Source organism: Streptomyces sp. NPDC046712, from assembly GCF_040645695.1.
Taxonomy (GTDB): Bacteria; Actinomycetota; Actinomycetes; order Streptomycetales; family Streptomycetaceae; genus Streptomyces.
The window spans coordinates 1-111436 of the sequence record NZ_JBEYYW010000025.1 but is presented as its reverse complement, the minus strand read 5'-3'; the positions used below and the strand labels follow the sequence as shown (position 1 = coordinate 111436).

The 111436-nt window shown below is 71.0% G+C and carries 111 protein-coding genes and 4 tRNA genes; 43 read left to right on the top strand and 72 right to left on the bottom strand.

Annotated features, from left to right (window positions below; translation table 11 throughout):
• Window positions 1-73: 73 nt before the first annotated feature.
• From ABZ939_RS28250 to ABZ939_RS28225, 6 genes are all read right to left on the bottom strand, one after another.
• On the bottom strand, window positions 74-994 hold the full coding sequence (locus ABZ939_RS28250) for a hypothetical protein (RefSeq protein ID WP_361860969.1): 921 nt from the start codon (window positions 992-994) through the stop codon (window positions 74-76).
• 145 nt (window positions 995-1139) lie between these two features.
• A complete protein-coding gene (gene rplA / locus ABZ939_RS28245; RefSeq protein ID WP_361860966.1) occupies window positions 1140-1868 on the bottom strand; it encodes a 50S ribosomal protein L1 in 729 nt (242 codons plus the stop codon).
• A 78-nt stretch (window positions 1869-1946) separates the two neighbouring features.
• Complete coding sequence (gene rplK / locus ABZ939_RS28240) at window positions 1947-2381, bottom strand: 50S ribosomal protein L11 (RefSeq protein WP_030318720.1); 435 nt, start codon at window positions 2379-2381, stop codon at window positions 1947-1949.
• 158 nt (window positions 2382-2539) lie between these two features.
• On the bottom strand, window positions 2540-3427 hold the full coding sequence (gene nusG / locus ABZ939_RS28235; protein ID WP_361860963.1) for a transcription termination/antitermination protein NusG: 888 nt from the start codon (window positions 3425-3427) through the stop codon (window positions 2540-2542).
• 43 nt (window positions 3428-3470) lie between these two features.
• Window positions 3471-3758 carry a preprotein translocase subunit SecE gene (gene secE, locus ABZ939_RS28230; RefSeq protein WP_361860960.1) on the bottom strand — a complete coding sequence of 96 codons (288 nt, stop codon included), beginning with the start codon at window positions 3756-3758 and terminating at the stop codon, window positions 3471-3473.
• A gap of 103 nt (window positions 3759-3861) precedes the next feature.
• Window positions 3862-3934: transfer RNA gene (locus tag ABZ939_RS28225), tRNA-Trp, on the bottom strand.
• A 203-nt stretch (window positions 3935-4137) separates the two neighbouring features.
• Between ABZ939_RS28225 and ABZ939_RS28220 the strand changes: the two genes are divergently transcribed.
• Window positions 4138-5364 carry a pyridoxal phosphate-dependent aminotransferase gene (locus tag ABZ939_RS28220; RefSeq protein WP_361860957.1) on the top strand — a complete coding sequence of 409 codons (1227 nt, stop codon included), beginning with the start codon at window positions 4138-4140 and terminating at the stop codon, window positions 5362-5364.
• A 127-nt stretch (window positions 5365-5491) separates the two neighbouring features.
• Entirely contained in the window at window positions 5492-6535 is a 1044-nt protein-coding gene (locus ABZ939_RS28215) for an adenosine deaminase (protein WP_361860954.1), read from the top strand.
• A 37-nt stretch (window positions 6536-6572) separates the two neighbouring features.
• Here the strand turns inward: ABZ939_RS28215 and ABZ939_RS28210 are convergent, their stop codons facing one another.
• Entirely contained in the window at window positions 6573-7178 is a 606-nt protein-coding gene (locus ABZ939_RS28210) for a helix-turn-helix domain-containing protein (protein WP_361860951.1), read from the bottom strand.
• 87 nt (window positions 7179-7265) lie between these two features.
• Here ABZ939_RS28210 and ABZ939_RS28205 point away from each other — a divergent pair, with 87 nt between their 5' ends.
• Window positions 7266-7898: an NAD(P)H-binding protein gene (locus tag ABZ939_RS28205; RefSeq protein ID WP_361860948.1), complete on the top strand. Its 633-nt coding sequence runs from the start codon at window positions 7266-7268 to the stop codon at window positions 7896-7898.
• Window positions 7899-7908: 10 nt separating this feature from the next.
• Here the strand turns inward: ABZ939_RS28205 and ABZ939_RS28200 are convergent, their stop codons facing one another.
• The 10 genes from ABZ939_RS28200 to ABZ939_RS28155 all read right to left on the bottom strand — a co-directional run bounded on the left by ABZ939_RS28200 (window position 7909) and on the right by ABZ939_RS28155 (window position 14390).
• Window positions 7909-8817, bottom strand: a complete 909-nt coding sequence (locus ABZ939_RS28200; RefSeq protein WP_361860945.1) for a hypothetical protein — start codon at window positions 8815-8817, stop codon at window positions 7909-7911.
• Window positions 8817-9329 carry a SigE family RNA polymerase sigma factor gene (locus tag ABZ939_RS28195; protein WP_361860943.1) on the bottom strand — a complete coding sequence of 171 codons (513 nt, stop codon included), beginning with the start codon at window positions 9327-9329 and terminating at the stop codon, window positions 8817-8819. The genes ABZ939_RS28200 and ABZ939_RS28195 overlap by 1 nt, the downstream gene beginning before the upstream one ends.
• Window positions 9330-9434: 105 nt before the next feature.
• Entirely contained in the window at window positions 9435-10520 is a 1086-nt protein-coding gene (locus tag ABZ939_RS28190) for a UDP-N-acetylmuramate dehydrogenase (protein WP_361861041.1), read from the bottom strand.
• Window positions 10521-10807: 287 nt separating this feature from the next.
• A complete protein-coding gene (locus tag ABZ939_RS28185) occupies window positions 10808-12238 on the bottom strand; it encodes an MFS transporter (RefSeq protein ID WP_361860940.1) in 1431 nt (476 codons plus the stop codon).
• An 83-nt stretch (window positions 12239-12321) separates the two neighbouring features.
• Window positions 12322-12891: a TetR/AcrR family transcriptional regulator gene (locus ABZ939_RS28180; protein WP_361860938.1), complete on the bottom strand. Its 570-nt coding sequence runs from the start codon at window positions 12889-12891 to the stop codon at window positions 12322-12324.
• Between the two features lie 89 nt (window positions 12892-12980).
• Window positions 12981-13409: a MaoC family dehydratase gene (locus ABZ939_RS28175; protein WP_361860935.1), complete on the bottom strand. Its 429-nt coding sequence runs from the start codon at window positions 13407-13409 to the stop codon at window positions 12981-12983.
• A 2-nt stretch (window positions 13410-13411) separates the two neighbouring features.
• Window positions 13412-13864, bottom strand: a complete 453-nt coding sequence (locus ABZ939_RS28170; RefSeq protein ID WP_361860932.1) for a MaoC family dehydratase N-terminal domain-containing protein — start codon at window positions 13862-13864, stop codon at window positions 13412-13414.
• Window positions 13865-13946: 82 nt separating this feature from the next.
• The gene (rpmG, locus tag ABZ939_RS28165) at window positions 13947-14111 is read right to left on the bottom strand and encodes a 50S ribosomal protein L33 (protein ID WP_003956487.1); all 165 of its coding nucleotides are present in this window, start codon (window positions 14109-14111) and stop codon (window positions 13947-13949) included.
• An 89-nt stretch (window positions 14112-14200) separates the two neighbouring features.
• Window positions 14201-14273, bottom strand: a tRNA-Met gene (locus ABZ939_RS28160).
• Window positions 14274-14317: 44 nt separating this feature from the next.
• Window positions 14318-14390: transfer RNA gene (locus ABZ939_RS28155), tRNA-Thr, on the bottom strand.
• A 241-nt stretch (window positions 14391-14631) separates the two neighbouring features.
• Here ABZ939_RS28155 and ABZ939_RS28150 point away from each other — a divergent pair.
• Together ABZ939_RS28150 and ABZ939_RS28145 are read left to right on the top strand one after the other, a co-directional pair.
• A complete protein-coding gene (locus ABZ939_RS28150; protein ID WP_361860929.1) occupies window positions 14632-15900 on the top strand; it encodes an amidohydrolase family protein in 1269 nt (422 codons plus the stop codon).
• A gap of 2 nt (window positions 15901-15902) precedes the next feature.
• Window positions 15903-16559 (top strand): SDR family oxidoreductase, encoded by a 657-nt coding sequence (locus tag ABZ939_RS28145; protein WP_361860926.1) that lies wholly within the window; start codon window positions 15903-15905, stop codon window positions 16557-16559.
• 99 nt (window positions 16560-16658) lie between these two features.
• Here ABZ939_RS28145 and ABZ939_RS28140 read toward each other — a convergent pair.
• Window positions 16659-16740: transfer RNA gene (locus tag ABZ939_RS28140), tRNA-Tyr, on the bottom strand.
• 183 nt (window positions 16741-16923) lie between these two features.
• Between ABZ939_RS28140 and ABZ939_RS28135 the strand changes: the two genes are divergently transcribed.
• From ABZ939_RS28135 to ABZ939_RS28125, 3 genes are all read left to right on the top strand, one after another.
• The gene (locus ABZ939_RS28135) at window positions 16924-17412 is read left to right on the top strand and encodes a YajQ family cyclic di-GMP-binding protein (protein WP_147980723.1); all 489 of its coding nucleotides are present in this window, start codon (window positions 16924-16926) and stop codon (window positions 17410-17412) included.
• Window positions 17413-17501: 89 nt separating this feature from the next.
• Entirely contained in the window at window positions 17502-18002 is a 501-nt protein-coding gene (locus ABZ939_RS28130) for a methylated-DNA--[protein]-cysteine S-methyltransferase (protein WP_361860923.1), read from the top strand.
• Entirely contained in the window at window positions 18002-18643 is a 642-nt protein-coding gene (locus tag ABZ939_RS28125; protein WP_361860920.1) for an alpha-ketoglutarate-dependent dioxygenase AlkB, read from the top strand. The genes ABZ939_RS28130 and ABZ939_RS28125 overlap by 1 nt, the downstream gene beginning before the upstream one ends.
• Here the strand turns inward: ABZ939_RS28125 and ABZ939_RS28120 are convergent.
• Window positions 18640-18909, bottom strand: a complete 270-nt coding sequence (locus ABZ939_RS28120; RefSeq protein WP_361861038.1) for a GlsB/YeaQ/YmgE family stress response membrane protein — start codon at window positions 18907-18909, stop codon at window positions 18640-18642. The genes ABZ939_RS28125 and ABZ939_RS28120 overlap by 4 nt on opposite strands.
• A 57-nt stretch (window positions 18910-18966) precedes the next feature.
• Here ABZ939_RS28120 and ABZ939_RS28115 point away from each other — a divergent pair, with 57 nt between their 5' ends.
• Window positions 18967-20205: an APC family permease gene (locus ABZ939_RS28115; protein ID WP_361860917.1), complete on the top strand. Its 1239-nt coding sequence runs from the start codon at window positions 18967-18969 to the stop codon at window positions 20203-20205.
• 16 nt (window positions 20206-20221) lie between these two features.
• On the opposite strand, the gene ABZ939_RS28110 is transcribed toward ABZ939_RS28115, so the two are convergent.
• The 13 genes from ABZ939_RS28110 to ABZ939_RS28050 form a co-directional block, all read right to left on the bottom strand.
• Complete coding sequence (locus ABZ939_RS28110; protein ID WP_361860915.1) at window positions 20222-20632, bottom strand: YccF domain-containing protein; 411 nt, start codon at window positions 20630-20632, stop codon at window positions 20222-20224.
• The gene (gene htpX / locus ABZ939_RS28105; RefSeq protein WP_361860912.1) at window positions 20629-21492 is read right to left on the bottom strand and encodes a zinc metalloprotease HtpX; all 864 of its coding nucleotides are present in this window, start codon (window positions 21490-21492) and stop codon (window positions 20629-20631) included. Before htpX ends, ABZ939_RS28110 begins: the two co-directional genes overlap by 4 nt.
• 173 nt (window positions 21493-21665) lie before the next feature.
• Window positions 21666-22118 carry a large conductance mechanosensitive channel protein MscL gene (gene mscL, locus ABZ939_RS28100; protein WP_361860909.1) on the bottom strand — a complete coding sequence of 151 codons (453 nt, stop codon included), beginning with the start codon at window positions 22116-22118 and terminating at the stop codon, window positions 21666-21668.
• 73 nt (window positions 22119-22191) lie between these two features.
• Complete coding sequence (locus tag ABZ939_RS28095; protein ID WP_361860907.1) at window positions 22192-23691, bottom strand: NADH-quinone oxidoreductase subunit N; 1500 nt, start codon at window positions 23689-23691, stop codon at window positions 22192-22194.
• Window positions 23688-25241 (bottom strand): NADH-quinone oxidoreductase subunit M, encoded by a 1554-nt coding sequence (locus ABZ939_RS28090; protein WP_361861035.1) that lies wholly within the window; start codon window positions 25239-25241, stop codon window positions 23688-23690. Before ABZ939_RS28090 ends, ABZ939_RS28095 begins: the two co-directional genes overlap by 4 nt.
• A gap of 27 nt (window positions 25242-25268) precedes the next feature.
• Entirely contained in the window at window positions 25269-27251 is a 1983-nt protein-coding gene (locus tag ABZ939_RS28085; RefSeq protein WP_361860904.1) for an NADH-quinone oxidoreductase subunit L, read from the bottom strand.
• The gene (gene nuoK / locus ABZ939_RS28080) at window positions 27248-27613 is read right to left on the bottom strand and encodes an NADH-quinone oxidoreductase subunit NuoK (RefSeq protein WP_361860901.1); all 366 of its coding nucleotides are present in this window, start codon (window positions 27611-27613) and stop codon (window positions 27248-27250) included. Before nuoK (ABZ939_RS28080) ends, ABZ939_RS28085 begins: the two co-directional genes overlap by 4 nt.
• A complete protein-coding gene (locus ABZ939_RS28075; RefSeq protein ID WP_361860898.1) occupies window positions 27613-28164 on the bottom strand; it encodes an NADH-quinone oxidoreductase subunit J in 552 nt (183 codons plus the stop codon). The genes nuoK (ABZ939_RS28080) and ABZ939_RS28075 overlap by 1 nt, the downstream gene beginning before the upstream one ends.
• Window positions 28161-28736, bottom strand: coding sequence for an NADH-quinone oxidoreductase subunit I (locus ABZ939_RS28070; RefSeq protein ID WP_361860895.1), 576 nt, complete (start codon window positions 28734-28736; stop codon window positions 28161-28163). Before ABZ939_RS28070 ends, ABZ939_RS28075 begins: the two co-directional genes overlap by 4 nt.
• A complete protein-coding gene (locus ABZ939_RS28065; protein WP_361860892.1) occupies window positions 28736-29704 on the bottom strand; it encodes a complex I subunit 1 family protein in 969 nt (322 codons plus the stop codon). Before ABZ939_RS28065 ends, ABZ939_RS28070 begins: the two co-directional genes overlap by 1 nt.
• Complete coding sequence (locus ABZ939_RS28060) at window positions 29701-31233, bottom strand: NADH-quinone oxidoreductase subunit C (protein ID WP_361860889.1); 1533 nt, start codon at window positions 31231-31233, stop codon at window positions 29701-29703. Before ABZ939_RS28060 ends, ABZ939_RS28065 begins: the two co-directional genes overlap by 4 nt.
• Entirely contained in the window at window positions 31230-31802 is a 573-nt protein-coding gene (locus tag ABZ939_RS28055; RefSeq protein WP_361860886.1) for an NADH-quinone oxidoreductase subunit B family protein, read from the bottom strand. Before ABZ939_RS28055 ends, ABZ939_RS28060 begins: the two co-directional genes overlap by 4 nt.
• On the bottom strand, window positions 31793-32200 hold the full coding sequence (locus ABZ939_RS28050; protein ID WP_361860883.1) for an NADH-quinone oxidoreductase subunit A: 408 nt from the start codon (window positions 32198-32200) through the stop codon (window positions 31793-31795). Before ABZ939_RS28050 ends, ABZ939_RS28055 begins: the two co-directional genes overlap by 10 nt.
• Before the next feature lie 181 nt (window positions 32201-32381).
• Between ABZ939_RS28050 and ABZ939_RS28045 the strand changes: the two genes are divergently transcribed.
• The 5 genes from ABZ939_RS28045 to ABZ939_RS28025 all read left to right on the top strand — a co-directional run bounded on the left by ABZ939_RS28045 (window position 32382) and on the right by ABZ939_RS28025 (window position 39366).
• Window positions 32382-33548, top strand: coding sequence for a sensor domain-containing protein (locus ABZ939_RS28045; RefSeq protein WP_361860880.1), 1167 nt, complete (start codon window positions 32382-32384; stop codon window positions 33546-33548).
• Between the two features lie 186 nt (window positions 33549-33734).
• Window positions 33735-35024, top strand: a complete 1290-nt coding sequence (locus ABZ939_RS28040; RefSeq protein WP_361860877.1) for a sensor domain-containing protein — start codon at window positions 33735-33737, stop codon at window positions 35022-35024.
• Window positions 35025-35414: 390 nt separating this feature from the next.
• Window positions 35415-36074 carry a response regulator transcription factor gene (locus tag ABZ939_RS28035; RefSeq protein ID WP_361861032.1) on the top strand — a complete coding sequence of 220 codons (660 nt, stop codon included), beginning with the start codon at window positions 35415-35417 and terminating at the stop codon, window positions 36072-36074.
• Window positions 36075-36383: 309 nt separating this feature from the next.
• Entirely contained in the window at window positions 36384-38321 is a 1938-nt protein-coding gene (locus tag ABZ939_RS28030; RefSeq protein WP_361860874.1) for a 2-oxoacid:acceptor oxidoreductase subunit alpha, read from the top strand.
• Window positions 38314-39366 (top strand): 2-oxoacid:ferredoxin oxidoreductase subunit beta, encoded by a 1053-nt coding sequence (locus ABZ939_RS28025; RefSeq protein ID WP_361860871.1) that lies wholly within the window; start codon window positions 38314-38316, stop codon window positions 39364-39366. Before ABZ939_RS28030 ends, ABZ939_RS28025 begins: the two co-directional genes overlap by 8 nt.
• 45 nt (window positions 39367-39411) lie before the next feature.
• On the opposite strand, the gene ABZ939_RS28020 is transcribed toward ABZ939_RS28025, so the two are convergent.
• The 4 genes from ABZ939_RS28020 to ABZ939_RS28005 form a co-directional block, all read right to left on the bottom strand.
• Window positions 39412-41613: a bifunctional serine/threonine-protein kinase/ABC transporter substrate-binding protein gene (locus ABZ939_RS28020; RefSeq protein ID WP_361860868.1), complete on the bottom strand. Its 2202-nt coding sequence runs from the start codon at window positions 41611-41613 to the stop codon at window positions 39412-39414.
• A gap of 3 nt (window positions 41614-41616) precedes the next feature.
• On the bottom strand, window positions 41617-43863 hold the full coding sequence (locus ABZ939_RS28015) for a bifunctional serine/threonine-protein kinase/ABC transporter substrate-binding protein (RefSeq protein ID WP_361860865.1): 2247 nt from the start codon (window positions 43861-43863) through the stop codon (window positions 41617-41619).
• Entirely contained in the window at window positions 43860-44687 is an 828-nt protein-coding gene (locus ABZ939_RS28010) for a hypothetical protein (RefSeq protein WP_361860862.1), read from the bottom strand. Before ABZ939_RS28010 ends, ABZ939_RS28015 begins: the two co-directional genes overlap by 4 nt.
• 84 nt (window positions 44688-44771) lie before the next feature.
• The gene (locus tag ABZ939_RS28005; RefSeq protein WP_361860859.1) at window positions 44772-45212 is read right to left on the bottom strand and encodes a helix-turn-helix domain-containing protein; all 441 of its coding nucleotides are present in this window, start codon (window positions 45210-45212) and stop codon (window positions 44772-44774) included.
• Between the two features lie 100 nt (window positions 45213-45312).
• On the opposite strand from ABZ939_RS28005, the gene ABZ939_RS28000 reads away from it, so the two are divergent.
• Both ABZ939_RS28000 and rarD read left to right on the top strand, forming a co-directional pair.
• Window positions 45313-46182 (top strand): NAD(P)H-binding protein, encoded by an 870-nt coding sequence (locus ABZ939_RS28000; protein WP_361860856.1) that lies wholly within the window; start codon window positions 45313-45315, stop codon window positions 46180-46182.
• Between the two features lie 82 nt (window positions 46183-46264).
• Window positions 46265-47323 (top strand): EamA family transporter RarD, encoded by a 1059-nt coding sequence (rarD, locus tag ABZ939_RS27995; RefSeq protein ID WP_361860853.1) that lies wholly within the window; start codon window positions 46265-46267, stop codon window positions 47321-47323.
• A 90-nt stretch (window positions 47324-47413) separates the two neighbouring features.
• Here rarD and ABZ939_RS27990 read toward each other — a convergent pair whose 3' ends face one another.
• Window positions 47414-48844, bottom strand: a complete 1431-nt coding sequence (locus ABZ939_RS27990; protein ID WP_361860850.1) for an MFS transporter — start codon at window positions 48842-48844, stop codon at window positions 47414-47416.
• Window positions 48845-48940: 96 nt separating this feature from the next.
• Here ABZ939_RS27990 and ABZ939_RS27985 point away from each other — a divergent pair, with 96 nt between their 5' ends.
• Complete coding sequence (locus tag ABZ939_RS27985; protein WP_361860847.1) at window positions 48941-49399, top strand: helix-turn-helix domain-containing protein; 459 nt, start codon at window positions 48941-48943, stop codon at window positions 49397-49399.
• Window positions 49400-49489: 90 nt separating this feature from the next.
• Here ABZ939_RS27985 and ABZ939_RS27980 read toward each other — a convergent pair whose 3' ends face one another.
• Entirely contained in the window at window positions 49490-50080 is a 591-nt protein-coding gene (locus ABZ939_RS27980; RefSeq protein WP_361860844.1) for an ABATE domain-containing protein, read from the bottom strand.
• 42 nt (window positions 50081-50122) lie between these two features.
• On the opposite strand from ABZ939_RS27980, the gene ABZ939_RS27975 reads away from it, so the two are divergent.
• Window positions 50123-50575, top strand: coding sequence for a VOC family protein (locus ABZ939_RS27975; RefSeq protein WP_361860841.1), 453 nt, complete (start codon window positions 50123-50125; stop codon window positions 50573-50575).
• Between the two features lie 13 nt (window positions 50576-50588).
• On the opposite strand, the gene ABZ939_RS27970 is transcribed toward ABZ939_RS27975, so the two are convergent.
• A complete protein-coding gene (locus tag ABZ939_RS27970; protein ID WP_361860838.1) occupies window positions 50589-51089 on the bottom strand; it encodes a DUF1203 domain-containing protein in 501 nt (166 codons plus the stop codon).
• 115 nt (window positions 51090-51204) lie between these two features.
• Between ABZ939_RS27970 and ABZ939_RS27965 the strand changes: the two genes are divergently transcribed.
• Window positions 51205-51903: a VOC family protein gene (locus ABZ939_RS27965; protein WP_361860835.1), complete on the top strand. Its 699-nt coding sequence runs from the start codon at window positions 51205-51207 to the stop codon at window positions 51901-51903.
• Window positions 51904-52089: 186 nt separating this feature from the next.
• Here ABZ939_RS27965 and ABZ939_RS27960 read toward each other — a convergent pair whose 3' ends face one another.
• Window positions 52090-52440, bottom strand: coding sequence for a helix-turn-helix domain-containing protein (locus ABZ939_RS27960; RefSeq protein ID WP_361860832.1), 351 nt, complete (start codon window positions 52438-52440; stop codon window positions 52090-52092).
• Window positions 52441-52476: 36 nt separating this feature from the next.
• On the bottom strand, window positions 52477-52857 hold the full coding sequence (locus tag ABZ939_RS27955; protein ID WP_361860829.1) for a DoxX family protein: 381 nt from the start codon (window positions 52855-52857) through the stop codon (window positions 52477-52479).
• Window positions 52858-53101: 244 nt separating this feature from the next.
• On the opposite strand from ABZ939_RS27955, the gene sigJ reads away from it, so the two are divergent.
• Window positions 53102-54013, top strand: a complete 912-nt coding sequence (gene sigJ / locus ABZ939_RS27950; protein ID WP_361861029.1) for an RNA polymerase sigma factor SigJ — start codon at window positions 53102-53104, stop codon at window positions 54011-54013.
• A gap of 111 nt (window positions 54014-54124) precedes the next feature.
• Here the strand turns inward: sigJ and ABZ939_RS27945 are convergent, their stop codons facing one another.
• Together ABZ939_RS27945 and ABZ939_RS27940 are read right to left on the bottom strand one after the other, a co-directional pair.
• Window positions 54125-54658, bottom strand: a complete 534-nt coding sequence (locus ABZ939_RS27945) for a hypothetical protein (protein WP_361860826.1) — start codon at window positions 54656-54658, stop codon at window positions 54125-54127.
• Window positions 54659-54775: 117 nt separating this feature from the next.
• Entirely contained in the window at window positions 54776-55417 is a 642-nt protein-coding gene (locus ABZ939_RS27940) for a MauE/DoxX family redox-associated membrane protein (RefSeq protein WP_361860823.1), read from the bottom strand.
• A gap of 222 nt (window positions 55418-55639) precedes the next feature.
• On the opposite strand from ABZ939_RS27940, the gene ABZ939_RS27935 reads away from it, so the two are divergent.
• From ABZ939_RS27935 to ABZ939_RS27915, 5 genes are all read left to right on the top strand, one after another.
• The gene (locus ABZ939_RS27935) at window positions 55640-55813 is read left to right on the top strand and encodes a hypothetical protein (protein ID WP_361860820.1); all 174 of its coding nucleotides are present in this window, start codon (window positions 55640-55642) and stop codon (window positions 55811-55813) included.
• Complete coding sequence (locus ABZ939_RS27930) at window positions 55807-57678, top strand: ABC transporter ATP-binding protein (RefSeq protein ID WP_361860817.1); 1872 nt, start codon at window positions 55807-55809, stop codon at window positions 57676-57678. Before ABZ939_RS27935 ends, ABZ939_RS27930 begins: the two co-directional genes overlap by 7 nt.
• Entirely contained in the window at window positions 57675-58121 is a 447-nt protein-coding gene (locus ABZ939_RS27925) for a S26 family signal peptidase (protein WP_361860814.1), read from the top strand. Before ABZ939_RS27930 ends, ABZ939_RS27925 begins: the two co-directional genes overlap by 4 nt.
• A gap of 11 nt (window positions 58122-58132) precedes the next feature.
• Window positions 58133-58948 (top strand): HEAT repeat domain-containing protein, encoded by an 816-nt coding sequence (locus tag ABZ939_RS27920; protein ID WP_361860810.1) that lies wholly within the window; start codon window positions 58133-58135, stop codon window positions 58946-58948.
• A gap of 186 nt (window positions 58949-59134) precedes the next feature.
• Entirely contained in the window at window positions 59135-60433 is a 1299-nt protein-coding gene (locus ABZ939_RS27915) for a M28 family metallopeptidase (protein WP_361860808.1), read from the top strand.
• Between the two features lie 70 nt (window positions 60434-60503).
• Here the strand turns inward: ABZ939_RS27915 and ABZ939_RS27910 are convergent, their stop codons facing one another.
• The 3 genes from ABZ939_RS27910 to ABZ939_RS27900 form a co-directional block, all read right to left on the bottom strand.
• On the bottom strand, window positions 60504-61649 hold the full coding sequence (locus ABZ939_RS27910; RefSeq protein WP_361860805.1) for a DUF2092 domain-containing protein: 1146 nt from the start codon (window positions 61647-61649) through the stop codon (window positions 60504-60506).
• Window positions 61650-61826: 177 nt separating this feature from the next.
• A complete protein-coding gene (locus ABZ939_RS27905; RefSeq protein ID WP_361860802.1) occupies window positions 61827-62837 on the bottom strand; it encodes a polyprenyl synthetase family protein in 1011 nt (336 codons plus the stop codon).
• A gap of 97 nt (window positions 62838-62934) precedes the next feature.
• The gene (locus ABZ939_RS27900) at window positions 62935-63132 is read right to left on the bottom strand and encodes a hypothetical protein (protein WP_361860799.1); all 198 of its coding nucleotides are present in this window, start codon (window positions 63130-63132) and stop codon (window positions 62935-62937) included.
• A 52-nt stretch (window positions 63133-63184) separates the two neighbouring features.
• On the opposite strand from ABZ939_RS27900, the gene ABZ939_RS27895 reads away from it, so the two are divergent.
• Entirely contained in the window at window positions 63185-65182 is a 1998-nt protein-coding gene (locus tag ABZ939_RS27895; protein ID WP_361860796.1) for a CocE/NonD family hydrolase, read from the top strand.
• 61 nt (window positions 65183-65243) lie between these two features.
• On the opposite strand, the gene ABZ939_RS27890 is transcribed toward ABZ939_RS27895, so the two are convergent.
• Window positions 65244-66536, bottom strand: coding sequence for an LPXTG cell wall anchor domain-containing protein (locus ABZ939_RS27890; protein WP_361860793.1), 1293 nt, complete (start codon window positions 66534-66536; stop codon window positions 65244-65246).
• Window positions 66537-66819: 283 nt separating this feature from the next.
• Here ABZ939_RS27890 and fahA point away from each other — a divergent pair, with 283 nt between their 5' ends.
• A complete protein-coding gene (gene fahA, locus ABZ939_RS27885; protein WP_361860790.1) occupies window positions 66820-68046 on the top strand; it encodes a fumarylacetoacetase in 1227 nt (408 codons plus the stop codon).
• 64 nt (window positions 68047-68110) lie between these two features.
• Here fahA and nuoN read toward each other — a convergent pair whose 3' ends face one another.
• From nuoN to ABZ939_RS27815, 14 genes are all read right to left on the bottom strand, one after another.
• Window positions 68111-69772: an NADH-quinone oxidoreductase subunit NuoN gene (gene nuoN / locus ABZ939_RS27880; RefSeq protein ID WP_361860787.1), complete on the bottom strand. Its 1662-nt coding sequence runs from the start codon at window positions 69770-69772 to the stop codon at window positions 68111-68113.
• Entirely contained in the window at window positions 69769-71343 is a 1575-nt protein-coding gene (locus ABZ939_RS27875) for an NADH-quinone oxidoreductase subunit M (protein ID WP_361860785.1), read from the bottom strand. The genes nuoN and ABZ939_RS27875 overlap by 4 nt, the downstream gene beginning before the upstream one ends.
• A 5-nt stretch (window positions 71344-71348) precedes the next feature.
• Window positions 71349-73244, bottom strand: a complete 1896-nt coding sequence (gene nuoL, locus ABZ939_RS27870; RefSeq protein WP_361860782.1) for an NADH-quinone oxidoreductase subunit L — start codon at window positions 73242-73244, stop codon at window positions 71349-71351.
• 11 nt (window positions 73245-73255) lie between these two features.
• Window positions 73256-73555: an NADH-quinone oxidoreductase subunit NuoK gene (gene nuoK / locus ABZ939_RS27865; RefSeq protein WP_069927518.1), complete on the bottom strand. Its 300-nt coding sequence runs from the start codon at window positions 73553-73555 to the stop codon at window positions 73256-73258.
• A complete protein-coding gene (locus ABZ939_RS27860; RefSeq protein WP_361860778.1) occupies window positions 73552-74379 on the bottom strand; it encodes an NADH-quinone oxidoreductase subunit J in 828 nt (275 codons plus the stop codon). The genes nuoK (ABZ939_RS27865) and ABZ939_RS27860 overlap by 4 nt, the downstream gene beginning before the upstream one ends.
• Window positions 74376-74972, bottom strand: coding sequence for an NADH-quinone oxidoreductase subunit NuoI (gene nuoI, locus ABZ939_RS27855; RefSeq protein ID WP_361860775.1), 597 nt, complete (start codon window positions 74970-74972; stop codon window positions 74376-74378). Before nuoI ends, ABZ939_RS27860 begins: the two co-directional genes overlap by 4 nt.
• Window positions 74947-76332 (bottom strand): NADH-quinone oxidoreductase subunit NuoH, encoded by a 1386-nt coding sequence (nuoH, locus tag ABZ939_RS27850; RefSeq protein ID WP_361860772.1) that lies wholly within the window; start codon window positions 76330-76332, stop codon window positions 74947-74949. The genes nuoI and nuoH overlap by 26 nt, the downstream gene beginning before the upstream one ends.
• 76 nt (window positions 76333-76408) lie before the next feature.
• Window positions 76409-78898, bottom strand: coding sequence for an NADH-quinone oxidoreductase subunit G (locus ABZ939_RS27845; RefSeq protein ID WP_361860769.1), 2490 nt, complete (start codon window positions 78896-78898; stop codon window positions 76409-76411).
• Window positions 78895-80244 carry an NADH-quinone oxidoreductase subunit NuoF gene (gene nuoF / locus ABZ939_RS27840; protein WP_361860766.1) on the bottom strand — a complete coding sequence of 450 codons (1350 nt, stop codon included), beginning with the start codon at window positions 80242-80244 and terminating at the stop codon, window positions 78895-78897. The genes ABZ939_RS27845 and nuoF overlap by 4 nt, the downstream gene beginning before the upstream one ends.
• Entirely contained in the window at window positions 80244-80987 is a 744-nt protein-coding gene (gene nuoE, locus ABZ939_RS27835) for an NADH-quinone oxidoreductase subunit NuoE (protein WP_361860764.1), read from the bottom strand. Before nuoE ends, nuoF begins: the two co-directional genes overlap by 1 nt.
• Window positions 80984-82315 carry an NADH-quinone oxidoreductase subunit D gene (locus tag ABZ939_RS27830; RefSeq protein WP_361860761.1) on the bottom strand — a complete coding sequence of 444 codons (1332 nt, stop codon included), beginning with the start codon at window positions 82313-82315 and terminating at the stop codon, window positions 80984-80986. The genes nuoE and ABZ939_RS27830 overlap by 4 nt, the downstream gene beginning before the upstream one ends.
• Complete coding sequence (locus ABZ939_RS27825; RefSeq protein WP_361860758.1) at window positions 82315-83046, bottom strand: NADH-quinone oxidoreductase subunit C; 732 nt, start codon at window positions 83044-83046, stop codon at window positions 82315-82317. The genes ABZ939_RS27830 and ABZ939_RS27825 overlap by 1 nt, the downstream gene beginning before the upstream one ends.
• A gap of 88 nt (window positions 83047-83134) precedes the next feature.
• Window positions 83135-83689, bottom strand: coding sequence for an NADH-quinone oxidoreductase subunit B (locus ABZ939_RS27820; protein ID WP_137994037.1), 555 nt, complete (start codon window positions 83687-83689; stop codon window positions 83135-83137).
• A gap of 17 nt (window positions 83690-83706) precedes the next feature.
• Window positions 83707-84066, bottom strand: a complete 360-nt coding sequence (locus ABZ939_RS27815; RefSeq protein ID WP_030494815.1) for an NADH-quinone oxidoreductase subunit A — start codon at window positions 84064-84066, stop codon at window positions 83707-83709.
• 661 nt (window positions 84067-84727) lie between these two features.
• On the opposite strand from ABZ939_RS27815, the gene ABZ939_RS27810 reads away from it, so the two are divergent.
• Window positions 84728-85552, top strand: a complete 825-nt coding sequence (locus ABZ939_RS27810) for a C40 family peptidase (protein WP_361860755.1) — start codon at window positions 84728-84730, stop codon at window positions 85550-85552.
• A 76-nt stretch (window positions 85553-85628) separates the two neighbouring features.
• Here ABZ939_RS27810 and ABZ939_RS27805 read toward each other — a convergent pair whose 3' ends face one another.
• Window positions 85629-86501, bottom strand: coding sequence for an NAD(P)-binding domain-containing protein (locus ABZ939_RS27805; protein WP_361860752.1), 873 nt, complete (start codon window positions 86499-86501; stop codon window positions 85629-85631).
• Between the two features lie 76 nt (window positions 86502-86577).
• Between ABZ939_RS27805 and ABZ939_RS27800 the strand changes: the two genes are divergently transcribed.
• Window positions 86578-87573, top strand: a complete 996-nt coding sequence (locus ABZ939_RS27800; RefSeq protein ID WP_361860749.1) for a helix-turn-helix domain-containing protein — start codon at window positions 86578-86580, stop codon at window positions 87571-87573.
• Here ABZ939_RS27800 and ABZ939_RS27795 read toward each other — a convergent pair.
• Window positions 87539-88822 carry a geranylgeranyl reductase family protein gene (locus tag ABZ939_RS27795; protein ID WP_361860746.1) on the bottom strand — a complete coding sequence of 428 codons (1284 nt, stop codon included), beginning with the start codon at window positions 88820-88822 and terminating at the stop codon, window positions 87539-87541. The two genes, ABZ939_RS27800 and ABZ939_RS27795, sit on opposite strands and share 35 nt — an antisense overlap.
• A 121-nt stretch (window positions 88823-88943) precedes the next feature.
• Window positions 88944-89636: a demethylmenaquinone methyltransferase gene (locus ABZ939_RS27790; protein WP_361860744.1), complete on the bottom strand. Its 693-nt coding sequence runs from the start codon at window positions 89634-89636 to the stop codon at window positions 88944-88946.
• Between the two features lie 160 nt (window positions 89637-89796).
• Here ABZ939_RS27790 and ABZ939_RS27785 point away from each other — a divergent pair, with 160 nt between their 5' ends.
• Both ABZ939_RS27785 and ABZ939_RS27780 read left to right on the top strand, forming a co-directional pair.
• Window positions 89797-90327 carry a SigE family RNA polymerase sigma factor gene (locus tag ABZ939_RS27785; RefSeq protein WP_361860741.1) on the top strand — a complete coding sequence of 177 codons (531 nt, stop codon included), beginning with the start codon at window positions 89797-89799 and terminating at the stop codon, window positions 90325-90327.
• An 8-nt stretch (window positions 90328-90335) separates the two neighbouring features.
• Window positions 90336-91142, top strand: a complete 807-nt coding sequence (locus ABZ939_RS27780) for a hypothetical protein (RefSeq protein WP_361860738.1) — start codon at window positions 90336-90338, stop codon at window positions 91140-91142.
• Window positions 91143-91187: 45 nt separating this feature from the next.
• Here the strand turns inward: ABZ939_RS27780 and ABZ939_RS27775 are convergent, their stop codons facing one another.
• The 3 genes from ABZ939_RS27775 to ABZ939_RS27765 are packed head-to-tail and all read right to left on the bottom strand — an operon-like array spanning window position 91188 to window position 94892.
• A complete protein-coding gene (locus tag ABZ939_RS27775) occupies window positions 91188-91838 on the bottom strand; it encodes a hypothetical protein (RefSeq protein ID WP_361860735.1) in 651 nt (216 codons plus the stop codon).
• Window positions 91839-91845: 7 nt separating this feature from the next.
• Window positions 91846-93045, bottom strand: coding sequence for a cyclic dehypoxanthinyl futalosine synthase (gene mqnC / locus ABZ939_RS27770; protein ID WP_361860732.1), 1200 nt, complete (start codon window positions 93043-93045; stop codon window positions 91846-91848).
• A gap of 59 nt (window positions 93046-93104) precedes the next feature.
• Window positions 93105-94892, bottom strand: a complete 1788-nt coding sequence (locus ABZ939_RS27765) for a serine/threonine-protein kinase (protein ID WP_361860729.1) — start codon at window positions 94890-94892, stop codon at window positions 93105-93107.
• Window positions 94893-95033: 141 nt separating this feature from the next.
• On the opposite strand from ABZ939_RS27765, the gene ABZ939_RS27760 reads away from it, so the two are divergent.
• Window positions 95034-96071, top strand: a complete 1038-nt coding sequence (locus tag ABZ939_RS27760; protein WP_361860726.1) for an alpha/beta hydrolase-fold protein — start codon at window positions 95034-95036, stop codon at window positions 96069-96071.
• A gap of 2 nt (window positions 96072-96073) precedes the next feature.
• Here the strand turns inward: ABZ939_RS27760 and ABZ939_RS27755 are convergent, their stop codons facing one another.
• Window positions 96074-96934, bottom strand: coding sequence for a menaquinone biosynthesis protein (locus tag ABZ939_RS27755; RefSeq protein WP_361860724.1), 861 nt, complete (start codon window positions 96932-96934; stop codon window positions 96074-96076).
• Between the two features lie 270 nt (window positions 96935-97204).
• Between ABZ939_RS27755 and ABZ939_RS27750 the strand changes: the two genes are divergently transcribed.
• Window positions 97205-97408, top strand: a complete 204-nt coding sequence (locus ABZ939_RS27750) for a cold-shock protein (RefSeq protein WP_003967102.1) — start codon at window positions 97205-97207, stop codon at window positions 97406-97408.
• A 101-nt stretch (window positions 97409-97509) separates the two neighbouring features.
• Complete coding sequence (locus tag ABZ939_RS27745) at window positions 97510-97914, top strand: DUF1992 domain-containing protein (protein WP_361860721.1); 405 nt, start codon at window positions 97510-97512, stop codon at window positions 97912-97914.
• Here ABZ939_RS27745 and ABZ939_RS27740 read toward each other — a convergent pair.
• On the bottom strand, window positions 97911-98537 hold the full coding sequence (locus ABZ939_RS27740) for a TIGR03086 family metal-binding protein (RefSeq protein ID WP_361860718.1): 627 nt from the start codon (window positions 98535-98537) through the stop codon (window positions 97911-97913). The genes ABZ939_RS27745 and ABZ939_RS27740 overlap by 4 nt on opposite strands.
• A 52-nt stretch (window positions 98538-98589) precedes the next feature.
• On the opposite strand from ABZ939_RS27740, the gene ABZ939_RS27735 reads away from it, so the two are divergent.
• The 4 genes from ABZ939_RS27735 to ABZ939_RS27720 all read left to right on the top strand — a co-directional run bounded on the left by ABZ939_RS27735 (window position 98590) and on the right by ABZ939_RS27720 (window position 104387).
• Window positions 98590-99015, top strand: a complete 426-nt coding sequence (locus ABZ939_RS27735; RefSeq protein WP_361860715.1) for a MarR family winged helix-turn-helix transcriptional regulator — start codon at window positions 98590-98592, stop codon at window positions 99013-99015.
• A gap of 112 nt (window positions 99016-99127) precedes the next feature.
• Window positions 99128-99634, top strand: coding sequence for a DinB family protein (locus ABZ939_RS27730; protein ID WP_361860712.1), 507 nt, complete (start codon window positions 99128-99130; stop codon window positions 99632-99634).
• Window positions 99635-99793: 159 nt separating this feature from the next.
• Window positions 99794-102052: a VCBS repeat-containing protein gene (locus tag ABZ939_RS27725; RefSeq protein WP_361860709.1), complete on the top strand. Its 2259-nt coding sequence runs from the start codon at window positions 99794-99796 to the stop codon at window positions 102050-102052.
• A gap of 106 nt (window positions 102053-102158) precedes the next feature.
• Window positions 102159-104387: a VCBS repeat-containing protein gene (locus tag ABZ939_RS27720; protein WP_361860706.1), complete on the top strand. Its 2229-nt coding sequence runs from the start codon at window positions 102159-102161 to the stop codon at window positions 104385-104387.
• Between the two features lie 73 nt (window positions 104388-104460).
• Here the strand turns inward: ABZ939_RS27720 and ABZ939_RS27715 are convergent, their stop codons facing one another.
• The gene (locus ABZ939_RS27715) at window positions 104461-104841 is read right to left on the bottom strand and encodes a VOC family protein (RefSeq protein ID WP_361860703.1); all 381 of its coding nucleotides are present in this window, start codon (window positions 104839-104841) and stop codon (window positions 104461-104463) included.
• Window positions 104842-105223: 382 nt separating this feature from the next.
• Between ABZ939_RS27715 and ABZ939_RS27710 the strand changes: the two genes are divergently transcribed.
• Window positions 105224-107410, top strand: coding sequence for a VCBS repeat-containing protein (locus ABZ939_RS27710; protein ID WP_361860700.1), 2187 nt, complete (start codon window positions 105224-105226; stop codon window positions 107408-107410).
• On the opposite strand, the gene ABZ939_RS27705 is transcribed toward ABZ939_RS27710, so the two are convergent.
• A complete protein-coding gene (locus tag ABZ939_RS27705; RefSeq protein ID WP_361860697.1) occupies window positions 107364-107801 on the bottom strand; it encodes an ATP-binding protein in 438 nt (145 codons plus the stop codon). The genes ABZ939_RS27710 and ABZ939_RS27705 overlap by 47 nt on opposite strands.
• Before the next feature lie 91 nt (window positions 107802-107892).
• On the opposite strand from ABZ939_RS27705, the gene ABZ939_RS27700 reads away from it, so the two are divergent.
• Together ABZ939_RS27700 and ABZ939_RS27695 are read left to right on the top strand one after the other, a co-directional pair.
• Window positions 107893-108756, top strand: a complete 864-nt coding sequence (locus tag ABZ939_RS27700; protein WP_361860694.1) for a helix-turn-helix transcriptional regulator — start codon at window positions 107893-107895, stop codon at window positions 108754-108756.
• A complete protein-coding gene (locus tag ABZ939_RS27695; protein ID WP_361860691.1) occupies window positions 108753-108995 on the top strand; it encodes a DUF397 domain-containing protein in 243 nt (80 codons plus the stop codon). The genes ABZ939_RS27700 and ABZ939_RS27695 overlap by 4 nt, the downstream gene beginning before the upstream one ends.
• Window positions 108996-109010: 15 nt before the next feature.
• Here the strand turns inward: ABZ939_RS27695 and ABZ939_RS27690 are convergent, their stop codons facing one another.
• A complete protein-coding gene (locus tag ABZ939_RS27690) occupies window positions 109011-109400 on the bottom strand; it encodes an SSI family serine proteinase inhibitor (protein WP_361860689.1) in 390 nt (129 codons plus the stop codon).
• Window positions 109401-109448: 48 nt separating this feature from the next.
• Between ABZ939_RS27690 and ABZ939_RS27685 the strand changes: the two genes are divergently transcribed.
• Window positions 109449-110081, top strand: a complete 633-nt coding sequence (locus ABZ939_RS27685) for an HAD-IA family hydrolase (protein ID WP_361860686.1) — start codon at window positions 109449-109451, stop codon at window positions 110079-110081.
• A 131-nt stretch (window positions 110082-110212) separates the two neighbouring features.
• Window positions 110213-111436: serine/threonine-protein kinase (locus tag ABZ939_RS27680; protein ID WP_361860683.1), on the top strand; the 1224-nt coding region annotated here is incomplete at its 3' end.

Here is a 111436-nt window from a genome sequence, read left to right as displayed (position 1 = left end):
GGTCTTTGGCTTCTGTGGAAGAGTACGCGACGTCGGCGGCGGGGAGCAAATCCGCCCGTACGGCTCAGTCGGCTCAGCTCGCGCCCATGCCCTTCAGCATCTCCGCGAGGTCGTAGGTGTCCTTGGCCGGCGGGGCCTTGACGGCGGCCTTCGGGCCGTAGTCGGTGTAGTCGCCCTTCATGTTCACCGTCCCCATCGCCGTCGTCATGGCGACGACCATGCGGACCGGGTAGCCGGCCTCGTCGACCCAGACGTCGGTGTCGTAGCCCTTCATGCCGATCTTCTCGACGTTGGCGACGAGCTTCTCGCGCTCCTGCTTCGAGAGCATCGCGGACTTCGCCTTGTTGGCGTCCAGCATCTGCTCGAAGGTGAGCGTGCCCTTGTAGTGCTGGGCCTGGACCCCGTTGATCTTCTCGGGGCCCACGTGCTTGAGGTTCGGGGACTCGAGCAGCAGGGCGAGCTGCTGGGCCGGGTCCTGGTTCATGCTCTCCAGGCCGCCGGTCATCTCCTGCTGGGCGCCCTGGCCCTTGAGATCCACCTTCATCCAGCGCTTGCCGTCGAGCTCGGCGGCCTTCTCGGCGCCCATGTCCATGTACATGACGTCGCCAAGAACGATCATGCGCATCTGCTCGGGGGCGTCCGGGTCACCGGCCGCCAGCATGGAGCCCTTCATGGTGATGTCCATGGCGCCGGGGTCCCAGCCCTGGACGCCGGTCATCTCCATGGTGCCGCCGCCCTCCATGGCGGCCGGCATCGAGATGGTCATCCGGATCTTCGCGGACTTGGCGTCCGAGGTCTTCCGGTAGGCGGCCTGGATGACCTTCGTGACGGCCTCGTGGCTCTGGAGCTGCGGCGTCACGGGCGCCTCCGCGGCCTTCCCGGGGCCCTCAGCGGCCTTCTTGGCCCCGTCGCCGTCCTGACAGCCCGCGACACCGGCCACGACGGTCACGGCCGTCAGCGAGACGGCCGCACGCTTCCACGCGGACATGCCCATGAGTCCCCACCCCTTGATCTTCAGTTCGTCGGTCGACTGAACGGTAACTCAGAGGGCCGACAGGCCCGAACGAATAAGAAACCGGCCCCCCGCACCTCCGAAGAAGGTGCGAGGGGCCGGTGACCACTCAGTGAGCCGGATGGGCTCAGACCGCGGCCGGGTCCTCCTCGACGAGGAGGTTGCGGGTGCGGTTGGAGTCCAGCGGGATGCCGGGGCCCATCGTCGTCGTCAGGGTCGCCTTCTTGATGTAGCGGCCCTTGGCGGCGGACGGCTTCAGACGGAGGATCTCCTCCAGAGCCGCGGCGTAGTTCTCGACCAGCTTCGTCTCGTCGAAGGAGACCTTGCCGATGATGAAGTGCAGGTTCGAGTGCTTGTCGACGCGGAACTCGATCTTGCCGCCCTTGATGTCGTTGACAGCCTTCGCGACATCGGGGGTGACGGTGCCGGTCTTCGGGTTCGGCATGAGACCACGCGGGCCGAGGACGCGGCCGAGGCGGCCGACCTTGCCCATGAGGTCCGGGGTGGCGACGACGGCGTCGAACTCGTTCAGGCGGTTGCCCTTGGAGATCTCGTCGATGAGCTCGTCGGAGCCGACGATGTCGGCGCCCGCGGCGATCGCGGCCTCGGCACGGTCACCGGTCGCGAAGACCAGGACCCGGGCGGTCTTACCGGTGCCGTGCGGGAGGTTCACGGTGCCACGGACCATCTGGTCGGCCTTGCGCGGGTCGACGCCCAGGCGGAAGGCGACCTCGACGGTGCCGTCGAACTTGGTGGTGGCGGTGTCCTTGGCGAGACGGACGGCCTCGAGGGGGGCGTAGTTCCGCTCCCGGTCGATCTTGGCGTCCGCGCCGCGGAGAGCCTTGCTGCGCTTCACTTCTGCTCCTGTTGGTTCAGGTATGGAGTCGTGGTGCGGGCCGCGCCGGCCCTACCACTGAGGTCACGAGGGGGCTGATCAGCCCTCGACCGTGATGCCCATGGAACGGGCGGTGCCGGCGATGATCTTCGACGCGGCGTCAAGGTCGTTGGCGTTCAGGTCGGGGAGCTTGACCGTGGCGATCTCGCGGACCTGGGCGGCCGTCAGCTTGGCAACCTTGGTCTTGTGCGGCTCGCCGGAGCCCTTGTCCACACCCGCGGCCTTGAGGATCAGCTTGGCGGCCGGCGGAGTCTTGGTGATGAAGGTGAAGGAACGGTCCTCGTAGACCGTGATCTCCACCGGCACGACCATGCCACGCTGCGACTCGGTCGCGGCGTTGTAGGCCTTGCAGAACTCCATGATGTTGACGCCGTGCTGGCCCAGCGCGGGACCGACCGGCGGGGCCGGGTTGGCCGCACCAGCGTTGATCTGGAGCTTGATAAGCCCCGTGACCTTCTTCTTCTTGGGAGGCATTGCTCTCTCCGGGTCCTAGTGAGAGTGTTCAGCCCGCCATCCGGTCATCCGGATGGAGGCATACCGCACAACGATAACGGGTATACACGCGCGGCCAAAAACCGAGCAGGTCAGAGCGGCTGCGGGAGCCACTCTGACCTGGTCGGAAACCTATGGGGTTAGTTCTTCTGGATCTGGTCGAAGCTGAGCTCGACCGGGGTCTCGCGACCGAAGATCTCGACGAGGCCCTTGACCTTCTTCGAGTCGGCGTTGATCTCGTTGATCGTGGCCTGGAGGGTCGCGAAGGGTCCGTCGGTGACGGTGACCGAGTCGCCGACCTCGAAGTCGAGCACCTGGACCTCGACCTTGCGGGCCGGAGCCGGCTTGCCCTCGGCCTCGGCGGCCTCGCGGGCGGCCTTCTCCTCGGCCTCGGGGGCGAGCATCTTGACGATCTCGTCCAGGGTCAGCGGGTACGGGTCGTAGGCGTTGCCCACGAAGCCGGTGACGCCGGGGGTGTTGCGGACGACGCCCCAGGACTCGTTCGTCAGATCCATGCGGACGAGAACGTAACCGGGCAGCTTGTTCTGCCGGACGTTCTTGCGCTCGCCGTTCTTGATCTGGACGATCTCTTCCTCGGGCACCTCGGCCTGGTAGATGAACTCCTCGACGTTCAGCGAGACGGCACGCTGCTCGAGGTTGGCCTTCACGCGCTTCTCGTAGCCCGCGTAGGTGTGGATCACGTACCACTCGCCGGGCAGGCCGCGGAGCTCGTCACGGAGGGCCTGGATCGGGTCGACCGGAGCGGCGGGCTCCTCGTCGGCCTCCTCGGCCTCGTCCTCGACGCCGGCCTCGACCTCGGTGTCCTCGTCGGACTCGTCCTCGACGTCGGAGTCTTCCTCGGACTCGTCCTCGTCGGACTCCTCGGAGTCGTCCTCGATGTGCAGGGCGGCCTCTTCGGCCGCCTCGCCCGCAGCGGCGTCAGCAGCCTCAGCCTGGTCCTCGTCGGCCGCCTCGAGGATGTCGAGCTCGTCCTCGGAAACGGACTCGTTCAGGTTCGGGTCAGACACGGTGGCTGCTTCTTCCTGGATACAGATGGGGTGGAACAAGAAATCAGCCGAAGACGTACTTGACTGCTTCCTGGAAGCCATAGTCAATCACGGTGACAAGGCCGATCATGATGACAACGAAGACAATCACTACCGTGGTGTACGTCGTCAGCTGGCTACGAGTGGGCCAGACGACCTTGCGAAGCTCCGCGATGATCTGGCGGTAGAAGAGCGCGAGGCGGCCCAGGGGGCCCTTCTTGCCGCGCTTGCCGCCCTTGCGGGCCTTCTTCTTCGAGTCCGGAGCCTCGTCCTCGGCATCAGGCATGTCGATGGAGCCCACGGCGTCCGTCACGCTTCTCACCTGATCCCGGGTCATGGCAGTGCCGTGCCGGGTGGATCCGCACGGCGGTGCATAGAAGTACGTACATGCGCACACATCCTGGCGGTGTGTGTAGCAGGGCCGGAGGGACTTGAACCCCCAACCGCCGGTTTTGGAGACCGGTGCTCTACCAATTGAGCTACGACCCTTTGTGGCTTCCCCAACCTACCGCATCGTGAGATGTGGTCGGTGAGGGCCAACGAGCAGTGAGTGTACGTGTTCATGAGCCCGACGTCGAACAGAAAGCACGTGGGAGCCCCCGCGGACCCTCGTACGACCAGGAATGACCGTTCCTGTCCGCTCCCTGAAACCTGTGTGCCGGGCGGGAAGCGGGTCTGGGACCATGGGCCGCATGAGCGCTGCTACCCCTCCGACCGAGCGCCGGGTCTCCGCCCGCATCGGTGCGATCTCCGAGTCCGCGACCCTCGCCGTCGACGCCAAGGCCAAGGCCCTCAAGGCCGCCGGGCGCCCGGTGATCGGTTTCGGCGCGGGTGAGCCCGACTTCCCGACCCCGGACTACATCGTCGACGCCGCCGTCGAGGCGTGCAAGAACCCGAAGTACCACCGCTACACCCCGGCCGGCGGTCTGCCCGAGCTGAAGGCCGCGATCGCCGCCAAGACGCTCCGCGACTCCGGTTACGAGGTCGACGCCTCCCAGGTCCTGGTGACCAACGGCGGCAAGCAGGCGATCTACGAGGCGTTCGCCGCGATCCTCGACCCGGGCGACGAGGTCATCGTCCCGGCCCCGTACTGGACGACGTACCCCGAGTCGATCCGGCTCGCGGGCGGTGTCCCGGTCGAGGTCGTCGCCGACGAGACCACCGGCTACCGCGTCTCGGTGGAGCAGCTGGAGGCGGCGCGCACGGAGAAGACCAAGGTCGTCCTCTTCGTCTCCCCGTCGAACCCGACCGGCGCCGTCTACAGCGAGGCCGAGACCGAGGCGATCGGCCGCTGGGCCGTCGAGCACGGTCTGTGGGTGCTGACGGACGAGATCTACGAGCACCTCGTCTACGGCGACGCGTCCGCGGTCTCCCTGCCGTCGATCATGCCGGAGCTGCGCGACAAGTGCATCGTCGTCAACGGTGTCGCCAAGACGTACGCGATGACCGGCTGGCGCGTGGGCTGGATCATCGGCCCGAAGGACGTGGTGAAGGCCGCGACGAACCTGCAGTCGCACGCCACGTCGAACGTGAGCAACGTGGCGCAGGTGGCCGCGCTGGCCGCCGTGTCGGGCAACCTCGACGCGGTCGCGGAGATGGGGCGCGCCTTCGACCGCCGCCGCCAGACGATCGTGCGGATGCTCAACGAGATCGAGGGTGTCGTCTGCCCGACCCCTGAGGGCGCGTTCTACGTGTACCCGTCGGTGAAGGGGCTGCTCGGCAAGGAGATCCGCGGCAAGCGCCCGCAGAACTCGGTCGAGCTGGCCGCGCTGATCCTGGACGAGGCCGAGGTCGCGGTCGTTCCGGGCGAGGCGTTCGGCACGCCGGGCTACCTGCGGCTCTCGTACGCACTGGGCGACGAGGACCTGGTGGAGGGCGTGTCCCGGATCCAGAAGCTGCTCGCGGAGGCCCGCGCCTAGGCAGTCGCCGGATTCATCGACCGGGCCCCTGGTTCTCCGGAACCAGGGGCCCGTTTTTACGTTCTAGCAAGGTCCCGATCGGGGAAAGGGGCTGTATTCGTCCATTCGGGTGCGGCAAGATCCTTCAATGGAGCACGTTTCCGAGCACGCCGTCCGTGACATCAGCCTGCTGCCCAAGGCGCATCTGCACCTGCACTTCACCGGTTCGATGCGGCCCACGACCCTCCTCGAACTGGCCGACAAGTACGGCGTCCACCTCCCGGAGGCGCTGAGCAGCGGCACCCCGCCGAAGCTGCGGGCGACCGATGAGCGCGGCTGGTTCCGGTTCCAGCGTCTGTACGACATCGCCCGGTCCTGCCTGCGGGAGCCGGAGGACATCCGGCGTCTGGTCCGCGAGGCGGCGCAGGAGGACGTACGGGACGGCTCGGGGTGGCTGGAGATCCAGGTCGACCCGACCTCGTACGCTCCGCTCCTCGGCGGTCTGATCCCGGCCATGGAGATCATCCTGGACGCGGTCGACACGGCCGCGCGCGAGACCGGGCTCGGGATGCGGGTCCTGGTGGCCGCGAACCGGATGAAGCATCCGCTGGAGGCCCGCACCCTGGCGCGGCTCGCGGTGCGGTACGCCGAGCGGGGCGTGGTCGGTTTCGGGCTCTCCAACGACGAGCGCCGGGGCATGGCCCGTGACTTCGACCGCGCCTTCGCGATCGCGCGTGAGGGCGGTCTGCTGGCGGCCCCGCACGGCGGGGAGCTGACGGGGCCGTCGTCCGTACGGGACTGCCTGGACGACCTCCGGGCGGCGCGCGTGGGTCACGGGGTGCGGGCGGCGGAGGACCCGCGGGTGCTGCGCAAGCTCGCCGAGAAGGGTGTGACCTGCGAGGTCTGCCCGGCGTCCAACGTGGCCCTCGGGGTCTACGAGAAGCACGAGGACGTGCCGCTCCGCGCGCTCTTCGAGGCGGGCGTCCCGATGGCCCTGGGCGCGGACGACCCCCTGCTCTTCGGCTCGCGCCTCGCGGCCCAGTACGAGATCGCCCGCCGCCACCACGCCTTCACGGACGCGGAACTGGCGGAACTGGCGCGCCAGTCGGTACGGGGTTCGGCGGCCCCGGAGGACGTCAGGCAGAAGCTCCTCTCCGGCATCGACGACTGGCTGACGACCCCGCCCGCCTGAAGCGTGCGCGTGCACGCCGTGGGGTGAACGCGCGCCGTCACGTCCGTGGGGCGATGCCCGTCAGCAAGGTTCGGGCGATCGACGTCGCGAAGGTGTCGAGGTCCTGCGGCGGCTCCTTGCCGACCTTCGCGTCGTAGGCGAAGGCCCGCTGAGAGCACGCACCGAGCAGCAGTGACGCCGCCGCGAAGGTGTCCGCGCCGGCGTCGACACGCCCCGCCGCCTGCTCGGCACGCAGATAGGCGTCGAGGCTCTCCAGCGGGCGGTGCGGACCGGCGTCGAGCCGCCGCATCGACGCGTCGTGGCGGGCCTTGAGCCGGGTCTCGGCATAGAGCGAGGCGGCGATCGGGAAGCTCTCGGCATAGAAGAGGGCGGCCTGGCGGGCGATCTCGGTGAGGTTCTCCTCCACCGTGCGCCTCCCCGGTTCGGCGGCCAGTGACGCGAGCAGCGGTGCCAGCTTGGGGAGGCGTTCGGTCAGGACGGCGACGAAGAGCTCCTCCTTGCCCGCGAAGTACTTGTAGAGCGCCGCCTCCGAGCAGCCGGCGCCCCGCGCGATCTCCTTGGTGGTCGTACGGGCGAGGCCCACGGTGGTCCACAGCTCGTGTGCCGCGTCGAGGATGCGTTCCCGCGTGGGTTTCTTCTCCATGGTTTCTCCAACCGCGCTTGACGAGTGGGTGAGTACACACTCACTCTAGGGGTGAGTGAACACTCACCCACCCCAGGAGGGTTCGACATGAAGCTCACAGTCTTCGGTGCGACCGGTGGCATCGGCCAGGAGATCGTCCGTCAGGCACTGGCCTCGGGCCATGAGGTCACGGCGGTGGTGCGGGACCCGGCGCGGTTCGCGGTCACCGGCGAGCGGCTGGAGGTCCACCGGGCGGACCTCACGGACCCCGACACCCTGCGCGGGGCCGTCGCGGGCAAGGACGCGGTGCTCTCCGGGCTCGGCGCCCGCGGCCGCTCGGACGCCGGCGTCGCCACGAAGCTCACCCGCTCCGTCCTCGCCGCCATGGACGCGGAGGGCGTCCGCCGCCTGCTGGTGGTCAGCGCCGCCCCCCTCGGCCCCACCCCGGACGGGCAGACCGTCCTCGACAAGGCGGTGCTCGCGATCATCAACTCCGTCCTGAAGGACATCTACGACGACCTGCGCGTCATGGAGCACGACCTGGCGGCCAGCGCCACCGACTGGACGTCCGTCCGCCCGCCCAAGCTGACGAACAAGCCGCTGACGGGCCGCTACCGCTCGGTCGTCGGCGGCAACCCGCCCCGCGGCCGCTCCCTCGCCCGCGCCGATGTCGCCCACGCCATGCTGGCGATGATCGACGACCCGGCGACGGTCAAGCAGGGCGTCGGCGTGGCGTACTGAGGCGGGTGGGCTACCCGCAGTCGTCGCCCCGCGCCTCCACCGGGCGGTACGTCGTCGTCCGCGGGCTCTCGCCGGGCGGGCCCGGCCACTCCAGGACCGCGGTCCGCTCGGAGGTCAGGGTCATGAAGGCCGCCAGCGGAAGGTCGTTCACCCAGTCGACGATCGTCTCCGTCCCCTCCTCGCGCTCGGCCCGCCACAGCCGCCCGGCGAAGACCGCGTAGCGCGTACCGCACTCCTTGGTCATGTCGTACGGGTACCGGACGCCGAGCCCAGGCCGGTCCGGGCCGAGCGTGGCCGCCGGCGCGTCCCCGTACCGCCGCTCGGGCTCCTGGCCGAGGCACTCCGGCGCCGGCCCGGCCAGCAGGCGGAAGCCGATCGCCGGCAGGGAGGGCGTGTCCGTCTCGAAGACGGCCGTGTCCGGCTCGGAGCGGGAACGCCGGCCGTCCGTCCAGCTCATGTACCCCCGCATACGGTCCCCCGCCCACCTCACCGTGGCCGAGGATCCGCCGTCGGCCCGCTCCCAGACCCGCCCGCCGAAGACCGCGTACCGCAGATCGCAGACGGCGGACAGGTCGTAGCGGTAGCGCACGTTCTCCACCGGCGCGCGGGGCCCGGTGTCCAGCGGGTCGCCCGGCCCGGAAGGAGGCTGTGGGCGGTACTTCCCCTCGTACGGATACGCGGGTGCGGAGGGCCCGTCGGTCGGGCCCGAAGGGAGGGCCGGCGGGGACGGCTCCGACCAGCGGACGCCCAGCACCGAGCCTCCCGCGACCACGAGCGTCGCCGCTCCCGCCGCGAGCGAGCGCCGTACCTGCCGGATCCGCCGCCCGCGCCCCACGATCGCGCCGAGGGGTGCCGGTCCGGCGTTCCCCTCGGCCAGCTCGCGCAGCCCGCGCCTCAGGGAGCCCTCGGAGTCGTCCATCACGCGCCCCTTCCCGCGTATCCGGCGAGCGCGCCCCCGGCACGCAGCCGTTCCAAGGCCCTGTTGGTGCGGCTCTTGACCGTCCCGGGCGAGCAGCCGAGCAGCTCGGCCGTCTGTTCCACGGACAGGTCCTCGTAGAAGCGGAGCACCACCACCGCGCGCTGTGCGCGCGGCAGGGTCGCGAGCGCACGGGCCAGTTCGAGGCGCGCGTCGGCGCCGCCGGCCATGTCGTGGGTGTCGGGTGCGCTGTCGCTGCCGGGGCGCACGACCTCGGTGTGCCAGCGGCGACGGCGCCAGGTCGCGTAGAGATTGACGACGACCTTGCGGGCGTACGCCTGGGGCGAGTCCCAGCGGGCCGAGCCGCCCCAGCGCAGATAGACCTTGACCAGCGCCGCCTGGACGAGGTCCTCGGCGGCGTGCGGATCACCGGTCAGGAGCCGGGCGGTGCGCAGCAGCGAGGCGTACGCCGACTCCGCGAACGCGGCGAAATCCGGTGGGCCCGTCCCCTCCACCGTTCCCCCTCGACGAGCGTGCGGCCCCCGCTCTCCGGGAGCCTGTCACTCACTCGACAACCTGGGGAGCCCGGAGGGTTCCACGGAATGCCCGGATCGGAACGCTCAGATGCTGACGCCGACCGTCACCGGCTCGTTGACGAGCGTGATCCCGAAGGCGTCGCGCACCCCAGCGACGACCTCGCGGGCGAGCGCGAGGAGGTCCTCAGTGGTGGCCTCGCCCCGGTTGGTGAGGGCGAGGGTGTGCTTGGTGGAGATACGGGCGGGGCCGGAGCCGTACCCCTTGGTGAAGCCGGCCTTGTCGATCAGCCAGGCGGCCGAGGTCTTGACCTGCCCGTCCTCGCCCGCGGGGAAGGCCGGCGGGGTCACGTCCGGGCCGAGCCGCTCGGTCGCCCGCGCGAGGAAGGTCTCGTACTCCCCCGGCGTCAGGATCGGGTTGGTGAAGAAGGAGCCGGCGGACCAGGTGTCGTGGTCCTCGGGGTCCAGGACCATGCCCTTCCCGGCCCGCAGCTTCAGGACGGTCTCGCGGGCCTGGGCGAGCGGGACGCGGTCGCCGGCCTCGACGCCGAGGGCTCGGGCGGTCTCGGCGTACTTGATCGGCGCGGAGAGACCGGCCGCGTCCTCCAGCTCGAAGCGGACGCGCAGCACGACGTAGCGGTCCGGAACGGCCTTGAAGCGGCTGTGGCGGTACGAGAAGGAGCACTCGGCGTTGGTGAGGGTGACCGTCTCGTCGGCCCGGCGGTCGTAGGCGACGACCTCGGTGATGGTGGCGGACACCTCCTGGCCGTACGCGCCGACGTTCTGGATCGGGGTCGCGCCCGCGGATCCGGGGATCCCGGCCAGGCACTCGATCCCGGCGAGCCCGGCCTCGACCGTGCGCGCCACGGCGTCCGTCCAGACCTCGCCGGCGGCCAGCTCCAGCTTCGTGCCGTCCAGCGCGAAGCCGGTGGTGGCGATGCGCAGGGCGGTCCCGTCGAAGCCCTTGTCGCCGATGACCAGGTTGGATCCGCCACCGATGACGAGCAGCGGGGTACCCGTGGCGTCCGCCTCGCGGACCGTGGCGATCACCTCGTCGTCGGTGGTGGCCGTGACGAGCCGGGTCGCGGGGCCGCCGAGCCGGAAGGTGGTCAGGGGGGCGAGGGGGGCGTCGTGGAGAAGCTGCACGGGCTCAAGAGTACGGGCCGACCGCAGATCCCCTTGCGCGCGCGATGGGATCTGGGCCGCGCCCCGGAGCCTGCGGGAGGCTCCGTCGGCCGCGCCCCGGGGCCCGGGGGAAGGCCCCGCCGGCCGCGCCCCGGGACCTGCGGAAGGCCCCGCCGGCCACACATTGGGGCCCGCGGGAGGCTCCGCCGGCCGCACCCGGGGCCCGGGGGAGGGTCCACCCGCCGCGCCCCGGAGCCTGCGGGAGGCTCCGCGTGCTGCGGGCCCCGGACGGAGCGGGCCCTTCCGGCTCGGCCGGAAGGGCGACCAGCTCACCGTCACGCGGCGATCAGCTCAGGCTTCTCGGCCTCGGCCTCGGCCGCCGCCGCGGCCCGGCGCCGCGACGGTACGAACAGCGCCGCCACCGCACCCAGGGCCACCATCCCCGCCCCGACCCACAGCGCGGGCTCCAGGCCGTCCACGAACCGCTGCGCCGACTCGTACCCGCCCTGGGCGGCGAAGATCGAGGCCATCACCGCGACACCGAGGGCGCCGCCGACCTCTCGCAGGGCGTTGTTGGCGCCGGACGCGATGCCCTGCTCGGACGGGCGGACGCTGGACATCACGAGGTTGGCCGCCGGCGCGAAGTACAGCGCCATTCCGACGCCGCTCACGATCAGGGCGGGGAGCTGGGCGGCGTACGAGACGTCGGGGGTGACGACGAGCGCGAACCAGGCGAGGCCGAGAGCCTGGAGGGCGAGCCCCGCGGCGACGACCGGGCGGCCGCCGATCCGGTCGGAGAGGGCGCCCGCGAGCGGCGCGACGATCATCGGCATACCGGTCCAGGGCAGCATCCGCAGGCCGGCCTCGGTCGGCGAGTAGCCGAGCACGCCCTGCATGTACTGGCTGAGCAGGAAGATCGAGCCGAACATGCCGAGGAACATCAGCAGGCTGGCCGCGTTGATCCCGGAGAAGGCACGGTCGCGGAAGAGCCGCATGGGCAGCATCGGCGCCTTGCCGTGGATGCCGTGGTGGATGAATCCGCCGATGAGCGCGGAGCCGGCGATCAGTCCGGTGAGAACGGTGGCGGAGGTCCAGCCGTCGATCGGGCCGCGGATCAGTCCGTACACGATGCCGAACAGGCCGCCGCTGGCGAGGAGCGTGCCGACGAGGTCGAGGCGGGCGCCGGTGCCGTGCGACTCGGCGAGGCGCAGCCGGGCGAGCGGCAGGAGGGCGAGGCCGAGCGGGACGTTCAGCCAGAAGATCCACTGCCAGGAGATGTGCTCGGTGAGTGTGCCGCCGATGAGGGGTCCGGAGGCGACGGCGAGTCCGTTGACGGCGCCCCATATGCCGAACGCCATCCCACGCTTGGCGGCCGGGACGGCCGCGGTGAGCAGGGTGAGGGTGAGCGGCATCATGATCGCGGCGCCCACGCCCTGGACGGCGCGTGCGGCGATCAGCGCGTCGATGCCGGGCGCGAGCGCGGCCGCGGCGGAGGCGCCGGTGAAGACGGCGAGTCCGACGACGAAGAGCCGGCGGCGGCCGAAGCGGTCGCCGAGGGCGGCGCCGAACATCAGCAGCACGGCGAAGGTGAGGGTGTACGCGCTCACCGTCCATTCGAGGTCGTGCAGCGCTCCCCCGAGGTCCTCGCGGATCGAGGGCAGGGCGGTGGTGACGACGAGGTTGTCGAGGGCCGCCATGAAGCCGGCGACGCTGGTGATGACGAGGGCCCAGGCGGCGGAACCGCGGCGGGCTGCTGGCTGGTTCATTGCGTGCCTCTCAGGTCTCAGGTTAGTTATTGATGACTAACTTTCGCGATCATGAAAAACCGGTACGCATCACGCGGAAGGCGTTACTTCTCCAGACGACCGAGGCGACGGGCGGAGGGGTAGAACCCCTCCCAGACCCGGTGCTCGGGCGGAAATCCCATGGCGACGAGGGTGTTGACGAGCATGCCGTACGCCAGGAAGGTCGTGGTCTCGTTGACGTCCGCGCCGAGCGGCAGGTGGACGGTCTCCCAGAGCTCCATCCAGCCGGCCCGGACGGCCTCGCCGAACTCGTGGTCACCGGCCTCCTCCGCGGCGGCCACCGCGACGTAGACCTGCATCTGCATCAGGAGCCGGTCCGGCTGCTCGGCGATGAGCCGGGTGTAGGCGTTGGCCATGGCATGCAGGGCCTCCTCCCCCGTCAGCCCCTCGGCGGCCTCCTGGAAGACCCGTCGGGTGTCCGCCAGGCAGCGCTCGGACGCCGCCAGGAAGATCGCCTTCTTACCGGGGAAGAGACGGAAGAGGTACGGCTGCGAGACACCGACGCGCTTGGCGATCGCGTCGGTGGACGTGCCGTAGTACCCGCCGCGGCTGAACTCGCTCATCGCCGCGCGGATGACGCTCTCGCGCCGCTCCTCCGCACTCATCCTGACCATGCGAATAAGTTAGTACTCAATCACTAACTTGGTCAAGGGGGAGCCGAGGGCGACCGCATCCCGCGGCCACCCCCGGTCTCTGCCGGTCTCTACGCGAGCCTGACCACGGCCCGGGACATGCCCAGAACCTTCTGGCCCGCCGACATCGCGGTCAGATCCACCCGGACCTGGTTGTCGTCCAGCTTGGCCGCGACCTTGGCGCTGACCTCGATCAGGGCGCCCTTGTCGTCGTTCGGCACGACCACCGGCTTGGTGAAGCGCACGCCGTACTCGACGACGGCCGCCGGGTCGCCGGCCCAGTCGGTCACGACGCGGATCGCCGCGGCCATGGTGAACATGCCGTGCGCGATGACGTCCGGCAGGCCGACCCCGACCGCGAACTTCTCGTTCCAGTGGATCGGGTTGAAGTCCCCGGAGGCGCCGGCGTACTGCACCAGCGTGGCGCGCGTCACGGGGAAGGACTGCGCCGGCAGCTCCGTGCCGACCTCGACCTCGTCGTAAGTGATCTTCGCGGTCATCCTCAGACCTCCTCGGGGGCGCGGGACACGAGCTTGGTCCACGCGGTCACGACGTGCTCGCCGGTCTCGTCGTGGACCTCGCCGCGGATGTCCAGGATGTCGTTGCCCGCCATCGACTTGATCGCCTCGATGGTGGAGGTGACCGACAGCCGGTCCCCCGCCCGCACCGGCCGGGTGTACGCGAACTTCTGGTCGCCGTGCACGACTCGGCTGTAGTCCAGGCCCAGCTGCGGGTCCTCGACGACCTGCCCCGCGGCCTTGAACGTGATCGCAAACACAAAAGTCGGCGGGGCGATCACATCGGGGTGACCGAGCGTCTTCGCCGCTTCCTGATCGACGTAGGCGGGATTCGCGTCGCCGATCGCCTCGGCGAACTCGCGGATCTTCTCGCGGCCGACCTCGTAGGGCGCGGTGGGCGGATAGGTCCGGCCCACGAAGGACTGGTCGAGCGCCATGGACTCGATACCTCCTGGATTTGTTGCCGACAAACGACACGAGGCCGCCCCCTGGTGGGGACGGCCTCGTGTACGAGCCTGATTAGCGCGTCTCGCGGTGCGCAGTGTGCGAGTTGCAGCGAGGGCAGTGCTTCTTCATCTCAAGACGGTCCGGGTTGTTACGCCGGTTCTTCTTGGTGATGTAGTTCCGCTCCTTGCACTCCACGCAGGCCAGCGTGATCTTCGGGCGGACGTCGGTGGCAGCCACGTGAGTGCTCCTTGGACGGACGGATGGACGGATGAACGCATAGAAGAGTAGCCGATCGAAGGACCGACCCCACAATCGGCTACTGTGTGTAGCGGTGACCGGACTTGAACCGGTGACACAGCGATTATGAGCCGCTTGCTCTACCGACTGAGCTACACCGCTTTGATGATCTGGATCCCGCCCGAAGGCGGGCTCCTTCTCACCAGAGCCCCAATACGGAATCGAACCGTAGACCTTCTCCTTACCATGGAGACGCTCTACCGACTGAGCTATTGGGGCGAGCGATGAAGACATTACACGGTCCTCCGCCGATCGCCCAAATCCGTTTCCCGGCCCTCCCCCGAGGCTCCCCGAGCGCTCCTGCTCACACGTCCCGTACGCCACACGTGGCCTCATCAGTACGACTATTGCGCTCCTCCTCGAAGGGCGGCCCGACCGCCCCTAGGCTCGGCCCCACGCTGCGTGATCTTGATCTTGAGCTGGAACGTGAGCTGGAACTTGAGGAGCCGTGAGGAGCCCGATGTCAGCCGACAGCAAGCAGCCCCAGCCGCCCGACGACTGGGCCGCCGCCACCGCCGACTCCACCTCGCTCCTGCTCTCCAACGCCCGGCTCACCGACGGACGGACGGTCGACGTCCGGCTCGGCGGCGGCCGGATCGAGGCCGTGGGCACGGCCGGCAGCCTCACCGCCGTCGGCGCCCGCGTGGACCTCGCCGGCTATCTGCTGCTCCCCGCCCCCGCGGAGCCGCACGCGCACGCCGACACCGCCCTCAGCGCCGACTCCCCGGGCCCCGTCTCGTACGCCCCCGAGGAGGTGCAGCGACGGGCCACCGAGGCCGCGCTGCTGCAGCTCGGCCACGGCGCGACCGCGCTGCGCGCGCACGTCCGGATCGGCGACGTACAGGGCCTGGGGCCCCTCGAAGCCGTCCTCCAGGCCCGGCGCTCGCTGCGCGGCCTGGCGGACCTGACGACGGTCGCGGTGCCCCGGGTGCTCACCGGCGTGGCGGGCGCGGACGGCCTCGCGATGCTGCGGGACGCCCTGAAGATGGGCGCGGGCGTGGTGGGCGGCTGCCCGGACCTCGACCCCGACCCGGCCGGGTACGTGGAGGCGGTCCTGGAGGTGGCGGCGGAGCACGGCTGCCCGGTCGATCTGCACACCGACGGCGACGACCCGGCGCGGCTCGCCCGGCTGGCGGCGATGGCGGGCGGGCTGCGGCCCGGGGTGACGATCGGGCCGTGCGCGGGCCTGGCCCGGCTGCCCGCGGAGGCGGCGCGACGGGCCGCCGACCAACTGGCGGCGGCCGGTGTGACGGTGGTCTGCCTCCCGCAGGGCGGCTGCGGGGCGACCGAGCTGCGCGGCGCCCCACCGGTCCGGCTGCTGCGGGCCGCGGGGGTGCGGCTCGCGGCGGGCGGCGGGGCGCTGCGGGACGTCTCCAACCCGGTGGGGCGCGGGGACCCGCTGGAGGCCGCGTATCTGCTGGCCTCGCTGGGCGGACTGCCGGCCGTGGACGCGTACGGGGCGGTGAGCGCGGCGGCCCGTACGGCGATGGGGCTGGCGGAGGTACGGGTGGAGGCCGGGTTCCCGGCCGAGCTGCTCGCGGTGCGCGGGGAGCGCCTCTCGGGCGTGCTGTCCCTCGCGTACAGCCGGATCGTGGTCCACCGGGGCCGCGTGGTGGCGCGGACGAGCGCGGTGCGGGAGTACTGCGACTCGGCGGCGGCGCTCGACCTGCCGCGCCAGGCCCGTCCGGAGCCGGGAAGCCCTCCGGCCGGTCCCGTCGTACGGTCGTGAGTATGCGCATTGTCATCGCTGGAGGACACGGTCAGATCGCCCTGCGTCTGGAGCGGCTGCTCTCGGCTGCGGGGCACGAGCCGGCGGGGCTCATCCGCAATCCGGAGCAGGCGAACGACCTGCGTGCGGCGGGCGCCGAACCCGTCGTGCTGGACCTGGAGTCGGCGTCGGTGGAGATGGTCGCGGCGGTCCTGCAGGGCGCGGACGCGGCGGTCTTCGCGGCGGGCGCGGGCCCGGGCAGCGGCACCGCCCGCAAGGACACGGTGGACCGCGCGGCGGCGGTCCTCTTCGCCGACGCGGCGGAACGGGCGGGCGTACGCCGCTACCTGGTGGTCTCGTCCATGGGCGCCGACGCCACGCACAAGGGCGACGAGGTCTTCGACGCCTACCTGCGCGCCAAGGGCGCGGCGGACGACTCCGTGCGCGCCCGCGAGGGCCTGGACTGGACGATCCTGCGCCCCGGCATGCTGACGAACGACGCCGGCACGGGCCTGGTCCGTCTGGGGGCCTCGACGGGCCGCGGGCCGATCCCCCGCGACGACGTGGCGGCGGTCCTGGCGGAACTCCTGGAGACACCGGCGACGGCCGGCCTGACCCTGGAAGTGATCAGCGGCTCGATCCCGGTGTCGGTGGCGGTGAAGGACATGGCGGGCAACTGACCCACCGCGCGAAAGGCCGCCCGCCCGAGGCCGCCGGACAGCGCCGTCGCACAAAGAAGAAGGTCCCCGGTGCAAGCACCGGGGACCTTCTCTATCGCGTGGCGGCGCCAGGATTCGAACCTGGGTAGGCTAAGCCGACGGATTTACAGTCCGCTCCCATTGGCCACTCGGGCACACCGCCATGGGATGTCGCTGCTCGGAGCCGCTTTTCGGCGGTGCTCCGTGGCAACGACGTAAACGATACCTGATCCTCAGGGGTGCTTCGCCACCGGATTGATCAGCGGTTCGGGCGTGATCGGATGACTAGGCTTGCCTTCGTACGCCAACGCAACCGCAACGCATTCGACGCAAGGAGCCACACGTCATGGCCGACTCCAGTTTCGACATCGTCTCCAAGGTCGAGCGGCAGGAGGTCGACAACGCCCTCAACCAGGCCGCGAAGGAGATCTCGCAGCGCTACGACTTCAAGGGCACCGACGCCTCGATCTCCTGGTCGGGCGAGAAGATCCTGATGCAGGCGAACGGCGAGGAGCGCGTGAAGGCGATCCTCGACATCTTCGAGACCAAGCTGATCAAGCGCGGGATCTCGCTGAAGTCGCTGGACGCCGGTGAGCCGCAGCTGTCCGGCAAGGAGTACAAGATCTTCGCCACGATCGAGGAGGGCATCTCCCAGGAGAACGCCAAGAAGGTCGCGAAGGCCATCCGCGACGAGGGCCCCAAGGGCGTCAAGGCGCAGGTCCAGGGTGACGAGCTGCGGGTCAGCTCGAAGAGCCGGGACGACCTGCAGGCCGTGCAGGCGCTGCTCAAGGGCAAGGACTTCGACTTCGCGATCCAGTTCGTGAACTACCGCTAGTCACGAGCTGCGTGTCCGAAATCCGCCAGCCCCAGGGGCGGCGGGCCTCGCACACTGGACGCGGAGTGAGCGCGAGGAGAGGAACTGCCATGACGGTGTACGCGTACGTCGAGGGGCCACTGGGCGAGATGCTGCTCGTCGGGCGGGGCACCGGCGAGGAAGGGCGCACCGCGCTGGTCTCGCTGTCGCTGCCCGGGCAGAAGGGTGCCGCCGCCGTCGAGGACGGCTGGCGGCACGCGCCCGAGGCCTTCGAGGAGATCGCCGGGCAGCTGGCCGAGTACTTCGCGGGGCGACGCGAGCGGTTCGACATCGCGTACGCGGACGGGGGGACGGAGTTCCAGCGGCGCGTGTGGCGGGCCCTGGAGGAGATCCCGTACGGCGCCACCGTCTCGTACGGGGACATCGCCCGGCAGGTGGGTTCCTCCGGGGCCGGGGTGCGGGCCGTCGGCACCGCGATCGGGCGCAACCCGCTGCTGGTGGTGCGGCCCTGCCACCGGGTGATCGGCGCGGACGGGAGTCTGCGCGGGTACGCGGCGGGCCTGGAGCGCAAGGAGCGGCTGCTCGGGCTCGAAGGCGCCCTGGTGGCGTGATGGACGGGCTGTTCGCCCGTGAGCGGGCGGAGGTCGCTCCGGGCGCGGTGCACGTGCCCGGGTGGCTGTCCCTGGACCGGCAGCGGGAGTTGGTGGCCGCCTGCCGGGAGTGGGGGCGTGGGCCCGTGCCGTACCGGCACACCGTGCTGCCGGGCGGCGGGGTGATGTCCGTGCAGTCGCTCTGCCTTGGGCGGCGCTGGGTGCCGTACCGCTATCTCGACACGGTGGGCGTCGAACTGCCCGACTGGTTGAGTGCGTTGGGGCGTGCGGCCGTGAGCGAGGCTTACGGGGAAGACGGCGGTTTTGCGCCCGACACCGCGCTGGTGAACTTCTACGACGCGGGCGCCGGCGCGAAGATGGGGCTGCACCAGGACAAGGAGGAGCGGTCCGGTGCGCCGGTGGTGTCGCTGAGCCTCGGCGACCGTTGCGTGTTCCGGTTCGGGAACACCGAGACCCGCGGGAAGCCGTACACCGACGTCGAGTTGGCGTCCGGGGATCTGTTCGTCTTCGGCGGGCCGTCGCGCTTCGCGTACCACGGGGTGTCCAAAGTCCTTCCCGGCACGGCCGATCCGGCGCTGGGACTGACCGGGCGGCTCAACATCACCCTGCGGGAGACCGGTCTCCGGGAGACCAGGCCTTAGCGCGAGCGTGAGTGGCCGAAGAGGATCCGGTACGCGATCAGCAGCACCAGCGAGCCGCCGATGGCCGAGAGCCAGGTGGCCGTGTCGTAGAAGCCGGTGGCGATCGGGCGGTCCAGGAAGGTCGACGAGATCCAGCCGCCGATGAAGGCGCCGGCTATGCCGATGAGGGTCGTGCCGATGAGCCCGCCCGGGTCGCGGCCGGGGAGCAGGACCTTGGCGACGACACCCGCGAGCAGGCCCAGGACGATCCAGCTGATGACGTTCATGCCGGGGAAGACGCGGGTGCGTCGGGCGCGGTTGCGGCGCACCGTAGTGTGCGGTGCATGACACAGGAACTGCGCCGCTCGCTCGGGGTCTTCGACGCCGTGGTCATCGGGCTCGGCTCGATGGTGGGCGCCGGCATCTTCGTCGCGCTCGGTCCTGCGGCCGGCGCGGCCGGTTCGGGGCTGCTGCCGGCGCTCGGGCTCGCCGCGCTCGTCGCGTACTGCAACGCGATGTCCTCGGCCCGGCTCGCCGCCGTGTACCCGGCGTCGGGGGGCACCTATGTGTACGGTCGCGAACGTCTCGGGCCGTTCTTCGGCCATCTGGCCGGCTGGGCGTTCATCGTCGGCAAGACGGCCTCGTGCGCGGCGATGGCGCTGACCGTCGGGGCCTACGTCTGGCCGGAGCAGGCGCATGCGGTGGCCGTCGCGGCCGTGGTGGCGCTGACGGCCGTGAACTACCGCGGTGTACAGAAGTCCGCCCTGCTCACGAGAGTGATCGTGGCGCTGGTCCTCGCGGTCCTGGCGGCCCTGATCGTCACTCTGGTGAGCACGGGTGAGGGTGACTTCGGGCGGCTCGCCCCGGGCGAGGACGTGACGGCCGGTGGGGTGCTCCAGGCGGCGGGGCTGCTGTTCTTCGCGTTCGCGGGGTACGCGCGGATCGCCACGCTCGGCGAGGAGGTGCGCGATCCGGCCCGGACGATCCCCCGGGCCGTCCCCGTGGCCCTCGGCATCGCGCTCGCCGTGTACGCGGCGGTCGCGGTGTGTGTCCTGGCCGTCCTCGGGCCACAGGCCCTGGCGGCCTCCGCCGCCCCGCTCGTGGACGCGGCCCGGGCGGCCGACGCCGGCTGGCTCGTCCCCGTCGTCACGGTCGGCGCGGCCGTCGCCGCGCTGGGCTCGCTGCTCTCACTGATCCTCGGGGTGTCCCGTACGACCCTGGCGATGGCCCGGGACGGTCGCCTTCCGGCCGGACTCGCCGCCGTCCACCCCCGCTTCCAGGTGCCGCACCGGGCGGAGCTCGCGGTCGGCGCGGTGGTGGCCGTGGTGGCGGCCACGGCGGACGTACGGGGCGCGATCGGCTTCTCGTCCTTCGGCGTGCTCGTCTACTACGGGATCGCCAACGCCTCCGCGTGGACGCTGGGCCGCTCGCACCGCCCGCTCGCCGCACTGGGCCTGGCCGGGTGCGGGGCGCTGGCGTTCGCGCTGCCGCCGGCCTCCGTCCTGGCCGGGGTCGGGGTCCTCGCGGTGGGGACGGTCGCGTACGCGGTCAGTCGAGGACGGCGCGAACACCCGCGTTCCTGAGGCATCGGGTTCTGCGTCAGCGGCCCGCGCCCGCGAATCCGTACGGGTACGCCTGGTCCGTGGGGACGATCTCCTTGCCCAGCGGCAGCAGCGAGACAGGGATCAGCTTGAAGTTCGCGATGCCGAGCGGGATGCCGATGATCGTGATGCAGAGCACGATGCCGGTGGTGATGTGGCCGAGCGCCAGCCACCAGCCCGCGAGGATCAGCCACAGCACGTTGCCCACGCAGGAGGCCGCGCCCGCGTCGCTGCGGTCCACGACCGTGTAGCCGAAGGGCCAGAGGGCGTAGACGCCGATACGGAAGGCGGCGAGACCGAAGGGGATGCCGATGATCGTGATGCACAGCAGGACGCCGGCCAGCATGTAGCCGAGGAACATCCAGAGGCCGCACAGGATCAGCCAGATGATGTTGAGGATTGTCTTCACGGGCGACGACCTGCCATCTGTTCGAGTCGGGCGATGCGCTCCGCCATCGGCGGGTGCGTCGAGAACATTTTCGAAACCCCTCTGCCCGCTCCGAAGGGGTTGGCAATCATCATGTGGCTTGCGGTCTCGATCCGGGGCTCGGGCGGCAGCGGCAGCTGCTTCGTGCCCGTCTCGAGCTTGCGCAGGGCGTTGGCGAGGGCGAGCGGGTCGCCGGTGAGCTGGGCGCCGGAGGCGTCCGCCTCGTACTCCCGCGAGCGGGAGATGGCGAGTTGGATGACCGAGGCGGCGACGGGGCCGAGGATCATGATCAGCAGCATGCCGAGCAGGCCTGGGCCGTCGTCGTCGCTGGAGCGGCCGATCGGGATCAGCCAGGCGAAGTTGACCAGGAACATGATCACGGAGGCGAGAGCTCCCGCGACCGAGGAGATCAGGATGTCCCGGTTGTAGACGTGGCTCAACTCGTGGCCGATGACGCCGCGCAGCTCGCGCTCGTCGAGGATCTGCAGGATGCCCTCGGTGCAGCACACGGCGGCGTTGCGCGGGTTGCGGCCGGTGGCGAAGGCGTTCGGGGCCTGGGTCGGCGAGATGTACAGCCGGGGCATCGGCTGGCGGGCCTGGGTGGAGAGCTCCCGCACCATCCTGTAGAGCTCGGGCGCCTCGAACTCGCTGACCGGCCGGGCCCGCATGGCCCGCAGGGCCAGCTTGTCGCTGTTCCAGTAGGCGTACGCGTTGGTGCCGAGCGCCACCACGAGCGCGACGATCAGCCCCGTACGCCCGAAGAAGCTGCCGATGAGAATGATGAGGGCCGAGAGCCCTCCGAGGAGTACGGCGGTCCTCAGCCCGTTGTGCCGGCGGTGCACGGTACGCCCTCCAAGTGGTGCGGCAGGGGAACCCTTTGCTCTGTGGTGGTCCTCCCCCAGACTTCGTCCGGGGGGACCTCCAGGTCCAGTGGACCCTCCCGTACAGGTCAACGCCAGGCGGGAGGCACGGGTTCCCCTGCCCTCGCAGGGGGCGCTGTGGGCCGTACGGGTGATCAGCGCGCGGCCGGGAGGCCCATCTTCTCCAGCGTGGTGGCGACGGGCTCGACCTCACTGGTGCAGTGGGCACAACGGGTGGCGATGGCCGGGATCTCGGAGAAGCAGTGGGGGCAGTCGCGCTTCTCGGACCTGGCGTCGGCCTCTTCCTTGGCGAACCTCTCCTGGACCTTCGCCATGGGGGCGACGATGAGGAAGTAGAGCACCCCGGCGGTGATCACGAACGCTATGGCGGCGGAGATCGCCAGACCGTACGGGAAGATCGTCTTGCCGACCGAGAACTTGGCCTCGCTGAAGTCGCCGACCGAGCCCGTGGCGAGGCCGATGAGCGGGGTGATGAACGCCTTGCTGAAGCCGGTCACGACCGCGGTGAAGGCCGATCCGACGGCCAGACCGATGGCCATCGAGACGACGTTGCCGCGGAGTATGAAGTCCTTGAAACCGTTCAGCACGGGTGAAGCTCCTTGATGCGTTTCTCTGTGGGGGGAGGTGGGGGCGGGGCTGGGGGCTGCGGGGCTGCGGGGCTCAGAAGAGCGTGGTCGCCGCGAAGCGCAGCGCGAACTGCGGGTAGCCCGACAGCACGACGCCGACGACAGCGGCCACCGCGATCGCCAGGGTGACCGGAGCGGGCACGCGCGCGTGGGCCTTCTCCACCGTGGGCGCGCGGAACAGCAGCGCCGTCCACCGCAGGTAGTAGTAGAGGCCGATCACCACGTTGACGCCCATGATCACGGCCAGCCAGCCGAGACCCGCGTCGACCGCCGCCGAGAAGACGGTGACCTTGGCGAAGAGGCCGATGATACCGGGCGGCAGACCGGCCAGATTGAGCAGGAAGAAGCCCATGGTGAGGGCGAGGAGCGGGTGGGTGGCGTACAGGCCGCGGTAGTCGGCGATCCGGTTCTCGGGGTGCGTACGCGAGACCAGCACGACCACCGCGAAGGCGCCGAGGTTCACGACGGCGTACATCAGGGCGTACGCGACAGTGGCACCGACCTGGTCGTCGCTGGAGTACGCGGCGGCGGCGATCGGCACCAGGAGGAAGCCGGCCTGGGCGACCGAGGACCAGGCGAGCAGCCGGACCGCGCTCCACGCGCGCGTGGAGACCTGCCGCAGGGCGGCCACGTTGCCCACGGTCATGGTGAGCGCGGCGATGACGGCGAGCGCCGGGCCCCAGACGTCCGCGTACGAGGGGAACGCGACGACCGTGACCAGGATGAGGCCGGTGAAGCCGACGGCCTTGCCGACCACGGAGAGGTAGCCGGCGACGGGCAGCGGGGCGCCGACGTAGGTGTCGGGGACCCAGAAGTGGAAGGGGACGGCGGCCGTCTTGAAGGCGAAGCCGACCAGGGTGAGGGCCACGCCGGCCTGGGCGAGGGTCTCCAGCTGCCCGGGGACGTCGTCGAGGCGCTGGGCGAGCTCGGTGAGGTGGAGCGTGCCGGTCGCGCCGTACACGAAGCTGACGCCGAGCAGGGTCACGGCGGTGGCGGTGACGGAGGAGAGGAAGAACTTCAGCGCCGCCTCGCTGGACTGCCGGTCGCCCCGGCGCAGGCCGACGAGCGCGAAGGCGGGCAGCGAGGCCACTTCGAGGGCGACGACGAGGGTCGCGAGGTCGCGGGAGGCGGGCAGCAGCGCCGCGCCGGCGGCCGAGGAGAGCAGCAGGAACCAGTACTCCCCCGCGGGGAGCTTGTCGCGCGTGTCGGCGAGCGACAGGAGGGCGGTGAGCAGCGCCCCGCCGAGCACCAGGAACTGGATGACGAGGGTGAAGCGGTCGGCGGTGTAGCTGCACGCGGCGGTCGCGGCCGGTTCGGTGGTGAGGCAGAAGGTCGAGCGGTCGCCGGCGCGCAGCGGGATCAGCAGGGCGATCGAGGCGACGAGCCCGGCGATCGCGGTCCAGCCGAGGAGCTGCTTGTGCCGTTCCGGGACGAAGAGGTCGGCGACGAGCACGGCCAGCGCGACCACGGCGGTGAGGGTGGGGGGTGCGATCGCGAGCCAGTCGACGGACTGGACGAGGTTCGTGGTCGTCACGAGTTTCCTCCCGCGAGGAGCTTCTGGACGGCCGGATCGGTGAGGCCGAGGAGGACCGCGGGCCACAGGCCGGCGAGGACGGTGAGGGCGACGAGCGGGGTCCAGGCGGCGAACTCGTAGCCCTGGACGTCGGTGATCACCGTCTCCCCGCTCGGGCGGGGGCCGCCCATGCAGACCCGTCGGACGACGACGAGCAGGTACGCGGCGGTGAGCAGGGTGCCGAAGGCGCCGATCGCCATGAAGGTGAGGAAGGCGGGGCGGCTGAGGCCCGCGGCCGGTTCGAAGGCGCCGAACAGGGCCAGCATCTCGCCCCAGAAGCCGGCGAGGCCGGGCAGTCCGAGGGAGGCGACGGCGGAGAAGGCGAGCAGTCCGCCCAGGCGCGGGGCGCGGCCGTAGAGCGCTGCGCCGGTGGCGCCGGCGAGGGTGTCGAGGTCGGCGGTGCCGTACCGGTCCTTGAGCGCGCCGACCAGGAAGAAGAGCAGGCCGGTGATGAGGCCGTGGGCGATGTTGGCGAAGAGGGCGCCGTTGACCCCGGTGGGGGTCATGGTCGCGATGCCGAGGAGCACGAAGCCCATGTGGCCGACGGAGGAGTACGCGATCAGGCGCTTGAGGTCGCCCTTGTTGCCGGGCTTCGCGAGGGCGAGGCAGGCGAGCGATCCGTAGATGATGCCGGCGACGGCGAAGGCGGCGAGGTAGGGGGCGAAGACCCGCATGCCGTCCGGGGCGATGGGGAGGATGATCCGGACGAATCCGTACGTGCCCATCTTCAGCAGGACGCCGGCGAGGAGGACCGAGCCGACCGTCGGGGCGGCGGTGTGGGCGTCCGGGAGCCAGCTGTGCAGCGGCCACATCGGGGTCTTCACGGCGAGCCCGATCCCGATCGCGAGAACGGCGATGACCTGCACGGATGTGGTCAGTCCGCGGCCGTTGTCAGTGGCCAGTGCCACCATGTCGAACGTGCCCGCCTTCACGCCGATGAGGAGCAGGCCGAGCAGCATGACGACCGAACCGAGCAGCGTGAAGAGGATGAACTTCCAGGCGGCGGCCTGCTTGCCCTCGCCGCCCCAGCGGGCGATGAGGAAGTACATCGGGATGAGGACCATCTCGAAGGCCAGGAAGAACAGGATCAGGTCGAGGACGGCGAAGGTCGCGAGCGTGCCGGACTCGAGGACGAGCAGCAGGGCGACGAAGGCCTTGGGGGAAGGCCCGCTCGGCATCTTGAAGTAGCTGTAGAGCGCGCAGAGGAAGGTCAGCAGCGCGGTCATGACCAGGAGGGGGAGGGAAATGCCGTCGACACCGAGGTGGAGGCGCACGTCGAGTGCGGGGATCCACGTGATGTCCGTGCTCGCCTGGATCCTCGACGGCTGGTCATGGTCGAAGCCCAGCGTGAGGACGATCGCGGCGGCCAGGATCACGCCGGTCACGATCACACCGTGGCGGAGCACGGCCTGGTCGGGGGATTTCCCCTTCAGCCCGGGCGGGGCCGGGAGAAGAGCGGCGGCGGCGCCGACGAGCGGGCCGGCGACGATCAACGCGAGAAGGAACTGCATCACGGATTCGCTGATATCGATCACGTCTCACGCTCCGGCGGCGACGAGTACGGCGGCGAGCGCCAGGACGACGGAGCCGGCGAGCAGGGCGCTGAGGTAGGTCTGCACGTTGCCGGTCTGGGCACGGCGGACGAGCCATCCGAGCCATTGGGTGCCGGTGCCCGCGCCGCTCACGTACGTGTCGACGACCTCGCGGTCCAGGAAGCGGACCAGAGAGGCCGCGGCCAGGACGGGGCGGACGAACACGGCGGCGTAGAGGGCGTCCAGGTGGAAGCCGGTTGCCGCGTGGCGGTGCAGCGGGCCGAGCAGGACGCGTCCCGGGTCGGTCGGGTCCTTCGCGGGGTGCGGCAGGTGCAGGGCCTCGGCCTCGACCTGGCCCGCCTCGGCGTCGGGGTGGGCGACGTGCGCGGCGACCGGCTCGCGGGCGGGGGCCTGCGCGGCCTTCGCGGTGAGGGTGCGCCAGACCGCGTAGGTGACGACGGCGCCGACGAGGGCGAGGCCCGTGCCGAGGACCGCGGTGGTGGCGGTCGGGGTGAGGGCGTCGCTGTCGAACCAGTCGTCGAGGTACGTGACGCTCAGACCGAAGCCGAGGGAGGGAATCGCGAGGACCCACAGGACGGTGGTCATGGCGAGCGGCTGGCTGCCGTGGTCGGGGGCCTCGGCGCCCCGGCCCCGGAAGGCGAGCAGCCACAGCCGGGCCGCGTAGGCGGCGGTGAGGAGAGCGGTGAGCAGACCGGCGACGAGGACGGTCCAGCCGGCTCCGGCGGGTGCGACGGTGCGGTCCCCGAGGGCGGTGTGCTCGGCGGCGACGAGGACGGCTTCCTTGGAGAAGAAGCCGGCGAACGGCGGCAGGGCGGCGAGCGCCAGGAGGGCGACGGTCATCGTCCAGTACGCGTCGGGGATCCGCCTGGTCAGGCCGCTCATCCGGGACATGGCCGAGAGGGAGTTCGTACCGGCGGCGTGGATGATCGCGCCGGCGGCGAGGAAGAGGAGCGCCTTGAACGCTCCGTGGGAGAGGAGGTGGAAGACGGCGGCCCCGCGGTCGCCGACGGCCAGGGCACCCGCCATGTAGCCGAGCTGGCCGATGGTCGAGTAGGCGAGGACGCGCTTGATGTCGTCCTGCGCGAGCGCGGCGAGCGCCGAGCCGACCATGGTCACCGCGGCCATCACGGCGAGCACGGTCAGCGCGGCCGCGGACGAGGCGAAGACGGGCAGCAGACGGGCCACGAAGTAGATACCGGCGGCGACCATCGTCGCCGCGTGGATGAGCGCGGAGACGGGGGTGGGGCCGGCCATGGCGTCGGGGAGCCAGGTGTGCAGCGGGAACTGCGCCGACTTGCCCGCCACACCGGCGAGCAGAAGCAGCGCGATGAGGGTGGGGTGGTCGAGCCCGCCGGCCGCGACGGCGCCGAGGATCCCGTCGATCCGGAACGTGCCCGCGTCCGTGGCGAGCGCGAAGAGGCCGATCAGGAAGGGGACGTCGCCGAGCTTGGTGACCAGGAAGGCCTTGAGGGAGGCCGCCCGCGCCTCGGGGGTCTCCCAGTAGTGGCCGACGAGGAAGTACGAGCAGATGCCCATGATCTCCCAGCCGACCAGGAGCACCATCAGGTCGCCGGAGTAGACGACGAGCAGCATCGCGGCGGTGAAGAGGGAGACGAGCGCGGCGTACGAGGGGTAGCGCGGGTCGTCCCGGAGATACCCGGTCGAGTAGATCTGTACGCAGGTGGCGACGACGCCCACCAGCACGGCGGCGAGGGCGGCGAAGCCGTCGATGTACAGGGCGAGGTCGATCGGGACCGAGCCGGTCGGGGTGAGCTGGGTGGCGGCCTCGATGGTCTTCCCGCCGCCCTGGCGGACGGCGACGATCACGGCGAGGACGGCCGCGGCGAGCGTCGGAAGCACGGCGAGGGGCCGGACGAAGCCGGGCGCGGTGCGGCCGAGGAGCAGGCCGGCGACGGAGCCGAGGAAGGGAAGGAGGGGGACGAGCCAGGCGAGGGTCGTGGTGGTCACGCGGTGGCCTCGGCCTTCTCGTCGGCGTCGGAGGAGGGGGTCGGCTCGTCGGAGGTGGCCTCCACCGTGTCGCGCAGCCGGTCGACGTCCGAGGTGCCGCGGTTGCGGTAGACCATCAGGACGATCGCGAGCCCGATGCCGATCTCGGCGGCGGCGATGGCGATGGTGAAGAGGGTGAGCGCCTGGCCGGCGTGGAGGGCGTCGCGGAGCCAGACGTCGAAGGCGACCAGGTTGAGGTTGACGGCGTTGAGCATCAGCTCGACGGACATCAGGACCAGGATCGCGTTGCGGCGGGCGAGGACGCCGTAGAGGCCGACGCAGAAGAGCAGGGCGGCGAGGACGGCGGGGTAGGCGAGATGCATCAGTCCCGGGCCTCCTTGGCGTTCTTGCGGGACAGGACGATCGCGCCGACCAGCGCGGCGAGGAGGAGGACGGAGAGCGCCTCGAAGGGCAGCACCCAGTGCCGGAAGAGGATCTCGCCGGACACCTGGGTGGAGCCCTGGGCCGGTCCGTCCAGGTCGATCCAGGTCGTACGGAACGCGTCGACGACCACCCAGACGAGCGCGGCGGCCGCGGCGAGCGCGACCGCGAGGGCGACGGGCCGGTTACCCGAGTCGGCGTCCGGGGAGCGGCCGATGGGGGCCTTGGTGAGCATGAGGCCGAAGAGGAGGAGGACGACGACGGAGCCGACGTAGATCAGGACCTGGACCCAGGCGATGAACTCGGCGGTGAGGAGGAGGTACTCGACGGCGAGGCCGCCGAGCGTCACGACCAGCCAGAGCGCGGCGTGGACGAGCTGGCGGGTGGTGACGGTGACGACGGCCGCGCCGAGGGTGACGAGGCCGACGAGGAGGAAGGCGATCTCTACGCCGGACGGGGAGAGGAAGGCGGGGGCGGTGGCGGCGAGGGTCACTGCTGGTCCCCTTCCTGCGCCTGGGCGGCGGCTGCTGCGGCGGCGGCGGCTGTGGCGGCGGCCTTCTCCACCGCCTTGCGGGCCGCGGCGATCTCCTTGGGCTCCTCGGCGCGCGGGTCGAGCGCGGGCGGTTCCGGGACCGTCCACATCCACTCGCGGAGCTTGTCGCGCTCGTGGGTGAGTTCGTGGATGTCCGTCTCCGCGTACTCGAACTCGGGCGACCAGAACAGCGCGTCGAAGGGGCAGACCTCGATGCAGATACCGCAGTACATGCAGAGGGCGAAGTCGATGGCGAAGCGGTCGAGGACGTTGCGGCTGCGCTCGCGGCCGCCGGGGGTGGCGGCGGGCACCGTCTCCTTGTGGGAGTCGATGTAGATGCACCAGTCGGGGCATTCACGGGCGCAGAGCATGCAGACGGTGCAGTTCTCCTCGAAGAGCCCGATGACGCCGCGGGTGCGGGGCGGGAGTTCGGGCTGCTTGTCGGGGTACTGCGCGGTGACGCTCTTCTTCGTCATCGTGCGAAGCGTGACGGCGAGGCCCTTGGCGAGGCCGGAACCGGGGATCGGGGACATCAGTTGATCGCCACCTTCACGATGCCGGTGAGCGCGATCTGCGCGAGGGCGAGCGGGACGAGGGTCGTCCAGGCGAGCTTCTGGAGCTGGTCCTCGCGGAGCCGGGGGTAGCTCACGCGGAGCCAGATGACGACGAAGGCGAGGATCGCGGTCTTGAGGAGGGTCCAGACCCAGCCGAGTCCGTCGGCTCCGAACGGGCCGTGCCAGCCGCCGAGGAAGAGGACGGTGGTGAGGCCGCAGAGGACGACGATGCCGGCGTACTCGGCGAGGAGGAACAGCGCGAAGCGGAGGCCGGTGTACTCCGTGTACGCGCCGAAGATGATCTCGGAGTCGGCGACGGGCATGTCGAACGGCGGGCGCTGGAGCTCGGCGAGGCCGGCGACGAAGAAGACGAGCGCGCCGACGATCTGCCAGGGCAGCCACCACCACTCGAAGGCGTTGAGGATGCCGGGGAGGGAGACGGTGCCGGCGGCCATCGCGACGGAGGCGGCGGTGAGCAGCATCGGGAGCTCGTAGGCGAGCAGCTGGGCGGCGGTGCGGAGGCCGCCGAGCAGGGAGAACTTGTTGGCGGAGGCCCAGCCGGCCATGAGGCTGCCGAGGACGCCGACGCCCATGACGGCGAGCACGAAGAAGATGCCGGCGTCGACCAGCTGGCCGACGGCTCCTTCGCTGGGGCCGATGGGGATGGCGACGAGGACGAGGAGATACGGGAGGAGGGCGACGGCGGGCGCGAGCTGGAAGATCCGGCGGTCGGCGTTGGCCGGGACCACGTCCTCCTTCTGCGCGAACTTGACCCCGTCGGCGACGAGCTGGGCCCACCCGTGGAATCCACCGGCGTACATGGGCCCGAGGCGGCCCTGCATGTGGGCCATGACTTTGTGCTCGGTCTGCCCGATGACGAGGGGCAGCACGAGAAACACGGCGAAGACGACGAGCAGCCGGAGGGCGACGTCGAGTGCGTCGTTCACGCGGTTTCGCCTCCGGTGGTGTCGGTGGTGTCGGGGTGATGGTCGGTCTGGGGTGCGTCGTGGGGGGCCGGTGCCGCGTCGGGGGCGGTCGCCGCGTCGGGGGCGGTCGCCGCGTCGGGGGCGGGCGCCGCGTCGGGGGCGGGCGCCGCGTCGGGGGCGGGCTCGGCCTCGGGGGCGGGCTTTGCCCCGGGGGCCGGTGCCGCCTCGGAAGCGGGCTGGGCCTCGGGGGCGGGCTTTGCTCCGGGGGCCGGTGCCGCCTCGGGAGCCGGTGCCGCCTCGGGAGCGGGCTTGGCCCCGGGGGCCGGTGCCCCCTCCGTGGCGGACTCCGCCTCCGGGCTGGCTGCCGCCTTCGGGGCGGGCTCGGCCTTGGGGGCCGGCGCCGCCTTCGGGGCGGACTCGGCCTCCGGGCTGGGTGCCTTCTGCGGGGCGGGCTCGGCCTCGGGGGTCGGTGCCGCCTCGGGGGTCGACGGAGGCTGGGGCGCCTCGGCGTCGAACGCCGGGCGGGCGTGGTGCCAGGGGGCGTCCGCGCTGCGGGTCCGCGGCGGCGGGGCGGACGCACCCTCCTGGCCGATGGAACCCTCCTCGGGCGAGCCCGCAGGCGTCGCCGGTGGCGGCGTCTGGCTGGCGGAGCCGTCCGCCGTGGTGCGGCTGCGGCGGGGCGGGCGCGTGGACGGGGTGGCGGGCTCTGTCGGGCCCGTTGCCTCCGGCGCGACCGAGCCTTCCGTCGCCGGCGTGCCCGTCTGGCTGGCGGAGCCGTCCGCCGTGGTGCGGGCGCGGCGCGGGGTGGCGGCGGGCGCGGGCGCGCCCGGCTCGGTGCCGGGGGCGGGGGCCTGGCTTGCGGAGCCTTCCGTTGTGGTGCGGGTGCGGCGGACCGGGCGGTCGCCCGGTGGGGTCGCCGCGCGGGCCGTGCGGGCCGGGCGGGCGGGGGCCGGGGGGAGTTGGCCCTTGAGGGGGCCCCAGTCGTTGGGGTCCGGGACGCCCGGGGGAAGCATCTGCCGGCGCTTCGGGCCGCCGTGCTCCGACTCGCCCGGCTCCTTCGCGCCCGGCCACGCCTTCACGACGCGCGCGGCCAGCACGAAGTCCTTGCGCAGCGGGTGGCCCTCGAAGTTCTCGGGGAGGAGCAGCGGGACGAGGTTCGGGTGGCCCGTGAACTCGACGCCGAACATCTCGTGCGTCTCGCGCTCGTGCCACGCCGCGCCCGCGTAGACGTCCACGGCCGTGGGCAGCGTCGCGGCCGCGTGCGGGACCGTCGTGCGGACCAGCAGGCGGCGCACCACGCGCCCCTCCAGCGCCACCACGTGCGCGCAGACCCGGAAGCCCACGCCCGGTTCGTCGACCGCGCTCAGCCAGTCGAAGTACGTGCAGCCCAGCTTGTCGCGCGCGATCTCGAGCGACGCGATCCACGAGCCCACCGGCACGTCGACCGTCAGCAGCTCGTACGCCCGCTCCGCCGTCGCCTCCTCACCGAAGACCTCGGTGACGGACTCGGGAAGGCTGTCGTACGCATTCGCGTTCACGTTCGCGTTCACGCCGTGCCTCCCGGCGGAGGCACCAGACCGCTGGTCAGCTGGCCGACCGACGGGGACGAGTAGCGCGAGGCCAGGGACTCCCGGGCGATCTTCTCCTGGAGCTTCAGGATCCCCTGGAGCAGCGCCTCCGGGCGCGGCGGGCAGCCCGGCACGTACACGTCCACCGGGATGATCTGGTCGACGCCCTTCGTCACGGAGTACGAGTCCCAGTACGGCCCGCCGCAGTTCGAGCAGGCGCCGAACGAGATGACGTACTTGGGCTCGGGCATCTGCTCGTACAGCCGCTTCACCGCCGGCGCCATCTTGTCCGTCACCGTGCCGGAGACGATCATGAGGTCGGCCTGGCGCGGCCCCGGCGCGAAGGGGATCACGCCGAGACGGATGAAGTCGTGCCGGGCCATCGACGCGGCGATGAACTCGATCGCGCAGCAGGCGAGGCCGAAGTTGAAGACCCACAGGCTGTAGCGGCGGCCCCAGTTCAGGACCACCTTCATCGGCTCGGGGGCCAGGCGGGCGAGCGGGCCCAGCTTCGGAGCCGGAAGCGGAATCGGAGTCGGGGTCACGTCCATGTCAGGACGCCCTTCTTGTACGCGTAGAGCAGTCCCACGGCCAGGAAGCCGAGGAAGATGAACATCTCGACCAGCGTCGTCGCGCCGTAGCCGGGCGCGGCGAACACGGTCGCCCAGGGGAAGAGGAAGATCGAGTCGACCGCGAAGATCACGTAGAGGAAGGCGTACACGTAATAGCGGACCTGGGTGTGCGCCCAGCCCTCACCCACCGGGTCGACGCCGCACTCGTACGTCAGCAGCTTCTCCGGCGTCGGCACCACGGGCCGCAGCAGACGGCCCGCGCCGAACGCGACGGCGACGAAGAGCATGCCGATGGCGGCCATCAGTCCGACGACGGAGTACGACTGGAAGTAGTCCGCCGCGAGTCCGAGTCCCGCCCGTACGGTCGGATCCGGCACGTCCACCCCTCGCTCCCTGCCCGTTTCGACGATCTGTACGCTCCGGAGTCTAGGCCCTGTTAAAGAGCCCGTAAGCGGTCGTGTCACGGAGTGAGCAGAGCGGCGGAGTGGGGATATCCCTACTCCGGCTCACCCACGAACCCCATGGCGTGCGATCACCGCCGACCGGCAGTCTTGGCGCATGAGCGTCGACACCGATACCCCTGACAGCGACCGGCTGCCGCCCGCCCGCCTCTCCTACGGCCGGCACACCTGGAAGGAGATCTCCTTCCTCCTGGCCAATCTGCCGATCGCGCTGGTCGGCTTCGTGTACGCGGTGGCGTCGGTCGCCATCGGTGTGGGGCTGTCCGTCACGGTGATCGGTCTGCCCCTGCTGGCCCTCGGTCTCGCCGGCGCGCGTGGCATGGGGCGGGCGGAGCGGGCGCGGGCCCGGGGGCTGCTCGGTGTACGGGTGGAGGAGCCCAGCCCGCTCCCCCGCCGGCACGGCTTCTTCCCCTGGCTGTGGGCGGCGCTGAAGGACCCGGTGGCGTGGCGGACGCAGCTGTACATGTTCATCCGGCTGCCCTGGGGGATCGTGACGTTCACCGTCATCCTCGTCTCGCTCATCGTGCTCTGGCCCGTGCTGCCGTTCATCTCCCGCGGGCTCTCCAACGCGGACCGGGCCATGGTCCGTGGTCTGCTCTCGCCCTCGGACGAGCTGGAGCGGCGGATCGCCGAGCTGGAGACGGACCGGGGCGTGGTCGTGGACACCGCCGCCGCCGATCTGCGCCGGATCGAGCGCGATCTGCACGACGGCGCCCAGGCCCGGCTCGTCGCGCTGGCCATGGGACTCGGCCTGGCGAAGGAGAAGCTCCTTGAGGACCCGGAGGCGGCCGCGGCCATGGTCGACGAGGCGCACGGCGAGGTGAAGCTGGCGCTTCAGGAGCTGCGCGACCTGGCCCGCGGCATCCACCCGGCGGTCCTCACCGACCGGGGGCTCAATGCCGCGCTGTCGTCGATCGCCGCGCGGTGCACCGTCCCGGTGAAGGTGACCGTCGATCTGACCGAGCGGCCGGCCGAGGCCATCGAGGGCATCGCCTACTTCACGGTGTCCGAGCTGCTCCAGAACGTGTCCAAGCATGCGCAGGCACGTTCCGCCTCGGTGGAGGTGTGGCGCCGGGAGGACCGGCTGCTGCTGCAGGTACGGGACGACGGGCGCGGCGGGGCGCGGCTGGACCGCGGAACGGGGATGGCGGGGCTCGCGGAGCGCTTGGGGGCGGTCGACGGGCTCTTCGTCCTCGACTCGCCGGAGGGCGGCCCGACGACGGTCACGGCGGAGCTGCCGTGGCGGGCCAGACCGACCGCGTGAGCGCGGGGCGCGAGGTGACGGGGCTGCCGGGGGCCTGAGCTGTGGGGCCTGGCCCTGAGCCGCCCTGAGGTAGGGAAAACCCCCCGCCCGAGACGCCCACCTTCCTCATGGTCCGGAACGCGCCGGACCGGAACCCTTGAGGCATCGACCTCCGTCGACCTCCCCGAGCAGAAACGGACTTCAGCGATGGCTGCCACCCACCGCCTCCCCGCCGCGATCCGCGCGCCGTTCGAGGCCCGCACCTGGCGCGAGTTCGGCCATCTGGTGCTCGGGCTGCCGCTGAGCTGCGTGTACTTCGCCCTTTCCATCGCCATGGTCTCGGCGGGCGCGGGGCTCCTGATCACCTTCCTCGGCATCCCGGTCCTGGCCGGCGGGCTCGCCATGTGCCGCGGCTTCGGCGCACTGGAGCGGGTCCGGGCGCGTGGTCTGCTCGGCCTCGACGTGGCGGCGCCCGAGCCGGTGCGGGGCCGTACGGGCGGGGCGATGTCGTGGATGGGGGCGATGCTGAAGAGCGGCGCGTCCTGGCGGCACCTGCTGTACGCGATCCTCCACATGCCGTGGGCGATCTTCGCCTTCTCGGTCTCGGTGGCCTTCTGGGTCTGGGGCTGGGCCCTGTTCACGTACCCCGCGTGGCAGTGGGTCTTCCCGATGTACGCGGGCCAGGACGGTATCCAGCTGTACGGCGACCGGACGCACGCCTTCTATCTGGACTCCCCGTTCGAGATCGCCGTCACCAGCGCCGTCGGCCTGGTCTTCGTGGTCGCCGGGCCGTGGGTCATCCGCGCGCTGACCACGGTGGACCGGCTGATGGTCTCCGGGCTGCTGGGCCCGTCGCGGCTCGCGACGCGGGTCACGGAGCTGGAGACGGACCGGGGCGTGGTCGTGGACACCGCCGCCGCCGATCTGCGCCGGATCGAGCGCGATCTGCACGACGGCGCCCAGGCCCGGCTCGTCGCGCTGGCCATGGATCTGGGTCTGGCGAAGGAGAAGCTGACCGAGGACCCGAAGGCGGCGGCGCGGATGGTGGAGGAGGCGCACGGCGAGGTGAAGACCGCGCTGCAGGAGCTGCGCGACCTGGCGCGGGGCATCCACCCGGCGGTGCTGACGGACCGCGGCCTGGACGCGGCGCTGTCGGCGGTCGCGTCCCGCTGCGCGGTCCCGGTGTCGGTGGAGGTCGATCTCCCGGCCCGGCCGGTGCCCGCGATCGAGGGCATCGCGTACTTCACCGTGTCCGAGCTGCTCCAGAACGTGTCCAAGCACTCCGGTGCCCGGCGCGCCTGGGTGGATGTGTGGCGGGCCGGCGACCGGATGATGCTGCAGGTCAGGGACGACGGGCGGGGTGGGGCGGACGTGGGGGCGGGGAGTGGGCTTGCCGGTCTGACGGAGCGGCTTGACGCGGTCGACGGGGTTTTGGCGGTGGCGTCGCCGGCGGGTGGTCCGACGACGATCACTGCGGAGCTCCCCTGGCGAGCCTGACCCCCCGCCCCGTGTGGGCAATCGTCCCGCGTGGGGGTCCCCCCAGGCCGAAGCCCTAGAGGGAGGGACGGATGGGCACACGGGACCGCGCCCCCTCCCCGTGCCTTCCCCCGGCCACCCCCCGTGTGGGCCACTGTCCCGCTGGGGCGGGACGGGTGGGCACACGGGACGGCGCCCTTGCCGGGCCCAGGCCCCCGGTCCGTACGGTGCCCACAGGTGCGGCGCCGTCGTGGGGTTGTGCCCACCCGTTCCGCCCTGCGGAACGCCTGCCCACAACCCCGGCGCCCTGAAGGTGAATGCCCGCGCGGTGGGGGGTGGAGTGCGATGCTGGGGCCTCATCGGCAACATCGACATGGGGGCTTCAGGGTCGTGGAAGACGTGGCGGACAGGGTGCGTGTGGTCATCGCCGAGGATTCGGTGCTGCTTCGTGAGGGGCTGACCCGGCTGTTGACCGACCGGGGGCACGACGTCGTCGCCGGAGTCGGCGACGGAGAGGCCCTGGTCAAGACCGTGGCCGGTCTCGCCGGTGAGAACGCGCTGCCGGACGTGGTGGTCGCGGACGTGCGGATGCCGCCCACGCACACCGACGAGGGGGTGCGCGCGGCCGTGCGGCTGCGCAAGGAGTACCCGGGGATAGGGGTCCTGGTCCTTTCGCAGTACGTGGAGGAGCAGTACGCCACAGAACTGCTGGCCGGTTCCAGCCGGGGCGTGGGCTATCTGCTGAAGGACCGGGTCGCCGAGGTCCGCGAGTTCGTGGACGCCGTGGTCCGGGTGGCCCGGGGCGGTACGGCGCTGGACCCCGAGGTCGTGCAGCAGCTGCTCGGCCGGAGCCGTAAGCAGGACGTGCTCGCGAACCTGACCCCGCGCGAGCGCGAGGTCCTGGGGCTGATGGCCGAGGGACGGACGAACTCGGCGATCGCGAAACAGCTGGTGGTGAGCGACGGCGCGGTGGAGAAGCACGTCAGCAACATCTTCCTGAAGCTGGGCCTGTCTCCGAGTGACGGGGATCACCGCCGGGTACTCGCGGTGTTGACCTACCTGAACTCCTGACGACCTGACACCCTGTCAGATAACACCCCCGGGGATCCGGCCACAGCGAGGCTTCATACCGAACCAAGCGGGACCTAGTACCAAAGGACGAGTGGAACGCGACTTTCCCGAGGGCTCAGGGGGGCGACAGAACGTGACGATCCATGACAAAGGGGCATCTCAAAACGAGGTCCACCATGCGAGAAGTCCCGGGAAGGCCCCCCTTACCGTCGTAGGGTGGGCCACGGGACGGCCGGTCAGGCCGACCGTTCCCCGAGCCTTCTCCCGCCTCTGGCGGAGAGACCCTTGCCGCGAGGGAGGTCCAGTTCAGTGACCAGCCAGGTCAGTAGCGAGGCCGGTGAGGCCCTGGTCGGGGAGCAGCGCAGCGCCCCGGCAGCGCCCCGCCACGGCGACGAGAAGGAAGTCCGGCAACTCGATCGGGTGATCATCCGGTTCGCCGGTGACTCCGGTGACGGTATGCAGCTGACAGGTGACAGGTTCACCTCCGAGACGGCGTCCTTCGGGAACGACCTCTCGACGCTGCCGAACTTCCCCGCCGAGATCCGTGCCCCCGCCGGCACGCTGCCGGGTGTCTCGTCCTTCCAGCTGCACTTCGCGGACCACGACATCCTGACCCCGGGCGACGCCCCGAACGTGCTGGTCGCGATGAACCCCGCCGCCCTCAAGGCCAACATCGGCGACGTGCCGCGCGGCGGCGAGATCATCGTCAACACGGACGAGTTCGCCAAGCGCGCCATGGCCAAGGTCGGCTACGAGACCTCCCCGCTCGAGGACGGCTCGCTGGCGGCCTACCGGGTCCACCCGGTCCCGCTGACGACGCTGACGATCGAGGCCCTGAAGGACTTCGGCCTGTCCCGGAAGGAGGCCGAGCGCTCCAAGAACATGTTCGCGCTCGGGCTGCTGTCCTGGATGTACCACCGGCCGACCGAGGGCACCGAGACCTTCCTGCGCCAGAAGTTCGCCAAGAAGCCGCAGATCGCCGAGGCGAACGTGGCCGCGTTCCGGGCCGGCTGGAACTTCGGCGAGACGACCGAGGACTTCGCCGTCTCCTACGAGGTCGCCCCGGCCACGAAGGCGTTCCCCACCGGCACGTACCGGAACATCTCCGGGAACCTGGCCCTGTCGTACGGCCTGATCGCCGCCTCCCGCCAGGCCGACCTGCCGCTCTACCTGGGGTCGTACCCGATCACCCCGGCCTCGGACATCCTGCACGAGCTCAGCAAGCACAAGAACTTCGGCGTCCGCACCTTCCAGGCCGAGGACGAGATCGCCGGCATCGGCGCCGCGCTCGGCGCGGCCTTCGGCGGCTCCCTCGCCGTCACCACCACGTCCGGCCCGGGTGTGGCGCTCAAGTCCGAGACGATCGGCCTCGCGGTCTCCCTGGAGCTGCCGCTGCTCGTCGTGGACATCCAGCGCGGCGGCCCGTCGACCGGCCTGCCGACCAAGACCGAGCAGGCCGACCTCCTCCAGGCCATGTACGGGCGCAACGGCGAGGCCCCGGTCCCGGTCGTGGCCCCGAAGACCCCCGCCGACTGCTTCGACGCGGCCGTCGAGGCCGCCCGGATCGCCCTCACGTACCGCACGCCGGTCTTCCTGCTCTCCGACGGCTACCTCGCCAACGGCTCCGAGCCCTGGCGGATCCCGGACGTGGACGAACTCCCCGACCTGCGCGTCCAGTTCGCCGGCGGCCCGAACCACGAGCTGGCGGACGGCACCGAGGTCTTCTGGCCGTACAAGCGCGACCCGCAGACCCTCGCCCGGCCGTGGGCCGTACCCGGCACGCCCGGCCTCGAGCACCGCATCGGCGGCATCGAGAAGCAGGACGGCACCGGCAACATCAGCTACGACCCCGCCAACCACGAGTTCATGGTCCGCACCCGGCAGGCCAAGATCGACGGCATCGAGGTCCCGGACATCGAGGTCGACGACCCGGACGGCGCGAAGACCCTCGTCCTCGGCTGGGGCTCCACCTACGGGCCGATCACGGCGGCCGTCCGCCGCCTGCGCCGCGCCGGACAGCCGATCGCCCAGGCCCACCTGCGCCATCTCAACCCCTTCCCGAAGAACCTCGGGGAGGTCCTGAAGCAGTACGAGAAGGTGGTCGTCCCTGAGATGAACCTGGGCCAGCTCGCCACCCTCGTCCGGGCGAAGTACCTCGTCGACGCCCGCAGCCACACCCAGGTGAACGGAATGCCGTTCAAGGCCGAGCAGCTCGCCTCGGCACTCAAGGAGGCCATCGATGAGTGAGTCGCTCCTGAACCTCGTTCCCAAGGCCGAAGCCGCCCAGTCGATGAAGGACTTCAAGTCCGACCAGGAGGTGCGCTGGTGCCCGGGGTGCGGCGACTACGCCGTCCTCGCCGCCGTACAGGGCTTCATGCCCGAGCTCGGCCTGGCGAAGGAGAACATCGTCTTCGTCTCCGGCATCGGCTGCTCCTCCCGCTTCCCGTACTACATGAACACGTACGGGATGCACTCCATCCACGGCCGCGCCCCGGCCATCGCGACGGGCCTGGCCACCTCGCGCCGCGACCTGTCGGTCTGGGTGGTGACCGGTGACGGCGACGCGCTCTCCATCGGCGGCAACCACCTCATCCACGCGCTGCGGCGCAACGTCAACCTCAAGATCCTGCTCTTCAACAACCGGATCTACGGTCTGACGAAGGGGCAGTACAGCCCGACCAGCGAGCTGGGCAAGATCACCAAGTCGACCCCGATGGGGTCCCTGGACGCGCCGTTCAACCCGGTGTCGCTCGCGCTCGGCGCGGAGGCGTCCTTCGTGGCCCGGACGGTCGACTCCGACCGCAAGCACCTCACCGAGGTCCTGCGCCAGGCCGCCGACCACCCCGGCACGGCGCTGGTGGAGATCTACCAGAACTGCAACATCTTCAACGACGGCGCCTTCGAGGTCCTCAAGGACAAGGACCAGGCCCAGGAGGCCGTCATCCGTCTCGAGCACGGGCAGCCGATCCGCTTCGGCACCGCGCTGGACAAGGGAGTCGTACGGGACCCGGCCACGGGCGACCTGAAGGTCGTCACGGTCACCCCCGAGAACGAGAGCGCCGTCCTCGTCCACGACGCGCACGCCACCTCCCCGACGACCGCGTTCGCTCTCTCGCGGCTCGCCGACCCGGACACGCTGCACCAGACGCCCATCGGGGTGTTCCGTTCGGTGCGGCGGCCGGTGTACGACACGCTGATGGCCGAGCAGCTGGACACGGCGATCGAGCAGCACGGCAAGGGCGACCTCGGGCAGCTGCTCGCGGGGAACGACACCTGGACCGTCGTCGGCTGACGGAAGCGGTACGGGTGAAGGGCGCGGCCTCCGAGGCCGCGCCCTTCACTGCTTCGTACGCCCCTTCTTCAGGTCGTCCGCCACCTTCTCGAACTGACCGAGGAAGCGCGGGGCGCCCCGCTCGATCCGGTACAGGAACGCCTCGGTGTGGTACTTGAACATCATCACGTTCTGTTCGTCGAAGCCGTACCTCTTCGTGATCCCCTGGTACGTGAACACCCGCATCGCCCCCCGCAGGGCGATCCGCCTGGTGGCCGGGTTCTGGCTCGCCACCAGACCCGTCATGCGCTCCGCCAGCACCGAAACCGCGTCGTACGCCTCCGCGGCGAACCGGTCGACGGGCGCCGCGCCCGACAGCCCCCAGCGCTTGCGGTAGGCGGCGGTGAAGGCCTTGGCGGCCGGTACCAGCGCCGGATCGACATAGCTGGTGCCGAAGTACCAGCCCTCGGCCGCCGGGCCCGCGACGGAGAGGAACTCCGGCCCCAGCGCGTACTCGACGCCGCCGCGCAGGCCGCCGTACCCCTGCTGCTTCAGGGCCTTGGCGCACAGCCCGGCCCGGCGCTGGGAGACGCCGGCGTAGAGCACCGCGTCGGGGCGGGTGGCGAGGGCCTCGCGCACCGCCGGTCCGAAGTCGTCGGAGGTGGCACCGACCTGGTGGACCGTCAGCGTCCTGCCCACCTGGGTCATGGCGGTCTGCGCGGACTTGACCGTGCGCCAGCTGTAGTCACCCCCCGCCCGGTCGTCCACCACCGCCATCCGCCCGGCGCCCAGCGCGATGGCGACGCTGGTGAAGGGCAACTGCAGCATGTCGTGACCGACGCGCAGTTCGCGGTAGGTGGGGTGGGTGGTCTGACCGGCGAGTTCGACCTGGTCGATGCCGACGGCCACGGTCGCGCAGACGAGGACGGCCTTGTCGTACATGTCTGCGACGGGGACCACGGTCTCGCGGGTGGTGGGTCCGAGCACGGCCACGACGGCGAGGTCCTTCACGAACTCCTTCGCCACGGCGGTGGCCCGGCTCGGGTCTCCTCCGTCGTCCCGGACTTTCACCGCCAGGTCGAAGGGCCGGTCGGCGCGGCTGTTGAAGGTCTCGGCGGCCAGCTTCGCCCCGCGCTCCTGGGCGCGCCCGTCCGCGCTGCGCGGGCCGCTCAGATCGGTCTGGACGCCGATCGTGTACGTGGGCAGGGCCGTGGGCGAGCCGCCGGAGCCCGGACTCCCGGGTGTGCGGTTCACCATCCAGGCCGTCAGCCCGCCGGCCCCGGCGACGGCGGTCGCGGATCCGAGCATCAGGAAGCGCCGCCGTGACGGCGAGATGCGGGCCGGCTCGGAGGAGGGCACGACGACGGTCGGCTCCGCCACGGGCAGGTCGAGGACCCGCGTGGAGCGTTCGGCGATCAGCGCGGGAAGACCGGGCGGCAGCCAGTCGCCCGCCGGGCCCTCGGCCCGTCCGAGCCGGGCCCGTACCTCCGCCGCCGTGGGCCGGTCCGCGGGGTCCTTGGCGAGACAGGCGGTCACCAGCGGGAGCAGCGCCTCCGGTACGTCGTCGAGGTCGGGCTCCTCATGGACGGTGCGGTACACGACCGCGGCCACCCCGCCCGTACCGAAGGGGCGTCGGCCGGTGGTCGCGTACGCGAGCACGCACCCCAGTGAGAAGACGTCGCTCGGCGGGCCGACCTCGCCGGCGCCGCCGGCGCGGGCCTGCTCGGGGGCGAGGAAGCCGGGCGTGCCGATCATCGCGTCGGTGGCGGTGAGGGCGGTGGCCCCGGCCGACCGGGCGATGCCGAAGTCGATCAGGCGTGGTCCGTCGAGGGCGAGGAGGACGTTGCCGGGCTTGACGTCCCGGTGGACGAGTCCGGCCTCGTGCATGTCCGTGAGCGCGTCGGCGAGCCGGGCGCCCAGGGCCCGTACGGTCGGCTCGGGCAGGGCGCCGTGCAGGCCGACGGCCTCGGCGAGCGAGGGTCCGGGCACGAACTCGGTGGCCAGCCAGGGCTCCCGGGCCTCCGGGTCGGAGCCGAGGACCCGGACCACCCAGCGGCCGGTGATCCGCTCGGCGACCCGGGCCTCCCGCCGGAACCGCTCGCGGAAGCCGGGGTCGGCGGCGTGCTCGGCGAGGATCAGCTTGACCGCGGCGAGCGCGCCGCCGCCGGACCGGGCGAGGTAGACGACACCCATGCCGCCGGCGCCGAGCCGGCCGAGCAGGCGGTATCCGGCGATCGACGACGGATCGGCGGGGCGAAGGGGCCGCACGCGTCAGACCCGTCTGTTCTTCGGCGGCCCGCCGGGGGCGAACTCCAGGGGTTTGTAGCGGCCGTTCTCGACGACGTACATGAAGGTGCCGACCGCCCCTATCTGCATCTGGCCGCTCTCGGGGTTGAAGACGTAGCCGCCCATGACGCCCTGGTGTTTCACCTTGCGCAGGAGGGGCGTGAGGGCGGTGCGGTCGGGGCGCTTCCCCCCCTTGGCGGCCTTGGCCACCTCTTGAACCAGGAGGTTGACCAGGTCGAAGGCCTCACCCGTGTAGTAGGCGGGGGCCACGCCGTATCGCTTGCGGTGTGCGGCGACGAAGGCCGACGCCCCCTTGAGGCTCGTGGCGTCGACGACCGGGGCGCCGAGCACCCAGCCCTCCGCGGCGCTTCCCGCCTCCGCCAGGAACCGGGGCTCGAACACGTGCTGCCCGCTGACCTTCATGCCCGTGAAGCCGAGTTCGTCGAGCGCCTTGGCCGCGAGGACGGCGCTCGGCGTGAGGCCGCAGTGGATGTACGCGTCCATGCCGTCCGCCATCATGCCGCTCAGCACGCGCTTGTAGTCCGTGGTGCGTCCGGGGACGACTCGGGGAACGGGGACGACCTTGCCCTGCCGGAAGCCGAAGTTCGCGCCGCCGATGTACTGCCAGGCGTAGGTGTCGTCCGTCCTCTCCTGGAGGATGCCCGGCCGGACGCTCCGGGTCTTCGTCAGGACGTAGTAGGCGAGGTACATGCCCGCGATGGCGTGCTGCGGGCAGGCCTGCACCACCGAGAGCCCTTGGCCGCCCCCTCCCGTCGGGGCGAGCAGGTTCAGCCCCGCGGAGACCGTGATCAGGGGGACGAGTGATTCGTCGTACGCGGGGAGGGCGGCCAGGCCCGTGTAGTCGGAGGTCGGCCCGAGGACGCCGAGGACGTCCGGGTCGCCGGTGAGGACGCGGGCCGCGGCCAGGGCCTTGTTCTTGTCCCCGGCGTCGTCGGACACCTTGAGTTCGAGGGTGAAGGGCTTGTCCTTACGGGCGTTGAACTGCTCGACCGCGAGGCGGGCGCCGCGTTCCTGGGCGCGGCCGATGTCCTTGGCGGGGCCGCTGAGATCCGCCTGGACGCCGATGATCCAGCGTCGTTTCCTGGGCGGCGGGGTGGCCTTCCGGTCCTTGTCGTCGTCCCGCAGCGCGGCCCAGGCGGCGATGCCGCCTCCTGCCGCGAGGACGGCTCCCCCGGACGCCAGGAGCAGGAACTTCCGTCTGCTGGGCGCGGGTTGATCCCCGGCATCCGATGCGCCGAGCTGGGTGGCGTCGATCTCGGGCAGGGCGAGCATCGCCGCCGAGCGTTCGGCGATGGTCCGTACGACGGGGGCGGGCAGCCAGTCGGCAGCGGCGCCCGGGGTGTCCTCCGTGAGTCCGGCGCTGATCTCCTCGGCGGTGGGCCGCTGGGCCGGGTTCTTGGCGAGGCAGGCCCGCACGAGGTCGAGCACCCCGTCCGGTACGCCGTCGAGGTCGGGCTCGTCGTGGACGGTGCGGTACAGCAGGGCGTCGACCGCCCCCGTACCGAAGGGCGGGCGGCCGGTCGCGGCGTAGGCGAGGAGGCAGCCGAGGGCGAAGACGTCGCTGGGCGGACCGATCTCGGCGGCGCGGGCCTCGGCCTGTTCGGGGGCGAGGAAGCCGGGGGTGCCGACGACCATGTCGGTGGAGGTGAGGGCGGTCTCCCCCGTGGTCCGCGCGATGCCGAAGTCGATGAGGCGCGGGCCGTCGACCGCGAGGAGGATGTTGCCGGGCTTGACGTCCCGGTGGACGAGTCCGGCCTGGTGCACGGCGGCGAGCGCACGGGCGACGGCGCCGCCGAGGATCCGTACGCTCCGCTCGGGCAGCGGACCGTGCGCGGTCACGGCCTCGCCGAGGGAGGGGCCGGGGACGAAGGAGGTCGCCATCCAGGGCTCGGGGGCGTCCGGGTCGGCGCCGGTGACGGGGACGGCCCAGGGGCTGGAGACCCGGCGGGCGGCCTCGACCTCGCGGCGGAAGCGGGCGCGGAAGTCGGCCTGGTCGGCCTGGTCGGCGTGGGTGACCTTCACGGCGGCGAGTTCGCCGTTGTCCGTACGGCCGAGGTAGACGACGCCCATGCCGCCGGCGCCGAGCCGGCCGAGGAGCCGGTAGCCGGCGATCGACGACGGGTCGGAGGGCAGCAGCGGCTGGAGGGCGTCCGGCCGGGGAGCGGAGGCGGGCCGGCCGGGCTCGGGGGTGGGCTGGGCGGTGGGGCTCATGACTGGACCTCCAGCTCGTCCTCGGCGCGGCCGACCATGGCGACGAGGGCGTGGACCTGCGCGCTGTCGACCTCCTTGGCGACGTGGCCGGGCGCTCCCTTGACGACGGCGGTGACGGTGATCTGTCCGACGCGGGACTGGTACCAGGAGTACGTCTGCTCCCCCTTGACGGAGTCGTTGAGGTACGTCCCCGCCTCTCTGAGCGAGTCCACGGCGGTGAAGTTGCCGCCGACGCCGAAGGGGCTGCCGAGGGACATCAGGCCGCTGATCCGCTCCCCGTCGCGCAACCGCTGTTCGGGACAGCGCAGGGCCTCTTCGAGGGTCTCGGCCATCTCCCAGTCGGCGTCCGCCTCGGTGCGATGGACGGTGACGATCGAGGACACCCGCAGCGCCCCCCTGCCGGACCCGGCGGGGATCTCGCTGTAGGCGGTGACGCTGTGGAGCACGGACGCCGGGCGGGTGCCGGTCTCCCACGAGCACTGCTTGCTGAGAACGGGCCAGTAGTCGTCGGCGCTGAGGTACGGGCTGCGCTTGACGTAGTCCGAGCCCCAGGAGTCGGGGCCGGCGACGATCGCGAGGGCGAGCCGCTTGGCGTCGGCCTCGTTCTTCGGGGTGCGCTTCGGGTCCGGGGTGAAGCCGAGTCCCGTGGGCGTGGGCGCCGCGGTCGGGCTTCCGGTCGGCGGTGCCTGCGGAGTCGAACTCCCTTTCCCCTGAGGCTTTTTGCCGTCGTCGCCCGAGCCGGAGCCCGAGCAACCCGTCAGGATCAGTCCGCACGCCAGCAGCCCCCCGCAGGCGCCCAGCACTCTTCGGTATCCGTACGTCACACAATCCCCCACGCACGCTCACACAATCCCCGAGTGGTGAGCAGATCGTACGACGCGGGCGCCCAACACGCCCCGGTTACAACATCATTGAGAAGATCCCGCGACAGTCTCGCGACGCGCCTCGTCGTAGCGGACGCGGGCCTCCTGGACGGCCGGCACCCGGGCGTCGGTCCAACGGGCCAGCTCCCAGACCTGACGGGCGGCCTCCTCGCCCAGTTCGGTGAGGCTGTAGTCGACGCGGGGCGGGATCACCGGCTTGGCGTCGCGGTGGACGAAGCCGTCGCGCTCCAGGGTCTGGAGCGTCTGGGTGAGCATCTTCTCGCTGACGCCGCCGACGCGTCGGCGCAGTTCGCTGAAGCGGTACGAACGCTCCCGCAGGGCGATCAGGATCAGGACCGCCCATCGGCTGGTGACGTGCTCCAGGACGAGCCGCGCGGGGCACATGGCGCCGTCGACGTCGGCCAGCAGGCTCTTCGGCTCTTCGCTCGCGGCACGCGCGGCACGGGTCTCACCACTTACTCCCATGTCAGTACCTTACTTCAAAGTGGGTACTTTCGAAAGGTTAGCGCCCGCCGTACGGTGAGTGCATTGCCCACCGCCGCACCGCACGGGAGAAGGAACCCCCATGAGCATCGTCGTCACCGGAGCCACCGGACAGCTGGGCCGTCTCGTCATCGACGAGCTGCTGACCCGGGTCCCCGCCGAGTCCGTGGCCGCCGTCGTCCGCGACAAGGCCAAGGCCGCCGACCTCGCCGAGCGCGGCGTCGAGCTGCGGATCGCCGACTACAGCAGGCCCGAGACCCTGGCGGACGCCTTCAAGGCCGGCGACCGCGTGCTGCTGATCTCCGGCAGCGAGGTCGGGCAGCGCGTGGCGCAGCACGCGGCCGTGATCGACGCGGCCAAGGCCGCCGGCATCGCCCAGCTCGCCTACACCGGCGTCCTCGGCGGCCCGGAGGCCGACTTCGACCTGGCCGCCGAGCACAAGGACACCGAGCGGCTGATCCTCGACTCCGGCCTGCCGTACACCTTCCTGCGCAACGGCTGGTACACCGAGAACTACACCGCCAACCTCGCCCCCGTCCTCGCGCACGGCGCCGTCGTCGCGAACGCCGGCGAGGGCCGGGTCGCCTCCGCCCCCCGCGCCGACTTCGCCGCCGCGGCCGCCGCGGTCCTGACCGGCCCGGCCGAGGAGCACCTGAACACGGCGTACGAGCTGAGCGGCGACGTCGCCTGGTCGCTGGCCGAGTACGCGGCCGAGGTCGCCCGCCAGACCGGCAAGGAGATCGCGTACAGCAACGTCCCGGCCGAGACGCACGAGGAGATCCTGACCGGCGCGGGCGTCCCGCCGCTCTTCGCCGCGATCCTCGTGGACGTCGACAAGGCCATCGAGCGCGGGGCGCTCGCCCGGCAGACCGGCGACCTGTCCCGCCTCATCGGGCGCCCGACCACCCCGCTCGCCGAGACGATCGCGGAGGCCCTCGCCGAAAAGTCATGACCGTATCGCGGTACGGACATGACAGCCTGCCCTGTGCGGCGCTACCGTCTTCAGGACGGCGCGGCGCAGGGCAGGAGGTTCGGTGAAGACGGACGACGAGGGACGGGCAGGACTCCTCTACGGGATCGGCGCCTACGGCATGTGGGGCCTGGTCCCGCTCTTCTGGCCACTCCTCAAGCCGGCCGGGGCGGTCGAGATCCTCGCCCACCGGATGGTGTGGTCACTGGTCGTCGTCGGCGTCGCGCTCCTCGCGCTGCGCCGCTGGGGCTGGATACGCGAGCTGGTGCGCAGCCCGCGCAAGCTGGGCCTCATCACGTTCGCCGCGACGGTGATCACCATCAACTGGGGCGTCTACATCTGGGCGGTCAACGCCGGCCAGGTCGTCGAGGCGTCCCTCGGCTACTTCATCAACCCGCTCGTCACCATCGCCCTGGGCGTCCTGCTCCTGAAGGAGCGGCTGCGGCCCGCGCAGTGGGTGGCGGTCGGCGTCGCCGCCACGGCCGTCCTCGTCCTCTCGATCGGGTACGGGCGCCCGCCGTGGATCTCCCTGATCCTCGCCTTCTCCTTCGGTGTCTACGGCCTGGTGAAGAAGAAGGTCAACATCGGCGGCCTCGAGTCGCTGGCCGCCGAGACCGCCGTCCAGTTCCTGCCGGCCCTCGCCTACCTGCTGTGGCTCGGCTCGCAGGGCTCGGCCACCTTCGGCGCCGAGGGCGCGGGACACGCGGCCCTCCTCGCGGCGACCGGCATCGTGACGGCCGCGCCCCTGGTCTGCTTCGGGGCGGCGGCGATCCGCGTACCGCTGTCGACGCTGGGGCTGCTGCAGTACCTGGCGCCACTCTTCCAGTTCTCGCTGGGTGTCCTCTACTTCCACGAGGCGATGCCGCCCGAGCGCTGGGCGGGCTTCTCGCTGGTGTGGCTGGCGCTGACGATCCTGACGTGGGACGCGCTGCGGACGGCCCGGCGCAGCCGGGTGGAGGCGGAGGCCCTGGCCGAGAGCCTCGTGAACCGTGCCCTGGCCGACACCACGTCCGGACAAGCCACGTCCGGACAGGCCACGTCCGGACAGGCCGCGACCGGACACGCTGTCGACGCGCCCGAGAACACGGCCGCTTCCGCTCCGGCGGCACAGCCGGGACGCTGACCACGGTCGCATGCCCCGGCTCGGAGGAGAACTCCGGGAGCCGGGGCATGTACGGCGCGGCGACACCGACCGGACGAGGGCGTCACCCGGTCACGAGACGGTGACCTTGGTCGCGGACTCCGGGGCCGCGAGCCCCCCGGACCCCTGGACCGCCCGGGTCGGCTTGCCCGCCCGGAGCCCGGTCGCGGCGACGGCCGCACCGATCGCCACCATCACGACCGGCACCACCAGGGCCGACCGGAACCCGTCGAGGCCACCGCCCGCGATCCCGTACACCGCCGTCACGACGGAGATGCCCACCGCCGACCCGAACTGCACCGCCGTTGTCAGCAGCCCGCTCGCCAGCCCCTGCTCCTCCTCCGCGATGCCGTCGGTCGCGGCGATCGTCAGCGGTCCGTACGCGAGGGCGAAGGCGAGCCCGCTCAGCAGCAGAGTCGGGAACATCGCCGCGTAGGACCAGTCGGGGCCGAGCGGCAGGAACAGCGCGTACGAGACGATCGCGAGCACGAACCCGCCGAGGATCACCCGGGCGTTGCCGTACCGCGCCACCAGCCGCGGGGTCAGCGTCGGGGCGAGGATCGCGTCGACGCCCATGACCGTCAGCGCCAGGGCCGTCTCCAGCGAGGACCAGCCGCGCAGCTCCTGGAGGTAGAGCGTCGCGACGAACTGGAAGCCGAAGAACGAGCCCACGAACAGCAGCGCACCGAGGTCCGCGCGGACGGTGGACGCCTTACGGAGCACCCCGAGGCGTACGAGCGGCGCGGCGGCCCGGCGTTCGACGGCGACGAACACCCCCGCGAGGACCAGCCCGCCGGCGGCGACGAGCGCGGTCAGCGGCCAGCCGTCGAGGCCGTGCTCGAGCCGGACGATCCCGAACGCGAGCAGCAGCATCGCGCCCGCGGCCGTCAGCGCGCCGGCCAGGTCGAAGCCGCCGCCCGTCCGCTCGGGCCGCGCATCCTTCGGGATCAGCCGCACCGCGGCGAGCAGGACCGCGGCCGCGAGCAGCACCGGGGCGAAGAAGACCCAGCGCCACCCGAGTTGGGTGAGCAGGCCGCCGATCACGAGCCCGAGGGTGAAGCCTCCGGCGGCCGTACCCGCGAAGACCAGCAGCGCCTGGTTGCGCTGCGGCCCCTCCTCGTAGGAGGTGGTGATGATCGACATCGCGGCGGGGGTCATGAACGCGGCGGCGACGCCGGTCACGAAGCGGGCCGTGATCAGCATCCAGCCCTCCTGCGCGAAGCCGCCGAGACCGGAGAAGAGCAGGAAGACGGTGAGCCAGCCGAGGAACATCCGGCGGCGGCCGAGGAGGTCGGCGGCGCGTCCGCCGAGGAGGGTGAAGCCGGCGTAGCCGAGGACGTACGCGGACATCACCCAGGCCGCGGTGCTGGTGGACAAGTCCAGATCGGATCTGATGCTTGGCACGGCGACGGCGAGCATGGCGACATCGATGCCCTCGAGGAAGATCGTTCCGCAGAGGACGAGGAGGAGGGCCCAGGCGCGTACGGGAAGGGATGCGGACACAGCTGTCTCCAAGGCAGGGAGGGGTAGGGGCGGTTACCGGCCAGAGGGTCGGTTCCCTCTTGTAACCACCTGCATCCTGCGGGAGCATGCGATGCCATGGAAGAAGGCACTTTGAAGTCACCGAGTCACTGCGAAGTGACCTACGCCGACGGGTACGAGGGCGACGCGGACCCCTTCCAGTGGGACACCCGGGAGGACTGCGAGGTACGCCAGATCCTCGACCGGGTCGCCGACAAGTGGTCCTTGCTGGTCATCGCCCTGCTCGACCGCCGCAAGCTGCGCTTCACGGAGCTGCGGCGGGAGATCGACGGGATCAGCCAGCGGATGCTGACGGTCACGCTGCGCCAGCTGGAGCGGGACGGCCTGGTGAAGCGGACGGTGCATCCGGTGGTACCGCCGCGTGTGGAGTACGAACTGACGCCGCTGGGCGGGACGTTGCACACGACGATCCGCTCGCTCGTGACGTGGACGGAGCGCCACCAGAACGAGATCGCGGCGGCGCGTGAGGCGTACGACGCGAGGGAGGCGGCGGAGGCGGCGGCAGCCGCGGTCTGAAGCGGAGGTCCTAGGCGGCGCTCCGGGGCGGCGGAGGTCCGAGGGTGCTGCGCGTCTACGGCGCCGGCGGCCTCTCCACCTCCGCCGTCGTCATGCCGTCTCGCCCTCCGCATGCGTACGGGCCCGGTGCGCCCGCACCTTGTGCCGGTTGCCGCACCGCTCCATGGCGCACCAACGGCGGCGCCCGGGGCGGGAGGTGTCCACGAACAGCAGAGCGCAGTTGTCCGAGCCGCATTCGCGGATGCGGTCGACGTGGGGGCCGGTGAACAGCTCGACCGCGTCGCGGGCGACGGTCGAGAGCAGCGCGGTCGCGGTGGCCCCCGGGGCCCAGGCGTGCGCCCCGTCTGCGGTCATGAGCGGGACCAGCGGGGGCGGGGCGGCGGCCTCGTTGACGAGCGCGAGCTCCTCCGGGGCGTAGGCGCGGCCGTGTGTCCGGGCGTGGGCGAGCCCCCACAGGGCGTCCCGCACCTCCCGTACCCGCGCCAGTTCGCCCGCCGTGACGGTGACGTCGAGATCGGGTCCGAGCCGACACCGCCGGACCCAGTCCAGCAGCCCGTCGGGCTCGTGGAGGACCTCGAAGCGCGCGGCCACGGGCCCGGGACCACCGGTGAGCAGCAGCTCCAGACAGAGGGCCCCGGCATCGAAGCGGAACCGCTGCCCATCGGGATGAATCAGAGTCATTCCTGTTGTCGCCCGCATCACGAAACCAGTATAACTGGTTACATGACTGCGCTCCATTGGAAGCTTGTGATCGACGCCGGCGACCCGCACGCCCAGGCCACGTTCTGGGCCGCCGCCCTCGGCTATCTGGAGGAGGACAACAGCGCACACATTCAGCGTCTCCTCGACCTCGGCGCACTGCCGCCGGACCTGACCGTCACGGTCTCCGACCGCCTCGCGTTCCGCGATCTGATCGCCGTCCGCCACCCGGACGACCCGTACGAGGAGCAGACCGGCATCGGCCTCGGCCGCCGCATCCTCTTCCAGCGCGTCCCGGAGAAGAAGACCGTCAAGAACCGCCTCCACCTGGACGTCCACGCGGCCCAGGGCACCCGGGACGCAGAGGTCGAGCGTCTGGAGTCCCTGGGCGCGTCGGTCTACCGCAGGGTGGAGGAGCCCTCGGGCACGTGGGTGGTCATGCAGGACCCGGAGGGCAACGAGTTCTGCGTGCAGTGAGCTTCGAGCACGGCTAGGGCCGACGCACTTCGAACTGGAAGCAGCCGTACTCGACGGCCCTGACGTGCACGAGCGCCACCTGGGGATCGGCGAACGCCTCCGCGAACGCCTTGTCGAAGCCCTCGGCGGCCTCGGCCGGGATCTCCAGGAGCCGACCGCCGACGATCCGCCCCTCGGAGTCGTAACGCCGCAGGGTGCGCAGGGCACCGGGCCGATCGAACGGGTACGCCCCGGAGTCCGCCACGGGCCCGCCGCACTCCTCGGCGTGAATGAAGACCGGCCCCTGCTCGTCGTACGCCCCCGGCCGCGCCCCGGTCTCGGCGGCCCAGCGGCGCAGCGGCGCGTACGAGACGAGCGCGATCCGCTCCCCGGGCTCGACACCCCGGAGGCAGCAACGCAGCGGACTCCCGCCCTCGGTGGCGGTGTACGGGACACAGGGCTGCCCTGCGTCGTCCACTCCCCGCAGTTCGGCGAGGGCGGCGGGCTCGATGGGCCGTGCGGTGTAAGTCGTCATGCGCCCACCCTCAGTCGCGCCCAACCCCCCATGCTGGCGGAATTCGGACGTGGCGCTGGAAGGCCGACCTGAATCCCCCTCTCCACTCTAGTCAAGTTTGACTAGAGTGGAGGGTATGGCCGAGAAGACGATTCCGATCCTGCCCTGCCGGACCCTCCCACCCGTTCTCGAGTTCTACACCGCCCTCGGATTCGAGGTGACCTTCCAGCAGAAGAGCCCGAACCCCTACGCGGTCGTGGAGCGGGGCGGCATCGAGCTGCAGTTCTTCGGGGTGAAGCAGTACGAGCCCGAGCAGTCGATCAGCACGTGCTACGTCCTGACCGACGACGTCGACGGCCTGCACGCCGCCTTCCGGGCCGGGCTCAAGGCGGCGTACGGGAGGATCCCGGTTCGCGGGCTGCCGCGCATCGGGGCGCTGAAGGACATGTCGTACGGCGTGCGGCAGTTCCTCATGACCGATCCCGGCGGCAACTGCATCCGCATCGGGCAGCCGACGAGCGAGAACCCGCACCACCGGCCCGCACCCGAGGAGACCTTCGCCCGAGCCCTGCACAACGCGTCCCTCTTCGCGGACTCGAAGGAGGATCCGGCGGGCGCGGCGAAGATCATCGACCGGGTCCTGCGCCTGGAGGACGAACGGCCCACGCCCGTGCAGCTGTTCCGCCTTCTGGTGCTGCGCGCCGACGTCGCCGGTCGCCTCGGCGACGAGAAGACCGCGGCCTCCGCTCTCGCCGAGGCCGCCGCGATCCCCCTCACCGAGGAGGATCGGGCATCGGTCCACGACGACCTCGAACGCCTTGCGGAGCTTCGCTGACGACCGGGCGTCGACACAGGGAAAGCAGGATCGAAAAGGGCCAGGCGGCAGGAGATCTCGACCCCGCCCCGCCCGCGGCCTGGCTCGCGCGACGGCTAGGGAGGGCCTGCCTTTCGGATCGGCCCGGCAGATCCGGAAGACACCCCCTAGGGCCTGCACCCCCGGCCATGATCCGCCGGACAGGCCCTAGGCGTCCGACGCGTCGGTGCCCGTTTCGCTCGCCCATCGCAGGCTCCAGGCATTCAGCGGGCGGAGCGCTTCGACGAGTTCCTCACCGAGGCGGGTGAGGTGATAGCCGTCGTCGCGCAGGTCGAGCAGGCCGGCATCGGTCAGCTCGCCGAGCCGGGTGCTGAGCACGCTGGAGGACATGTGCTCGCATCGGCGCTGCAACTCGCGGAAGCCCGCCGGGGTTCGGCTCAGCTCCCACAGGATGCGCAGCGCCCAGCGCCTCCCGAGCAGATCGAGTACGGCCAAGACGGGCCAGCCGGACTCCGATCCCCGTACCGGCGTACCCGGCCGAGGCGCCCTCGCGTCCATGCCCCAGCCCCTCCTCGTGCTTCGGTTGCCGAAGCATCATAGGGACTCGAGGCCGAAGCGGCCCCATGCCACGAATCCGGCCAGGGCGACGTAGAGCAGGTCCACCACCACGAGCTTGGTCTCGTGGCGCCGGAGGCGGACGATCGCCGCGCCGATCATCAGCAGCACCAGGCCGAGAGCGGCCAGTGGGACCAGAACCGGCGCGATGTCGAGCACGGCGGGCAGGATCAGACCCACGGCGGCCAGGACCTCAAGGGCTCCGATGGCCTTGACGCCGCCACCGCTGAAGTCTTCGACCCACCCCGAGCTGGGGCCGAAGCCGGCGATCCTCTCCTTCGACATGATCAGCTTGCCGGCGCCGCCGGCCAGGTAGGCGACGGCGAGCAGTCCGGCGACGATCCACAGAGCGATGTTCACGGGTTCTCTCCTGTACCGATCGGGTGGCCGGCCGGGCGAACCGGCCGGGCGTTCACTGCTGCCCTCTGAGACAGGGCACCCCGGATCCCCGTGACGGCGGCGAACGTGACGTGCGTCTCCCTCCACGGCGGCCTGCCCAGATGATCAATCCGCCGGGCGTCTTGGATACGCTGCGAGGGCCGGACTGGGCGGCGCAGTACGCGAGTTGGCGGGGAGGGGTTCCGTGCGGGGATCAACGGACGAGATGAGCGAGGCCGGGTACCGGCCGCTGCTGTTCTCCATCGCCTACGGCATGACCGGATCGGTGGGAGACGCCGAGGACATCGTGCAGGACGCGTTCCTCGGCCTGACCCGGGCGCACCAGGCGGGAACCACGATCGCCGCCCCGAAGGCGTACCTGACCACAGCGGTCACCCGACTGGGAATCAACCACCTGACCTCGGCACGCGTACGGCGGGAGACCTACGTGGGCGACTGGCTGCCCGAGCCGGTCGTCGTCACCGCCGACAGGCCCGGACCGGCCGAGCACGCCGAGCTGGCCGACTCCCTCTCCATGGCGTTCCTCGTGCTGCTGGAGGCCCTCTCGCCGGTGGAACGGGCGGTGTTCGTGCTGCGCGAGGCGTTCGGGTACGGCTACCCGGACGTCGCGAGGATCACCGGTAAGACCGAGGTGAACTGCCGTCAGATCTTCGCCCGCGCCAGGCAGCGCATCGCCGCCGGAGGGAAGAAGGCCGGGCGCGCGCCGGCCCGCGACCGGCGGGCGGAGAGCGACGAACTCGGCCGCAGGTTCTTCGAGGCGGCCTCGGGCGGTGACATGGACGCGTTGCTCGGCATGCTCGCGCCCGACGTGGTGTTCCACGGGGACGGCGGGGGCAAGGCGCGGGCGATCGGGAAGCCGCAGACCGATCCGCGGCGCGTCGGACAGCTGCTCGTCGGCGGGCTCCGCCGGGCCCGGAGGCTCGGCGTGTCCCTCCAGCCGGCCTGGGTCAACGGCCGGCCGGGCGCCGTGCTCAACGACGCCGAAGGGCGCGTGGTGAGCGTGGTCGAGCTCGACATCGTCGACGGCGCGGTCCGGACGATCCGGTCGGTGGCCAACCCCGACAAGCTCGGTCACCTCGGGCCGGTGTCCGACGTGGCGCGCCTGCCGGAGAAATAGTCCACCCCCGCACCCGCAACGCCCTCGGCCCCGGTCCTCATCCGCAGCGCCCGCCCGCCCTCGGCCGCGCCGTGGGCCGCGTCCTCGGTCCTCGCCTCCCGCGCCCTCACCTCACGCACGGGACGTGGGTTTCAGCGGCAGCCTCTCCAGGTCGAAGGCGGTGGCCGCCACCGGGCCGTTCGCGGGAAGGAGCGCGAACACCGGGTATCCCTCGACCTCGAACAGGGTGCCCATCGGGCCCTGTTGCGGCTCGACGACGACATGGCCGACCGCCGCGAGCGTCGCGATCTCCTCGGTGGCCTCGCCCTGCTCCGCGTGTACGACCGCCAGCACGCTGCGCTCCCCGTCCAGGTCACGGGCGAGTTGGACGAACTTCGGCAGCCGTTCCGCACACGCCGTGCAGTCCGGCGAGAAGAAGCCGATGAGCGTCTCGCCCAGGGCGGCACGGGTCACCGTCCGGCCGGCCGTGGTGACGGCGGTGAAGTCCGGGACGGGTGAGCCCGGCGGCAGCATCAGTTCATCGGCCGCCGCGACCGCCCGCCGGTCGGCCTGCAGGCGCAGCTTCCGGATGACCCCGAAGGTCAGCACGAGGTTGAGCAGGCACAGGATCGTGAGGAGCACCACGGCGGCGACCAGAAAGGGCATGACGGTTTCTCCGTTGTGAGGAACGGCTGAGACGGCCGGGATGGCCGAGATGACAGAGACGGCTGAGACGGCTGAGATGACTCAGACGGCTGTGGGCGGGTCCAGGAAGCAGCCCTGTCACGACAGGGAGCGCGTAGACCGGCGGGAGGGTCCGGCCGTCCCGGCCCGGCGGGAGGGCCCGGCCGTCCCCGCCCGCTCGGACGACCCCGCCCGCTCGGCCGTCCCCGCCCGCTCGGACGGCCCCGCCCCGAAGAGCTCCCCCAGCTCGTCGGTGAAGATCACGAGCAGGGCGCCCACGAGCGCGGCGACGGCGGCGATCGCGATGCCGCCGGCATGCGGAGTGGAGGCGGTTCCGGTCAGCGCGTAGCCGGCGCCGAACCCGGCGCACAGCAGCAGCAGACCGTTCCTGACCAGGTGGCGGCGGCCGATCACCGTGCTCGACGCGCCGAAGCAGGCACAGGAGGCGCGGGTTCCGCGGCGCAGCACACCGACGATGCCCGCGGAGAAGGCCACCACGAGGACCACCGCGAGGCCGAGCCCGGGGGCACCCGCGGGTCCGGCCGCCAGCAGGAACGGCACCGCGCACTCCGCGGCCACGACCGTCACGGCGACGGGCCGGGCGAGACGCCCGGGGACCCCCATGCTCCGGGTCGCCCCCTCGAAGGCGCGAAAGGCCGTGGCGCTGCGCAGTTTCCCGGCCGCGGAGGCAGCGAACACCACGCCGACGAGCAGTCGGCAGGCGAGCAAGGCATACCCCATGAACCGCCCCCGGCTTCCCTTCGACGACTGGGCCGATCGCAATCTAACCCCGAAGGCCGATCGCGCAACAGTGGCCTCTGTATGCACAAGCGGACCGGAGACTTTCATGTGACACACCATCAACACAGGACATCTTGCGCCGCGTTGGGCGCAGCACTTACGTTCTCCACCGGCCGGAGCAGACCACGCTCCTGCCTCGAACCCTGCTACGGAAGGTCCGCGATGACCCGTGTGATCGGAACGATGGGCGACAAGCTGCTGGGGCTCCTGCTGAAGGAGGAGCGTGCGGGGGCGTGCGTGCCCGAGCACGGCTCGTACTGCTACTGCAAAAACGGCGTGAAGTGGTACATGGACTGTTACGGCATCTGCAAGGCCCGCCCCACCGCGAAGTGCTGACCAGCGCCTCTCATGCGGCCGGGTCCCCGCAGGCCACCTCGGGGACCCGGCTGCGGGCGCGGGCGGTGGGCACCGCGCTGCTGCTGCAGTTCCGCGCGTCCCCGCCGGCCGCCTGCGCGCTGTTCGCGACGACGGTGGCGGTCGGCGCCCTGCCGGTCGTGGTCGCCTGGCTGAGCAAGCTGCTCTTCGACGAGCTCGGCCGCGGTACGCATCTGGACTCCGGCCGGGCCATGGCCCTGGGCATCGCGGTGGCGGCGCTCGGCGCGGTCTCCGCCGTGCTGCTGCAACTGGGCGCGTATCTAGACGAGTTGGTACGGCAGCGGCTGGTCGTCACGGTGGAGCGCACCCTGTTCGCCAAGGTCGACGAGTTCCACGGGCTGCGCCGCTTCGAGGACCCGGCCTTCCACGACCGACTGCGGCTCGCCCAGCAGGCGTCCCAGGACGCACCGCACAACATCGTCATGTTCAGCCAGGAGGTCGTCCGCTCCCTCGCCGCGGTCGGCGGTTTCGCGGGCGCGCTGCTCGCCGTCTGGCCACCGATGGCGGGGCTGCTGTTCCTCGTGGGGATCGCCGCCCTCGTGGCGAGACTCTCCCTGGCCCGCCGTCAGGTGGCGGTCTGGGAGCTGACGGCGGGCAAACAGCGGCGGCGCCTCTTCTACCGCTCGCTGCTCACCGATCCCAGGGCCGCCAAGGAGATCCGCCTCTTCGGACTCGGCGGCTTTCTGCACGGACGGCTGGTGCGCGCGCTCGGTGACGCCACCGAGGCGGAGCTCGCGGTGGAACGGCGGGGTGCCTGGGTGCAGTCCGGCTTCGCCGCGCTCAACGCCGCCGTCGCCGGGGCGGGCGTGATCGTGGTCGTGGGCGGTGCGGCCCAGGGCCGGTTCACCGTCGGCGACGTGACGCTGTTCATCGCCGCGGCCGCCGGTGTGCAGGGCGCGTTCGGCGGGATCGTCATGCAGGCGGGGACGGCCGCCGAGGCGGTACGGCTGTTCGGCCACTATCTCGACCTGATGGACGCCCCCGACGATCTGCCGACGGGGACCGGTTCCGTGCCCGCGCTCCAGGAGCGGATCGAGTTCCGCGACGTCTGGTTCCGCTACGACCCCGACGGCCCGTGGGTGCTGCGTGGCGTGGACCTGACGCTGCACGCGGGACGCGCCACCGGCCTGGTGGGCCGCAACGGCGCCGGCAAGAGCACGCTGATCAAGCTGCTCTGCCGGTTCTACGACCCCGAGCGCGGCGCGATCCTCTGGGACGGGACCGACATCCGCACCATGGACGTGGAGGCGCTGCGCCGCCGCATCGGAGTGACCTTCCAGGACTACATGGCGTACGACCTGACGGCGGGCGAGAACATCGGCGTCGGCGACCTGGCGCACCTGGAGGACCACGAGCGGATCCGCCGCACGGCGGCGCTGGCCGGCATGGACGAGGTCCTCGCGGGTCTGCCGGACGGCTATCTGACGCAGTTGAGCCGCGTCCACCTCGACGAGGACGGCGGCGCACACGGAGTGACCCTGTCCGGCGGCCAATGGCAGCGCGTGGCCCTGGCCCGCTCCCTCATGCGGGCGGACGCCGACCTCCTGATCCTCGACGAACCGAGTTCCGGTCTCGATCCGGAGGCCGAGCACGAGGTCCACCGCACCCTGGCCGCGCAGCGCTCCGGGAGCACGGCGCTCCTCGTCTCGCACCGTCTCGGGGCCCTGCGGGACGCGGACACCATCGCCGTGCTGGTGGACGGCCGCATCGCCGAACTCGGCGACCACGACCGGCTGATGGCCGACGGGGACGGCCACTACGCCCGGCTGTTCGCGCTCCAGGCCGCCGGCTACACCGACCGCCCGGCATCGGAGGTGACGCGGTGACGTACCTGCGCCGGACGGCGGCCGTGGTCGCCGCAGGCGCCGGGGCCGTGGGTGCCGTACTCGCCCTGCGTTCGCGCTTCGCCCTGGTCCAGGTGACCGGATCGAGTATGGCGCCCACGTACCGGGACGGCGATCGGCTCCTGGTGCGCCGCCGGGCGCCGGTCCGGCCCGGGGACGCGGTGGTCTTCCGCAACCCGGTGGCGGCCCTCGACACGGACGTCCGGTGGCTGGTCAAGCGCGTCACGGCGATGCCGGGCGCCCCGGTCCCGCCCGACGTGCGCCCGGCCGTGGACACGACCCGCGTCCCCCCGGGCTGCCTGGTGGTCCGCGGCGACGGCGCCCGCACACAGGACTCCCGGCACTTCGGCTACGTCCCGCTCGCCTCCGTCCTGGGCGTGGTGACCACGGGCCCGACATCACGCCGGAACACCGGGCGCCCCTAGCATCGGGCCCCATGGCGACCTTCGTACACCTGACGTCCGCGGCCACCGCCCCGCGGATCCGGCGCGCGGGCATACGCGCCCTCAGCCAAGGTCGCGGCAGCGGGCTCGGCTCGACGGGGCGCGGCGTCTACCTCTTCCCCGTCCTCCCGTCGTACACGCTCACCCACCAGTGGCTCCGCGAGCTGTCCCGCCGACCCGGGCCCGGCGGTCTCGTCGCCGTCCACGTCAAGATCGCGGACGGGGAGGCGGTCACCGTCGGGCGGTACAACGCTCGGGAACCGGTGGAGACGACGGCGGCCGAGGCGGTGCGTACGGTGAGCGCGCTCGACGATCCGCGGGGGTGGGAGGTGTTCCTGCCCCGGGCCGTCGCACGCGGCGAGGTGCGGAGCATCCGGCCCGTGCGGCAGGTCAACGGGTGGCGGTACTTCCCCGACGCCCACGGCAGGACGCCCTGCACGTGCCACGGCTGCCGGGTGCGCGGCGAGTACGGGTCGCGGAGGCTACGGGAGCGCCGGCCGCACCCGCTGGACGGGCCCCCTCCCCCGCCCCGCGTCCTGCTCGCGCGGGTCGAGGCGGCCGAGGCCGAGGGGGATGCCGTCGCGCTGCGCGAGGCATTGCGCTGGTACGGGCTGCGGCGGCGCGGACCCCTGGAGCGTCTGGCCCGGCTGGCCCGGCACCCCGACACCGCCGTGCGGGTCGCGCTCGTCGAGGCCGTGACGTACTGGTCCACGCCTGGAGTCGGCGCGCTGCTACGGGAGTTGGCCCACGACCCGCACCCGGATGTCAGAGAAGCCGTCGAGGACGCCATGGACGCCCTCGCTCCGTGACACCGCGAACGGGCTCGTCCGGTGAGCGAACGCGCCTGACCGGTTTCCGCTCTTGACGGGAAGTCAAACTCTCGCCGAACATCAGCGCACGAACCACCCGCACAGCTCCAGCGCCTCGTGGCACCCACGCCCCGGGGCGTCTCGTACGTTTCCGTCCCATCCCCGTTCGGAATCCGGAGCCCCCACATGAAGTTCTCCGTTCCCAGACGTGCCGCCGCGCTGTCCGCCGTCGCCGCGCTCGCCCTCGCCGGGTTCACCGGCGCCTCCGCGAACGCCGCGCCCGCTGCCGTCGCCGCGCCCGACATCCCGCTCGCCAACGTCAAGCAGCACCTCGCCGACCTCCAGTCGATCGCCAACGCCAACGGCGGCAACCGCGCCCACGGCCGTACCGGCTACAAGGCGTCCATCGACTTCGTGAAGGCCAAGCTGGACGCGGCCGGATACACCACCACCGTCCAGCAGTTCACCTCCAACGGCGCCACCGGCTACAACCTGATAGCCGACTGGCCGGGCGGTGACCCGAACCAGGTCCTCATGGCCGGCGCGCACCTCGACTCCGTCTCCTCCGGCGCCGGCATCAACGACAACGGCTCCGGTTCCGCCGCCGTCCTGGAGACCGCGCTCGCCGTCTCCCGGGCCAACCTCCAGTCCACGAAGCATCTGCGCTTCGGCTGGTGGGGCGCGGAGGAACTCGGGCTCGTCGGCTCGAAGTACTACGTCAGCCAACTGCCGGCCACGGAGCGTTCGAAGGTCAGCGGCTATCTGAACTTCGACATGATCGGCTCGCCCAACCCCGGTTACTTCGTCTACGACGACGACCCGGCGATCGAGCAGACCTTCAAGGACTACTTCGCCGGGATCGGTGTGCCCACCGAGATCGAGACCGAGGGCGACGGCCGCTCCGACCACGCCTCGTTCAAGAACGTCGGCATACCCGTCGGCGGCCTGTTCACCGGCGCCAGCCGGGTGAAGACCAGCGCGCAGGTGCAGAAGTGGGGCGGTACGGCCACGGCCTTCGACCGCTGCTACCACTCCTCCTGCGACACGACCTCGAACATCAACGACACCGCCCTCGACCGCAACAGCGACGCCGTCGCCCACGCGATCTGGACGCTGTCGGCCGGTACGACCACGCCTCCCGGCAAGGTCTTCGAGAACGCCGCCGACGTCTCCATCCCGGACAACGGCGCCGCGGTGACCTCCACGGTCAACGTCACCGGTGTCACCGGCAACGCGCCGTCCACCCTCAAGGTGGACGTGAACATCGTCCACACCTACCGCGGTGACCTCGTCGTCGACCTCGTCGCCCCCGACGGCTCGGTCTACAACCTGCACAACCGGTCCGGCGGCAGCGCCGACAACATCGTCCAGGCCTACACCGTGAACGCCTCCTCGGAGGTCGCCAACGGCGCCTGGAAGCTCCGCGTCCAGGACAGGGCCGCGCAGGACACCGGCTACATCAACAGCTTCAAGCTGACGTTCTGAGCGAACGCACCAGAACTCCCGGGTGGGTCGGTGACCATCGCCCCCGACCCGCCCGGGGTCCCAAACCGCCTTACTTCCCGGCGTTCGCCGCGTCCACCAGCGCGTCCTTCGTCACCGCGCCGACGTACACCTTGCCGTCGTCCGTCATCAGCGCGTTCACGAGCTTCGTCTTGAAGACCGTGCCCGAGCCGAACTTCCCGGTGACCTTGTCCCCGAGCGCGTCCAGGAAGCCCTGAACCTCCTTCGGTGCCTCGTCCGTCTTCGGGGCCGCGGCGCCGGTGTCGAGCTTCGCGATCGCCGTCCAGCCCTCGCCGATGACGTTCACGCCCTCGCCCTTGGCGCCGGTGAGGTCCGCGAGGCCGCCGAACTCCTTGGCGAAGTCCTCGGGGGCCTTCTCGTGCTCCGGACCGCCCTCCGTCACCTTCGCGCCCTTCGGCGCCTTGAAGTCGAACGTCGACGCCGCCGGCTTGCCGAAGTCGACCTTCGTGAAGCCCGCGTCGACGACGGGCTTGCCGCCCTCGACCGACGTCAGTGTGAACTTCAGCGGTGTGCCGTTCTGGGCGTCCACCGCGACCTTCACCGACTCGACCGTCGAGCCGCTCTGCTTCGGCTTGATCACCAGCTGGTACGCGTCCCGGCCGGCCACCTTCGCCGTCCCGCCCACCGTGATCGACGTCGTGCCGTCCGCGGCCTTCAGGATCTCGTCGGCGAGCTCCTTGGGCGTGGCCGGGAGCTCCTTCTCCGGTGCCTTGCCGGCCCCGTCGGTCTTCTCGTGGAAGGCCTCGTTCGACTTGCTGTCGTACGCCCAGACGTCGTCGCCGTTGTGGATCAGGCTGTACTCGTCCGAGCCGTCCACGATCGTCAGCTTCTGCCGGTCCGGGCCGTCGGCGGCCACGCGCAGCGTGTGCGTGCCGGAGACCAGCTCCGTCAGCTTCTGCTGCGGGTCCGCGGAGGCGGAGCCGCCCGAGCCGCCTCCGATGCCGCCGGCCAGGCCCGCGAGCGACGGCAGGCCCAGGTCGGTGGAGACCTTGAACGTGCCGGTCAGCGTCTGCGTCTCCGACGCCGCGATCTTCTCGATCAGCTGCTGCGCCGTGATCTCCGGCAGGTCCGGGTCACCGGACGCCGCGAGAGCCGGTACGAGCCCGATGGTCGCCGCGGCCACTCCGGCCACCGCGACCGGGACGATGTAGCGGCTCGCCTTACGGTTGTCTGCCATGGTCTGTCCTACCTCCGTGGTCGATGACTCCATCTGACCAAAGTCAGGAGGCGGAATCGTCAGACCCGGGGCGCAACCTCGCGTACTGCTACGGGATGACGGAACCCTGAGAGCCCCTAGCCCGCGGGGTGGATCAACGCGCCCTAGCCCGCCCGGTGGACCACCGGGTCGCGCGCCCTAGCCCGCCCGGTGGACCACCGCGTCGCAAAGCTCCTCCAGGGCCGCCTTCGCGTACCCCTCGGGCAGCGGCGCCAGCATCGCGCGCGCCTCCTCGGCGTAGCGCACGGTGTCCCGGCGGGCCTGCTCCAGGGCGGGGTGGACGCGCAGCCGCCGCAGGACCTCCGCGTGACGGGCGTCGTCGGTGAGGTCGCCGTCGATCAGGGCGACCAGCTCCACGTCCTCCGGGCGCCCGTGGGCCGCCGCGGCGGCGCGCAGGTGGAGCACCGGCAGGGTCGGGATGCCCTCCCTGAGATCCGTGCCCGGGGTCTTGCCGGACTCGTGGGAGTCGGAGGCGATGTCGAGGACGTCGTCCGCGAGCTGGAAGGCGACGCCGAGGCGCTCGCCGTACTGGGTGAGGATGTCGACGACGCTCTCGTCCGCGCCGGACATCATCGCGCCGAAGCGGCAGGAGACGGCGACGAGCGAGCCGGTCTTGCCGCCGAGGACGTCGAGGTAGTGGTCGACCGGGTCGCGGTCGCCCTGCGGTCCGGCGGTCTCCAGGATCTGGCCGGTGACCAGACGTTCGAACGCCTCCGACTGGATGCGTACGGCATCGGGTCCGAGGTCCGCCAGCGTGTGCGAGGCACGGGCGAAGAGGAAGTCACCCGTGAGGACGGCGATCGAGTTGCCCCATCGGGCGTTCGCGCTCTCGACACCGCGCCGCACGTCCGCCTCGTCCATGACGTCGTCGTGGTAGAGCGTGGCCAGGTGGGTGAGCTCGACGACGACGGCCGAGGGCACGACACCCGGCGCGTAGGGGTCGCCGAACTGGGCGGCGAGCATCACGAGCAGCGGCCTGAAGCGCTTGCCGCCGGCCAGCACCAGATGCTGTGCGGCCTCGGTGATGAAGGGGATCTCGCTCTTGGTGGCGTCGAGGAGCCCTGCCTCCACGGCCGCCAATCCGGTCTGGACATCGGCCTCAAGAGCCTGGTCCCGCACGCTAAGACCGAACGGCCCGACGACGGTCACGAGGGGGTCTCCTGTCTGCTGACGCCTGCTGACGATCACACGGATTGTCGATGTGTCGCTCGATTCACTCAAGTCAGCGTATCCGGTCGCCTTTCGATCACCATGGGCGCCTTCCCGCCTCCCCCGGTATGTTCGTGATCAGCTCATACGACCAGGAGTAGGCGTTTTGTCCCGAACAGTGATCGATACCGACGCGAACGGCGAGCAGCCGCCACGCGAAGACGATCATGCCCTCTTCGGCCTCCTCCCGTACATCCTGGGCCGCCGGCGCCGTGGGCCTCGCCGTGATCGCCATGGCGCCGTGGCTCCTCCGCACGCTGCACCCCGTCCACCGAGGTTGGTCCGCCATGCGCATCCGTACCGAGTTCCCGTACGAGACGACCCGCGAGGACGTCCGGATCCCCCTCCCGGACGGTACGAGGCTGTACGCCCGGATCTGGCGGCCGGTCACCGACGACCCCGTCCCCGCCCTCCTGGAGTACCTGCCGTACCGCCTCACCGACTGGACGGCGCCCCGCGACTGGCAGCGCCACCCCTGGTACGCCGGGCACGGCTACGCCTCCGTACGCGTCGACGTACGCGGGCACGGCAACAGCGAGGGGCTGCCCGGGGACGAGTACGACCCCGTCGAGCTGGCGGACGGCGTGGCGGTGGTGAACTGGCTCGCCGAGCAGCCCTGGTGCACGGGGAAGGTCGGCATGTTCGGCATCTCCTGGGGCGGCTTCAACTCGCTCCAGATCGCCGCGCTCGCCCCCAGGCCGCTGAAGGCGATCGTCACGGTCTGCTCGACCGACGACCGCTACGACAACGACGTCCACTACATGGGGGGCTCCGTCCTCGCCGTGGACATGCACGCCTGGGCGGCCGCCATGCTCGCCTTCGTCTGCCGGCCCCCGGACCCGCGGTACGTGGGCGAGGAGTGGCGGGAGATGTGGCTGCGGCGCCTGGAGGTGGTGGACCCGCTCATCCACACCTGGCTCGCCCACCAGACCCGCGACGACTACTGGAGGCACGGCAGCGTCTGCGAGGACTACGGGGCGATCGAGGCGGCCGTCCTCGCGGTCGGGGGCTGGCACGACCCGTACCGGGACACCGTGCTGCGGCTGGTGGAGCACCTCCCCCAGGACCGGGTGCGCGGGATCATCGGGCCGTGGTCCCACCAGTACCCGGACCGCGAGCTGCCGCCGGGTCCGGCGATCGGCTTCCTCCAGGAGACGCTGCGCTGGTGGGACCACCACCTCAAGGGCGCCGACAACGACGTGATGGCGGAGCCGCTGCTGCGCTCCTGGATCAGCGAGTCGCACCCGCCGGCCACGGTCTACGAGGAGCTGCCGGGCCGCTGGGTCGCCGACCCGGCCTGGCCGTCGCCGAACATCACCCCGGTGACGTACGCCTTCCAGGGCGAGCCGGTCGTGGTCGACTCCCCGCAGCAGACGGGCCTGGACGCGGGGCGCTTCTTCCCCTTCGGCAACGACGCGGATCTGCCGCCGGACCAGCGCGACGAGGACGCCCATTCGGCCTGCTTCGACTTCGCGGTCCCGGAGGACGGCGCACCGATCGAGATCCTGGGCCGGCCGCGGGTGAGCCTGTCGCTGACCACTCCGGCCCCCACGGGCCAGGTGATCGCGCGCCTCTGCGACATCGCCCCGGACGGCTCCTCGACCCTGGTCACCCGGGGCGTACTGAACTTCTCCGCCCGCTACGGCCGCGACCGGGCGGTGGAGGCGCAGATCGGGGAGACGGAGAGCTTCGTCCTCGAGCTCAACGGCATCGGCCACACCTTCCCGCCCGGCCACCGGGTCCGCCTGGCGGTCTCCTCCGCGTACTGGCCGTGGATCTGGCCACAGCCGGACGCGGCGGGCTTCACGCTCGCCCCTGCGGCCTCGAGCCTGACCCTCCCGGTCCGCCGCCCCACGACCGACGCGGTGGAGTGGCAGGACCCGGAACAGTCCGGGCCCCTGGGCGTGGTGATCCCGGCGACCCTGGAGGACCCCCGCCCGGAGCGGCTCGTGGTCCGGGACGTGGCGAGGGGCGAGTGGACGCTGGAGGTCGACCCCCGTTACGGCGGTACGCGGGTCTACCCGGACGGCCTGGAATTCACCGAGGACGCCGTGGAGACGTACACGATCACCGAGGACGACCCCTTGTCGGCCCGCACCCACTCGACCTGGTCGATCCGTCTGCACCGCCCGGAGTCGGCATGGGACGTCACGGTCGACTCGCGCTCGGAGATCTCGTGCGACGCGGACGCATTCATCACGTCGAACGAGGTGGTGTGCAAAGAGGGCGGGGAAGTTCTCTTCCACCGGACCTGGGAGAAACGGATTCCACGGACGGCGGGGTGAACGGGAAAGAAAGGAGGCCCGCATTCCAAGTGGAATGCGGGCCCCTCAGTCACTGCTCTGTTCAGGCGTTCGAGCCGGCCTTACGGCGACGGACGACGAACATCGCGCCGGCGCCGAGCGCGACGGCCGCGGCGCCCGCGAGGGCGATCTGCGGGACGGCGTCGTTCGAGCCGGTCTTGGCGAGCGAGCCGTTGGTGGAGCCCGTGGTCCCACCGTTCACCGGGGTGGTGGAGGTGCCGCCCTGCCCGGTGGTGTTGGTGTTGCCCTTCTGGCCCTTGGCGTCGTCGACCTTGCCCGGGTTGCTGCCCTTGGCCAGGATGGCGAACTCGTAGTACTCCAGGTCCGGCGTACCGCCGCAGGACTCGTTCTCGTTCCAGTAGTCACCGGCGACGAAGGCGGCGCCCTGACCGGCCGGGGTCTTCGCGTCGAGCTTCAGCCGCAGCTTGACGTCCACGGAGGACTTGGCGTTCAGCGAGCCGACGAACAGGCTCTCGCCGGGGTCGACGTCCTCCCACTTCGAGTTGGCCGCGGTGGACCACTCGAGGTCGAGGTACTCGTCGAGCTCCTTGAGGCCCTTCTCGTCGAAGGCGTGGACGGCGGCGTACGGGTACACCTCGTCCATCTTCTTGTCGGTGCCGTTCGTGACGCGCAGCGTGAAGTTCACCGTCGTACCGGCGACGACCTTCTCGGGCAGGCCGTGGACGACGGTGGTGAACTTGGGCTCGGGCACGCAGTCCTCGCCCGGCTCCTCCTCGCCCTCCTCGGCCTCGGCGTCGGCGAGCGCCTTCTTGGCGGCGTCGAGGGTCTTGAGGGCGGCCTCCTTGGCCTTGCCGGCCTCGCCGGTCTTCTTCAGGAGGTTGACCCGCTCGTCCTCGATGTCCTTGTTCGCCTTGGTGACGTTCGCGTCGGCGGTCGTCTTCGCCGTGGCGGCGGTCTCGGCCTTGGCCTTCGCCTCGTCGAGGGCCGTCTGCGCGGCGGCCTTCTCCTCGTCGGTGGTGGCGGCGTCCAGCTTGGCCTGGGCGTCCACGACGGCCTGATCGGCCGTCGTCTTGTCGGTGGCGGCCTGCTCCGCGGCCTTCTTCACCCCGGCCAGCGCGACCTGAAGCGGGTGTTCGGCCTTGTCGAGCTCGTCGATGGCCTTCTGGGACTTGTCGTACGCGATCACGGCAATGTCGTACGCCGTCTGCGCGGCGGTGACCGCCTGCTTCAGCTGCTCGAGCGACGGCTGCTCGTTCTGCGTCTGCGCCGGCGCGGCCGGCTTGTTGTCCGCGAACGCCGGGGCGGCGGAGAGGAAGACGACCGGGGTCGTCACGGCGGCGGCCACGGCCGTCGCGAGAATGCGGCGAATCTTCAAGGCAGACCTTTTCTGGTCGAACGAAGATGAAAGAAATGGGAGTCGCGCCTGCGGGGACTTCACGCGGTGCGACGTTGCCGAGATCGTATGACCCGAATAAGGACCTGGAAAAGGGGGAATTGAACGCGCTCAGTCATACAGCAGCCCCACAGCACGCATAAAGCGCGCGAACATGGACAGTTGTGCACGGAGGCCTCACTTTTTGTGTGACCCATGTCATCCGCGCCGAGCGGCCCGCCCCGTAACGTGTCCCCCACACCCGTGGAAAGCGAGGCAAGCACCGATGCCCGAGCAGTCCCCGCTCGATCTGGCCGAAGGCGATCCCTTCGGCCCGCACAACCTTCCGTACGGCGTCTTCTCCACCGCCGACGAGCCCGACCGGCGGAGGGTCGGCGTCCGCATCGGCGGTCATGTCCTCGACGCGGGAGCCGCGGCGCACGCCCTCGGCTCCCCCTACGCCGCGCTGCTCGCGCAGCCCAGCCTCAACCCGCTCCTCGCCGCCGGCCGGACCGCCTGGCGCGATGTGCGCCGGGCCCTGACCGCCTGGGTGACCGTGCCCGCCCACCGGTCGGAGATAGAGCCTCTGCTGCACCCGCTGGACGCGGTCACCCTGCACCTGCCGTACGAGGTCGCGGACTACGTCGACTTCTACGCGAGCGAGCACCACGCCACCAACGTCGGCCACATCTTCCGCCCGGACGGCGAGCCGCTCACGCCCAACTGGAAGCACCTGCCGATCGGGTACCACGGTCGCGCGGGCACGGTCGTGGTCTCCGGCACCGATGTCGTACGCCCCTCCGGGCAGCGCAAGGCGCCCACGGACCCGGCGCCGGTCTTCGGGCCCTCGGTGAAGCTGGACATCGAGGCGGAGGTCGGCTTCGTCGTCGGCACCCCGTCCGCGCACGGCACGCCGGTCCCGCTCGGTGACTTCCGCGAGCACGTCTTCGGTCTGACGCTCCTCAACGACTGGTCGGCCCGGGACATCCAGGCCTGGGAGTACGTGCCGCTCGGCCCGTTCCTCGGCAAGTCCTTCGCGACGTCCGTCTCGGCCTGGGTGACCCCCCTGGAGGCCCTGGACGCGGCCCGTACCGAGCCGCCGGCCCGGGACTTCGACCTGCTGCCGTACCTGGACGACTCGGCCGAGGAGGAGCACGGTGGCTTCGACCTGCGGATCACCGTCGAGATCAACGGCGAGGTGGTCTCGGAGCCGCCGTTCGCCACGATGTACTGGACGGCCGCCCAGCAGCTCGCCCACATGACGGTCAACGGAGCGTCGCTGCGGACCGGTGACCTGTACGGCTCCGGCACGGTCTCGGGCCCCGAGGTGCACCAGCGCGGCTCGCTGCTCGAGCTGACGTGGAACGGCCGTGACGCGCTCGAACTGCCCTCCGGGAAGCGGACGTTCCTGGAGGACGGCGACGAGGTCACGCTGACCGCGTGGGCCCCGGGCCCGGACGGCACGCAGGTCGCGCTCGGCGAGGTGACGGGCCGGATCGTTCCGGCGCCGTAACCCCCGCACATACGTCAGGGCCCGGCCCCCGCGCGAGCGGAGACCGGGCCCTGACGGCGCTGCACTACCTCACGAACACGCTCGCCTGGTTCGCCAGGTCCAGGAAGTACTGCGGCGCGAGGCCGAGCACCAGCGTCACGACCACGCCGACCGTGATCGTGGCGGCCGTGAAGCCCGAGGGCACGGCGACCGTGGGGCCGTCCGCCTTCGGCTCGCTGAAGAACATCAGCACGATCACCCGGATGTAGAAGAACGCGGCGACCGCCGACGAGACGACACCGACCACGACCAGCGCGCCCGCGCCGCCCTCCGCGGCCGCCTTGAAGACCGCGAACTTGCCGGAGAAGCCGGAGGTCAGCGGGATGCCGGCGAAGGCCAGGAGGAACACCGCGAAGACCGCGGCCACGAGCGGCGAACGGCGCCCCAGGCCCGCCCACTTGGACAGGTGGGTCGCCTCGCCGCCCGCGTCCCGTACCAGCGTGACGACGGCGAACGCCCCGATCGTCACGAAGGAGTACGCGCCCAAGTAGAACAGCACGGACGAGATGCCGGTGGGCGTCGCGGCGATGACACCGGCCAGCAGGAAGCCGGCGTGCGCGATGGAGGAGTACGCGAGGAGTCGCTTGATGTCGGTCTGGGTGATCGCGACGATCGCGCCGCCCAGCATGGTGACGATGGCGACGCCCCACATGACCGGCCGCCAGTCCCAGGTGAGGCCCGGCAGCACCACGTACAGCAGCCGCAGCAGCGCGCCGAACGCGGCGACCTTCGTCGCGGCCGCCATGAAGCCGGTGACAGGGGTCGGCGCGCCCTGGTAGACGTCCGGGGTCCACATGTGGAACGGCACGGCGCCGACCTTGAAGAGCAGGCCCATCAGGACCAGGGCGAAGCCGATGAGCAGCAGGACGTCGTTGCCCATGGTCTGGGCGAGGGCCGGGTCGACCGAGGTGACGGCGCCGTCGACGACGTCGGCGATGGTGGCGTACGAGACGGAGCCCGCGTAGCCGTAGAGCAGGGCGATCCCGAAGAGCAGGAACGCCGAGGAGAAGGCGCCGAGCAGGAAGTACTTGACGGCCGCCTCCTGCGACATCAGCCGCTTGCGGCGGGCGACGGCGCAGAGCAGGTAGAGCGGCAGCGAGAAGACCTCCAGGGCGACGAAGAGCGTCAGGAGGTCGTTGGCGGCGGGGAAGACCAGCATGCCGGCGACGGCGAACAGGGCGAGCGGGAACACCTCGGTGGTGGTGAACCCGGCCTTGGTCGCGGCCTTCTCCTGCTCGCTGCCGGGGACTGCCGCGGCCTCGGCGGCGAACGAGTCGACCTTGTGGCCGTGGTCGGCGGGGTCGAGCCGGCGCTCGGCGAAGGTGAAGACCGCGACGATCGAGGCCAGCAGAATGGTGCCCTGCAGGAAGAGCGCCGGGCCGTCCACGGCGATGGCGCCCATGGCCGCGATGTGGGCCTTGGTGGAGCCGTAGCCGCCGGCGGCGAGGCCGACGATCGCGGCGAAGGCGGCGACGAGCGCCAGGACGCTGAGGAAGACCTGGCTGTGGTAGCGGCCCTTGCGGGGCACGAAGGCCTCGACCAGGACGCTGAGGACCGCGGCGCCGACGACGATGAGTACGGGCGAGAGCTGGACGTACTCGATGTGGGGTGCCGGGATCTTGCTCACGGGCTCCGCGGCCGTCGTCCACAGGCTGTGGACAGCGGGCGGGACGGCGGATGCACTCACTTGGCCGCCTCCACTTCGGGCTGGGGGTCCTTTTGCTGGACGTCGGACATGGTGTACGTGACGGCCGGGTTGACGATGTCCGTCAGCGGCTTCGGGAACACCCCGAGGAAGATCAGCAGGGCGACCAGCGGGGCGACCACGACCAGCTCCCGCACCCGCAGGTCCGGCATCGTCCGGACCTCCTCCGTCACCACCGGGCCCGTCATCGTCCGCTGGTACAGGACGAGGGTGTAGAGCGCGGCGAGGACGATGCCGGTGGTGGCGATGATGCCGGCCACCGGGTACCGGGCGAACGTGCCGACCAGGACCAGGAATTCACTGACAAAGGGCGCGAGGCCCGGCAGCGAGAGGGTGGCCAGACCGCCGATCAGGAAGGTGCCGGCGAGCACCGGAGCGACCTTCTGCACACCGCCGTAGTCGGCGATGAGCCGCGAGCCGCGCCGGGAGATCAGGAAGCCGGCGACCAGCATCAGCGCGGCCGTCGAGATCCCGTGGTTGACCATGTAGAGCGTCGCGCCGCTCTGGCCCTGGCTCGTCATGGCGAAGATGCCCATGATGATGAAGCCGAAGTGCGAGATCGAGGCGTACGCGACCAGGCGCTTGATGTCCCGCTGGCCGACCGCGACCAGCGCTCCGTAGACGATGCTGACCAGGGCGAGCGCGATGATCACCGGGGTCGCCCACTTCGACGCCTCGGGGAAGAGCTGGAGGCAGTAACGGAGCATCGCGAACGTGCCGACCTTGTCGACGACCGCGGTGATGAGGACGGCGACCGGGGCGGTCGCCTCCCCCATCGCGTTCGGCAGCCAGGTGTGCAGCGGCCAGAGCGGCGCCTTCACCGCGAAGGCGAAGAAGAAGCCGAGGAACAGCAGCCGCTCGGTGTTGGTCGCCATCTCCAGCTGCCCGCTCGCCCGGGCCTCGGCGATCTCGGTGAGGGAGAAGTTCCCCGCGACCACGTAGAGCCCGATGACAGCGGCCAGCATGATCAGTCCGCCGACCAGGTTGTAGAGCAGGAACTTGACCGCGGCGTACGACCGTTGGGCCGCCGCGTTCTCGTCCGAGCCGGCGTGCGCCCGGTCGCCGAAGCCGCCGATGAGGAAGTACATCGGGATGAGCATGGCTTCGAACAGGATGTAGAAGAGGAAGACGTCGGTGGCCTCGAAGGAGAGGATCACCATCGCCTCGACCATCAGGATCAGGGCGAAGAAGCCCTGGGTCGGCCGCCAGCGGCTGCTCTTCGTCTCCAGGGGGTCGGCGTCGTGCCAGCCGGCCAGGATGATGAAGGGGATCAGCAGCGCGGTGAGCGCGATCAGCGCCACGCCGATGCCGTCCACGCCCAGTTCGTAGCGGACCCCGAAGTCCTTGATCCAGGAGTGGGATTCGACGAGCTGGTAGCGGTCGCCGCCGGGCTCGAAGCGGACCATGACGACCGCGGCGAGCACGAGCGTGACCAGCGAGACGAGCAGCGCCAGCCACTTGGCCGCGGCGCGGCGGGCGGCGGGGACGGCGGCGGTGAGGATCGCACCGACCGCCGGCACCGCTGCCGTCACCGTCAGAAGAGGGAAGGACATGAGAGTTACACCGCCCTCATCAGCAGGGTCGCGGCGATGAGCACCGCCGTACCTCCGAACATGGAGACCGCATACGAGCGGGCGTAGCCGTTCTGCAGCTTGCGCAGCCGGCCGGACAGGCCGCCGACCGAGGCCGCGGTGCCGTTGACGACCCCGTCGACCAGGGTGTGGTCGACGTAGACGAGCGAGCGGGTGAGGTGCGTGCCGCCCCGGACGAAGACGGCGTGGTTGAAGTCGTCCTGGAGCAGGTCGCGGCGGGCGGCCCGGGTGAGCAGCGAGCCGCGCGGGGCGGTGACCGGGACGGGCCTGCGCCCGTACTGGAGGTACGCGAGTCCGACGCCGATCACCATGACCGCGACCGTGGCGGAGGTGATGGCTCCGGCGCTGATCGGCGGGTGTCCGTGCTCGAACGAGGTCACCGGCTCCAGCCACGTCACGAACCGGTCGCCGATGGAGAAGAAGCCACCCGCGAACACCGACCCGAAGGCCAGCAGGATCATCGGGACCGTCATCGACTTCGGGGACTCGTGCGGGTGGGGCGGCTCGCCCTTCTCGTCCGCCTGCCAGCGCTTCTCGCCGAAGAAGGTCATCAGCATCACGCGGGTCATGTAGTACGCCGTGATGGCGGCGCCGAGCAGCGTGACCGCGCCGAGGATCCAGCCCTCGGTGCCGCCCTTGGCGAAGGCCGCCTCGATGATCTTGTCCTTGGAGAAGAAGCCGGACAGGCCCGGGAAGCCGATGATCGCGAGATAGCCGAGGCCGAAGGTGACGAACGTGACCGGCATGTACTTCCGCAGACCGCCGTAACGGCGCATGTCCACCTCGTCGTTCATGCCGTGCATGACCGAACCGGCGCCGAGGAAGAGCCCGGCCTTGAAGAAGCCGTGCGTCACCAGGTGCATGATCGCGAAGACGTAGCCGATGGGGCCGAGGCCCGCCGCCAGGATCATGTAGCCGATCTGCGACATCGTCGAGCCGGCCAGCGCCTTCTTGATGTCGTCCTTCGCGCAACCGACGATCGCACCGAAGAGGAGCGTGACGGCGCCGACCACGACGACCACGAGCTGGGCGTCCGGGGCCGCGTTGAAGATGTCGGCGGATCGGACGATCAGATAGACACCGGCGGTGACCATCGTGGCCGCGTGGATGAGGGCCGAGACCGGGGTCGGGCCCTCCATCGCGTCCCCGAGCCAGGACTGCAGCGGCACCTGGGCCGACTTGCCGCAGGCGGCGAGGAGCAGCATCAGGCCGATCGCCGTGAGCGTGCCCTCGGAGGTCTCGCCGGTGGCCTCCAGGACCGGCCCGAAGGCGAAGGTCCCGAAGGTGGTGAACATGATCATGATGGCGATCGACAGGCCCATGTCGCCGACCCGGTTGACCAGGAAGGCCTTCTTCGCGGCGGTGGCCGCGCTGGGCTTGTGCTGCCAGAAGCCGATCAGGAGGTACGAGGCGAGGCCGACGCCCTCCCAGCCGAAGTACAGCAGCAGGTAGTTGTCGGCGAGGACGAGGAGCAGCATCGCCGCGAGGAACAGGTTCAGATAGCCGAAGAAGCGGCGCTTGCGCTCGTCGTGCTCCATGTACCCGATCGAGTACAGATGGATCAGCGAGCCCACGCCGGTGATCAGCAGCACGAACGTCATCGACAGCTGGTCGAGCTGGAAGGCCATCTCCGCCTGGAAGCCCTCGACGGGGATCCAGGTGTACAGGTGCTGGTACATGGCCCGGTCGTCCGCGCTCTTGCCGAGCATGTCGGCGAAGAGGACGGCGCCGATGACGAAGGAGACGCCGGCGAGCAGCGTGCCGAGCAGCGGCCCGGCCTTGTCCAGGCGCCGCCCGCCGCACAGCAGGACGGCCGCTCCCAGCAGGGGCGCCGCGATGAGCAGCGCAATCAGGTTCTCCACGATTCAGCCCCTCACAGCTTCATCAGGCTGGCGTCGTCGACCGAGGCCGAGTGGCGGGAACGGAACAGCGACACGATGATCGCGAGCCCGACCACGACCTCCGCGGCGGCGACGACCATCGTGAAGAAGGCGATGATCTGGCCGTCGAGGTTGCCGTGCATCCGGGAGAAGGCGACGAACGCGAGGTTGCAGGCGTTGAGCATCAGCTCCACGCACATGAAGACGACGATCGCGTTGCGCCGGATCAGCACCCCGGCCGCACCGATGGTGAACAACAGGGCGGCGAGATACAGATAGTTGACGGGGTTCACCGCGAGGCCTCCTCTTCGTCCCGGTCCCGGCCGAGCCGCTCCTCGGAGCGCTGCTCCAGCGCCTTGAGGTCGGCCAGCGCCTCGGTGGACACGTCCCGGATCTGACCGCGCCTGCGCAGGGTCTGCATCACGGTCAGCTCGGCGGGGGTGCCGTCGGGCAGCAGACCGGCGATGTCCACCGCGTTGTGCCGGGCGTAGACACCCGGCGCGGGCAGCGGCGGCACGTGCTTGCCCTCGCGCACACGCTGCTCGGACAGCTCGCGCTGGGTGCGGGCCCGCTCGGTGCGCTCGCGGTGGGTGAGCACCATCGCGCCGACGGCCGCGGTGATGAGCAGCGCGCCGGTGATCTCGAAGGCGAAGACGTACTTGGTGAAGATGAGGGCGGCGAGGCCCTCGACGTTTCCGCCGTACGCGCTGTTGGCCGCGCCGAGTCCGTTGAACTCCGTCAGGGCGGCCTGGCCGATGCCGGCGATCAGCAGGATGCCGAAGCCGAGCCCGCAGGCCGCGGCCCACCAGCGCTGCCCCTTGATGGTCTCCTTCAGCGAGTCCGCGGCCGTGACACCGACCAGCATGACGATGAAGAGGAAGAGCATCATGATCGCGCCGGTGTAGACGACGATCTGGACGATGCCGAGGAAGTACGCGCCGTTGGCGAGGTAGAAGACCGCCAGGACGATCATCGTGCCGGCCAGACAGAGGGCGCTGTGCATCGCCTTCTTCATCAGGACCGTGCACAGGGCGCCGATGACGGCGACCGTGCCGAGGACCCAGAACTGGAAGGCCTCGCCGCCGGAGGTGGCGTACGCCGCGAGGTGGGTGCTCATGCGTCCACCTCTTCCGGCTCGCCCTTCTCCCCCTTGGAGGTGGCGACCTGACGGACGGTGTCCGGCGCGGCCTCCGTGACCAGACCCCGGTAGTAGTCCTGCTCGTCCATCCCCGGGTAGATGGCGTGCGGGGAGTCGACCATGCCCTCCTCCAGGCCCGCGAGGAGCTGCTCCTTGGTGTAGATCAGGTTCTCGCGGGAGGAGTCGGCCAGTTCGAACTCGTTGGTCATCGTCAGCGCCCGGGTGGGGCAGGCCTCGATGCACAGCCCGCACAGGATGCAGCGGGCGTAGTTGATCTGGTAGACGACGCCGTACCGCTCACCCGGGGAGTAGCGCTCCTCGTCGGTGTTGTCCGCGCCCTCCACGTAGATGGCGTCCGCGGGGCAGGCCCAGGCGCACAGCTCGCAGCCGACGCACTTCTCGAGACCGTCGGGGTGACGGTTGAGCTGGTGCCGGCCGTGGAAGCGCGGCGCCGTCGTCTTCTGCTGCTCCGGGTACTGCTCGGTCAGCCGCTTCTTGAACATGGCCTTGAAGGTCACGCCGAAGCCGGCCACCGGATTCTGGAAATCAGACACCGTCCGTCTCCTTTCCATCACTCGCAGTAGCAGTATCGGGGCCACCACTGACAACGAGGTCCCGGTCGTGCCGGGGACCGCGCCGCGGTACGGGCGGCAGGGACTGTCCGGGCTTGGGCGGTACGGGGAAGCCGCCGGCCATCGGGTCGAAGGGGTGCTCGTCCTCGACCTCGGCGGCCTTGGCCCTCCTGTCGCGGAACATGTCGGCGATGAAGGAGAGCAGGAGGACGGCGATGACGGCGCCGGCGACGTACAGCACGATGTTCTGGAAGCCGACGTTCTCGTTGCGCAGGGCGCGGACGGTGGCGACCAGCATCAGCCAGAGCACCGAGACCGGGATGAGGACCTTCCAGCCGAGCTTCATCAGCTGGTCGTAGCGGACGCGGGGCAGGGTGCCGCGGAGCCAGATGAAGAAGAAGAGCAGCAGCTGCACCTTGAGGACGAACCAGAGCAGCGGCCACCAGCCGTGGTTCGCGCCCTCCCAGAAGGTGGAGATCGGGTACGGGGCTCGCCAGCCGCCCAGGAAGAGCGTCACGGACACGGCGGAGACCGTCACCATGTTCACGTACTCGGCGAGCATGAACATCGCGAACTTGATGGACGAGTACTCGGTGTTGAAGCCGCCGACGAGGTCGCCCTCGGACTCCGGCATGTCGAACGGGGCGCGGTTGGTCTCGCCGACCATCGTGACGACGTAGATGATGAACGAGACCGGCAGCAGGATGATGAACCAGCGGTCCGCCTGCGCCTCGACGATCGCCGAGGTCGACATCGACCCGGAGTAGAGGAAGACGGAGGCGAACGCGGCGCCCATGGCGATCTCGTAGGAGATCATCTGCGCGCAGGAGCGCAGGCCGCCGAGGAGCGGGTACGTGGAGCCGGAGGACCAGCCGGCGAGCACGATGCCGTAGATGCCGACGGAGGCGATCGCCAGCACGTACAGCATGGCGATCGGCAGGTCGGTGAGCTGCATCGTGGTGCGGTGGCCGAAGATCGAGACCTCGTTGCCGGCCGGGCCGAAGGGGATCACGGCGATCGCCATGAACGCGGGGGCGGCGGCGATGATCGGCGCGAGGATGTAGACGACCTTGTCGGCGCGCTTGACGACGACGTCCTCCTTGAGCATCAGCTTGATGCCGTCCGCGAGGGACTGGAGGAGACCCCAGGGTCCGTGCCGGTTGGGCCCGATGCGCAGCTGCATCCAGGCGACGACCTTGCGCTCCCACACGATGGAGAACAGCACGGTGACCATCAGGAAGGCGAAGCAGAAGACGGCCTTGATCGCGACGAGCCACCAGGGGTCCGTCCCGAACATGGAGAGGTCCTCCGCGGCGAGGACGCTGCGCTGTGCGTCCGCGAGTTGAGCGAGGGCGGTCATGCGCGCACCTCCCGTGCGGGGGCGGCCAGGGCTTCGCCCGGCCGGACGACGTGGGTACGGCGGTCGAGGACGCCGGTCATGACCGGACCTCCACCGCGTCAGCGGCGCCCGCAGGGCCGATGCGGACCAGGTCGCCCGGGTGGGCGCCCGTGTCGGAGAGGACTCCGCCCGCCGTGGAGTTCAGCGGGAGCCAGACCACGCGGTCGGGCATCTCGGTGACCTGGAGCGGGAGTCGGGTCGAGCCGGCCGGGCCGGTGACCGCGAGGAGGTCGCCGTCCTTGACGCCCGTCTCCGCCGCGGTGGCGGCCGAGAGGCGGGCGACCGCCGCGTGGCGGGTGCCGGCCAGGGCCGTGTCGCCCTCCTGGAGGCGGCCCAGGTCGAGCAGGAGCCGGTGTCCGGCGAGGACCGCCTCGCCCTCGCCCGGCCGGGGCGCGGGCTGCGCGGGCTCGACGGGCTCGGAGGCCCGTTCGCCGTCCCAGCCGCCGAGCCGGTCCAGCTCCCGGCGGACCGAGCGCAGATCGGGCAGGGCCAGGTGCGCGTCGAGGGCGTCGGCGAGCATGTGCAGCACGCGCGCGTCCGACGGCGGCAGTGGCCGGGTCATCTGCTCGGGCTTGAGCGCGGCCTCGAAGAGCCGTGCCCTGCCCTCCCAGTTGAGGAAGGTGCCGGGCTTCTCGGCGACCGCGGCGACCGGCAGGACCACGTCCGCCCGCTCGGTGACCTCGCTCGGCCGGAGCTCCAGGGACACGACGAACGCCGCGTCGAGGGCCTCACGCGCGCGTGCCGGGTCGGGCAGGTCACGGACCTCGACACCGCCGACGAGCAGCGCGCCCAGTTCGCCGGTGGCCGCGGCCTCGACGATCTGGCCGGTGTCGCGGCCGTAGCCGTGCGGGAGTTCGCGTACGCCCCAGGCGGCCGCGACCTCCTCACGCGCGCGTGGGTCGGTCGCGGGGCGGCCGCCGGGCAGCAGGGTCGGGATGGCGCCTGCTTCGAGCGCGCCGCGCTCACCGGCCCGGCGCGGGATCCACACCAGCTTCGCGCCGGTCGCGGTCGCCGTCCGTACGGCGGCGGTCAGCCCGCCGGGCACGGCGGCGAGCCGCTCGCCGACGACGAGGACCGCGCCGTCCTGGCGGAGTGCCTCCGCCGCGTGCGTGCCGGCCTCGTCGAGGCCGACGCGCGAGGTGAGGGCGTCCAGCCACTCGGTCTCGGTGCCCGGCGCGGCCGGCAGCAGCGTGCCGCCCGCCTTCACCAGGCCCCGGGTGGCGTGCGAGGCGAGCGCGTACGTCTTCTGGCCGTGCTTGCGCCAGGCCTTGCGCAGCCGCAGGAAGACGCCGGGCGCCTCCTCCTCGGACTCGAAGCCGACGAGCAGCACGGCCGGGGCGGCTTCCAGGGAGGTGTACGTGACTCCGCTGCCGTCCAGGTCGCGTCCGCGGCCGGCGACGGTGGAGGCCAGGAAGTCGGCCTCCTCGCTGGAGTGGACGCGGGCCCGGAAGTCGACGTCGTTGGTGTCGAGGGCGACCCGGGCGAACTTGGCGTACGCGTAGGAGTCCTCGACGGTCAGCCGCCCGCCGGCGAGGACGCCGGTGCGGCCGCGGACGAGCCCGCGGGCAGCGGCCTCCAGGGCCTCGGGCCAGGAGGCCGGTTCGAGGACGCCCTGCTCATTGCGGACGAGCGGGGTCGTCAGCCGGTCGCGCTGCTGCGCGTACCGGAAGGCGAACCGCCCCTTGTCGCACACCCACTCCTCGTTGACCTCCGGGTCCTCGGCGGCGAGCCGCCGCATGACCTTGCCGCGCCGGTGGTCCGTACGCGTGGCGCAGCCGCCCGCGCAGTGCTCGCAGACGCTCGGCGAGGAGACGAGGTCGAAGGGGCGGGAGCGGAACCGGTACGCCGCGGAGGTCAGCGCGCCGACCGGGCAGATCTGGATGGTGTTCCCGGAGAAGTACGACTCGAAGGGGTCGCCCTCGCCGGTGCCGACCTGCTGGAGCGCGCCGCGCTCGACCAGCTCGATCATCGGGTCGCCGGCGATCTGGTTCGAGAACCGGGTGCAGCGCGCGCACAGCACGCACCGCTCGCGGTCGAGCAGCACCTGGGTGGAGATCGGTACCGGCTTCTCGTAGGTCCGCTTGTGGCCCTCGAAACGGGACTCGGCCTGCCCGTGGGACATGGCCTGGTTCTGCAGCGGGCACTCGCCGCCCTTGTCGCAGACCGGGCAGTCCAGCGGGTGGTTGATGAGCAGCAGTTCCATCACACCGTGCTGGGCCTTCTCGGCGACCGGCGAGGTCAGCTGGGACTTCACCACCATGCCGTCGGTGCAGGTGATGGTGCAGGAGGCCATCGGCTTGCGCTGGCCCTCGACCTCGACGATGCACTGCCGGCAGGCGCCGGCCGGGTCGAGGAGCGGGTGGTCGCAGAAGCGCGGGATCTCGATGCCGAGCTGTTCGGCGGCGCGGATGACCAGGGTCCCCTTGGGGACGGAGATCTCGGCGCCGTCGATGGTCAGCGTGACGAGATCCTCGGGCGGTACCGCCGGGGAACCGCCACCGGCCGAGCCGGCCGTGGTGACCGTCATGCCGTCACCTCCTTGTGGTTGTCCGCCCAGGCGGTCGACTTGGCCGGGTCGAAGGGGCAGCCGCGGCCGGTGATGTGCTGCTCGTACTCCTCGCGGAAGTACTTCAGCGAGGAGAAGATCGGGGAGGCGGCGCCGTCACCGAGGGCGCAGAACGACTTGCCGTTGATGTTGTCGGCGATGTCGTTCAGCTTGTCGAGGTCGGACATGACGCCCTTGCCGGCTTCGATGTCGCGCAGCAACTGCACCAGCCAGTACGTGCCTTCACGGCACGGCGTGCACTTGCCGCAGGACTCGTGCGCGTAGAACTCGGTCCACCGGGTCACCGCGCGGACGACGCAGGTGGTCTCGTCGAAGCACTGGAGCGCCTTGGTGCCGAGCATCGAGCCGGCGGCGCCCACGCCCTCGTAGTCGAGCGGGACGTCGAGGTGCTCGTCGGTGAACATCGGGGTGGAGGAGCCGCCCGGGGTCCAGAACTTCAGCCGGTGGCCGGGCCGCATGCCGCCGCTCATGTCGAGGAGCTGGCGGAGCGTGATCCCGAGCGGGGCCTCGTACTGGCCCGGCGAGGCGACGTGCCCGCTGAGCGAGTAGAGCGTGAAGCCCGGGGACTTCTCGCTGCCCATCGACTTGAACCAGTCCTTGCCCCGGTTGAGGATCGCGGGAACGGACGCGATGGACTCGACGTTGTTCACCACGGTGGGGCAGGCGTACAGACCGGCGACCGCGGGGAAGGGGGGACGCAGCCGGGGCTGGCCGCGCCGCCCTTCGAGCGAGTCGAGCAGGGCGGTCTCCTCGCCGCAGATGTACGCGCCGGCGCCGGCGTGCACGGTGATGTCGAGGTTCAGACCGCTGCCGAGGATGTTCTCGCCGAGGAGGCCGGCGTCGTACGCCTCGCGCACCGCCTCGTGCAGACGGCGCAGGACGGGCACGACCTCGCCCCGCAGGTAGATGAACGCGTGCTCGGAGCGGATCGCGTAGCAGGCGATGATCATTCCCTCGATGAGGGAGTGCGGATTGGCGAAGAGGAGCGGGATGTCCTTGCAGGTCCCCGGCTCGGACTCGTCGGCGTTGACGACGAGGTAGTGCGGCTTGCCGTCGCCCTGCGGAATGAACTGCCACTTCATTCCGGTGGGGAAGCCGGCGCCGCCGCGGCCGCGCAGACCGGAGTCCTTGACGTACGCGATGAGGTCGTCGGGGCTCATCGCGAGGGCCTTCCGCAGGCCCTCGTACCCCTCGTGCCTCTTGTACGTCTCCAGGGTCCAGGAGTCGGGCTGGTCCCAGAACGCCGAAAGGACCGGCGCGAGAAGCTTCTCGGGGCTGCTGTTGTTCAGCTCGGGTGCCAAGGTCATCACTCCCCCTCCCCACTGGCCGATTCGCCGCGCGGGTGGACGATCTTGTGGTGCGGGGTCTCGCCCTTGGCCAGCCGCAGCCCGACGAGCGAGGCCGGGCCGGCCCCACCGGTGGCCTCGACGGCCCCCTCGCGCTCGTCGGGGAAACCGGCCAGGATGCGGGCGGTCTCCTTGTATGTGCACAGGGGCGCGCCCCGGGTGGGCTCGACCGGGCGGCCGGCCCGCAGGTCGTCGACGATCTTCTTCGCGGACGCGGGCGTCTGGTTGTCGAAGAACTCCCAGTTGACCATCACCACGGGCGCGAAGTCGCAGGCCGCGTTGCACTCGATGTGCTCCAGCGTGACCTTGCCGTCCTCGGTCGTCTCGTTGTTGCCGACGCCGAGGTGCTCCTTGAGCTCCTCGAAGATGGCGTCGCCGCCCATGACCGCGCAGAGCGTGTTCGTGCAGACCCCGACCTGGTAGTCGCCGGAGGGCTTGCGGCGGTACATCGTGTAGAAGGTGGCGACCGCGGTCACCTCGGCGGTCGTCAGGCCGAGGACCTCGGCACAGAACTTCATGCCGGTACGGGTGACATGGCCCTCCTCCGCCTGCACGAGGTGCAGCAGGGGCAGGAGCGCGGAGCGGGACCCCGGGTAGCGGGCGATGATCTCCTTGGCGTCCGCCTCCAGCCGGGCGCGTACCTCGGCCGGGTAGTCGGGGGCGGGGAGCTGGGGCATCCCGAGACTGGTCTGTCCGTCCGTCATCGGTCGACGCCTCCCATCACGGGGTCGATGGACGCGACGGCGACGATGACGTCGGCGACCTGGCCGCCCTCGCACATCGCCGCCATGGCCTGCAGGTTGGTGAAGGACGGGTCGCGGAAGTGGACCCGGTAGGGGCGGGTGCCGCCGTCGGAGACGACATGCACGCCGAGCTCGCCCTTGGGCGATTCGACGGCCGCGTAGGCCTGTCCGGCCGGAACGCGGAAGCCCTCGGTGACCAGCTTGAAGTGGTGGATCAGGGCCTCCATGGAGGTGCCCATGATCTTCTTGATGTGGTCGAGGGAGTTGCCGAGTCCGTCCGGGCCGAGCGCGAGCTGCGCCGGCCAGGCGATCTTCTTGTCGCCGACCATGACCGGGCCGGGCGCCAGCCGGTCGAGGCACTGCTCGACGATCCGCAGCGACTGCCGCATCTCCTCCAGACGGATGAGGAAGCGGCCGTAGGAGTCGCAGGTGTCGGCGGTCGGGATGTCGAACTCGTAGTTCTCGTAGCCGCAGTACGGGTCGGTCTTGCGCAGGTCGTGCGGGAGGCCCGCGGCGCGCAGGATCGGTCCGGTGGCGCCGAGCGCCATGCAGCCGGAGAGGTCGAGGTAGCCGACGTCCTGCATACGGGCCTTGAAGATGGGGTTGCCGGTGGCGAGCTTGTCGTACTCCGGCAGGTTCTTCTTCATGGTCTTCACGAACTCGCGCACGGCGTCGACGGCGCCGGGCGGGAGGTCCTGGGCGAGGCCGCCGGGGCGGATGAACGCGTGGTTCATGCGCAGGCCGGTGATCAGCTCGTACAGGTCCAGGATCATCTCGCGGTCCCGGAAGCCGTAGATCATGATCGTGGTCGCGCCCAGCTCCATGCCGCCGGTGGCGATGCACACCAGGTGGGAGGAGAGCCGGTTGAGCTCCATGAGGAGGACCCGGATGACATCGGCGCGCGCGGGGATCTGGTCGGTGATGTCGAGCAGCTTCTCGACGCCCAGGCAGTACGCCGTCTCGTTGTAGAACGAGGTGAGGTAGTCCATGCGCGTGACGAAGGTGGTGCCCTGCGTCCAGGTCCGGTACTCGAGGTTCTTCTCGATGCCGGTGTGGAGGTAGCCGATGCCGCAACGTGCCTCGGTGACGGTCTCGCCGTCGATCTCCAGGATCAGCCGGAGGACACCGTGCGTGGACGGGTGCTGCGGGCCCATGTTGACGATGATGCGCTCGTCGTCGGCCTTGGCGGCGGCCTCGACGACCTCTTCCCAGTCGCCACCGGTGACCGTGTAGACGGTGCCTTCGGTGGTCTCCCGGGCGGAGGCGGCGGAGGCATTCTCGGTACTCATCAGCTGTACGACCTCCGCTGGTCAGGAGCCGGGATCTGGGCGCCCTTGTACTCGACGGCGATGCCGCCGAGGGGGTAGTCCTTGCGCTGCGGGAAGCCCTGCCAGTCGTCCGGCATCATGATCCGGGTGAGGGCGGGGTGGCCGTCGAAGACGATGCCGAAGAAGTCGTACGTCTCGCGCTCGTGCCAGTCGTTCGTCGGATAGACGGCGGTGAGCGACGGGATGTGCGGGTCGGCGTCCGGGGCGGACACCTCCAGGCGGATCAGCCGGCCGTGGGTGATCGAGCGCAGGTGGTAGACGGCGTGCAGCTCGCGGCCCTTGTCGCCGAGGTAGTGGACGCCGGAGACGCCCGTACAGAGCTCGAAGCGCAGGGCGGGGTCGTCGCGCAGGGTGCGGGCGACCCGGACGAGGTGCTCGCGGGCGATGTGGAAGGTGAGCTCGCCGCGGTCGACGACGGTCTTCTCGATCGCGTTCTCCGGCAGGAGCCCCTGCTCGTCGAGGGCGCCCTCGAGTTCGTCGGCGACCTCGTCGAACCAGCCGCCGTAGGGGCGGGTGGCCGCGCCGGGGAGGCGTACGGAACGGACGAGGCCGCTGTAGCCGGAGGTGTCGCCGCCGTCGTGGGCGCCGAACATCCCGCGCTGGACGCGGACCTCTTCTCCGTGTTCCCCGCGCTGCCCGGGCAGGTTCTGCTCGGAGAGCTCCTTCTCGGGGTTCGGTGTCTCGTCGCTCACTGTGCTGAACCGTTCCCTTCTCCGCCCGCGCGGCGCAGAGGCGCGGCCTTCCCTGTCGTCAGCGGCCCGGCGGCCGCGCGTGCGTCGGTCACCGCAGAAGACCCTTCATCTCGATCGTGGGCAGGGCCTTGAGCGCCGCTTCCTCCGCCTCGCGGGCCGCCTCCTCCGCGTTCACGCCGAGGGGGGTGCTCTGGATCTTCTGGTGGAGCTTGAGAATCGCGTCCATCAGCATCTCCGGGCGCGGCGGGCAACCCGGCAAATAGATGTCAACCGGCACAACGTGGTCAACGCCCTGCACAATCGCGTAATTGTTGAACATTCCGCCCGAAGACGCGCAAACGCCCATGGAGATGACCCACTTGGGGTTCGGCATCTGGTCGTAGACCTGCCGCAGGACGGGCGCCATCTTCTGGCTGACGCGGCCGGCCACGATCATCAGATCGGCCTGGCGCGGCGAGCCGCGGAAGACCTCCATGCCGAAGCGCGCCAGGTCGTAGCGGCCGGCGCCGGTCGTCATCATCTCGATGGCGCAACAGGCGAGGCCGAAGGTCGCAGGGAAGACGGATGACTTGCGCACCCAGCCCGCGGCCTGTTCGACCGTCGTCAGCAGAAAGCCGCTCGGCAGCTTCTCTTCGAGTCCCATAGGTGCCCCTCAGCCCCTCAGTCCCATTCCAGGCCGCCGCGCCGCCACACGTAGGCGTAGGCGACGAAGACGGTGAGCACGAAGAGCAGCATCTCCACGAGCCCGAAAAGCCCCAGGGCGTCGAAGGTGACGGCCCAGGGGTAGAGGAAGACGATCTCGATGTCGAAGACGATGAAGAGCATCGCCGTCAGGTAGTACTTGATGGGGAAGCGGCCACCTCCGGCCGGCGTGGGCGTCGGTTCGATGCCGCACTCGTACGCCTCGAGCTTTGCCCTGTTGTACCGCTTTGGGCCGATTAGCGTGGCCATGACCACGGAGAAGATCGCAAACCCCGCACCCAGGGCACCGAGCACGAGGATGGGCGCGTACGCATTCACGCTCCTCGCTCCTTCCAGTCGTCCTTGACCGTTGGACCGCACGGCCGGGCCGTGGAAGATCGCCCCCATGTGAGGCAGTTCACAAGCCCGACTGCCCCGCATCTTATGCCTGCCCCTCTGTGATCTGCGACACGGGGTACACCAACGACTTTGTGATCTCCACCACCTGACGAAGGATCATGAAGTCGGATGAGCGGTGATCTTGGCACTCGAAGCGCCCAGGTGATCACCAGATGTGACATCCGGACCGGAAAGCGCTGGTCGGAAGGGGTGGCGCTCTATCAAGAGATGGACCATGCAAGCAAATTGGCGGTGGACGCGGTTCAGGTGATAAAGCAACCAGCCGTCGCCCGGTCGGGGGCTCCCGCGGACAGGAGTGGACGCGTGCACCCATTCACGAGCTCTGATGTGACCTGTGTCACACTCACACCCGCCTGAAGAAAGCAGGGCTTGGCCATCGGTGTGAAGAGGTGGTAAGCGGCGGTCAATTCGGACGTTTCGCGGAAAACCCGTGATCAAGGCCCTGATAGGCCATGCCCGGATTGTCCGTTACGGCGTCAATAAGGGCGCCAGAGAAGCGGATTAGAAGGTTCCGGACGTAACTGTGGCGCAACCCACGTTTCTTGAAGGGAACCGTGAAGCCCTGATAGCGGTTGTACTCATGTCCCACACCGCTCACATACCCAGCCACCGGAAGCCCCGCCGCAGCGCCTCGAAGCTCGCGCTCCGGGCAGGAGTTGCCGGTGGCGTCCTCAGCACCATCGCGGTGGCCGGTGCTGCCGGGCCGGCGAACGCCGAGCCGGTGACCGAGACCATCGAGATGCCCACCCTGGGCTCGCTCGAGACCGACCTGGCGAGCGCCGTCTCCGCGTCGGCCGAGGCGTCCCAGCAGGAGGCCCTCGACCTGAGCCTGCAGGCCCAGGAGCACGGCGCCGCCCAGAAGGCCGCCCTGGACGCCAAGAAGGCCAAGGCGGAGGCCGACCGCAAGGCCGCGGCCGCCAAGGCTGAGGCCGAGCGCGCCGAGAAGGCCCGCGCCGAGGCCCAGCAGCGCGCCTCCCGCACGCAGGAGCGCACCACGCTCTCCGCGTCCTCCTCCGGCTCCTCGTCCAGCAGCAGCTCGCAGGCGGCCACCGGCTCCGCCGCGGCGATCGTCGCCTTCGCCCGCGCCCAGGTCGGCGACGCCTACGTCTCCGGCGGCACCGGCCCCAACTCCTGGGACTGCTCCGGCCTCGTCCAGGCCGCGTACCGCCAGGCCGGCATCGACCTGCCCCGCGTCTCCAGCTCGCAGTCGTCCATGGGTACGTCCGTCTCGCTGAGCAACCTGCAGCCGGGCGACATCCTCTACTGGGGCAGCCGCAGCGGCTCGTACCACGTGGCCATCTACGTGGGCGGCGGCAACTACGTCGGCGCGCAGAACCCGTCGACCGGTGTCGTCGAGCGCTCCCTGGACTGGGACATGCCCTCCGGCGCTGTCCGGATTCTCTGATTCCAGCGCTTTTACGGTGAAAAGCCGTCACTCCTCGGGGGAGTGACGGCTTTTCCCTCGTTCGGCCGGAGTTGCCCTACTTTCGGAACGCCTCGATGATCCGGGCGTAGCTGTCCCCGCCGTGTCCGGCCTCGACCGCGCCGCGCATCAGCTCCAGATGGAGCTCCGGCAGCCGGTTGTCGATGCCGCGCGCCTCGCCCGCGTGCAGAAGATGCCCGATGGCGGCCACCTGGACGTCGATCGTGGCGTCCGCGCCCGGGTACTCCCCCGCGTCGATCTGCTCGGCGTACCCGGTCATGAACCAGGAGACCGTCTTCAGCCAGCGGCCCGCCACGGCCGTGAAGTCCCTCGCCGCCACCCCGTCGGCGCCCGCCAGGGCGGTCGCGTGCAGCCAGCCGCCGAAGACCGACCACATGAGGCCGAGCAGCCCGGCGTCGTAGAGCGAGGCGAGCCCCGCGTCCGCGCCCAGGTCCACCGGGTCGCCGAGCACGGCAAGCGTCGCTCGGTGCTCGGCGAGGAGCTCCGGCCCGCCCGCGTACAGGATCATGTTGGCGCTGTCGCCGACCCCGGGCGGCGTCGTCATGACGGCGCCGTCGAGATAGCCGATACCGTGCTCCGCCGCCCAGCGGGCGCTCTCCCGGGCCTGCTCGGGGGAGCCGGTGGTGAGGTTGACGAGGACCCGGCCCCGAAGCGACGCCACCGCCGGGTCGAGGAGTTCGTGGACGGCCGCGTGGTCGAGGACGCAGACCACGACCAGCTCGCTCGCGGCGACCGCCTCGGCGACGCCGGCCGCGCGGACGGCTCCGCGGGCGACCAGGGCGGCGGCCTTCTCCGGGGTGCGGTTCCAGACGGTGGTGCGGTGGCCGGCGGTGAGGAAGGCATCGGCGAGGGCGGTGCCCATCTGTCCGAGACCGATGACCGTGATGTTCTGTGCGTTCATGGGCTCCACGCTCGCAGCGGCGGAATCCGGCCGACAGTGGCAGGACTGACGACGGCCGCACGATTCCTGCCGTACGGTCGGCCTCATGAGCACAGGAGTCGTCGCCATCGCCGTCGTACCGGACCGGCGGATCGGGACGTCGCTGTGGGAGCTGTACGAACTCTCCCTCGCGTGCGGGGTCTTCGGCATCCCGCAGCCCGACCTCGCCGACCCCTGGTACGAGCTCCGGCTGTGCGGGGACGCCGGCGACACCGGGGTCTTCTCGCTGCGGACCGACCACGGCCTCGACGGACTCGTGGGCGCGGACACCGTCATCGTGCCCTCCGTGCCCGACGCGGTCGTGGAGGACGGCGAGGAGGTGCCGGCCGAACTGGTCGAGGCGCTGCGCGCGGCCGCCGCGTCCGGCGCGCGGATGGTGTCCCTGTGCACCGGGGCCTTCGCGCTCGCCGCCGCCGGACTCCTCGACGGCCGCCGGGCCACCGCCCACTGGCAGCACACCGCGCAACTGGCCGCCCGCCACCCCGGGGTGATCGTGGACGACTCGGTGCTCTACACCGACGAGGGAACGGTGCTGACGAGCGCCGGGGCCACCGCCGCGCTCGACCTGTGCCTGCATCTCGTACGCAAGGACCTCGGCGCCACGGTCGCGGGGCAGCTCGCCCGGCGCCTGGTCGTGCCCGCCCACCGCACCGGCGGGCAGGCCCAGTTCATCGAGGCTCCGCTGCCGCCGAGCGACGGCGACAGCCTGGGGCCCGTCCTGCAGTGGGCGACCGAGAACCTCGCCGACCCGCTGACCGTCGACGACCTCGCCCGGCGGGCCCGGATGAGCCCGCGCACCTTCCACCGGCGGGTCCAGGAGGCGTACGGGACCACCCCGCTGCAGTGGCTGCTCCAGCAGCGCGTCGCCCTCGCCCAGACCCTCCTGGAGTCCACCGACCTGCCCGTGGAGCTGGTCGGCGAACGGAGCGGCCTGGGCACGTCGGCCAATCTGCGGCGCCACTTCACCCGTACGGTCGGGGTGTCCCCGTCCGACTACCGGCGGTCGTTCAGGCCTTCGGGGCCACCTTCGAAAGGCCGTTGATGATGCGATCCATCGCGTCGCCACCCGTCGGGTCCGTCAGGTTCGCGAGCATCTTCAGGGTGAACTTCATCAGGACCGGGTGGGTCAGACCGCGCTGTGTCGCGATCTTCATGATCTTCGGGTTGCCGATGATCTTCACGAAGGCGCGACCCAGCGTGTAGTACCCGCCGTAGGTGTCCTTGAGGATCTTCGGGTAGTTGTGCAGGGCCAGTTCGCGCTGGGCCGGGGTCGCCCGGGCGTGCGCCTGGACGATGACGTCGGCCGCGATCTGGCCGGACTCCATCGCGTACGCGATGCCCTCGCCGTTGAACGGGTTGACCAGGCCGCCCGCGTCACCGACGAGCAGCAGGCCCTTGGTGTAGTGCGGCTGGCGGTTGAAGGCCATCGGCAGGGCGGCGCCGCGGATCGGCGTCGTCATGTTGTCCGGGGTGTAGCCCCAGTCCTCCGGCATGGAGGCGCACCAGGCCTTGAGGACCTCGCGCCAGTCCAGCTCCTTGAAGGCGGACGAGGAGTTCAGGATGCCGAGGCCGACGTTGGACGTGCCGTCGCCCATGCCGAAGATCCAGCCGTAGCCGGGCAGGAGACGGTCCTGCGGGCCGCGCCGGTCCCACAGCTCCAGCCAGGACTCCAGGTAGTCGTCGTCGTGGCGGGGGCTGGTGAAGTACGTCCGTACGGCCACGCCCATCGGCCGGTCCTCGCGCCGGTGCAGGCCCATGGCGAGGGAGAGCCGGGTCGAGTTGCCGTCGGCGGCGACGACGAGCGGCGCGTGGAAGGTGACCTCGCGCTTCTCCTCGCCGAGCTTCGCGGTCACACCGGTGATCCGGCCGGTGCGGTCGTCGATGATCGGGGCCCCGACGTTGCAGCGCTCGTACAGCCGCGCGCCCGCCTTCTGCGCCTGCCGGGCGAGCTGCTCGTCGAAGTCGTCGCGCTTACGGACGAGTCCGTAGTCCGGATACGAGGCGAGGTCGGGCCAGTCGAGCTGGAGCCGGACCCCTCCGCCGATGATCCGCAGGCCCTTGTTGCGCAGCCAGCCCGCCTCCTCGGAGATGTCGATCCCCATGGCGACGAGCTGCTTCGTGGCGCGCGGGGTGAGCCCGTCGCCACAGACCTTCTCGCGGGGGAACGCGGTCTTCTCCAGGAGCAGGACGTCGAGTCCGGCCTTGGCGAGGTAGTACGCGGTCGTGGAGCCGGCCGGGCCTGCCCCGACGACGATCACATCTGCGCTGTGCTCGGAGAGGGGCTCGGTCACGGCGTGGTCTCCCGAAGGGTCGAGGGAAGGTCGGTTGCAGTCTATTGCGGGGGCTCCGCGGCCCACGGCGGAGGTTCCGCGGTGCCGGTGCGGGGTCCGGACAGGCCCTGGGGGTGTCTCGCTAGAGCTTGAAGCCCCGGTGCATGGCCACCACGCCACCGGTCAGGTTGCGCCAGGCCACCTTGGACCAGCCGGCCTTCTGCAGCAGCCCCGCGAGGGCCGGCTGGTCGGGCCAGGACTGGATGGACTCGGCGAGGTAGACGTACGCGTCCGGGTTGGAGGAGATCGCCCGGGCCACCGGCGGCAGCGCGCGCATCAGGTACTCCTCGTACACCGTGCGGAACGGCTTCCACGTCGGGTGCGAGAACTCGCAGATGACCACGCGGCCGCCGGGCTTCGTCACCCGGTACAGCTCGCGCAGCGCCCCCTCGGTGTCCTGGATGTTGCGCAGGCCGAAGGAGATCGTCACCGCGTCGAAGACGTCGTCGCGGAAGGGGAGCTTCGTTCCGTCGCCGGCGGTGAACGGCATCCACGGGTGCCGCTTCTTGCCGACCTGGAGCATGCCGATCGAGAAGTCGCAGGGCACGACATAGGCCCCGGCGCGGGCGAAGGGCTGTGAGGAGGTGGCCGTCCCGGCCGCCAGGTCCAGGATCCGCTGCGCCGGGCGGGCGTCGACCGCCTTGGCGACCTCCTTGCGCCAGCGGCGGTCCTGGCCGAGCGAGAGCACATCGTTGGTGAGGTCGTAGTTCGCCGCCACGTCGTCGAACATCGAGGCGACTTCGTGCGGCTGCTTGTCCAGGGATGCTCGGGTCACCCGGCCATTGTGGCAGCCCGCCCTCCCCGCGCCTCGGGAGCCCTCCGGGAGGTGCCGGGAAATTGTTCCGCCCTCCCGTTCAACCTTTTCCGGTACCGCGCGCTCAAGGAAGGGTGACAGTCGGGCAACCGGGGGCGGACCCCACGGACGGAGGAGCGCGATGCAGGCATCGCAAGGCTCGGACCAGGCGTTCGAGGAGTTCGCCCGCGCCGGGCAGACACGGCTGTACCGCACGGCCTATCTGCTCTGCGGCGACGCGGAGACCGCCCGCGATCTCACCCAGACCACCCTCGCCAAGATCTTCCAGCACTGGCGCAAGGCCGGCACCGCCGAGTACCCGCACGCCTACGCCAAGACCGTACTGACCCGCACCTTCCTCGCCGAGCGGCGCCGCCGGGTGCGCGACCTGCTCGCCTTCACCAAGACGGGCGGGCTCGTCCCCGCCCCCGCGGCCGAGCACACCGACCTCCGGGTCACGCTCCTCGCCGCGCTCGCCGAACTCCCGCCGAGGGCCCGCGCGATGGTCGTCCTGCGGTACTGGGAGGACCTGAGCGTGGACACGGTCGCCTCGCTCCTGCGCTGCAGCGAGGCCACGGTCAAGAGCACCTGCTCCCGCTCCCTCGCGCGGCTCCGCGACCGCCTCGGCGAGGCCCATCTCTACGCCATCGACCACCACTCCACCGGAAGCTGAGGCCCGCCGTGGACGACACCTCCCTGCTCAAGACCGCCATGGACCGCACGACCGAAGACCTCCCGCCGCTCCCCGACCTCGCGCCGGTCGCGATGGCCCAGGGACGCAGGCGGCGCACCCGGGCGCGGCTCGCCGCCGTCGGCGGGGTCTTCGGCACGGTGACCGCCGCCGCGCTCGGCCTGACGTCCCTCCCCGGGCCGGACACCGGCGTGGCCATGCCCGCCGCGCCCCCGGCCGCCTCCCCCTCGGCGTACCGCACGCCCGTGCAGGTGGAGGAGACCCCCGGCGTGACCCCGCCGGACAACCCCGAGGGCCTCCCGGCCGCCGAACGGGAGCGGCGAGCGGGCTTCCAGCAACAGGTGGCGGCGCTGCTCGACGAGTTGCTGCCGGCCTCGGTGACCGACGTCCGACCGGTGAAGGACAAGGTGTACGCGTACCGGATCACGTCGGCCGGCACGACCTTCGACCTGACCCTTTCGGTGCGGCCGTCCGACGACCTGGCCGTGCGGCCGTGCCCGAGCCCCGCGGACGAGCGGATGCGGTGCGAGACGGCCGAGCTCGACGGGGCGAAGGAGCAGCAGGCCAGGCTCCGGTCGCTGATGGCCGAGCGGCCCGACACATGGACGTCATGGGTCGACTTCTCGTACGGCAGGAGCCTCGTCCGGCTCTCCGTCGACGCCGCCGAGGTCTCGGCGCCGGTGACACCCGAGCAACTCGTCGCCGTCGCCCGCGACACGCGCCTCATGGACCTGGTGCGGTACGCGGACGAGAACCCGGTCGAGAAGAAGGAGACACCCCCGATCCAGGGCGGCTGAGCCGCGGCGACCGCACGGACCCGGCCATGGCCCGCCGGGCAGGTCCTAGCGGCGGCGGAAGACCAGGCGGCCGCCGAGGACCGTGGCCACGCAGGTGCGGGCGCCGCGGGCGAGCAGGGCGGCCTCGTCGGTCACGTCGAAGACGGCCAGGTCGGCCGGTTCGCCCACGATCAGCGGGCCGTGGACGGTGCCCGCCAGGTCGTGGCCCTCCACGAAGGGGTCGAGGTCCGGACCGTCCCACACCGGCGGGGCCGATACCGCCGCGTTCGGCACCTCGCGCAGCCCGGCGCGCGCCACGGCCTGCCGGACATCCGACCGGGGCCCGAGCCCCACGTGCGTCGTCCCGTGGGCCAGCATCCGCTGGATGCCGCGCCGCACACTGCCCGCCATCCGGGCCGCGTCGGGCGCGAGGGCGTCGAAGGCCGGGCCCGCCAGCGGCTCGGTGCCCAACTCGTCCGCCTCGCGCGGGTCCGGGTGGTACACCCGGGTGAGCAGCCAGTGCCCGTGCCACTGGCGGAGCCCCGGGGTCAGGACCCCGGGCCACCGCCGCACCCGCGCCGACGGGTGCGCGGCGGCCACGTCCTCGTACGGGCCGATGGCCGCGATCTCCGCGTCCCGGACGGCGACCGCACCGCCGGGCACGGGGGGCCGGCCCCCGCCCGGCAGCAGCAGATCCGCCGCGTGGATCGTCAGCACGGGGAGGTCAGTTGGCGTTCAGGAGCTTCAGCTCCGGGTGCGCCGTACCGCCCTCGATGGCCGTGGACGAGATGTGCGAGGCGACCCGCTCGTCGACCGGGTCGTTCGCCGGGTCGTCGTGCACCACGATGTGCTCGTACGTGGTGGTCCGCTGCGCCGGGACGCGGTCCGCGGTGCGGATCATGTCGATCATCTCGCGCAGGTTGGAGCGGTGCTTGGCGCCCGCCGACGAGACGACGTTCTCCTCCAGCATGATCGAGCCGAGGTCGTCCGCGCCGTAGTGCAGGGTCAGCTGCCCGATCTCCTTGCCCGTGGTGAGCCACGAGCCCTGGATGTGGGCGATGTTGTCCATGAAGAGCCGCCCGACCGCGATCATGCGCAGGTACTCGAAGAGCGTGGCCTGCGTACGGCCCTTGAGGTGGTTGTTCTCGGGCTGGTACGTGTACGGGATGAAGGCCCGGAAGCCGCCCGTCCGGTCCTGCACGTCACGGATCATCCGCAGGTGCTCGATGCGCTCGGCGTTGGTCTCACCGGTGCCCATCAGCATCGTGGACGTCGACTCGACTCCGAGGCCGTGCGCGATCTCCATGATCTCCAGCCACCGCTCGCCGCTCTCCTTGAGCGGGGCGATCGCCTTGCGCGGGCGCGCCGGCAGCAGCTCGGCGCCGGCGCCGGCGAAGGAGTCGAGACCGGCCTGGTGGATCCGGGTGATCGCCTCCTCCACGGAGACGCCGGAGATGCGGGCCATGTGCTCGACCTCGGACGCGCCGAGGGAGTGGATGACCAGCTGCGGGAATTCCTTCTTGATGGCGGCGAAGTGCTTCTCGTAGTACTCGACGCCGTAGTCCGGGTGGTGTCCGCCCTGGAACATGATCTGGGTGCCGCCGAGCTCCACGGTCTCCGCGCAGCGGCGCAGGATGTCGTCGAGGTCGCGGGTCCAGCCCTTGGCCGTGTCCTTCGGCGGCGCGTAGAACGCGCAGAACTTGCACGCCGTCACACACACGTTGGTGTAGTTGATGTTCCGCTCGATGATGTACGTCGCGATGTGCTCCGTACCGGCGTAGCGGCGGCGGCGTACGGCGTCGGCGGCCGCGCCCAGCGCGTGCAGCGGCGCCGAGCGGTAGAGGTCGAGCGCCTCCTCGGGGGTGATCCGGCCACCCGCTGCGGCGCGGTCGAGGACGGACTGAAGGTCGGCCTTCTCGGTCACCGGGTGAGTCCCTTTCGGAGGGGTTCTGGACAGACTGAACCAGCCTACGCCAGCGGTTCTCAGGACTTCCGCAGGGTGCCGGTCGGTCGGCCGGCCGCCTCCTCGTCGGACCGGTAGGTGAGGGTGCCGTCGGGGTTCCGGGTCAGTGTGAAGCTCGATGTCCCGGTGGTGCAGAGGCCCGCGGTGCCGGGGCGGTCGGGATCGGTGCGGTCCGCGATGCGCAGCTCGGTCGCGGTGGCGGAGGTCAGCCTGCCGATCCCGAAACAGCGGACGGTGGTGCCGAGGACGCTGATGCTGTGGGTGGTGCGGACGACGTCCTCGCCCGTGCCGCCGTTGGCGACGACGGCCGTGAAGTCGCCGTGCGGGGAGCCGTTTCGTTCCGTGGTGGGCCCGGTCCATGTGCCGAGGAAGGCGGAGGGGACGGAGCCGGGGGCGGGCGTGGGTGAGGTGGCGGCGGGCGGACTCGCCGTGTTTCCACCGGTCTTGCCGGCGTCGGCGGCGCGGCGGCCGCCCGGCATCAGGTCGAAGAGGAACCCCGCCCCCAGGGTCACGGCGGCGAGCGCCCCGGCGACGGCGAGCGCGACGGTACAGCTGACCCGCCGTCCGGCCGCCACGGAGAGGGTCACCTGCCGCTGCCCGGCTCCGTCCTCCTCCCCCTGCCTGGGGGCGGGCACGCTGCCGGGGGCCGTCGGACCCGACGACGGGGCGGGCGCCGCGGACGGCGGGGTCGTCGGACCGGACGGCGGGTTCGTCGGACCGGACGGCGGGGCGGTCAGGGGCACCGGCGGCCCGAAGACACCCGACGGCGGGCCGGTCACGGCTCCTCCGGGGCCGGGGGGCGACACCGAAGAGGCGGTGAAGGGGACGGGTCCCGAGACGCTGGGGTCGAGCGCCGTGGCAGGGCCGGGGAGGTACGCCGGCGCGGCACCAACGCCCGGCGTCGCTCCCGTATCCGCGTCGAGTTCCAGGAGGCGTACGGCGGTCCGGCTGATCTCCTCGACCAGGGGGCCCGGCAGCCAGCCGCCCGCCACCAGCGCCGCCGCGCCGGCCGGGGCGAGCGCGGCCGCGACCGCGGCCGGGGCGGGGCGGTCTGCCGGGTCCTTCGCGAGGCAGGCCGTCGCCAGCTCCCGCAACCGGCCCGACACTCCGCCCAGCTCGGGCTCCTCGTGGACGACCTTGTAGAGGAGGGCGGCGGAGGTGTCACCGGGGAAGGGCGGGGCGCCGGTCGCCGCGTACACGAGGACCGCGCCGAGCGAGAACACGTCGGACGCGCCCGTCGCCCCGTGGCCGAGGATCTGCTCGGGCGCCATGTAGCCGGGCGAGCCGATGGAGACCCCGGTCGCCGTCAGCGACGCCGTGCCGTCCGTGGCCCGCGCGATGCCGAAGTCGATGAGCCGCGGGCCCTCCAGGGTGGCGAGCACGTTGGAGGGCTTCACGTCGCGGTGGACCAGGCCGAGCCCGTGCACGCCCGCCAGCGCCTCCGCGAGGCCGGCGCCCAGGGTCCGTACCGTGTGCTCGGGCAGCGGGCCGATCGCCTCCACGGCCCGGGCGAGCGTCGGCCCGGCGACGTAACCGGTCGCGACCCACGGCACGGCGGCGTCGGGATCGGCGTCAAGGACCGGCGCGGTCCACTGGCCGCCGACCAGCCGGGCGGCCTCCACCTCACGCCGGAACCGGGCCCGGAACTGCTCGTCCAGGGCGAAGTGCGGGTGCACGATCTTCACGGCGACGGTCCGGCCGCCCTCGTTGCGGGCCAGGTAGACGCGCCCCATACCGCCGGAGCCGAGACGGCCGAGGAGCCGGTAGGCACCGATGGTCCTCGGTTCCCCTGCTTCGAGCGGCTGCATGTCTCCCCTTCCAGCAGCGCGGAGCCCTTCGTGGGCCGCATCACCACGATTCGGAACCGTACCCAGCCAACCGATCCCCCACCACGTCCCTCCTCCCTTCCGTAATAAGTCGCCGTGTCCAGAAACACCCGGAGTCGCCCGATGAAACGCCTCCCGAGGATCCTCGCCGTCACCCTCGCTCTCAGTACGGCGGCCGCTCTGGTCAGCGGCTGCTCGGAGGGCGCTCCCGTCTCGTTCGACACTCCGAGATCGACGGCCACGGCCGACAAGCCGACTGCCTCGGGCGCGCCGCGTACTCCCCGGGCGAAGGTCCCGGAAACCGTCTTCCCCACCGGCCCCAAGGCGAGCTTCACCACGGCCAACACCCTTGAGGACGGCACCAAGATCGGTGTCACCACGCTCGAGGGCGCGAAGTCCGGTTTCACGGGCAAGGTGTGGGTGTGGGCCCCGAAGCAGTATTTCGACCCGAAGTACGCCGACAGCGGCTTCCCCGTCCTCGTGGCACTGCCCGGCGGGAACGGCTATCCGGTGAATTACTGGATGGGCACGGACCTCAAACTGCAGTCGAGCATCACCACGTGGGCACAGGAAGGGAAAAGCCTTCCGTTCATTGTCGTGATGCCTGTCCTCAACCCCGACGACACCTACTACTACGACGGCAGCGATATCCCGGGGCAGCCGAAAATGGGCACCTGGCTCGCCGAGGACGTACCGGATTTCGTCCGGGCGAATTTCCGTACCTTCAAGTCCCGTGACGGCTGGGCGTTCATGGGCTCGTCCTCCGGCGCCTTCGCCGGTCTGAAGGCGGTGCTCCAGCGCCCCGACCGGTTCAAGGCCGTGATCGCGTCGGGCCCCGACACCGTCCCCGACTCCCCGCTGTGGGCGGGCCACGAGGCGGAACGGCAGGCGAACAACCCGGAGAAGCTCGCCAAGGCGCTCGGCGCGAAGCCGGACACCAAGGAGAACCAGGTCTACCTGGCGTTCCAGATCGGCTCGGAGGAGTCGGGCGGTCCCCGGCTGAAGTCCTTCATCAAGAACTACGGCAAGGGGCCGGTCAAGACCCGCCTCCAGGTCATCCAGGGCGGCGAGCACAACGCCAGGAGCTACATCCGGGGCATGGGGGACGGCTCGATGGAGTGGATCAGCCGGCACATGCAGGCACCGATCCCGTCCCCCTGACCTCAGCCGAGCAGCTCCACCTTCACGTCCGCCGGGAAACCGGTCGTCGGGCCGGTCCGGCGGGCGAACTCGCGCACCCCCGCCAGCTGCTCGGGCCCGAAGCGGAAGTCCAGTGTCCGGAAGTACCGCTCCAGGAGCTCCGCGTCGAAGGACTCCCAGCGCGCGGCCTGCTCCGCGACCTTGGCGACCTCCACCAGGGACAGATCGCGCGAGGCCAGGAACGCCTCGTGCACCTCGCGCACGGTCCCCGGCTCACGGGCGAGGAAGTCCTTGCGCGCCGCCCACACGGCGAAGACGAAGGGCAGCCCCGTCCACTCCTTCCACATCAGCCCCAGGTCGTGGACCTCGAGACCGAGCCGCGGGGCGTCGTGCAGCGAGGCCCGCAGGGCGGCGTCGCCGATCAGGACGGCCGCGTCCGCCTCCTGCATCATCAGCCCGAGGTCCGGCGGGCACGTGTAGTAGTCGGGTTGGACGTCGTACCGCTCGGCGAGCAGCAGCTGCGCGAGGCGTACGGAGGTACGGGAGGTGGACCCGAGCGCCACCCGCGCCCCGTCCAGCTGCTTCAGGGGCCGCTGGGAGACGATCACGCAGGACATGACGGGGCCGTCGCAGCCCACGGCGATGTCCGGCAGAGCGACAAGATCGTCCGCGTTGCGGAGATATTCGACGAGGGTGATGGGGCCGACATCGAGGTCGCCGCGCACCAGCCGCTCGCTGAGCTTCTCCGGGGTGTCCTTGGTCAGCTCCAGATCGAGGAGCGTTCCGGTACGCGCCAGGCCCCAGTAGAGGGGGAGGCAGTTCAGGAACTGGATGTGTCCGACGCGGGGCCGGCTGCGCTGGTGGTCGTCGGTTGCATTGTCCACATCGCGAGGCTAGACCTGTCTCGTACGGTGGACATCGCCGGGGCGCGCGTGGCGCTCACGTCAGCACATGAGAAGCGCATCAAACGTGTGGGTGACGTGATCTTTCCCTCTAGTGCGGCGCACACCCTGCGTGCTACGCTCATCGCAAGTTGCAGTTTGGTTTCCCTTGCAGTACAGAGCCTGCGGAGCATGTGACCCGCAGGCTTTTGTAGTTTTCAGACTTGTTTGCAGGTTCTGGAGCAGGGCAACCCTTTGGCCCAAGGAGGGCTTATGGCTACCGGAACCGTCAAGTGGTTCAACGCTGAAAAGGGCTTCGGCTTCATCGCCCAGGACGGCGGCGGCCCGGATGTCTTCGTCCACTACTCCGCGATCAACGCGTCCGGGTTCCGCTCCCTCGAGGAGAACCAGGTCGTGAACTTCGACGTCACGCAGGGTCCGAAGGGCCCGCAGGCGGAGAACGTCACCCCGGCCTAAGTTGCCCGGGTCGGCGATCGCGCACGGCTAGAGAAGTACCCAAGGAGCCCCGCTCCGTGCCTTCGGGCACGAGCGGGGCTCCTGCCTTTTAGCCTGGACACATGACCGAACGCAAACCGCCCGGCGTCAGCTTCGAGTCATTCGTGGACAAGCAGATCCGCGAGGCCATGGAACGCGGGGAGTTCAAGAAGCTGCCCGGCTTCGGGAAGCCGCTCGACGACGACAGCGCCCCGTACGACCCGCTGTGGTGGATCAAGAGCAAGATGCACCGCGAGGGCGGGGCCGTCCTCCCGCCCTCGCTGGCCCTCCGCAAGGAGGCGGAGGACGCGGTGGAGGCGATCGGCCGGGCCACGTCGGAGACGCAGGTGCGCCGGATCCTCGGCGAGATCAACACCAAGATCGTCGAGGCCCTCGCCCGACCGCCGGCGGGGCCGCTGCTGAATCTGAAGCCGTTCGACGTGGAGGCGACGGTCGCGCGGTGGCGGGCGGAGCGGGCGGACGGTTAGCTCGGGCGGCCTCGGCCGAGGGCCGCGAGGATCCGGTCCAGCGTCCCGGCATCGGGCGCCGGGGTGAGGCCGGGACGGAAGGGGCTGTCCGGCGCGAGGCGGGCGTCGCCGTCCGGGACGGCGAGGGCGATCGGCAGCGCGGCGTCCAGGATGTCGGGCCCGGGTTCGTACGGGAGGTCGAGAGTGCGGGCGACGTCCCAGCCGTGGACCACGTAGTCGATGAAGTGGAAGCCGATGGCCCGGTCGGCGGAGAAGGGCCGGTCGACGCTGAACTCGGCCAGGAGGAAGGGCCGGTCCGGGGCGTCCACGGCCGCGAAGGCGGCGACCACCCGCTCGGCCGCGTCGGCGTATCGAGCGATGTCGACGGCGCTCTCGGACCAGTGGGTGAGATCCCCGCCCTGCCCGAGCGCGGCAGCCGCGAACCCACGGTGCTGGGCGGTCATGTGGGCGAGCAGATCGGCAAGGGTCCATCCGGCGCAGGGCGTCGGTCGGGAGAGATCCGCGGGGGTCACCCGGCGCACCAGGTCCACGCTGTCCTGGACCACGCGCGCGTGGAGGAGCCGTAACCGGTCGAACCGCTCCGTACGTTCCGAGTCTTTCGAGCCCTTCGAAGAGATACGCATGCGCTTACGATCTGCTCGGGCTTATGAATTGTCAACGGGTATTTTCGGGGCCATGGAGGCCATGGAAGAGTCCCGTCCCGATCTCGCGGCGATGGTCGTGCCACTGGGCCGCGCCCTGATGGCCGCGGAACAGCCGGTCCTGGACGCCCACGGCGTGACCATGTGGGCGTACGCGGTCCTGCTGCACCTCGACGAGACGCCCATCCGCACCCAGGCCGCCTTGGCCGAGGCCATCCGGGCGGACAAGACCCGCATCATCGCGGTCCTCGACGACCTGGAGACGCGCGGACTGATCCGCCGCCGCCCGGACCCCTCGGACCGCCGGGCGCGCCTGCTCTCCCTCACCCGCGAGGGCCGCGAGCTGCGGGACACCGTGCAGGCGGAGATCCAGCGGGGCGAGGAACGCCTGCTGTCCCGGCTTCCGGCGGCGGACCGGGAGGCGTTCGTCCGGGCCCTGCGGATCCTGACCACCGACTAGGTGAACTCGGCCGTCTCCCGGCCATGTCACCGGCCGCGCGGTCCGTCCCCGGCGCCTCCTCGATGGCCCACTGGGTGGAGCACACCGCACCGCCGAGCGAGGAGTGAGTGACATGAGGAGCGCCGACCTGCTGCTGGACGCGTTCGGCCGCGTCCAGGAAGCCGTGTACGGAGCCGTCGAGGGCCTGACGGAGGACGAGCTGACCGTCAGGATCGACGAGGACGCGAACACGATCGCGTGGCTGGTCTGGCACCTGACCCGGATTCAGGACGACCACATCGCGGGCGCGTTCGGCACGGATCAGCTGTGGACGTCCGACGGCTGGAAGTCCCGCTTCGGCCTCCCGTTCCCCGCGGGGGCCACGGGTTTCGGCCACTCCAGCACCCAGGTCGCCAAGGTCCGTGCCCCGGCGGAGCTGCTGCTCGGCTACTACGACGCCGTCCACGCCAGGACCCTGGAACACCTCGGGTCCGTGACCAACGCCGACCTCGACCGCGTCGTGGACGACTCCTGGGACCCGCCGGTCACCCTCGGCGTCCGCCTGGTGAGCGTGATCGCGGAGGACAACCAGCACGCGGGTCAGGCGGCGTACGTGCGGGGCGTGGTGGAGCGGCGGTAAAGATCGTGACGGGTGTCCCGGAGGTTGCTATCCTCCGGCCAACGTCCACGGAGGCGATGATCCGGATGGGGGGAATCCTCCGGCCGCCTCCGTGTCTTCCGACCGCCGTCCCGCATTGGGTGGGGTGCGCGCGGTCGCCTCAAGGGGAGGGCCCGTCCGTTGCACCACTCTCATGTCTTCTCGCCCGCCTTCCGCCGCAGACTCGCCGTCGCGGTGGGCGTCGCACTCGCCGTGACCGCGGCCGCCCCGGCGGCGGCCGCCCCGGCGCAGGCCCTCGCGCCCGCGCTCGCTTCGGCCGCGGGGGCGGAGGAGGCGGCGGTGGTTCCGTTCCCGGGCGACTCCCGCATCATCAGCGCGGGTTCGACGGGCTTCATGACCGCCGGCCGGACCGAGTGGCTCTGGACGAATTTCGCCGACGGATCCTCTACGGCGCTGCCGTACACCACGCACGTCTACGGAACCAGCGCTTCGGACGCGGTTGTCGTCCACACGGACGGGCTCTTCACGCTCAAGGACATGTCCACGGGATCGGAGGTGCTGAGCGTCGCCCCGCGCTCGTTCCACACCAATGCGACGTACGCCGGAGCCGTGGGAACATCCCTCTTCGTACGGGTCCCCGACGCGGCCGGGGGCGAGGAGCTTCTTCTCGTCGAGAAGACCGGCGGTACGCAGTCCCACCGGAAGGTGTCCGGCCTGCCGGCGAACGCCACGAAGGTGTCCGCCTCAGCAGGCACGCCCGACCACGCCCTGCTGACGTACCGCACCGGCACCGAGCCGACGAGCAAGGCGTACTGGGCCCTGCTGGACCTCACCACCGGTGCCGTCACCCAGACCCGCGAGATCGTCTCACCACGGCAGCCGATCGGGGACGTCGAGCTGTCGGCCACGCACGTGGCCTGGGTGGAGTACCGCTCCGCCACCGACACGAGAGTGGTCGTCACCGACCGGGCGTCCGGAACGACGCAGGAGATCCCGCTGGGTGCCTCCACGAGTGCCGTCAGCATCGGTCTGGTGGGGACGTGGGTGACGTACGGGCAGGCCGGCGGCCTCTCGTCGTACGTACCGCACGCGTTGAACGCGGTGACCGCGCGGTCCCTGGAGACCGGTGCGACGCGCAAGCTCCTGGACCACGTCGAGTCGGCCGCCACCGCGCCGGACGGCACGCAGCTCGTACGGGGCGGCACCGTGGCTCAGGGAGAGGGGCTGTACCGGATCTCCCCCGGGACCGACGGCACCCCGGTCGTCGCACTCGTGGCGAGCACCGGCCAACCCACCAAGGTCACGCTGCGAGGCGGCCCCCGCTTTCCCGCCGTGATCGACCTCGACCGCAACGGCGGCGTGGTGCCCATGGCCTGGCCACTGTCGCGGTCCAACGTCCTGGCGGATGTCACGCTGCGCCATAACCGGACCGGGGCGACGCAAGAGGTGCATTTGCTCACCGGCGCCGACCTCGACCCGGCTGCCACCGGGCTCGACGGTGTCGTCTGGGGCGACTGGATGGGCGATGTGTCGGACAACGGCACGTCGAGCAGTGCGCCGAACGGGGCGTACACCTGGACGCTCACCGCCAAGCCGCAGAACGGCATCGGCCCGAACCTGGTCACCTCCGGCACGTTCACGGTCACCCGCAAGACCGCCCCGCACGACTACAACGACAACGGGTCCCCCGACCTGCTCCGGCGGGACTCGTCGGGCCGGCTGTGGCGTGACGACACGCACTCGTGGAACAACGAGGTCCAGCTGTCCAAGAGCGCGCTGCTCGGCAGCGGCTGGGGCGGCTACAACCAGATCGAGGCGGTCGGCAACATCGCCGGAGCCCCCCACGGCGACATCGTCGCGCGCGACACCGCCGGCGTCCTGTGGCACTACCTCGGCAAGGGCGACGGCACCTTCGCCCCCCGCTACAAGATCGGCACGGGCTGGCAGGGGTACAACAAGATCACCGGCGGCAGCGACCTCAACGGCGACGGAAAGTCCGACCTCCTCGCCACCGACGGAGCGGGCGCCCTCTGGCTCCACAAGGGCACCGGCAGCTGGAGCGCCCCCTTCGCGCCGCGCGTCAAGCTCGGCACGGGCTGGCACGGCTACAACCAGATCGTCGCCACCGGCAACGTCGCCGGCGCCCCCGCCGGAGACCTCGTCGCCCGCGACACCGCCGGCGTCCTGTGGCTCCACCTCGGCAAGGGCGACGGCACCTTCGCCCCGCGCATCAAGATCGGCTCCGGCTGGGGCGGCTTCAGCCAGCTCGTCGGCGTCGGGGACGCCAATCGCGACGGCCGCCCCGACCTGGTGGCACAGCGCCCCGACGGTCCGGCGTACCTCTACAAGGGCACGGGCAGCTGGAGCGCGCCCTTCCGCCTGCCTGAGGAGATCGGTGGCTCCTGGGGCACGGCGTCCTCGCACAACCACCTCGCCTGATCGCCGCCGCCGAGAACGTCGAACGCGCGTACAACCTTCATCCGTGATCGAGAGTCTGACCAGGCGCAACGCATGGTGCGCCTGGTCATCCTGAGGAGAACACACCTTGTCCCACGCACGTCCCGCCCGCCGTCGGCTCACCGCAGCCGTCGTCACCGTCCTCGCCGTCACCGTCGGCGCGAGCGCGCTGACCGCCCCGGCGATCGCCGCCCCGGCGGCCGAGGGCACGACGGAAGCGGCAGCGACCACGACGAGCGTCGCCCCGTTCCCGAAGAAGAGCACCATCTTCGGCGCGGGCGCCACGGGCTACCTGACCCTCAGCCAGACCGCGCCCTACGGCGAGGAGGCCTACTCCGAGACGCGGTACTGGGTTCCGGCGGACGGCTCCCCCGCGACGGAGATCAACTGGGGCGGCAAGGTCGAGAGCACGGGCTCGGGCGACATCGTGGCCGTCAACTGGGGCACCGGTGCCGACCTCATCAACATGGCGACCGGGCAGAAGCTGCGCTCGGTGCAGCTCGGCGGCGACGTCACGTACGCGGGAGCGGCGGGCAAGGCCCTCTTCACCACCCTGTTCAACGCGTACGGGGACCGGCTCATCCACATGAACGCGGTCGGCGCGACGGGCAAGATGACGACCGGCTTCCCGGGAGACGCCACGAGCGTCGGCGTCAAGCCCGGCACGGCCGAGCACGCCCTGGTGACCTACACCATCGGCACGGGCGCGACGGCCAAGAAGTACGTGGCCACGCTCGACCTCGCCACCAACGCGGTGACGGAGACGTACGAGCTCCCGGCGACCGCGAAGGGCACCATCGCTCTCTCGGCGACGCACCTCGCCTGGGTCGAGTACGACGCGGCGTACAACGTCACCGTCGTGGCCGTCGACCGCGCGACCAAGGCGGCGCAGAACTTCAAGGTCGGCAACGCCTGGCGGCGCGACGTCGAGGTCGGCCTGGTCGGCGACTGGGTCACGTACGGCACGCGCAGCGGCCTCACCGACCTCGAGAAGGACCCGCTGTACGCCCTGACGGCTCGCAGCCTGAAGGACGGGGTCACCACCCGCAAGCTCCTCGACCACACCCTCACGGCCGCCGTCGCACCCGACGGCGCGCAGGTCGTGCGCGGCGGCACGGTCGAGCAGGGCGAGGGCCTCTACCGGATCGCCCCGGGCGTCGACGGCGTCCCGGTCGCCACGCTCGTGGCGAGCAGCGGCGAGTCCACCAAGGTCGCCCTGCTGGGCTCCAAGGTCCCCGCCGTGATCGACCTCGACCAGAACGGGGGCCGGGCGCAGTTCGAGTGGACGGTGTCCCGGTACAACGTGCACGCCAAGGTCACCCTGCGCCACGTCCGGACCGGCAAGTTCTTCAGCTTCACCGTGACCCAGCCGCCGAACGACGTCGTGCGCATCGACTGGACGGGCCAGCTCAACGACGGCAAGTTCGAGAGCGCGTACAACGGCGACTACACGTGGGAGATCGACGCCACGCCCATGAACGGCATCGGGCCGAACCTGGTCGCCTCCGGCACGTTCAAGGTCGTCCGCAAGGCCACCCCGCACGACTACAACGACAACGCCTCCCCGGACGTGCTCCTGCGCGACGGCTCGGGCCGGCTGTACCGCGCCGATTCGTACTACGACAGCTACAACCGCCAGCTGATGTCCGGGGAGCAGAAGCTGCTCGGCAGTGGCTGGGGTGGCTACAACCAGATCGAGGCCGCCGGGAACATCGCCGGAGCCGCCCACGGAGACATCGTCGCCCGCGACACCGCCGGTGTGCTGTGGCACTACCTGGGCAAGGGCGACGGCACCTTCGCCCCCCGGTACAAGATCAGCTCCGGCTGGGGCGGCTACAACAAGATCGCCGCGGGCAGCGACCTCAACGGCGACGGCAAGCCCGATCTCGTGGCCACCGACGCCTCGGGAGCCATGTGGCTCTACAAGGGCACCGGCAGCTGGAGCGCCCCGTACGCGGCCCGCGTGAAGATCGGCACGGGCTGGCAGGGCTACAACCAGATCACCGCGACCGGCAACATCGCCGGAGCCGCCGCCGGCGACCTCGTCGCCCGCGACAGCGCCGGTGTCCTGTGGCTCTACCTCGGCAAGGGCGACGGCACCTTCGCCTCCCGCGTCAAGATCGGCTCCGGCTGGGGCGGGTACAGCCACATCGTCGGCATCGGCGACGCCGACCGCGACGGCCGCCCCGACCTGTTCGCGACCAACGCCGCCAACACCGACACGTACCTGTACAAGGGCACGGGCAGCTGGAGCGCCCCCTTCGGCCAGCGCGAGGCCACCAGCATGCCCAACAGCAGGCCCACCTCCGTGGCCTGATCCGACGGCACGAAAGCCCCGGGCGGGACGTGGTGACCACGTCCCGCCCGGGGCTTTCGGCTACGGCTCCGCTCTAGAGGTACGGGCGGGTGATCAGCTCGATCGCGTGACCGGCCGGGTCCTTGAAGTACACGCCCCGGCCGCCGTGCTCGTTGTTGATCTCGCCCGGGCGCCGCATCTGCGGATCGGCCCAGTGCTCGACATCGCGATCACACAGCCGCCGGTACGCCCGGTCGAACAGCTCGTCGTCGATCAGGAAGGCGTAGTGCTGCATCTGGATCTCGATGTGCGGCGGCGGCGTCGCGAACTGGAGCAGCACGCCGTCGGTGAGCTGGATGTTGGTGAACGGCCCCCAGGACGGCGCTTCGGGAAGTTCCAGCAACTCCCGGAAGAACAGAGCCGATTCGCCGCTGTCCTTGGCGGCGATGATGGTGTGGTTGAACGTGACTGACATACGGTTGACCTCGCTGTTGGTTCGACACGAAAGATGGACTCGAAGTGCGGGAGCACTGGGAGGTCCGCGAGAACCGCGTGTCGGAACGAGGGGGTGCGTCGAGCGCACCCGCCGTGCGATCAGTCCACCACCGGGTGGCCAATCCGTGAGTGGCGCGTCTGCGCCGGTCCGGTGTTCACGTCAGTGACTCTACCGACCGCCCGCCGGCGTCACAGGTCAATTTCAAGTCGCACCTGTCACTCGTACAACTCTTCTACCCAGTAAGGGGTCTGACGGTGCGTGGCGCACGGTGCGCCTGGTCCCTCAGGGGGAGGAACAGTCCTTGATCCACGCTCGGCCCACCCGTCGACAGCTCGCCGTAGCCGTCGCCACCGTTTTGGCCATGACCACGGGCGCGCTGACCGCCGCTCCGGCCTTCGCCGCACCCTCAGCCGCACCCTCGGGTGCGGTCGCGGGGACGACGGCCGAAGCCGCCGAGGCAGGCACACAGAACGTCATCCCGCTTCCCACGGACGCGAAGGTCGTCGGCGCGGGTGCGACGGGATTTCTGACCAGGACCTACCACGACGGGTACGCCGAGCAGCACTGGACGTCGTTCGCCACCGGCGCCGTGACCGACCTGGGGTGGAGCGTCGGGGTGCAGAGCACCGGCTCCGGGGATGTCGTGAGCGAGATCTCCCAAAGCAATGTCCGCCTCGTGGACATGAGCACCGGCACGCGGCTGCTGGACCTCGACCGCAGGACGCTGGGCGACGGCGTGCGGTACGTGGGAGCCGCCGGCAGGGCCCTCTTCACCTCCGCCCCCGAGCCGACGACCGGGGACCAGGGCCTCGTCATGCGCGACAGGACCGCCGATCGTGCGGTGACCGGCCTGCCGCAGGGCGTCACGGCCGTCTCCGTCCGTGCGGGCACCTCCGAGCACGGGCTGGTGACCTTCACGACGGGTACGGGTACGGCCGCCAAGCAACATCTGGGCCTGCTCGACCTCGCCGGCGGCGCCGTGACCCAGACGTACGACTTCCCCGCTGCCGCCGCGAACGGCGACCTCACCGTCTCGGCGACACACATCGCCTGGGTCCAGTACGACGCGAACCACCGGGGGACGGTGGTCGTCCTCGACCGCGCCACCGGCGAGAAGCAGACCTTCGGTCTCGGTGACGCATACGCGGGCGAGGTCGAGGTCGGGCTCGTCGGCGACTGGGTGACGTACGGCGAGCGCGGAGGCTTCGCCAACGGCGATGCCAGCCCCCTGTACGCGCTCACCGCGCGCAGCCTGACGGACAAAGCCAAGGCCCCCGTCAAGCTCCTCGATCACCTCGCATCGGCCGCCGACGCGCCCGACGGCACGCAGCTGGTCCGTGGGGGCACGGTCGCCCAGGGCGAGAGCCTCTTCCGGATCGCACCCGGTCCCGACGGCACGCCGACGGCCACGGTCGTGGCGAGCACGGGTGAACCGACCAAGCTCACCCTGACGGGCCACAACATCCCCGCCGTGATCGACCTCGACGCCAACCGGGGCCGGGTACCGCTCGAATGGCAGCTGTCCCGGAGCAACGCAGAAGTCAAGATCACCCTGCGTCATGTCCGGACCGGCAAGACCGCCACGGCAGGCGTGTACCACCCTGAGACCCCGGTCGCCCGCTACGACTGGTGGGGCGATCTGGACACGAGCCGCAGCGCGTACAACGGCGCGTACACCTGGGAGATCTCCGCCCGGCCGCTCAACGGCATCGGCCCGACCCTGGTCGCGTCCGGAAAGTTCACCGTCACCCGCAAGACAGCCCCGCACGACTTCGACGACGACGGCACGCCCGACGTGCTCGCCCGGGACGGCTCGGGCAGGCTCTGGCGCAACGACTCCTTCTACTCGCCGTACGCCAACTACGGTCAGCTGGTGGAAGCGGGAACCACCCTGCTCGGCAGCGGCTGGGGTGGCTACGACCAGATCGAGGCCGCCGGCAACATCGCCGGCGCCCCCACCGGAGACCTCGTCGCCCGGGACAAGAGCGGTGTCCTGTGGCACTACCTCGGCAAGGGCGACGGCACCTTCGCCCCCCGCTACAAGATCGGCGGGGGCTGGGGCGGCTACAACAAGATCGCCGCGGGCAGCGACCTCACCGGTGACGGCAAGCCGGACCTCGTCGCCACCGACGCCGCAGGGGCCCTCTGGCTCCACAAGGGCACCGGCAGCTGGCGCACCCCCTTCACCACCCGCGTGAAGCTCGGCACGGGCTGGCACGGCTACAACCAGATCGTCGCCACCGGCAACATCGCCGGCGCCCCCGCAGGCGACCTCGTCGCCCGGGACAAGAGCGGTGTCCTCTGGCTCCACCTCGGCAAGGGCGACGGCACCTTCGCCCCCCGCATCAAGATCGGCTCCGGCTGGGGCGGATACAGCCACATCGTCGGCATCGGCGACGGCGACCGCGACGGCCGCCCCGACCTGTTCGTCGACAGCCCCGACGGCAGCTACTTCTACCCGGGCACGGGCAGCTGGAGCGCCCCGTTCCGCGGGCGGCAGCTCAGCGGACTGCTCTTCGGAAGCACCCGGTTCGACCCGATCGCCTGATCGGGACCGTCGCCCAGACGGTCTTGCCGACACAGCGGGCCTTGACGCCCCAGGCGGTGGCGAGGGCGGATACGAGCAGCAGCCCGTATCCGCCCTCGTCCGGTACGGCGACGGGCTCGGGCTCCCGCTCGCCGCGGGTGTCGGAGACTTCGATCCGTACGTGATCCTCACCCCGCTCCATCCGCACCTCGAAGTCCCGGCCGGGAACGCGACCATGCGTGGCGGCGTTGCAGGCGAGCTCGGCGACGACCAGCTCGGCGGCGTCGGGGTCCGGCACGCCCCACTCGTGGAGCTGCTGCACGGCGAGCAACCGCGCGAGCCGGGCGCCGCGGCGGGTGGCCGACAGACGGAGGACGAACTCACTGGTTGGAGTGGCGTTTTCGGACTTCATGACCCTGAGCCTGGGCCGTCCGCCGTACGCTGACCAGCAGCGACGCCACGACGCTGGGTAACTGTACGGGTACGCCAAGAAGGCGGTACGGATGTCGGGGAACGAGGAGGAACGGCCGGAACGGCCGTCCGAAGTCGACGGTACGGCGCACTTGTTCAGTGCGCTCGGGAAAATCATCAAGGTGCTGCGGAAGAACGCGGGCCTGAGTCAGTCGGAGCTGGCGGAGGCCACGCACTGCAGCGAGGACCTGGTCTCGTCGGTGGAGCGCGGGGTACGGACACCCCAGCCGGACTTCCTGCTACGGGCGGACCAGGCGCTGGGCGCCGGGGGCGTCCTGGCGGCGGCGGTGGAGGACGTGAGGGAGGCGCTGGCGAGGGCGCGGACGCGGCACCCGGACTGGTTCAGACGCTTTGCCGACGCGGAGGCGCAGGCGGTGGCGCTGCACTATTACGCAGTGCAGGCCGTGCCGGGCATTCTGCAGACCGAGGCTTACGCGCGAGCAGTCTTCAGTGAGCGTCGCCCGCTGTACGACGAGGAGACGATCGAGAAGCAGGTCGCCGACCGCCTCGCCCGTCAGACCCTCTTCGAAAAGTGGCCTGCGCCCACCATCAGCTTCGTGCTGGAGATGGCGGTCTTGAACCGCCCGATGGGCGGTCGCGATGCATTTCGCGAGCAACTGCGCCGCATTCTTGAGGTCGCCCGCTTCCGGACAGTCCACCTTCAGATCATGCCGTCCGAGCGCACGGAACATCCCTGCTTGGGCGGGTCGTTCACTCTGTTGACCCCGAAGGGTCGGCGTGAGGTCGCGTACACCGAGATCTACGGGCACGCCCGGCTGATCACCGACCCGGAGGAGGTGCGCACCTACACGGAGCGCTATGGAATCATCCGGGCGCAGGCACTCACGCCCCACGAGTCCCTGGCGCGGATCGAGAAGATGCTGGGAGAGCTATGAGCACCACGGAACTGACCTGGTTCAAGAGCAGCTACAGCGACGGCGAGGGCGGCGAATGCATCGAAGTCGCCTACCACTGGCGCAAGTCCAGCTACAGCGGCGGCGAGGGCGGCGAATGCATCGAGGTCGCCGCCCACCCCACCACCGTCCACGTCCGCGACTCGAAGAACCCGCACGGCCCCCAGCTGGCCGTCGCCCCCGGCACCTGGGCGTCGTTCGTCTCGTACGCGTCCGTCTGAACCGACCGCCGTGCGTCAGAACGCGAAGACCTTGCCCGTCTTCGCGTTCAGGTCGCAGGAGTTCCCGAACTGCTTCTTCCACCTGACCGGGGCGTTGTCGAAGATGCCCACCGCCTCTGCCACCACCGGTTCGTAGATCATCGGGCAGATCGCGTCGGGGGCGGTCGTCAGCTTGTCGAAGTCACCGCCCGCGTCGTGCAGGGCATCGCACGCGAGCGCGGCGTTGGGGTGGTTGCCGCCGGTCGGGCGGCACCCCAGGTAGACCTCCTTCACGTCGCCGGTCGCCCCGGACGTGATCGTGAGGAGGATCCGGGTGAGCGGCTTCGGTGTGGCGTCGGCCGCGCCCGCCAGGCCGAGGCCGGCGAGGGTGGCGGCGGCCAGGGCGTATGCCAGGGTGCTCTTCATGCCCCGGCCAACGAGGGCTTCGATTCCAGGTCACTAAGCTCCACCCGCGTGACCAGCAAATTCATCCTCTTCGACGTCGACGGCACCCTCATGGACGCGGTCGCCAACCAGCGGCGCGTCTGGCATGCCTGGGCGGCGCGCCACGGGCTGGACGGGGACGAGGTGTACGCGGTGGCGCTGCGTACGCGGCCCGTCGAGACGTTCGCCGCCGTGGCGCCCGGCCTCGACCCGGACGCGTGCCTCGCGCTCCTCCACGACCTGGAGGACGAGGACGTCCGTACGGGCACGTACTCCGCCTTCGACGGTGCGGCCGAGCTGCTCGCCGCTCTCCCTCCCCGCTCGTGGGCTCTCGTCACGTCCAACTACGAGCACCGGGTCCGGGGCCGCTTCGAGCGCACCGGGCTCCCGCTCCCCCACCTGATCGTGGACGCCGCGTCCGTACGCGAGGGCAAGCCGTCCCCGGCTCCGTACCTCCTGGCGGCCGAGAAGCTGGGCGCCGATCCGGCCGACTGTCTGGTGGTCGAGGACGCGCCCTCCGGCGTCCGCTCCGGGCTCGACGCCGGGATGACGGTCTGGACGGTGAACACCCCGGCGCCGGCCCCCGGCTCGGGCGCCCACCGTCACTTCGAGACTCTGTCGGCGGCCGCGCCCGGCATCCTGGCCTTCGCCCACGCGTCCTGACCGTCCCTAGCCGGCACGGCCCCGGCTCCCTGGAGGCGTGGCCGTGCCTCCGCAACCTCTCAACCCTTGTGCCACTTCTGTGACTTGACGAGCGATACCGATCGTAAGATAGCTCGGCTACCCTTTGGCTCATGCAGGGGGAACTGGAAAACAACTCTAGTTTGAGCGGCAGCGGGGCCACACCGCTGGAGTCGGGCGACCCCCGACAGATCGGCGCGTTCAAGCTGCTCGGCGTACTCGGCTCCGGCGGCATGGGGCGGGTCTATCTCGGGGCCGTGCCCGGGAAGTTCGCGGCGGTCAAGCGGGTGCTGCCCGTGCTCGCCGAGGACCCGGACTTCCTGAGTCACTTCGGGCACGAGCTCGACAATCTGGCCCGGCTGCCCGGTGGGGCCAGCGTGCGGCTGCTCGCGAGCGACCGCACCGCGAAGCCGCCGTGGTTCGCGACCGAGTACATCCCGGGGATCACCCTCAACGAGGCGATCAGGCTCAACGGCGGCCCGCTGGCGGGCGGGGCCCTGTGGCGGCTGCTGCGGGAGGCGGCGGCCGGCCTGCGCTCCGTACACGCTGCCGACATGGTGCACCGCGACCTCAAGCCGTCCAACGTGATGCTGACCTCCGACGGCCTGTCGCTCATCGACTTCGGCGTGGCGCGCGCCGCCGACCAGAGTCGGCTGACCAGGACCGGCATGGTCATCGGGACGCCCGCGTACATGGCGCCGGAACAGGCCATCGCCGAACCGCAGTTGACCGGTGCCGCGGACGTGTTCGGGCTCGGCAGTCTCCTCCTGTACGCGGCGATCGGCCGCCCGCCCTTCGGTGACGGCTCCGGGCCCGGTCTGCTCTACCGGGTCGTCCATGGGGAGCCCGACTTCGGGCCGCTCGCGGACACGGATCCGGAGCTCGCGGAGCTCGTACGGTCGTGCCTTGCCAAGGACCCCGCAGACCGGCCGACGGCCGCCGAACTCGTCGACCTCACCGCCGAACACGCCGAGGGCGCGCTGTGGCCGCCGGCCGTCGCCGAGCGGATCGCCGAGCGGTCTGCCTTCGCAGCCGAGGCCCCCACGGCCGAACAGCTCGCGGAGCTCGCGGACGGAGAGGACGGCGATCAGGCCGAGGACGTCGGAACGCTGGCCCTCACTCCGCGCGGCTCGAAGGAGCCCGCGACCGCGGCGCCCGACCTGGTCGCCCTCACCGGTCCCGCCGCGGCCGGCAAGCCGCATGGGCGACGGAACCGGTTCATCATGCTCGCCGTGCCGGGCGGCGTGACGACCGGCCCGACGATGGCCCAAGCCCGCGGGCCGGGCGAGGTGGGGCGGCAGGGGGGCGGGCCCCCCCCCCGCGCCCCCCCGCCCGGC

What these genes read in the sequence shown, in the direction of transcription:
- ABZ939_RS27765 (WP_361860729.1), bottom strand. Translation starts at nt 94,892, where the DNA reads ATGCAGCCGCTCGAAGCAGGGGAACCGAGGACCATCGGTGCCTACCGG.
- ABZ939_RS28025 (WP_361860871.1), top strand. Translation starts at nt 38,314, where the DNA reads ATGAGTGAGTCGCTCCTGAACCTCGTTCCCAAGGCCGAAGCCGCCCAG.
- ABZ939_RS27710 (WP_361860700.1), top strand. Translation starts at nt 105,224, where the DNA reads ATGACCACGGGCGCGCTGACCGCCGCTCCGGCCTTCGCCGCACCCTCA.
- ABZ939_RS28185 (WP_361860940.1), bottom strand. Translation starts at nt 12,238, where the DNA reads ATGAACCAGCCAGCAGCCCGCCGCGGTTCCGCCGCCTGGGCCCTCGTC.
- ABZ939_RS27975 (WP_361860841.1), top strand. Translation starts at nt 50,123, where the DNA reads ATGACTGCGCTCCATTGGAAGCTTGTGATCGACGCCGGCGACCCGCAC.
- ABZ939_RS27845 (WP_361860769.1), bottom strand. Translation starts at nt 78,898, where the DNA reads ATGACGGTCACCACGGCCGGCTCGGCCGGTGGCGGTTCCCCGGCGGTA.
- ABZ939_RS28055 (WP_361860886.1), bottom strand. Translation starts at nt 31,802, where the DNA reads ATGGACGTGACCCCGACTCCGATTCCGCTTCCGGCTCCGAAGCTGGGC.
- ABZ939_RS28005 (WP_361860859.1), bottom strand. Translation starts at nt 45,212, where the DNA reads ATGGGAGTAAGTGGTGAGACCCGTGCCGCGCGTGCCGCGAGCGAAGAG.
- nuoH (WP_361860772.1), bottom strand. Translation starts at nt 76,332, where the DNA reads ATGACCGCCCTCGCTCAACTCGCGGACGCACAGCGCAGCGTCCTCGCC.
- ABZ939_RS28135 (WP_147980723.1), top strand. Translation starts at nt 16,924, where the DNA reads ATGGCCGACTCCAGTTTCGACATCGTCTCCAAGGTCGAGCGGCAGGAG.
- ABZ939_RS27700 (WP_361860694.1), top strand. Translation starts at nt 107,893, where the DNA reads ATGTCGGGGAACGAGGAGGAACGGCCGGAACGGCCGTCCGAAGTCGAC.
- ABZ939_RS28015 (WP_361860865.1), bottom strand. Translation starts at nt 43,863, where the DNA reads ATGAGCCCCACCGCCCAGCCCACCCCCGAGCCCGGCCGGCCCGCCTCC.
- ABZ939_RS27980 (WP_361860844.1), bottom strand. Translation starts at nt 50,080, where the DNA reads ATGACTCTGATTCATCCCGATGGGCAGCGGTTCCGCTTCGATGCCGGG.
- fahA (WP_361860790.1), top strand. Translation starts at nt 66,820, where the DNA reads ATGCCCGAGCAGTCCCCGCTCGATCTGGCCGAAGGCGATCCCTTCGGC.
- ABZ939_RS28145 (WP_361860926.1), top strand. Translation starts at nt 15,903, where the DNA reads ATGCGCATTGTCATCGCTGGAGGACACGGTCAGATCGCCCTGCGTCTG.
- ABZ939_RS28215 (WP_361860954.1), top strand. Translation starts at nt 5,492, where the DNA reads ATGGAGCACGTTTCCGAGCACGCCGTCCGTGACATCAGCCTGCTGCCC.
- ABZ939_RS27895 (WP_361860796.1), top strand. Translation starts at nt 63,185, where the DNA reads ATGCGCATCCGTACCGAGTTCCCGTACGAGACGACCCGCGAGGACGTC.
- ABZ939_RS27715 (WP_361860703.1), bottom strand. Translation starts at nt 104,841, where the DNA reads ATGTCAGTCACGTTCAACCACACCATCATCGCCGCCAAGGACAGCGGC.
- ABZ939_RS28040 (WP_361860877.1), top strand. Translation starts at nt 33,735, where the DNA reads ATGGCTGCCACCCACCGCCTCCCCGCCGCGATCCGCGCGCCGTTCGAG.
- ABZ939_RS27910 (WP_361860805.1), bottom strand. Translation starts at nt 61,649, where the DNA reads ATGGCAGACAACCGTAAGGCGAGCCGCTACATCGTCCCGGTCGCGGTG.
- ABZ939_RS27690 (WP_361860689.1), bottom strand. Translation starts at nt 109,400, where the DNA reads ATGAAGAGCACCCTGGCATACGCCCTGGCCGCCGCCACCCTCGCCGGC.
- ABZ939_RS28220 (WP_361860957.1), top strand. Translation starts at nt 4,138, where the DNA reads ATGAGCGCTGCTACCCCTCCGACCGAGCGCCGGGTCTCCGCCCGCATC.
- ABZ939_RS27830 (WP_361860761.1), bottom strand. Translation starts at nt 82,315, where the DNA reads ATGAGTACCGAGAATGCCTCCGCCGCCTCCGCCCGGGAGACCACCGAA.
- ABZ939_RS27945 (WP_361860826.1), bottom strand. Translation starts at nt 54,658, where the DNA reads ATGCCCTTTCTGGTCGCCGCCGTGGTGCTCCTCACGATCCTGTGCCTG.
- ABZ939_RS27940 (WP_361860823.1), bottom strand. Translation starts at nt 55,417, where the DNA reads ATGGGGTATGCCTTGCTCGCCTGCCGACTGCTCGTCGGCGTGGTGTTC.
- ABZ939_RS27915 (WP_361860808.1), top strand. Translation starts at nt 59,135, where the DNA reads ATGAAGTTCTCCGTTCCCAGACGTGCCGCCGCGCTGTCCGCCGTCGCC.
- ABZ939_RS27785 (WP_361860741.1), top strand. Translation starts at nt 89,797, where the DNA reads ATGCAGGCATCGCAAGGCTCGGACCAGGCGTTCGAGGAGTTCGCCCGC.
- nuoI (WP_361860775.1), bottom strand. Translation starts at nt 74,972, where the DNA reads ATGGAAAGGAGACGGACGGTGTCTGATTTCCAGAATCCGGTGGCCGGC.
- nuoK (WP_361860901.1), bottom strand. Translation starts at nt 27,613, where the DNA reads ATGCATCTCGCCTACCCCGCCGTCCTCGCCGCCCTGCTCTTCTGCGTC.
- ABZ939_RS28090 (WP_361861035.1), bottom strand. Translation starts at nt 25,241, where the DNA reads ATGCAGTTCCTTCTCGCGTTGATCGTCGCCGGCCCGCTCGTCGGCGCC.
- ABZ939_RS28000 (WP_361860856.1), top strand. Translation starts at nt 45,313, where the DNA reads ATGAGCATCGTCGTCACCGGAGCCACCGGACAGCTGGGCCGTCTCGTC.
- ABZ939_RS28205 (WP_361860948.1), top strand. Translation starts at nt 7,266, where the DNA reads ATGAAGCTCACAGTCTTCGGTGCGACCGGTGGCATCGGCCAGGAGATC.
- ABZ939_RS27740 (WP_361860718.1), bottom strand. Translation starts at nt 98,537, where the DNA reads ATGCGTATCTCTTCGAAGGGCTCGAAAGACTCGGAACGTACGGAGCGG.
- nuoE (WP_361860764.1), bottom strand. Translation starts at nt 80,987, where the DNA reads ATGACGGACGGACAGACCAGTCTCGGGATGCCCCAGCTCCCCGCCCCC.
- ABZ939_RS27875 (WP_361860785.1), bottom strand. Translation starts at nt 71,343, where the DNA reads ATGTCCTTCCCTCTTCTGACGGTGACGGCAGCGGTGCCGGCGGTCGGT.
- ABZ939_RS27920 (WP_361860810.1), top strand. Translation starts at nt 58,133, where the DNA reads ATGGCGACCTTCGTACACCTGACGTCCGCGGCCACCGCCCCGCGGATC.
- ABZ939_RS27860 (WP_361860778.1), bottom strand. Translation starts at nt 74,379, where the DNA reads ATGAGCACCCACCTCGCGGCGTACGCCACCTCCGGCGGCGAGGCCTTC.
- ABZ939_RS28250 (WP_361860969.1), bottom strand. Translation starts at nt 994, where the DNA reads ATGGGCATGTCCGCGTGGAAGCGTGCGGCCGTCTCGCTGACGGCCGTG.
- ABZ939_RS27745 (WP_361860721.1), top strand. Translation starts at nt 97,510, where the DNA reads ATGACCGAACGCAAACCGCCCGGCGTCAGCTTCGAGTCATTCGTGGAC.
- nuoF (WP_361860766.1), bottom strand. Translation starts at nt 80,244, where the DNA reads ATGACCTTGGCACCCGAGCTGAACAACAGCAGCCCCGAGAAGCTTCTC.
- ABZ939_RS28115 (WP_361860917.1), top strand. Translation starts at nt 18,967, where the DNA reads ATGACACAGGAACTGCGCCGCTCGCTCGGGGTCTTCGACGCCGTGGTC.
- ABZ939_RS27935 (WP_361860820.1), top strand. Translation starts at nt 55,640, where the DNA reads ATGACCCGTGTGATCGGAACGATGGGCGACAAGCTGCTGGGGCTCCTG.
- ABZ939_RS27735 (WP_361860715.1), top strand. Translation starts at nt 98,590, where the DNA reads ATGGAGGCCATGGAAGAGTCCCGTCCCGATCTCGCGGCGATGGTCGTG.
- ABZ939_RS27960 (WP_361860832.1), bottom strand. Translation starts at nt 52,440, where the DNA reads ATGGACGCGAGGGCGCCTCGGCCGGGTACGCCGGTACGGGGATCGGAG.
- ABZ939_RS28045 (WP_361860880.1), top strand. Translation starts at nt 32,382, where the DNA reads ATGAGCGTCGACACCGATACCCCTGACAGCGACCGGCTGCCGCCCGCC.
- ABZ939_RS27965 (WP_361860835.1), top strand. Translation starts at nt 51,205, where the DNA reads ATGGCCGAGAAGACGATTCCGATCCTGCCCTGCCGGACCCTCCCACCC.
- ABZ939_RS28120 (WP_361861038.1), bottom strand. Translation starts at nt 18,909, where the DNA reads ATGAACGTCATCAGCTGGATCGTCCTGGGCCTGCTCGCGGGTGTCGTC.
- ABZ939_RS27695 (WP_361860691.1), top strand. Translation starts at nt 108,753, where the DNA reads ATGAGCACCACGGAACTGACCTGGTTCAAGAGCAGCTACAGCGACGGC.
- ABZ939_RS28180 (WP_361860938.1), bottom strand. Translation starts at nt 12,891, where the DNA reads ATGGTCAGGATGAGTGCGGAGGAGCGGCGCGAGAGCGTCATCCGCGCG.
- ABZ939_RS28200 (WP_361860945.1), bottom strand. Translation starts at nt 8,817, where the DNA reads ATGGACGACTCCGAGGGCTCCCTGAGGCGCGGGCTGCGCGAGCTGGCC.
- ABZ939_RS27900 (WP_361860799.1), bottom strand. Translation starts at nt 63,132, where the DNA reads ATGGCGATCACGGCGAGGCCCACGGCGCCGGCGGCCCAGGATGTACGG.
- ABZ939_RS27760 (WP_361860726.1), top strand. Translation starts at nt 95,034, where the DNA reads ATGAAACGCCTCCCGAGGATCCTCGCCGTCACCCTCGCTCTCAGTACG.
- ABZ939_RS28150 (WP_361860929.1), top strand. Translation starts at nt 14,632, where the DNA reads ATGTCAGCCGACAGCAAGCAGCCCCAGCCGCCCGACGACTGGGCCGCC.
- ABZ939_RS28125 (WP_361860920.1), top strand. Translation starts at nt 18,002, where the DNA reads ATGGACGGGCTGTTCGCCCGTGAGCGGGCGGAGGTCGCTCCGGGCGCG.
- ABZ939_RS28130 (WP_361860923.1), top strand. Translation starts at nt 17,502, where the DNA reads ATGACGGTGTACGCGTACGTCGAGGGGCCACTGGGCGAGATGCTGCTC.
- ABZ939_RS27985 (WP_361860847.1), top strand. Translation starts at nt 48,941, where the DNA reads ATGGAAGAAGGCACTTTGAAGTCACCGAGTCACTGCGAAGTGACCTAC.
- ABZ939_RS27750 (WP_003967102.1), top strand. Translation starts at nt 97,205, where the DNA reads ATGGCTACCGGAACCGTCAAGTGGTTCAACGCTGAAAAGGGCTTCGGC.
- ABZ939_RS28070 (WP_361860895.1), bottom strand. Translation starts at nt 28,736, where the DNA reads ATGTCCCCGATCCCCGGTTCCGGCCTCGCCAAGGGCCTCGCCGTCACG.
- ABZ939_RS27970 (WP_361860838.1), bottom strand. Translation starts at nt 51,089, where the DNA reads ATGACGACTTACACCGCACGGCCCATCGAGCCCGCCGCCCTCGCCGAA.
- rplK (WP_030318720.1), bottom strand. Translation starts at nt 2,381, where the DNA reads ATGCCTCCCAAGAAGAAGAAGGTCACGGGGCTTATCAAGCTCCAGATC.
- ABZ939_RS27800 (WP_361860749.1), top strand. Translation starts at nt 86,578, where the DNA reads ATGAGCACAGGAGTCGTCGCCATCGCCGTCGTACCGGACCGGCGGATC.
- sigJ (WP_361861029.1), top strand. Translation starts at nt 53,102, where the DNA reads ATGAGCGAGGCCGGGTACCGGCCGCTGCTGTTCTCCATCGCCTACGGC.
- ABZ939_RS27810 (WP_361860755.1), top strand. Translation starts at nt 84,728, where the DNA reads ATGTCCCACACCGCTCACATACCCAGCCACCGGAAGCCCCGCCGCAGC.
- ABZ939_RS27705 (WP_361860697.1), bottom strand. Translation starts at nt 107,801, where the DNA reads ATGAAGTCCGAAAACGCCACTCCAACCAGTGAGTTCGTCCTCCGTCTG.
- ABZ939_RS28210 (WP_361860951.1), bottom strand. Translation starts at nt 7,178, where the DNA reads ATGGAGAAGAAACCCACGCGGGAACGCATCCTCGACGCGGCACACGAG.
- ABZ939_RS28175 (WP_361860935.1), bottom strand. Translation starts at nt 13,409, where the DNA reads ATGACCGCGAAGATCACTTACGACGAGGTCGAGGTCGGCACGGAGCTG.
- ABZ939_RS27730 (WP_361860712.1), top strand. Translation starts at nt 99,128, where the DNA reads ATGAGGAGCGCCGACCTGCTGCTGGACGCGTTCGGCCGCGTCCAGGAA.
- ABZ939_RS27820 (WP_137994037.1), bottom strand. Translation starts at nt 83,689, where the DNA reads ATGGGACTCGAAGAGAAGCTGCCGAGCGGCTTTCTGCTGACGACGGTC.
- ABZ939_RS28170 (WP_361860932.1), bottom strand. Translation starts at nt 13,864, where the DNA reads ATGGCGCTCGACCAGTCCTTCGTGGGCCGGACCTATCCGCCCACCGCG.